The 111,543-nt window shown below is 65.7% G+C and carries 104 protein-coding genes and 1 riboswitch (1 of these 105 only partly in view); of the genes, 49 read left to right on the plus strand and 55 right to left on the minus strand.

Going from position 1 to position 111,543, the window contains the following annotated elements; all coding sequences use genetic code 11:
• Positions 1-17: 17 nt before the first annotated feature.
• The 5 genes from ASE52_RS16785 to otnI all read right to left on the minus strand — a co-directional run bounded on the left by ASE52_RS16785 (position 18) and on the right by otnI (position 7,178).
• Complete coding sequence (locus ASE52_RS16785) at positions 18-890, minus strand: alpha/beta hydrolase (protein WP_057227721.1); 873 nt, start codon at positions 888-890, stop codon at positions 18-20.
• Between the two features lie 113 nt (positions 891-1,003).
• Complete coding sequence (locus tag ASE52_RS16790) at positions 1,004-2,497, minus strand: M20 family metallopeptidase (RefSeq protein ID WP_057227723.1); 1,494 nt, start codon at positions 2,495-2,497, stop codon at positions 1,004-1,006.
• Positions 2,498-2,679: 182 nt separating this feature from the next.
• The gene (locus tag ASE52_RS16795) at positions 2,680-3,936 is read right to left on the minus strand and encodes a GGDEF domain-containing protein (protein ID WP_057227730.1); all 1,257 of its coding nucleotides are present in this window, start codon (positions 3,934-3,936) and stop codon (positions 2,680-2,682) included.
• 125 nt (positions 3,937-4,061) lie between these two features.
• Positions 4,062-6,098 (minus strand): methyl-accepting chemotaxis protein, encoded by a 2,037-nt coding sequence (locus tag ASE52_RS16800; RefSeq protein WP_057227732.1) that lies wholly within the window; start codon positions 6,096-6,098, stop codon positions 4,062-4,064.
• A gap of 267 nt (positions 6,099-6,365) precedes the next feature.
• Positions 6,366-7,178: a 2-oxo-tetronate isomerase gene (otnI, locus tag ASE52_RS16805; protein WP_057227733.1), complete on the minus strand. Its 813-nt coding sequence runs from the start codon at positions 7,176-7,178 to the stop codon at positions 6,366-6,368.
• Between the two features lie 185 nt (positions 7,179-7,363).
• On the opposite strand from otnI, the gene ASE52_RS16810 reads away from it, so the two are divergent.
• Together ASE52_RS16810 and ASE52_RS16815 are read left to right on the plus strand one after the other, a co-directional pair.
• Positions 7,364-7,834: a MerR family transcriptional regulator gene (locus ASE52_RS16810; RefSeq protein ID WP_057227737.1), complete on the plus strand. Its 471-nt coding sequence runs from the start codon at positions 7,364-7,366 to the stop codon at positions 7,832-7,834.
• 84 nt (positions 7,835-7,918) lie between these two features.
• Positions 7,919-8,569: an NAD(P)H-dependent oxidoreductase gene (locus ASE52_RS16815; RefSeq protein ID WP_057227738.1), complete on the plus strand. Its 651-nt coding sequence runs from the start codon at positions 7,919-7,921 to the stop codon at positions 8,567-8,569.
• Here the strand turns inward: ASE52_RS16815 and ASE52_RS16820 are convergent.
• From ASE52_RS16820 to ASE52_RS16835, 4 genes are all read right to left on the minus strand, one after another.
• Positions 8,538-9,686, minus strand: coding sequence for a glycerophosphodiester phosphodiesterase (locus ASE52_RS16820; RefSeq protein WP_057227739.1), 1,149 nt, complete (start codon positions 9,684-9,686; stop codon positions 8,538-8,540). The genes ASE52_RS16815 and ASE52_RS16820 overlap by 32 nt on opposite strands.
• Before the next feature lie 84 nt (positions 9,687-9,770).
• Positions 9,771-10,355: a methionine biosynthesis protein MetW gene (gene metW / locus ASE52_RS16825; RefSeq protein ID WP_057227740.1), complete on the minus strand. Its 585-nt coding sequence runs from the start codon at positions 10,353-10,355 to the stop codon at positions 9,771-9,773.
• Complete coding sequence (locus ASE52_RS16830) at positions 10,352-11,482, minus strand: homoserine O-acetyltransferase (protein WP_057227742.1); 1,131 nt, start codon at positions 11,480-11,482, stop codon at positions 10,352-10,354. Before ASE52_RS16830 ends, metW begins: the two co-directional genes overlap by 4 nt.
• Before the next feature lie 247 nt (positions 11,483-11,729).
• The gene (locus tag ASE52_RS16835) at positions 11,730-12,296 is read right to left on the minus strand and encodes a TMEM165/GDT1 family protein (protein WP_056056786.1); all 567 of its coding nucleotides are present in this window, start codon (positions 12,294-12,296) and stop codon (positions 11,730-11,732) included.
• 9 nt (positions 12,297-12,305) lie between these two features.
• Positions 12,306-12,500: riboswitch (yybP-ykoY riboswitch) on the minus strand.
• Positions 12,501-12,832: 332 nt separating this feature from the next.
• Between ASE52_RS16835 and ASE52_RS16840 the strand changes: the two genes are divergently transcribed.
• Complete coding sequence (locus tag ASE52_RS16840) at positions 12,833-13,228, plus strand: RNA-binding protein (protein WP_010464871.1); 396 nt, start codon at positions 12,833-12,835, stop codon at positions 13,226-13,228.
• A 272-nt stretch (positions 13,229-13,500) separates the two neighbouring features.
• A complete protein-coding gene (locus ASE52_RS16845; protein WP_057227743.1) occupies positions 13,501-14,034 on the plus strand; it encodes an RNA-binding protein in 534 nt (177 codons plus the stop codon).
• 162 nt (positions 14,035-14,196) lie between these two features.
• Here the strand turns inward: ASE52_RS16845 and ASE52_RS16850 are convergent, their stop codons facing one another.
• From ASE52_RS16850 to ASE52_RS16865, 4 genes are all read right to left on the minus strand, one after another.
• On the minus strand, positions 14,197-14,976 hold the full coding sequence (locus ASE52_RS16850) for an SDR family oxidoreductase (RefSeq protein ID WP_057227744.1): 780 nt from the start codon (positions 14,974-14,976) through the stop codon (positions 14,197-14,199).
• A 24-nt stretch (positions 14,977-15,000) separates the two neighbouring features.
• On the minus strand, positions 15,001-15,615 hold the full coding sequence (lptC, locus tag ASE52_RS16855) for an LPS export ABC transporter periplasmic protein LptC (RefSeq protein WP_035197631.1): 615 nt from the start codon (positions 15,613-15,615) through the stop codon (positions 15,001-15,003).
• A 76-nt stretch (positions 15,616-15,691) separates the two neighbouring features.
• The gene (locus tag ASE52_RS16860; protein ID WP_057227746.1) at positions 15,692-16,252 is read right to left on the minus strand and encodes an HAD hydrolase family protein; all 561 of its coding nucleotides are present in this window, start codon (positions 16,250-16,252) and stop codon (positions 15,692-15,694) included.
• Positions 16,253-16,382: 130 nt separating this feature from the next.
• On the minus strand, positions 16,383-17,384 hold the full coding sequence (locus ASE52_RS16865; RefSeq protein ID WP_010464880.1) for a KpsF/GutQ family sugar-phosphate isomerase: 1,002 nt from the start codon (positions 17,382-17,384) through the stop codon (positions 16,383-16,385).
• 127 nt (positions 17,385-17,511) lie between these two features.
• Between ASE52_RS16865 and ASE52_RS16870 the strand changes: the two genes are divergently transcribed.
• On the plus strand, positions 17,512-19,497 hold the full coding sequence (locus ASE52_RS16870; protein WP_010464882.1) for a monovalent cation:proton antiporter-2 (CPA2) family protein: 1,986 nt from the start codon (positions 17,512-17,514) through the stop codon (positions 19,495-19,497).
• Between the two features lie 216 nt (positions 19,498-19,713).
• On the opposite strand, the gene ASE52_RS16875 is transcribed toward ASE52_RS16870, so the two are convergent.
• Positions 19,714-22,767, minus strand: coding sequence for an EAL domain-containing protein (locus ASE52_RS16875; RefSeq protein ID WP_057227748.1), 3,054 nt, complete (start codon positions 22,765-22,767; stop codon positions 19,714-19,716).
• 192 nt (positions 22,768-22,959) lie between these two features.
• Here ASE52_RS16875 and ASE52_RS16880 point away from each other — a divergent pair, with 192 nt between their 5' ends.
• Complete coding sequence (locus tag ASE52_RS16880; protein WP_010464886.1) at positions 22,960-23,514, plus strand: adenine phosphoribosyltransferase; 555 nt, start codon at positions 22,960-22,962, stop codon at positions 23,512-23,514.
• An 84-nt stretch (positions 23,515-23,598) separates the two neighbouring features.
• Here ASE52_RS16880 and ASE52_RS16885 read toward each other — a convergent pair whose 3' ends face one another.
• The 7 genes from ASE52_RS16885 to rpmH all read right to left on the minus strand — a co-directional run bounded on the left by ASE52_RS16885 (position 23,599) and on the right by rpmH (position 29,496).
• Positions 23,599-24,513, minus strand: a complete 915-nt coding sequence (locus ASE52_RS16885) for a hypothetical protein (protein ID WP_029414184.1) — start codon at positions 24,511-24,513, stop codon at positions 23,599-23,601.
• A 110-nt stretch (positions 24,514-24,623) separates the two neighbouring features.
• Positions 24,624-25,124, minus strand: a complete 501-nt coding sequence (locus tag ASE52_RS16890) for a cyclic nucleotide-binding domain-containing protein (protein WP_010464890.1) — start codon at positions 25,122-25,124, stop codon at positions 24,624-24,626.
• A 165-nt stretch (positions 25,125-25,289) separates the two neighbouring features.
• On the minus strand, positions 25,290-26,717 hold the full coding sequence (gene mnmE, locus ASE52_RS16895) for a tRNA uridine-5-carboxymethylaminomethyl(34) synthesis GTPase MnmE (protein ID WP_057227750.1): 1,428 nt from the start codon (positions 26,715-26,717) through the stop codon (positions 25,290-25,292).
• Positions 26,718-26,807: 90 nt separating this feature from the next.
• The gene (gene yidC, locus ASE52_RS16900; protein ID WP_010464894.1) at positions 26,808-28,514 is read right to left on the minus strand and encodes a membrane protein insertase YidC; all 1,707 of its coding nucleotides are present in this window, start codon (positions 28,512-28,514) and stop codon (positions 26,808-26,810) included.
• A complete protein-coding gene (gene yidD, locus ASE52_RS16905) occupies positions 28,511-28,804 on the minus strand; it encodes a membrane protein insertion efficiency factor YidD (protein ID WP_010464896.1) in 294 nt (97 codons plus the stop codon). Before yidD ends, yidC begins: the two co-directional genes overlap by 4 nt.
• Positions 28,801-29,298 carry a ribonuclease P protein component gene (locus tag ASE52_RS16910; protein WP_057227752.1) on the minus strand — a complete coding sequence of 166 codons (498 nt, stop codon included), beginning with the start codon at positions 29,296-29,298 and terminating at the stop codon, positions 28,801-28,803. The genes yidD and ASE52_RS16910 overlap by 4 nt, the downstream gene beginning before the upstream one ends.
• Before the next feature lie 63 nt (positions 29,299-29,361).
• Positions 29,362-29,496 carry a 50S ribosomal protein L34 gene (rpmH, locus tag ASE52_RS16915; RefSeq protein ID WP_005798102.1) on the minus strand — a complete coding sequence of 45 codons (135 nt, stop codon included), beginning with the start codon at positions 29,494-29,496 and terminating at the stop codon, positions 29,362-29,364.
• 421 nt (positions 29,497-29,917) lie between these two features.
• On the opposite strand from rpmH, the gene dnaA reads away from it, so the two are divergent.
• The 4 genes from dnaA to ASE52_RS16935 all read left to right on the plus strand — a co-directional run bounded on the left by dnaA (position 29,918) and on the right by ASE52_RS16935 (position 35,970).
• A complete protein-coding gene (dnaA, locus tag ASE52_RS16920; RefSeq protein WP_010464937.1) occupies positions 29,918-31,342 on the plus strand; it encodes a chromosomal replication initiator protein DnaA in 1,425 nt (474 codons plus the stop codon).
• A gap of 131 nt (positions 31,343-31,473) precedes the next feature.
• Positions 31,474-32,592 (plus strand): DNA polymerase III subunit beta, encoded by a 1,119-nt coding sequence (dnaN, locus tag ASE52_RS16925; protein ID WP_010464939.1) that lies wholly within the window; start codon positions 31,474-31,476, stop codon positions 32,590-32,592.
• Positions 32,593-32,737: 145 nt separating this feature from the next.
• Positions 32,738-35,353, plus strand: a complete 2,616-nt coding sequence (gene gyrB, locus ASE52_RS16930; protein ID WP_057227754.1) for a DNA topoisomerase (ATP-hydrolyzing) subunit B — start codon at positions 32,738-32,740, stop codon at positions 35,351-35,353.
• Between the two features lie 113 nt (positions 35,354-35,466).
• Entirely contained in the window at positions 35,467-35,970 is a 504-nt protein-coding gene (locus ASE52_RS16935) for a DUF4124 domain-containing protein (protein ID WP_057227756.1), read from the plus strand.
• Between the two features lie 314 nt (positions 35,971-36,284).
• Here the strand turns inward: ASE52_RS16935 and ASE52_RS16940 are convergent, their stop codons facing one another.
• Positions 36,285-36,674 carry a cupin domain-containing protein gene (locus ASE52_RS16940; protein WP_050812551.1) on the minus strand — a complete coding sequence of 130 codons (390 nt, stop codon included), beginning with the start codon at positions 36,672-36,674 and terminating at the stop codon, positions 36,285-36,287.
• 97 nt (positions 36,675-36,771) lie between these two features.
• Here ASE52_RS16940 and ASE52_RS16945 point away from each other — a divergent pair, with 97 nt between their 5' ends.
• Positions 36,772-37,695: an AraC family transcriptional regulator gene (locus ASE52_RS16945; protein WP_241777031.1), complete on the plus strand. Its 924-nt coding sequence runs from the start codon at positions 36,772-36,774 to the stop codon at positions 37,693-37,695.
• A gap of 79 nt (positions 37,696-37,774) precedes the next feature.
• On the opposite strand, the gene ASE52_RS16950 is transcribed toward ASE52_RS16945, so the two are convergent.
• Complete coding sequence (locus ASE52_RS16950; RefSeq protein WP_010464948.1) at positions 37,775-38,248, minus strand: hypothetical protein; 474 nt, start codon at positions 38,246-38,248, stop codon at positions 37,775-37,777.
• Positions 38,249-38,421: 173 nt separating this feature from the next.
• On the opposite strand from ASE52_RS16950, the gene ASE52_RS16955 reads away from it, so the two are divergent.
• Positions 38,422-38,835, plus strand: a complete 414-nt coding sequence (locus ASE52_RS16955) for a YkgJ family cysteine cluster protein (protein WP_010464949.1) — start codon at positions 38,422-38,424, stop codon at positions 38,833-38,835.
• 40 nt (positions 38,836-38,875) lie between these two features.
• Here ASE52_RS16955 and ASE52_RS16960 read toward each other — a convergent pair whose 3' ends face one another.
• Positions 38,876-39,187: an acylphosphatase gene (locus ASE52_RS16960; protein WP_057227759.1), complete on the minus strand. Its 312-nt coding sequence runs from the start codon at positions 39,185-39,187 to the stop codon at positions 38,876-38,878.
• A 159-nt stretch (positions 39,188-39,346) separates the two neighbouring features.
• Here ASE52_RS16960 and ASE52_RS16965 point away from each other — a divergent pair, with 159 nt between their 5' ends.
• Together ASE52_RS16965 and ASE52_RS16970 are read left to right on the plus strand one after the other, a co-directional pair.
• Complete coding sequence (locus ASE52_RS16965) at positions 39,347-39,592, plus strand: 4Fe-4S binding protein (protein WP_057227761.1); 246 nt, start codon at positions 39,347-39,349, stop codon at positions 39,590-39,592.
• A gap of 137 nt (positions 39,593-39,729) precedes the next feature.
• Entirely contained in the window at positions 39,730-40,167 is a 438-nt protein-coding gene (locus ASE52_RS16970) for an OsmC family protein (RefSeq protein WP_057228516.1), read from the plus strand.
• A gap of 55 nt (positions 40,168-40,222) precedes the next feature.
• Here ASE52_RS16970 and ASE52_RS16975 read toward each other — a convergent pair whose 3' ends face one another.
• The 4 genes from ASE52_RS16975 to ASE52_RS16990 form a co-directional block, all read right to left on the minus strand.
• The gene (locus ASE52_RS16975) at positions 40,223-41,545 is read right to left on the minus strand and encodes a serine hydrolase (protein WP_057228518.1); all 1,323 of its coding nucleotides are present in this window, start codon (positions 41,543-41,545) and stop codon (positions 40,223-40,225) included.
• A 79-nt stretch (positions 41,546-41,624) separates the two neighbouring features.
• On the minus strand, positions 41,625-42,206 hold the full coding sequence (locus ASE52_RS16980) for a thioredoxin family protein (protein ID WP_057227763.1): 582 nt from the start codon (positions 42,204-42,206) through the stop codon (positions 41,625-41,627).
• Positions 42,207-42,232: 26 nt separating this feature from the next.
• The gene (locus ASE52_RS16985) at positions 42,233-42,946 is read right to left on the minus strand and encodes a cytochrome c biogenesis CcdA family protein (protein WP_057227765.1); all 714 of its coding nucleotides are present in this window, start codon (positions 42,944-42,946) and stop codon (positions 42,233-42,235) included.
• Positions 42,943-43,419, minus strand: coding sequence for a DUF2147 domain-containing protein (locus ASE52_RS16990; protein WP_010464956.1), 477 nt, complete (start codon positions 43,417-43,419; stop codon positions 42,943-42,945). Before ASE52_RS16990 ends, ASE52_RS16985 begins: the two co-directional genes overlap by 4 nt.
• Positions 43,420-43,598: 179 nt before the next feature.
• Between ASE52_RS16990 and ASE52_RS16995 the strand changes: the two genes are divergently transcribed.
• The 5 genes from ASE52_RS16995 (at position 43,599) to ASE52_RS17010 (ending at position 48,472) form a co-directional block, all read left to right on the plus strand.
• A complete protein-coding gene (locus ASE52_RS16995; protein WP_057227767.1) occupies positions 43,599-44,375 on the plus strand; it encodes a response regulator in 777 nt (258 codons plus the stop codon).
• The gene (locus ASE52_RS17000; RefSeq protein ID WP_057227768.1) at positions 44,372-45,685 is read left to right on the plus strand and encodes an ATP-binding protein; all 1,314 of its coding nucleotides are present in this window, start codon (positions 44,372-44,374) and stop codon (positions 45,683-45,685) included. Before ASE52_RS16995 ends, ASE52_RS17000 begins: the two co-directional genes overlap by 4 nt.
• A gap of 135 nt (positions 45,686-45,820) precedes the next feature.
• Complete coding sequence (locus ASE52_RS17005; protein WP_057227771.1) at positions 45,821-46,654, plus strand: DUF72 domain-containing protein; 834 nt, start codon at positions 45,821-45,823, stop codon at positions 46,652-46,654.
• A 175-nt stretch (positions 46,655-46,829) separates the two neighbouring features.
• Complete coding sequence (locus tag ASE52_RS26435) at positions 46,830-46,958, plus strand: hypothetical protein (RefSeq protein WP_010464960.1); 129 nt, start codon at positions 46,830-46,832, stop codon at positions 46,956-46,958.
• Between the two features lie 122 nt (positions 46,959-47,080).
• Positions 47,081-48,472, plus strand: a complete 1,392-nt coding sequence (locus ASE52_RS17010) for a homoserine dehydrogenase (RefSeq protein WP_057227774.1) — start codon at positions 47,081-47,083, stop codon at positions 48,470-48,472.
• Between the two features lie 93 nt (positions 48,473-48,565).
• Here ASE52_RS17010 and ASE52_RS17015 read toward each other — a convergent pair whose 3' ends face one another.
• Together ASE52_RS17015 and ASE52_RS17020 are read right to left on the minus strand one after the other, a co-directional pair.
• On the minus strand, positions 48,566-49,201 hold the full coding sequence (locus ASE52_RS17015) for an FMN-binding negative transcriptional regulator (protein WP_057227777.1): 636 nt from the start codon (positions 49,199-49,201) through the stop codon (positions 48,566-48,568).
• A 1-nt stretch (position 49,202) separates the two neighbouring features.
• The gene (locus ASE52_RS17020) at positions 49,203-49,682 is read right to left on the minus strand and encodes an OsmC family protein (RefSeq protein WP_057227779.1); all 480 of its coding nucleotides are present in this window, start codon (positions 49,680-49,682) and stop codon (positions 49,203-49,205) included.
• Between the two features lie 99 nt (positions 49,683-49,781).
• On the opposite strand from ASE52_RS17020, the gene ASE52_RS17025 reads away from it, so the two are divergent.
• Complete coding sequence (locus tag ASE52_RS17025) at positions 49,782-51,239, plus strand: PLP-dependent aminotransferase family protein (RefSeq protein ID WP_057227781.1); 1,458 nt, start codon at positions 49,782-49,784, stop codon at positions 51,237-51,239.
• A 22-nt stretch (positions 51,240-51,261) separates the two neighbouring features.
• Here the strand turns inward: ASE52_RS17025 and ASE52_RS17030 are convergent, their stop codons facing one another.
• Complete coding sequence (locus ASE52_RS17030) at positions 51,262-52,368, minus strand: MBL fold metallo-hydrolase (RefSeq protein ID WP_057227783.1); 1,107 nt, start codon at positions 52,366-52,368, stop codon at positions 51,262-51,264.
• Positions 52,369-52,496: 128 nt separating this feature from the next.
• Between ASE52_RS17030 and ASE52_RS17035 the strand changes: the two genes are divergently transcribed.
• The 5 genes from ASE52_RS17035 to ASE52_RS17055 all read left to right on the plus strand — a co-directional run bounded on the left by ASE52_RS17035 (position 52,497) and on the right by ASE52_RS17055 (position 57,706).
• Positions 52,497-53,123: a TetR/AcrR family transcriptional regulator gene (locus ASE52_RS17035; RefSeq protein ID WP_057227784.1), complete on the plus strand. Its 627-nt coding sequence runs from the start codon at positions 52,497-52,499 to the stop codon at positions 53,121-53,123.
• A 100-nt stretch (positions 53,124-53,223) separates the two neighbouring features.
• Entirely contained in the window at positions 53,224-53,775 is a 552-nt protein-coding gene (locus ASE52_RS17040) for a gamma carbonic anhydrase family protein (protein WP_010464967.1), read from the plus strand.
• A 57-nt stretch (positions 53,776-53,832) separates the two neighbouring features.
• Positions 53,833-54,888 (plus strand): sensor domain-containing diguanylate cyclase, encoded by a 1,056-nt coding sequence (locus ASE52_RS17045; protein WP_057227786.1) that lies wholly within the window; start codon positions 53,833-53,835, stop codon positions 54,886-54,888.
• Between the two features lie 100 nt (positions 54,889-54,988).
• Entirely contained in the window at positions 54,989-56,911 is a 1,923-nt protein-coding gene (locus ASE52_RS17050; RefSeq protein ID WP_198928118.1) for a B12-binding domain-containing radical SAM protein, read from the plus strand.
• A gap of 90 nt (positions 56,912-57,001) precedes the next feature.
• A complete protein-coding gene (locus tag ASE52_RS17055; RefSeq protein ID WP_057227789.1) occupies positions 57,002-57,706 on the plus strand; it encodes an HAD family phosphatase in 705 nt (234 codons plus the stop codon).
• A gap of 58 nt (positions 57,707-57,764) precedes the next feature.
• On the opposite strand, the gene ASE52_RS17060 is transcribed toward ASE52_RS17055, so the two are convergent.
• Together ASE52_RS17060 and ASE52_RS17065 are read right to left on the minus strand one after the other, a co-directional pair.
• The gene (locus ASE52_RS17060; RefSeq protein WP_057227791.1) at positions 57,765-58,061 is read right to left on the minus strand and encodes a hypothetical protein; all 297 of its coding nucleotides are present in this window, start codon (positions 58,059-58,061) and stop codon (positions 57,765-57,767) included.
• 105 nt (positions 58,062-58,166) lie between these two features.
• Positions 58,167-59,483, minus strand: a complete 1,317-nt coding sequence (locus ASE52_RS17065) for a hypothetical protein (protein ID WP_241777032.1) — start codon at positions 59,481-59,483, stop codon at positions 58,167-58,169.
• 270 nt (positions 59,484-59,753) lie between these two features.
• Here ASE52_RS17065 and dinG point away from each other — a divergent pair, with 270 nt between their 5' ends.
• From dinG to ASE52_RS17100, 7 genes are all read left to right on the plus strand, one after another.
• On the plus strand, positions 59,754-61,928 hold the full coding sequence (gene dinG, locus ASE52_RS17070; protein ID WP_057227795.1) for an ATP-dependent DNA helicase DinG: 2,175 nt from the start codon (positions 59,754-59,756) through the stop codon (positions 61,926-61,928).
• Positions 61,929-61,978: 50 nt separating this feature from the next.
• A complete protein-coding gene (locus ASE52_RS17075) occupies positions 61,979-62,335 on the plus strand; it encodes a zinc ribbon domain-containing protein YjdM (protein ID WP_057227797.1) in 357 nt (118 codons plus the stop codon).
• Position 62,336: 1 nt separating this feature from the next.
• Complete coding sequence (locus ASE52_RS17080) at positions 62,337-62,717, plus strand: nuclear transport factor 2 family protein (protein ID WP_057227798.1); 381 nt, start codon at positions 62,337-62,339, stop codon at positions 62,715-62,717.
• 119 nt (positions 62,718-62,836) lie between these two features.
• Positions 62,837-63,340 (plus strand): pyridoxamine 5'-phosphate oxidase family protein, encoded by a 504-nt coding sequence (locus tag ASE52_RS17085; RefSeq protein WP_057227800.1) that lies wholly within the window; start codon positions 62,837-62,839, stop codon positions 63,338-63,340.
• Positions 63,341-63,617: 277 nt separating this feature from the next.
• Entirely contained in the window at positions 63,618-64,043 is a 426-nt protein-coding gene (locus ASE52_RS17090; protein WP_010464976.1) for a CopG family transcriptional regulator, read from the plus strand.
• A gap of 59 nt (positions 64,044-64,102) precedes the next feature.
• The gene (locus tag ASE52_RS17095; RefSeq protein WP_057228519.1) at positions 64,103-65,374 is read left to right on the plus strand and encodes a PHB depolymerase family esterase; all 1,272 of its coding nucleotides are present in this window, start codon (positions 64,103-64,105) and stop codon (positions 65,372-65,374) included.
• Positions 65,375-65,508: 134 nt separating this feature from the next.
• Positions 65,509-66,276, plus strand: coding sequence for a hypothetical protein (locus ASE52_RS17100; RefSeq protein ID WP_241777033.1), 768 nt, complete (start codon positions 65,509-65,511; stop codon positions 66,274-66,276).
• 155 nt (positions 66,277-66,431) lie between these two features.
• Here the strand turns inward: ASE52_RS17100 and ASE52_RS17105 are convergent, their stop codons facing one another.
• The 4 genes from ASE52_RS17105 to ASE52_RS17120 form a co-directional block, all read right to left on the minus strand.
• Positions 66,432-66,716: a hypothetical protein gene (locus tag ASE52_RS17105; protein ID WP_057227804.1), complete on the minus strand. Its 285-nt coding sequence runs from the start codon at positions 66,714-66,716 to the stop codon at positions 66,432-66,434.
• Between the two features lie 186 nt (positions 66,717-66,902).
• Entirely contained in the window at positions 66,903-67,934 is a 1,032-nt protein-coding gene (locus tag ASE52_RS17110; protein WP_057228520.1) for a M28 family peptidase, read from the minus strand.
• Between the two features lie 56 nt (positions 67,935-67,990).
• A complete protein-coding gene (locus ASE52_RS17115) occupies positions 67,991-69,418 on the minus strand; it encodes a serine hydrolase domain-containing protein (protein ID WP_057227806.1) in 1,428 nt (475 codons plus the stop codon).
• 124 nt (positions 69,419-69,542) lie between these two features.
• Positions 69,543-70,163, minus strand: coding sequence for a LysE family transporter (locus tag ASE52_RS17120; RefSeq protein ID WP_057227808.1), 621 nt, complete (start codon positions 70,161-70,163; stop codon positions 69,543-69,545).
• Between the two features lie 177 nt (positions 70,164-70,340).
• Between ASE52_RS17120 and ASE52_RS17125 the strand changes: the two genes are divergently transcribed.
• The 4 genes from ASE52_RS17125 to ASE52_RS17140 all read left to right on the plus strand — a co-directional run bounded on the left by ASE52_RS17125 (position 70,341) and on the right by ASE52_RS17140 (position 72,597).
• Positions 70,341-70,952 carry a 3'-5' exonuclease gene (locus ASE52_RS17125; protein ID WP_057227811.1) on the plus strand — a complete coding sequence of 204 codons (612 nt, stop codon included), beginning with the start codon at positions 70,341-70,343 and terminating at the stop codon, positions 70,950-70,952.
• A 199-nt stretch (positions 70,953-71,151) separates the two neighbouring features.
• The gene (locus ASE52_RS17130) at positions 71,152-71,733 is read left to right on the plus strand and encodes an NnrU family protein (protein WP_029414192.1); all 582 of its coding nucleotides are present in this window, start codon (positions 71,152-71,154) and stop codon (positions 71,731-71,733) included.
• A gap of 108 nt (positions 71,734-71,841) precedes the next feature.
• Positions 71,842-72,099 (plus strand): DUF3297 family protein, encoded by a 258-nt coding sequence (locus ASE52_RS17135; protein ID WP_010464995.1) that lies wholly within the window; start codon positions 71,842-71,844, stop codon positions 72,097-72,099.
• A 3-nt stretch (positions 72,100-72,102) separates the two neighbouring features.
• Positions 72,103-72,597, plus strand: a complete 495-nt coding sequence (locus ASE52_RS17140) for a ribonuclease HI family protein (RefSeq protein ID WP_082606914.1) — start codon at positions 72,103-72,105, stop codon at positions 72,595-72,597.
• A 33-nt stretch (positions 72,598-72,630) separates the two neighbouring features.
• Here the strand turns inward: ASE52_RS17140 and ASE52_RS17145 are convergent, their stop codons facing one another.
• The 5 genes from ASE52_RS17145 to ASE52_RS17165 all read right to left on the minus strand — a co-directional run bounded on the left by ASE52_RS17145 (position 72,631) and on the right by ASE52_RS17165 (position 75,990).
• Positions 72,631-73,158, minus strand: coding sequence for a GFA family protein (locus ASE52_RS17145; RefSeq protein ID WP_057227815.1), 528 nt, complete (start codon positions 73,156-73,158; stop codon positions 72,631-72,633).
• A 32-nt stretch (positions 73,159-73,190) separates the two neighbouring features.
• Positions 73,191-74,507, minus strand: coding sequence for an RNA polymerase sigma factor (locus tag ASE52_RS17150; RefSeq protein WP_057227817.1), 1,317 nt, complete (start codon positions 74,505-74,507; stop codon positions 73,191-73,193).
• 19 nt (positions 74,508-74,526) lie between these two features.
• A complete protein-coding gene (locus tag ASE52_RS17155; protein WP_010464999.1) occupies positions 74,527-74,934 on the minus strand; it encodes a VOC family protein in 408 nt (135 codons plus the stop codon).
• A gap of 62 nt (positions 74,935-74,996) precedes the next feature.
• Positions 74,997-75,533: an SRPBCC family protein gene (locus tag ASE52_RS17160; RefSeq protein ID WP_057227818.1), complete on the minus strand. Its 537-nt coding sequence runs from the start codon at positions 75,531-75,533 to the stop codon at positions 74,997-74,999.
• 43 nt (positions 75,534-75,576) lie between these two features.
• Positions 75,577-75,990: a YciI family protein gene (locus tag ASE52_RS17165; RefSeq protein ID WP_010465001.1), complete on the minus strand. Its 414-nt coding sequence runs from the start codon at positions 75,988-75,990 to the stop codon at positions 75,577-75,579.
• A gap of 262 nt (positions 75,991-76,252) precedes the next feature.
• Between ASE52_RS17165 and ASE52_RS17170 the strand changes: the two genes are divergently transcribed.
• The 4 genes from ASE52_RS17170 (at position 76,253) to ASE52_RS17185 (ending at position 84,902) form a co-directional block, all read left to right on the plus strand.
• The gene (locus ASE52_RS17170; RefSeq protein ID WP_057227820.1) at positions 76,253-80,212 is read left to right on the plus strand and encodes a WG repeat-containing protein; all 3,960 of its coding nucleotides are present in this window, start codon (positions 76,253-76,255) and stop codon (positions 80,210-80,212) included.
• A 203-nt stretch (positions 80,213-80,415) separates the two neighbouring features.
• Complete coding sequence (locus ASE52_RS17175) at positions 80,416-82,431, plus strand: TonB-dependent receptor (RefSeq protein WP_241777034.1); 2,016 nt, start codon at positions 80,416-80,418, stop codon at positions 82,429-82,431.
• Positions 82,432-82,434: 3 nt separating this feature from the next.
• Entirely contained in the window at positions 82,435-82,980 is a 546-nt protein-coding gene (locus ASE52_RS17180; protein ID WP_010465007.1) for a YfiR family protein, read from the plus strand.
• On the plus strand, positions 82,977-84,902 hold the full coding sequence (locus ASE52_RS17185) for an EAL domain-containing protein (protein WP_057227822.1): 1,926 nt from the start codon (positions 82,977-82,979) through the stop codon (positions 84,900-84,902). Before ASE52_RS17180 ends, ASE52_RS17185 begins: the two co-directional genes overlap by 4 nt.
• A 19-nt stretch (positions 84,903-84,921) precedes the next feature.
• Here the strand turns inward: ASE52_RS17185 and ASE52_RS17190 are convergent, their stop codons facing one another.
• The gene (locus ASE52_RS17190) at positions 84,922-85,284 is read right to left on the minus strand and encodes a YciI family protein (RefSeq protein ID WP_010465011.1); all 363 of its coding nucleotides are present in this window, start codon (positions 85,282-85,284) and stop codon (positions 84,922-84,924) included.
• 427 nt (positions 85,285-85,711) lie between these two features.
• Between ASE52_RS17190 and leuA the strand changes: the two genes are divergently transcribed.
• The 4 genes from leuA (at position 85,712) to ASE52_RS17210 (ending at position 89,784) form a co-directional block, all read left to right on the plus strand.
• Complete coding sequence (gene leuA / locus ASE52_RS17195; RefSeq protein WP_057227825.1) at positions 85,712-87,397, plus strand: 2-isopropylmalate synthase; 1,686 nt, start codon at positions 85,712-85,714, stop codon at positions 87,395-87,397.
• Between the two features lie 34 nt (positions 87,398-87,431).
• A complete protein-coding gene (locus ASE52_RS17200; protein ID WP_057227827.1) occupies positions 87,432-87,923 on the plus strand; it encodes a GNAT family N-acetyltransferase in 492 nt (163 codons plus the stop codon).
• A gap of 79 nt (positions 87,924-88,002) precedes the next feature.
• Complete coding sequence (locus ASE52_RS17205) at positions 88,003-88,512, plus strand: C40 family peptidase (RefSeq protein ID WP_057227829.1); 510 nt, start codon at positions 88,003-88,005, stop codon at positions 88,510-88,512.
• Positions 88,513-88,683: 171 nt separating this feature from the next.
• Positions 88,684-89,784 carry a 3-deoxy-7-phosphoheptulonate synthase gene (locus ASE52_RS17210; RefSeq protein WP_057227831.1) on the plus strand — a complete coding sequence of 367 codons (1,101 nt, stop codon included), beginning with the start codon at positions 88,684-88,686 and terminating at the stop codon, positions 89,782-89,784.
• 42 nt (positions 89,785-89,826) lie between these two features.
• Here ASE52_RS17210 and ASE52_RS17215 read toward each other — a convergent pair whose 3' ends face one another.
• Both ASE52_RS17215 and ASE52_RS17220 read right to left on the minus strand, forming a co-directional pair.
• Positions 89,827-90,276, minus strand: a complete 450-nt coding sequence (locus ASE52_RS17215) for a PaaI family thioesterase (protein WP_029414198.1) — start codon at positions 90,274-90,276, stop codon at positions 89,827-89,829.
• Positions 90,273-90,761 (minus strand): MerR family DNA-binding transcriptional regulator, encoded by a 489-nt coding sequence (locus tag ASE52_RS17220; protein WP_057227833.1) that lies wholly within the window; start codon positions 90,759-90,761, stop codon positions 90,273-90,275. Before ASE52_RS17220 ends, ASE52_RS17215 begins: the two co-directional genes overlap by 4 nt.
• 330 nt (positions 90,762-91,091) lie before the next feature.
• Between ASE52_RS17220 and ASE52_RS17225 the strand changes: the two genes are divergently transcribed.
• The gene (locus tag ASE52_RS17225; RefSeq protein WP_082606915.1) at positions 91,092-95,978 is read left to right on the plus strand and encodes an EAL domain-containing protein; all 4,887 of its coding nucleotides are present in this window, start codon (positions 91,092-91,094) and stop codon (positions 95,976-95,978) included.
• Between the two features lie 1,012 nt (positions 95,979-96,990).
• Here the strand turns inward: ASE52_RS17225 and ASE52_RS17230 are convergent.
• The gene (locus ASE52_RS17230; RefSeq protein ID WP_010465025.1) at positions 96,991-97,548 is read right to left on the minus strand and encodes a Spy/CpxP family protein refolding chaperone; all 558 of its coding nucleotides are present in this window, start codon (positions 97,546-97,548) and stop codon (positions 96,991-96,993) included.
• Between the two features lie 339 nt (positions 97,549-97,887).
• On the opposite strand from ASE52_RS17230, the gene ASE52_RS17235 reads away from it, so the two are divergent.
• From ASE52_RS17235 to ASE52_RS17240, 3 genes are all read left to right on the plus strand, one after another.
• Positions 97,888-98,952 carry a recombination-associated protein RdgC gene (locus ASE52_RS17235; protein ID WP_057227835.1) on the plus strand — a complete coding sequence of 355 codons (1,065 nt, stop codon included), beginning with the start codon at positions 97,888-97,890 and terminating at the stop codon, positions 98,950-98,952.
• 161 nt (positions 98,953-99,113) lie between these two features.
• The gene (locus tag ASE52_RS25250; RefSeq protein WP_082606916.1) at positions 99,114-100,130 is read left to right on the plus strand and encodes an acyltransferase; all 1,017 of its coding nucleotides are present in this window, start codon (positions 99,114-99,116) and stop codon (positions 100,128-100,130) included.
• Complete coding sequence (locus ASE52_RS17240) at positions 100,127-102,058, plus strand: acyltransferase family protein (RefSeq protein ID WP_140426256.1); 1,932 nt, start codon at positions 100,127-100,129, stop codon at positions 102,056-102,058. Before ASE52_RS25250 ends, ASE52_RS17240 begins: the two co-directional genes overlap by 4 nt.
• A gap of 43 nt (positions 102,059-102,101) precedes the next feature.
• On the opposite strand, the gene ASE52_RS17245 is transcribed toward ASE52_RS17240, so the two are convergent.
• The 3 genes from ASE52_RS17245 to ASE52_RS17255 form a co-directional block, all read right to left on the minus strand.
• Positions 102,102-104,063 (minus strand): beta-galactosidase, encoded by a 1,962-nt coding sequence (locus ASE52_RS17245; RefSeq protein WP_241777035.1) that lies wholly within the window; start codon positions 104,061-104,063, stop codon positions 102,102-102,104.
• Between the two features lie 94 nt (positions 104,064-104,157).
• Positions 104,158-104,907 (minus strand): gamma-glutamylcyclotransferase, encoded by a 750-nt coding sequence (locus ASE52_RS17250; protein ID WP_057227841.1) that lies wholly within the window; start codon positions 104,905-104,907, stop codon positions 104,158-104,160.
• A 22-nt stretch (positions 104,908-104,929) separates the two neighbouring features.
• On the minus strand, positions 104,930-105,112 hold the full coding sequence (locus ASE52_RS17255) for a hypothetical protein (protein ID WP_057227843.1): 183 nt from the start codon (positions 105,110-105,112) through the stop codon (positions 104,930-104,932).
• Positions 105,113-105,270: 158 nt separating this feature from the next.
• Between ASE52_RS17255 and ASE52_RS25255 the strand changes: the two genes are divergently transcribed.
• Complete coding sequence (locus ASE52_RS25255; protein WP_082606917.1) at positions 105,271-105,441, plus strand: MAPEG family protein; 171 nt, start codon at positions 105,271-105,273, stop codon at positions 105,439-105,441.
• Between the two features lie 30 nt (positions 105,442-105,471).
• Here ASE52_RS25255 and ASE52_RS17260 read toward each other — a convergent pair whose 3' ends face one another.
• The 6 genes from ASE52_RS17260 to ASE52_RS17285 all read right to left on the minus strand — a co-directional run.
• Positions 105,472-106,269 (minus strand): enoyl-CoA hydratase-related protein, encoded by a 798-nt coding sequence (locus tag ASE52_RS17260; protein ID WP_057227845.1) that lies wholly within the window; start codon positions 106,267-106,269, stop codon positions 105,472-105,474.
• A gap of 86 nt (positions 106,270-106,355) precedes the next feature.
• Entirely contained in the window at positions 106,356-108,155 is a 1,800-nt protein-coding gene (locus ASE52_RS17265) for an AMP-dependent synthetase/ligase (protein WP_057227847.1), read from the minus strand.
• Complete coding sequence (locus ASE52_RS17270; RefSeq protein ID WP_057228525.1) at positions 108,152-108,970, minus strand: ABC transporter ATP-binding protein; 819 nt, start codon at positions 108,968-108,970, stop codon at positions 108,152-108,154. The genes ASE52_RS17265 and ASE52_RS17270 overlap by 4 nt, the downstream gene beginning before the upstream one ends.
• 178 nt (positions 108,971-109,148) lie before the next feature.
• The gene (locus ASE52_RS17275) at positions 109,149-110,330 is read right to left on the minus strand and encodes an ABC transporter substrate-binding protein (protein WP_010465041.1); all 1,182 of its coding nucleotides are present in this window, start codon (positions 110,328-110,330) and stop codon (positions 109,149-109,151) included.
• Between the two features lie 17 nt (positions 110,331-110,347).
• Positions 110,348-111,385: a branched-chain amino acid ABC transporter permease gene (locus tag ASE52_RS17280; RefSeq protein WP_010465042.1), complete on the minus strand. Its 1,038-nt coding sequence runs from the start codon at positions 111,383-111,385 to the stop codon at positions 110,348-110,350.
• On the minus strand, positions 111,385-111,543 hold the end of the coding sequence (locus ASE52_RS17285) for a branched-chain amino acid ABC transporter permease (protein ID WP_035197514.1). Its footprint extends 723 nt past the window's final position; only the last 159 of its 882 coding nucleotides appear in the window; its start codon lies beyond the right edge, outside the window; its stop codon occupies positions 111,385-111,387. Before ASE52_RS17285 ends, ASE52_RS17280 begins: the two co-directional genes overlap by 1 nt.

Raw genomic sequence — 111,543 nt, forward strand, 5'->3', positions numbered from 1 at the left:
AGATCGTGAACACGTTCTTAGGAGGCCACCGGGCATCGCTGCACGAGCCATTGCTGCAGCAGGTCGAACACCGGATCGGCCAGCTCCGGGCTTTCGTTGAACAGCTCGTGGAACAGGGGCTCGAAACAATGCGCGTGCACCAGCGCCTTGGGTGCGGCCGCTGCAAAGGCGCGGCTGCCCGCCGGGTTGACCAGCTTGTCGCCGCCCGCCCACATCAACAGCGTGGGCACGCTCCAGTGCGCGGCGCGGGCCAGGGTGGCGGGGCCGCCGTTGGCGATGAAACGCGCCAGGCGTGCGCTGATGCGGTCGTGGCACAGCGGATCGGCCAGGTAGGCGGCCACCACAGCGGGGTCGTGCGAGAGGTACTGTGCATCCAGCCCGTTGCCCACGCGCAGGTTGGGCGCGATGCGCGGCAGCGTGGCCAGCAGCAGTTTTTGCACGGCGCCCAGGCCCGCATCGAGTGCGGGGGATGACAGCACCAGCGCGTCCACAGGCCGCAGGTTCATCGCAACAAAACGCGATGCCACCAGCCCGCCCATGCTGTGGCCCAGCAACACCAGCGGCTGGCCGGCGGGCAAACGGGCGCGCGTGGCATCGACCATGTCGGCCAGATCGTCCAGCAGGCGCAGGTCCGAGGTGAGCCCGCCGCGCGGCCCGCTCGATTCGCCGTGGCCGTATTGGTCGTAGCCGCGCGCTGCGAACCCCCAGGCGTTCAGCCGCCGCGCCACCGCGTCGTAGCGGCCCACATGTTCGCCCAGGCCATGCACCAGCAGCACGGTGCCGCGCTGGGGCTCGCCTTCCGGCAGGGGCCAGTCCTGCACGGCCAGGTTCTCTCCATCGCTGGCGGTGAAGGTGGTGAGTGTGGAGGGAAGGGTTTCTTCAGAGGTCATGGCAGAAGGAGAGATCCGTCAGGAACAGCACACCCCGTGCAGCCCGGGGCACAGGCCCCGGGGCTGCCAGAGGGGGCCGCGAAGGGCCGGGCAAGGGTTAGGAAGAAACAGCTTTAGCCCGCAACAGCCGCCGGTGCCACCACCTGCTGCGCCATCGAGGCAATCACCTGCGCCACCGAGGCCGTGAGGCGCTTGGCATAGGGCACATGCAAAAACTCGTTGGGACCGTGTGCGTTGCTCTTGGGGCCCAGCACGCCGCAGACCATCATCTGCGCGGCAGGAAAACCTTCGCTGAGCATGTTCATGAGCGGGATGGTGCCGCCCTGGCCGATGTAGCCACAGGGCGCGCCGAAGTGCGCCTGCGAGGCTTCGTTGAGCGCCTGCTCGAACCAGGGCGTGGTGGCGGGGGCGTTCCAGCCCGTGGCGCCACTGGTGCCCTGGAAGGTGACCTTGGCCTGGTAGGGCGCGTTGTCTTCGAGCAGTGCCTTGAGCTCCTGCACGGCCTGGCCAGCATCGACCAGGGGTGGCAGGCGCAGGCTGAGCTTGAAGGCGGTGTAAGGGCGCAGCACATTGCCCGCGTCCTGCAGTGCCGGGAAGCCTTCGGCCCCGGTCACGCTGAGCGTGGGCTCCCAGGTGCGCTTGAGCAAGGCCTGCAGCGGGTCGGTGGTGGTGGGCAGCGCAAAGGTGGTGGAACCGCCGCAGTCGTAATGCGCCCAGGGGAAACGCTTGTACACCTCTTCGCCCAGAATGGCCGCCGTGGCGCGGGCCTGGGCCACGCGGTCGGCAGGCACTTCACAATGGAAACTCTGGGGCAGCAGGCGGCCGGTGGCGCTGTCTTCCAGGCGATCAAGCACCTGCCGCATGATGCGGAACGACGAGGGCACGAGGCCCGAGGCATCGCCGGAGTGGATGCCTTCGGTCAGGATCTCGACCTTGAGCGTGCCGGTGGCCATGCCGCGCAGGCTGGTGGTGAGCCACAGCTGATCGTAGTTGCCCGCACCCGAATCGAGGCACACCACCAGTGCCACGTTGCCCATGCGGGGCTTCAAGGCATCGATGTAGGGCAGCAGGTCGCGCGAGCCGCTTTCCTCGCAGGTCTCGATCAGGCCGACGATGCGCGGGTGCGGCACGTTCTGGCGCTTCAATTCCTGCACCGCGGCGATGCTGGCGTACACCGCGTAGCCGTCGTCGGCGCCGCCGCGGCCGTAGAGCTTGCCGTCTTCGTACTTGGGGGTCCACGGGCCCAGGTCGTTGCGCCAGCCGCTGAACTCGGGTTGTTTGTCGAGGTGGCCATACATCAGAACCGTGTCGGTGGCGCCGGGCTGCGTGGATTCGATTTCAAAAAACAGCACGGGGGTGCGGCCGGGGAGGCGCACGATCTCGAGCGTGAGGCCTGCGACCTTTTGTGATTCGACCCACGCGGCAGCATTGCGCACCACCGTGTCGAGCAGGCCCTGCTCGGCCCAGTCGGGCGAGAACATGGGCGACTTGGCAGGGATGGCGATGTAGTCGGTGAGCTGACGAACGATGTCGTTGTCCCACGCCTGGCTGACCCTTTCAAGGGCCAGGGCGGGTTGAAGGGCGTGGGCGGGGACTCGGGCGTTCATGGGCGGCTCTCCTGAATACGGGTGATCTTGTGGACCGAAACCAGCATTCCAACACAACGCCTGTACGCGCGCCATCGCAGATCTCCAAACACCCTGACAGCGCTCCCGCCGCGCTGCAGCATGGGGTTCCGCCCTTCTTCAGGGGCGTGCCCAGCGTGCCCGTCCCGCGTCCCTCTTGGGGGTCAATACCGGGAAACAGGATGCGTGTCGGGATTGGCCTGTGCCGCCGCCAGGGAGGCGGGGCGCCGCAGTCCGGTGGCCACCTCCACGCGGTTGCGGCCATTGTTCTTGGCCTGGTAGAGCGCACGGTCGGCAGCGGCGATGAGCATGTCCCAGCTGTCGCCGGGCTCCAGCCGGCCGCCGAAGACGCCGATGCTCACCGTGACGGCAATCCCCAGGGCAGCGTCGGTGCCGGCGTCTGGCGCGGCCCCGCCGGCTGCGCGGATGCGGCAGCGTGATTCCTCCACCGCCTTGCACAGTTCCCGCGCCAGCTGCTCGGCCCCCAGCAGTGTGGTGTCGGGCAGCACCACCATGAATTCCTCGCCCCCGTAGCGGCCCACAAGGTCCTGTGCCCGCACGCGCTCGCTCAGCACGTTGACCACGCTGCACAGCACCTGGTCTCCTGCGGGGTGACCATAGCGGTCATTGACCCGCTTGAAGTGGTCGATGTCCACCATCATGAGCGCAATGGACTCGCGCGAGCGCACGGCGCGAGAGACGTCGCGGTCCAGCGCCGCGATCAGCGAGCGGCGGTTGGCCACACCGGTGAGCGGGTCTAGCGCCGCCATGATGCGGTTGTTCTCGTCGGCACGGTCGCGCGACATGAACACGAAGCCCATGGAGCTGATGAGCACCACCGAAAACGTGCCCATGAAGGTGAGCGTCTGCAGCAGGCTGCTCTGCAGGATGCTGGTCGCCGTCTGGCTGGCGCCGAGGGCCAGCAGCGCGCGACCCCCCAGCACCAGCGCCTCCAGCCCCAGCCCGGCCACCAGCAGCCACTGCGCGCGCCCCACGGTGGCATGGCGGCGCTCCAGGGCCGCCGCCAGGGCCCACACGGCCTGCAGTCCGATGACCAGGCCCACAAAACTCGCGCGCGCCGGAAAGTTGTCTATGAAGACCACCACAAAAGCCGTGACCAGCGCAGGCGGCGTGAACAGCAGCAGCCACCGTGGGGCACGCCCCTGGAACTGGTAGATCGCCGCGATCATCCCCACGAACACGCACGACAGCAGCAGGTTGCCCAGCACGATGGACAGCACATCGGGCACCTGGCCCCGCAGCATGATCAGCAGGTGCCCAATGGCATTGACCAGCAGGGCGGCGGCCCACCGCCCCAGGCCATCGCGCCGTCGGCCCCACCCCACCACCGCCATGGAGGCGGCCATCATGAGCGAGCTCACAATGATCATGACCAGCATGGTGGGAACGTGGGCGGCCATGGCAGGCTAGGTGGCGTGGTCGGGACAAAGGAAGTTCAGGCCAGCATAAACCAAGGGCCCCGCAGAACAAACCAGAGGATGACCACCGCGCCCTGGAGCGCGCTGCGCGCGCGCCCCCTTTCCCGTCATTGCAACTGCGCTGGCGCCCACGCGCCGCTGCCCGGGGCCTGCAGGGCCGGGCCCGCCGAAGGCGCTGCCAGCGCGGCCACCGCAGGGTACCCACCGCTGCCATCGCCGGGCGAGAGCTTGAACACCTGCACCGCCCCGGCCAGGCGCATGGCCTGTTCGCGCAGGCTTTGAGCCGCTGCGGCGGATTCCTCCACCAGCGCCGCGTTCTGCTGCGTCATCTGGTCGAGCTGGTTGACGGCGGTGTTGACCTGGCCGATGCCGTCCGACTGCTCGCTCGACGCCGCCGTGATCTCGCCAATGATGTCGCCCACGCGCTGGACCGAGCCCACGATCTCATCCATGGTGGTGCCCGCGTTCTGCACCAGGCGCGCGCCGGATTCCACGCGCTCCACAGAGGCGCCGATGAGCGCCTTGATCTCGCGCGCGGCGGAGGCAGAGCGCCCGGCCAGGCTGCGCACCTCGCTGGCCACGACGGCAAAGCCCCGGCCCTGCTCACCGGCGCGGGCCGCCTCCACCGCCGCGTTCAGGGCCAGGATGTTGGTCTGGAACGCAATCGAGTCGATCACGCCCACGATGTCGGCAATCTTGCGCGAACTCTGGTTGATGTCGCCCATGGTGGTCACCACCTGACCCACCACCTTGCCGCCACGCGCGGCCACTTCGGCGGCGGTGCTGGCCAGCTGGTTGGCCTGGCGCGCCGCATCGGCCGACTGGCGCACGGTGGAGGTGAGCTGCTCCATGCTCTGCGCCGTCTGCGCCAGGCTGCTGGCCGTGGCTTCGGTGCGGGCCGACAGGTCCTGGTTGCCGCTGGCAATCTCGGCGCTGGCGGTGGTGATGCTGTCGACCGCCGTGCGCACCTGCTGCAGCATCTGCGTATAGCGCTGGCGCATGCCTTCGACCTCTTGCACCAGCGCGCCGATCTCGTCGCGCCGCGTGGTGCGGAAGGCCTCTGTCAGATCGCCCTGCGCCACCAGCGTGATGGCCTGGGTCAGGTCCTGCAGCGGGCGGCTCACGCCCCGGCGCAGCATGAGGAAAAGGCCGACCGCCAGCAGCACCACAGCCACGGCCATCAGGCCCCACACGGCCAGCGTCACGCGGCGCTGGCTGGCCATGGCCTCGCCGTCGGGCACCTCGGCCACCACCCACCAGCCGCCACCGGTCTTGCGCACCAGGGCCCAGGGGTCGGTGGCGCCCGCGCCCAGCACCGGGGCGGCTTCGCGCACAAAGCCGTCCTGCGACGCGGCCAGCGCCTCAAAAAACGGACGGGCCTGCGGGTAGGCCTCCAGCACACGCTTGCCCCGCGCCGTGGGGTGGTACACAAACACAGCCTGGTCGAGTGAGGTGCCGGGGTTGATCACATAGGTGCCGCCGTGCTCGAAGAACTTCGTCTGCGCCACCTGCTTTTGCAGCATGGTGTGGAACACGCTGATGTCGTTGCCGATGAACAGCAGCGCAATCACCTTGCCCGACGCATCCTTGGCCGGCAGGTAGTGGCCCATGTAGGGCTTGCCGCCCACCACGGTGACGCCTGTATAAGGCTCGCCCTTGGTGACGGTGGCATAGGCCGGGTCGTCTTTGCCCAGCGGCGTGCCCTGCTGGCGCTCACCCTTGTCGTTCTTGACCGAGGTGGTCACCCGCATGAAGTTGTCGCCTTTTTTGGCGAACACCGTGGCAATGCCACCCGTCTCGCTGGCGAACTTGTCGACCGAGCCGTAGTCCTCGTTGACCAGCGCGCCATAGCTGCGCAGCTCGCCCGTGGCTTCGTCGAGCTGCATCGTGGCCTCGAAGTAGCGTTGAAAACCGCGCATGGTGAGTTGGACCAGTTCGCGGTTGGTGTTGTCGGCCGCGTCCAGCGACTGGGCCACGCTTTGCGCGGTGTCGCCCACGCTGGCCACCACCTGCGCCCGCGTGCTGCGCTCGGTCAGCACGGCAATGGCCAACCCCACCAGCACCAGCACCAGGGCCACCAGCGCGATGGCGGTCAGCGTGACCTGGCGCGCGACGGAACGGTTGTTGGCAAGGGAAGCGGCCATGCAGTGTGTCTCCTCTAGATTGAAAGCCCAAAGCCAGCTGAGCCGGTCTCAGAAAGGGTTCTCAAACGCCTGAGAACACGCTTCTTCACTCTAAGTCCGGAGACTTGTTACATTTATTCACGCATTCCCTTACGCAAAGCTGCGTACCCCATCGCGGCCGCCCCGTGGGCCGTAGCCTGCGAAACTGGCGCTGCCCGCGCCGAGGAAGCCGAGCAAGGACCGCCCCGCAGCGAAGGCGCGCCCTCGAGGGGGAAGGCGCGAAGCGACTCAGGGGGTCTTCCTGTTCATCCAGCCCAGGCCTTGCGAAGTGCCCGCCGCCGGCCGGTATTCGCAGCCGACCCAGCCGCCGTAGCCCAGCGCGTCGATGGTGTCGAAGAGGAAGGGGTAGTTCAACTCGCCCTGGTCCGGTTCGTGGCGCCCAGGCACGCCGGCAATCTGGATATGCGCCACCCGGCCCGTGGGCAGGTACTGGCGCAGCTTGGTGGCCACGTCACCTTCCACGATCTGGCAGTGGTACAGGTCCATCTGCACCTTGAGGTTGTCGGCCTGCGCGGCGTCGAGCAGCTCGTGGGCGTGGTCCTGCCGGTTCAGAAAGTAGCGCGGCACGTCGCGCAGGTTGAGGGGCTCGATAAGGATGTCGCGCCCCGCGCGCGCAGCCTCGGCCGCCGCCCAGCGCAGGTTGCTGACACACAGGTCCTTGAGCGATTCGCGCTCCACACCGGGCGGCACGATGCCCGAGAGCACGTGGATGCGCGGGCAGCCCAGCACCTCGGCATAGCGCAGGGCTTCTTGCACGCCCGCGCGGAACTCGGCCTCACGCCCGGGCAGCGCTGCGGTGCCGCGCGCGTTCTGGTCCCAGGCCGCCGCCATCTGGATGCGGTCGGTACCGCCGGGCGGGGCGTTGAACAGCACCAGCTGCAGGCCGTTGTCCGTGAGCCGCGCAGCGACCTCGGCGGGCTCGAAGGCGTAGGGAAACAAGAACTCCACCGCCGTGAACCGGTCGCGCGCCGCAGCGGCAAAGCGGTCCAGAAACGGCAGCTCGGTGTACATCAGGCTCAGGTTGGCGGCAAACTGGGGCATGGCGGGTGCGGGCGGGAGATGGAAGAGGGAATCAGAGCGCCGCAGCTTATCGTGTGGCATCGGGATCTGCGGGACCTCCGACACTTCACCCAACCAAAATATGAGTCAAATTGGCCGCTAGCGCTTTACCCATAAGCGCTAACAGCTATTATTTTGATAGTTTTCACTCCACACCAGGACCTCCCATGCGCATCGGAGAACTCGCCCACCGCACCGGCACCACGCCCAAGGCCATCCGGCTGTACGAGTCCCGTGGCCTGCTGGGCTCGGTGGCGCGCGCGGGCAGCTACCGCCACTATGGCGAGGCCGACGTGGCGCGCGTGTTGCTGATCCGCCAGGCCCAGGCGCTGGGCTTTCGGCTGTCTGAACTCGATGGCCTGCCCCACATCGACACGGCTGCGGGCTGGGAACGCATGGCCCAGCTCGTCGCCGGGCGGCGGGCCGCCGTGGCGCAGGAGCTGGCGCGCCTGGCCGCGTTGGACACACAGTTGGCCGTGTTGGAGGCCGAACTGCACACCTGCGACACGCTGGCCGTGCCCGTCACGCCCCAGGCGTGCGCAGCACCGCCCGCATTGCCAGTGATGCCGCCAGAACACAAATCCGCGCCATTCAGCGCAGCCACCACGGCGGGCGCCGCAAGATTCGCCTCCCCTTGACCTGATCGCTGACCTGACCGCTTGACTCTGTCCCGTGGGGCAAGGTGACCATGGCGCCATCAACAACACCGTGATGGAGCGTCTGTGGCAGAACCACACAATATTCTGGTCATCCTGGGCCACCCCTCCGCCAACAGCCTGTGCGCAGGCATGGCACGCGCCTATGCCGAGGGCGCCCGGCACGCCGGGGCGCAGGTGCGGTTTCTGGATGTGGGGCAGCTCGCATTCAACCCGCTGTTTCAGGGCTACAGCGCCGTCCAGCCGCTGGAACCCGACTTGCTGGCGGCGCAGGCCGACATCACCTGGGCCCACCACCTGGTGTGGGTCTACCCCATCTGGTGGGGCGCCATGCCGGCGCTGCTCAAGGGTTTTATCGACCGCGTGCTGCTGCCGGGTTACGCCTTCAAGTACCGCAAGGGCTCATCGTTGTGGGACAGGCTGCTGGCAGGCCGCTCGGCCGAGCTGCTGGTGACCATGGACTCGCCGCCCTGGTACTTCCGCTGGGTCACGCGCATGCCGGGGCACCACCAGATGAAGAAGGCCATCCTGGAGTTCTGTGGCATCCGGCCCGTGCAGGTGCACAGCTTTGGCCCCGTGCGCAGCGCCAGCGCCGAGCGGCTGGCGTTGTGGGTGGAAAAGGCGCGGCAACTGGGGCAGCGCCAGGGCACGCGCGCTACACCGGGCAAGCCGCGCCCGGCGCCCGTCACTTCGTCGCCGTCATCCCCTTCGCCGTGAAGGCCTGGACGGCAGCGCGGCCCACGGCGGGGTCGTCGGTGAAGAAACCGTCGATGCCTGCGCGCAGATACGCCGTGATCTCGCCCACGCTGTCGCCGCGCGCGGTGCCATCGGTGTTGGGCGCCTTCTTCAGGCCAGCGGGCAGAAAGGCGTTTTCAGGCCGCAGCGTCCAGATGTGCACCGCCAGCCCGGCGGCATGGGCCTGTGCGACCAGCGGCGTGGGTTCGCCGGGAACACCTTCTTTGACCGGCACCACCAGCGTCTTGAAGGGGCCGATGGCGTTGGCGTAGGCGGCCACCTGCTTGAGGCCTTCGGGAGTGATCAGGTCGGCATAGCTGCGCGCATTGGCCGCGCCTTGCGCCACAAAGTCATACGGCCGGCCCGAGGGCGCCACCAGTTGCACCAGGCGCACGCTGCTCTGCTTGCGGATGGCCTGCAGGTTGCTGACCTCGAACGACTGCACGAACACAGGGGCGTCCTTGTGGTTCCAGCCGTTTTTCTCCAGCACGGCCAGCAGCGGTGCCTCCAGCGGCTGTCCAATGGACTCGAAGTAGGTGGGGTGCTTGGTCTCTGGGTAGATGCCGATCACGCGGCCCGTTTTGGCGCTGGCCGTCTTGGCCAGGTCGATCACCTCCTGCAAGGTGGGCACCTCGAACTGGCCGTTGTAGGCCACGTTGGCCGGGCGCTGCGCCGGGATGCGCTCGCGGGCGCGCAGGGTTTTCAGCTCGGCCAGGGTGAAGTCTTCGGTGAACCAGCCGGTGAGGGCCTGGCCGTCGATGGTCTTGGTGGCCTTGCGGGTCGCAAACTCGGGGCGGTCCACCACGTCGGTGGTGGCCTCCTTCACCGAGCCGTCGGCGTTGAGGATGGCGATAGCGTTCTCGTGCCGGGCCACCAGCACGCCGTCCTTGGTGATCACCAGATCGGGCTCGATGATGTCGGCGCCGTCGTCGACGGCCTTCTGGTACGCCGCCAGCGTGTGCTCAGGCCGCAGGGCCGAGGCGCCCCGGTGAGCGATCACGGTGGGGGTGGGCGGCCAGGTCTGCTGGGCGGCGGCGCCCAGCGCCCAGGTGGTGAGCAGCGCGGCAGCGGTCACGGCGCGCAGTGCAATGCGTTTCATGCGGGTCTCCTACAAACAGAGCCCGCACCTTAGCCGATGCGCTTGACAGCGTCGTGTCGCCGCGGCGGCGCGCGCCAGCGAGCGCTATGCGCGTTCGAAGTGGAAGACCGCCGTGCCCGCCCGCGCATTGGGCAGCCAGCGCACTTCCTGCCCATCCTGCAAACCGAACGCATCCAGGATGCGCAGGCTGTTCTTGGTGGCAAGCACCTCAAAATCCTTGTAGGTGCCCACACGGATGTTGGGCGTGTCGTACCACTGGTAGGGCAGGCGGCGCGTGACGGGCATGCGACCGCGCAGAATGGACAGGCGGTTGGGCCAGTGTGCGAAGTTGGGGAAGGCCACCACGCCGGTGCGACCCACGCGGGCCGTCTCGCGCAGCATGGTTTCGGCATTGCGCAGATGCTGCAGTGTGTCGAGCTGCAGCACCACGTCGAACGAGTTGTCGCCGAACATGGCCAGGCCCTCGTCGAGGTTGAGCTGGATCACATCGACGCCGCGCTGCACGCAGGCCAGCACGTTGGCGTCGTCAATCTCCACGCCGTAGCCGCTGCAGCCGCGTTCGCGCTGCAGGTAGTCGAGCATGGCGCCGTTGCCACAACCGAGGTCGAGCACGCGCGAGCCGGGGGGCACCAGGCGCGCCAGGGCTTGCATTGCCGCTTTTTCGGTCATGGCTGCAGCTCCTTGGAAATGCTATCGAAATAAGAGCGAATTACGCCCATGTAGCGGGCGTCATCGAGCAAAAAGGCATCGTGCCCATGGGGTGCATCGATCTCGGCGTAGCTCACGCTGCGGCGGTTGTCGAGCAGGGCCTTGACGATCTCGCGGCTGCGCTTGGGTGAAAAGCGCCAGTCGGTGGTGAAACTCACCAGCATGAATTTGGCCTGCGCCCGGGCGAGTGCGCGTGTGAGGTTGCCGGCATGGGTGCGCGCGGGGTCGAAGTAGTCGAGCGCCCGGGTGATCAGCAGGTAGGTGTTGGCATCGAAGTAGTCGCTGAACTTGTCGCCCTGGTAGCGCAGGTAGCTCTCGATCTGGAACTCGATGTCCTGGGTGCTGTATTTGAGTTCCAGGCCCTCCCGCAGTTGACGCCCGAACTTCTCGTTCATCACGTCGTCGCTGAGGTACGTGATGTGGCCGATCATGCGGGCGATGCGCAGGCCGCGCTTGGGGATCGCACCATGGCGATAGAAATGGCCGCCGTGGAAGTCCGGGTCGGTCACGATGGCGCGGCGGGCCACTTCGTTGAAGGCGATGTTCTCGGCCGTGAGGTTGGGCGCGCTGGCCACCACCACGGCGTGCAGCACGCGGTCTGGGTACTGCAGCGTCCAGCTCAGGGCCTGCATGCCGCCGAGGCTGCCGCCCAACACGGCAGCCAGCTGCTGGATGCCCAGGCGGTCGAGCAGGCGGGCCTGGGCGTTGACCCAGTCTTCCACCGTGACCACCGGGAAGTCCGCGCCGTAGACCTCGCCCGTGTCAGGGTGCATGTGCATGGGGCCGGTGGAGCCGAAGCACGAGCCCAGGTTGTTCACGCCGATCACGAAGAAGCGGTCGGTGTCCACCGGCTTGCCCGGGCCGATCATGTTGTCCCACCAACCCTCGCTCTTGTCCTGCCCCGCGTAAACGCCCGCCACGTGGTGCGAGGCGTTGAGGGCGTGGCACACGAGCACGGCGTTGGAGCGGTCGGCGTTCAGCGTACCGTAGGTCTCGTAGGCCAGGTCGAAGGCGCGGATGGTCGCGCCGCTTTGCAGCGGCAGCACCTCCGGGAAGTGCATGGTCTGGGGTGTGGCGATGAACGACATAGTTGGAACTGGTGGGCCCTCACGTTCCACCGCTTGCGCGCGCCGCTGCTCCACAAGGAAGCCGCTTTTGCCTGGAGACCGGACCCAGCGCAAAAAATACCCGGCGTCGCTAAAAACGAGGCCGGGCAGATGTGTCGGACGGGTCTTTAGCAGGATTTATAAAGCGCCCGCAAGCTGTGGCAAATCGGCGCGTTTGGCAAATATACCAAAGCAGAGCCCCAACGCACAGCCCGTCGCACCGACCAGATCAACCTGCAGACGAAAAAATCGCCAGCAGCCCCAGCACCAGAAAGATGGCGGCAGACACCAGGTGCACCGCGCGGATGGGCACCTTGCGGGTGATGCGCTCGCCCAGCCAGACCACCGGCGCATTGGCCAGCATCATGCCCAGCGTTGTGCCCGCCACCACCCACAGGTAGGCGTTGTATTTGGCAGCCAGCATGACGGTGGCGATCTGGGTCTTGTCGCCCATCTCGGCCAGGAAGAATGCGACCACGGTGGTGCCAAACACACCCCAACGGGGCGATCCGTCGGCTTCACCCTCATCGAGCTTGTCGGGGATCAGCATCCAGACCGCCATGGCAATGAACGATGCACCCAGGATCCAGCGCAGTACCTGGGGGCCCAGGAAGGTGGTCACCCAGGCACCCACGGCGCCAGCCAGGCCATGGTTGACCAGCGTGGCGACCAGAATGCCCAGCACGATAGGCCAGGGTTTGCGAAAGCGTGCCGCCAGCACCAGCGCGAGCAGCTGCGTCTTGTCGCCCATCTCGGCAAGCGCGACGATGGCGGTAGAAATGAAGAAGGCTTCCATGGGGGAGGGGGTCCTATCCGGCCGGATGGGTGAAAAACGCATTGACTGCACCCCGACTCCGGCCATGTGGATCGGTTTGCAGTCAATGGTCTCGCCCAGTTCAAAAAAACCGCATACGCCATAGGTTTCGAAGAACCCAAGTGTGTTGACGCATGCCCCCGGCGCGTTGCGCGGCCGGGCGGGCTACTCCCCAAAGACCCGCGTATTTTACCCTGCTGGCGGACAGGGGCCTCGGGCTGGGCCGTCGGTGGCTGGCGCCTGAGTACGGCGGCATGGCACCACAAACTGTGCGGGTTTCCCCTGAATACCCCTTGCGCGCAGCCCGGAATCTCTACAAATTTGTGCCCGATGAGTGGCTTTCCCCAGAAATAAACCCCACACACCTCATAAAGTGATTAATAATGGGTTCGCTTTTCTGCTTGCAGGAAAGCAGTTGGCTTAGCGGTGAATGGTCAGTTTCGCGTCTTTGAAGTCGTCACAGGTTTGTTGATTGCGTCGGACTCCATCGCGTTTTTGTGTTTTTTCAGGAGTCCTTCATGGGCAACAAACTTTACGTGGGCAACCTGCCTTATTCTTTCCGCGACGAAGATCTGCAACAGACCTTCAGCCAGTACGGCTCGGTCGGCAGCGCCAAGGTCATGATGGAACGTGACACCGGCCGCTCCAAGGGTTTCGGCTTTGTCGAAATGGGCAGCGATGCTGAAGCCCAAGCCGCCATCCAAGGCGTGCATGGCACCAACTTCGGCGGCCGTGACCTCGTGGTCAACGAAGCCCGTCCTATGGAGCCACGCGCTCCCCGTAGCGGCGGCTTCGGCGGCGGCAACGGTGGTGGCGGCGGTTACGGCGGTGGTGGCGGCGGCGGCGGTTACGGCGGTGGCCGTAGCGGCGGTGGCGGTGGTGGTGGTTACGGCGGTGGCCGTAGCAGCTACTAAAAAGACCTTGCTGGCAGACCTTTTCGTCTGCCAAAGGCAAAACAAAGGAGCCCCAGGGCTCCTTTTTTCATGCCTGCGCGGTATCGCCACCACAGTCGGCATTGCCGCTTGCTTTTTCACCAAAAGTGTGGCGCATAATGGGTTCGCGGGCTTTGCCCGTTTTCCAAGTTTGCGGTGATCCGTCAGTTTCGCGCTGAGAGCGTCATTGAGATTAGCTGGCTGCGTTTTCGGGACTCCATCGCTTTATCCATGTGTTTTTGAGGAGTCCCTCGATGGGCAACAAACTGTACGTCGGCAACCTGCCGTACTCGGTGCGCGACAGCGATCTGGAACAGGCCTTTGGCCAATTCGGCGCGGTGACCAGCGCCAAGGTCATGATGGAGCGCGACACGGGCCGCTCCAAGGGCTTTGGCTTCGTGGAAATGGGTAACGATGCTGAAGCCCAGGCCGCCATCAACGGTATGAATGGCCAGCCACTGGGTGGCCGCAGCATCGTTGTGAATGAAGCACGCCCCATGGAACCCCGTCCGCCCCGCAGTGGTGGATTTGGCGGTGGTGGTGGCGGTTACGGCGGCGGCGGTGGAGGCCGCAGTGGTGGCGGCGGTTACGGCGGTGGCCGTGAAGGCGGCGGCGGTGGAGGCTATGGTGGTGGCCGTGAAGGCGGAGGTGGCGGTTACGGTGGCGGCGGCCGCAGTGAAGGCGGATTCCGCAGCCCCTACGGTTCCGGTTCCCGCAATGGCGGCGGCGGCGGTGGCCGCAACGGTGGTGGTGGCGGTGGCTACGGTGGCGGCGGCAACAGCTACTGAAAACTGTCTTTGAAATTTCTCTAAAAGCCCCCTCGGGGGCTTTTTTCATGCGCTACCAACAAGCAAGGGATTCCGGCGGTTGGCGGCGGTACCTTCGTCCCACGCAGCTACGAAGAGCCTGCACAAAAGACCCCAAAGAGGGGGCCGAGGCCTGGCTGGCGGCTACTGCTCGCTCTGGCGCCGCTTGCGCGGGCGCCCGGCCAGCAGCTTGTCGAACAGCACGTTCGGCACCATGCGCAGCAACTTGGCAACCACCCCCATTTGCCAGGGGATGACCCGGTAGCTAACGCCGGCCGTGATAGCCCGATAGGCACGGTCCGCAAAATCATCGGCCTGCATCAGAAACGGCATGCTGTAGCGGTTCTGGCGGGTGAGCGGAGTATCGATGTAGCCCGGAGAAATGGTGACCACACGCACTCCGTGCGGGCGCATCTCCCCGCGCAGGCTCTCGCAGTAGCTGATAACGGCCGCCTTGCTGGCGCAATACGCACCATGCCCGGGCAGGCCCCGGATGCCTGCCACGCTGCCGATGCCCACCAGCGTGCCGCTGCCCCGCTGCGCCATCGCGTCGGCAAACGGATGGAAGGTGGCCGCCACGCCGATGTTGTTGGTGGCAAAGGTGCGCGCCATCACGTCGATGTCATCACGCACCGCCGTGTCCATGCCCACGCTGATGCCCGCATTGGCAATGACCACATCGGGCACCCCCTGGCGCGCGATGCAATCGCGGCCCGCAGCGACGATGCTGTCGGTCATGGCCACGTCAGCACTATAAATTTCATAGCTATCAGCGCTTATTCCTTGAGCGCTAACCCATGTTTTCACATCAGAAGTTCGCCGTGCCACGAGGGCCAGGCGGTAGCCCGAGCGGTGAAAGCGCAAGGCCAGGGCCTGGCCAATGCCGCTGGATGCGCCGGTGATGAAAACAAGGGGAGTGGTCATGCGGGTTCCGAATGGGGCAAGGTACTAGGGCTTGGCCACGCCGGGCTGGAGCACGCCACGCACACGTCCGCGCAGCTGCAGCACCTGGTCGAGGTTGTCGTAGTCCATGCCATCGGCGGTAAAACGGTCGTTGCCGCGGGTGAGTGTGACGGGCTTGTCAGACCGCACGCGTTCGGTGTTGGTGTAAGCGTGCAGAAATTCGCTGCGGAACTCCAGCCGGGGCTGGGCGGGCGATCCTGGCTTGGCAGGCAGGGGCTCTCGCGTGACGATGGCGTTGCCAAACAGCTGCACTTCCGAGCCATCGGCATTGGTCAGGGCCCGGTCTGCCGTGGCCACGGTGAGGCGGCCGAGCGGTGTTACCGAGCGCATGCGCGCGTTGTCGATCTCCAGCGTATCGGTGTCGGGGTAGTGCCGCGCCTCTTCGCCTTGCACTTCACTTTGCAGGCGCCCCGTGGCGTCAAAGCTTTTTACCGAAAACGACTTCATGAAATAGTCGGGCTGGTGCCCCTGCTGGCGCTCGGCAGTAGGTAGCAGCGGCATGGGCGCGTTGCGCACCAGCCACCAGGTGCCCAGCGCCAGCAGCCCCATGAGCACGACGGGCAGATACAGCGAGAACTGTTCCCAGCCCTGGCGAACCATGTTGCGCGTCACGGCGTTGCCTCCGGGCCGGGCACGGCAACCTGGCAGAGGGGCAAAGAGCGCAGGAAATTCAGGCTCATGCGGTGTACTCCGCCAGCAGCGCGGCGTAACGCCCGGTGGCCACCAGCAGCAGATCGCACAGCTCGCGCGCAGCGCCATCGCCCCCATGGGCCCGCGTCACAAAATGGGCGGCATGGCGCACTTCGGCCTGCGCGTTGGCCGGGGCACACGCAAAAGCACTGCGGCGCATCACCGGCAGGTCGGGCCAGTCGTCGCCCATCGCGACAGCCTGGGACCAGTCCAGCCCCAGCGTGGCCAGCATCTGCTCGGCAGCGGGGCGTTTGTCTTCGGTGCCGAACACGGCGTGTTCCACGCCCAGCGCCTTCAGGCGCACGCGCAGCGGCGCGGAGTCACGGCCCGTGATGACCGCAGGGGTGATGCCCGCCTTTTGCAGCAGCTTGAGCCCATGCCCGTCCAGGGTGTTGAAGCGCTTGAGCGTTTCACCCGATTCGCTGAAATACAGGCCGCCATCGGTCAGCACGCCATCGACATCGAAGAAGGCAATGCGCACGCCTTGGGCGCGCAGCAGCAGCTCGGGGGGAAATTGCAGCACAGGAAAGGTCACGTCAGAAGTCATCACGCAGCGTTTGAACAAGCACGGCAAAAGCCAGCGCACCCGTGGAACCGGCTTCGCCGGGCCAGGGGGTGCGTCCCCCCTTCAAGGGCGGAAGGCGCGAAGCGACTCAGGGGGGTCCTCTCCACGGGGGTCATATGACTTTCGCTCGCATCAGGTCGCCGATGTGCACGACCCCCATCAGCACACCTGCCGCATCGGCCACCAGCACGCTGGTGATGCCGTGGGCTTCCATCATTTCCGCGGCATCCACCGCGAGGGCATCCGGGGCAATGCGGCGCGGTTTGGGGTGCATCACCTCGGCCGCCGTGGCCGTGCGCAGGTCGGCCCCGGCCTCGATGCGGCGGCGCAGGTCGCCGTCGGTGAAGATGCCCAGCACCTGGCCGGCTGCATCCACGATGGCCGAGGCGCCCAGTCCCTTGGCGCTCATCTCGCGCATGAGGTCGCTGAAAGAGGCGTCGGGCGCCACGCGCGGAACCTCGCTGCCGGTACGCATGACGTCGCTCACATGGGTGAGCAGCTTGCGCCCCAGCGCACCGCCGGGGTGCGAGCGGGCGAAATCTTCGGGGCGAAAGCCCCGGGCGTCGAGCAGGGCCACGGCCAGGGCGTCGCCCATGGCCAGCTGGGCCGTGGTGCTGGCAGTGGGGGCCAGGTTCAGGGGACAGGCCTCGCGCTCCACGCTGCAGTCGAGCACCAGATCGGCATGGCGGGCGAGCGTGGACTGCAGCCCGCCGGTCATCGCGATCAGCGGGGCGCCCAGGCGCTTGAGCACGGGCAGGATGGCGGTGAGCTCGCCACTTTCGCCGCTGTTGGAAATGCCCAGCACCAGGTCGTCGCCAGTGACCATGCCCAGATCGCCGTGGCTGGCCTCCGCCGGGTGCACAAAAAACGCAGGCGTGCCGGTGGAAGCCAGCGTGGCGGCAATCTTGCGGCCCACATGGCCGCTTTTGCCCATGCCCATCACCACCACACGGCCCCGGGCCTGCAGCACCATCTGCACCGCCTGGGCAAAGATGCCATCGACGCGGGCCGCCAGCCCGGTCAACGCCGCCGCCTCGATGTCAAAGGTCTCACGGGCCAGGCGCAGGGCCTGCTCGGCATCAAAAGGGGGCAGCGTGGCGGGGGCAGGGGTCATCCCGAGGATTCTATCGACCGGGGCATGCCCGCACGGGGCGAAGATTTTTTTGCCATCGCTCTGGCACGGAGCATGCTTCGAGCAGAAAACACCTGGGCCGCCTGCGAGCCTCGGATAGCATCGAACCATGTCCTCCCTCGCCCTCACCTTGCTTTACCTGTTGGCCGCAGTGCTGGGTGTCGTGGTCTGCCGCAGCCTGAAGCTGCCACCCATGCTGGGCTACCTGGCCGCTGGAGTGCTCATCGGCCCCCATGCGCTGGCGCTGGCACAAAACTCGGAAGGCGTGCGGCACCTGGGCGAGTTTGGCGTGGTGTTCCTGATGTTCGCCATTGGCCTGGAGTTCAGCCTGCCCAAGCTGCGCGCCATGCGGCGCCAGGTGTTCGGCCTCGGGCTGATGCAGGTGGTGCTGACGATGGTGGTGGTGACTGGCACCGCACTGCTGCTGGCCCGCTGGGCGGGCGGTGTGTGGGACATGGGCTGGCAGACCGCGCTGGCGCTCTCGGGCGTGATGGCCATGAGCAGCACGGCCATTGTGGTCAAGCTGATGGCCGAACGGGCCGAGCTGGAGAGTGAACATGGCCGCCGTGTGATGGGCATCCTGCTGTTCCAGGACCTGGCTGTGGTGCCGCTGCTGGTGCTGATTCCGGCCCTGGGCTCGTCCCCCGACGAGTTGCTGACGTCACTGGGCTGGGCGCTGATCAAGGCGACCGTGCTGGTGGGCATTCTGCTCACTGGTGGTCAGCGGTTCATGCGCTGGTGGCTCACGCTGGTGGCGCGGCGCAAGAGCGAAGAGTTGTTCATGCTCAACCTGCTGCTGATCACGCTGGGCCTGGCCTGGCTGACGGAGCTGGCCGGGCTGAGCCTGGCCCTTGGAGCCTTCATTGCCGGCGTGCTGGTGTCGGAGACCGAATACCGCCACCAGGTGGGCACGGACATCCGCCCGTTCCACGACGTGCTGTTGGGGCTGTTCTTCATCACCATCGGCATGATGCTGGACTGGCACATCCTGGTGGACCGCTGGGCGCTGGTGCTGGCGCTGCTCACGGTGCCCTTGCTCCTCAAGCTGGTGATCATCCTGGTGCTGGCCCGCAGCATGGGGGCCACCACCGGCGTGGCCCTGCGCACCGGGCTGTACCTCGCCCAGGCGGGCGAATTCGGTTTTGTGCTGTTGTCGCTCACGCAGGCCAACGGGCTGGTGCAGCCCGCGCTGATGAACCCCATCCTGGCGGCCATGGTGCTGTCGATGCTGGCCACGCCCTTCCTCATCATGTACAGCAACCGCATCGTGATGAAGCTGGTGGCCAGCGACTGGTTGCAGCAGTCGCTGCAGATGACGTCCATTGCGCGCAAGTCCATCAACACCAACAAACACGTGATCATCTGCGGCTATGGCCGCTGCGGGCAGAACCTGGCGCGCATGCTCGAGCATGAGGGCATCCCCTACATGGCGCTCGACCTGGACCCCGACCGAGTGCGCCAGGCCGCCGCCGCCGGAGACTCGGTGGTGTACGGCGACGCCACCCGCCTGCAGGCGCTGATGGCGGCCGGTTTGGTGCGGGCCAGTGCCGTGGCCGTGACCTACATCGACGTGCCTGCGGCCCTCAAGGTGCTGGCCAACACGCGGTCCCATGCACCCCACGTGCCGGTGGTGGTGCGCACGCAGGACGACGCCAACCTGGACAAGCTGCAGGCCGCCGGCGCCACCGAGGTGGTGCCCGAGGCCATCGAGGGCTCGCTGATGCTGGCCAGCCACGCGCTGGCGCTGGTGGGCGTGCCCATGCGCCGCGTGCTGCGCCTGGTGCAGGACCAGCGCGATGCCCGCTATAACCTGCTGCGCGGCTACTTCCACGGCGCCGACGACGACACGGCCAACGAGCGCGACCAGGAGCGCCTGTCCACCCTCAACCTGCCGCCCGGTGCTACGGCCCTGGGCCGCAGCCTGGGCCAGCTGGCACTGCCCGCCATGGGCGTGCGCGTGGTGAACCTGCGGCGCGGCAACGGCCACATGAGCGACGCCGTGGACGACGCGCAGCTGGCCGAAGGCGATACGCTGGTGCTCTCGGGCCACCCAGCGGCGCTGGCGTTGGCGGAAGACAAGTTGCTGCGCGGGTAGCAGGGTACATCCCCCTGAGGCACTGCGTGCCTTCCCCCTTCTCTCTACGCGCTACGCGCTCCGGGAAGGGGGACGATGCCCTCGCTGCGGGGCGGCCCTTGCTTGGCATCTCTCGCCTGATGCGTGCCAGTTGCTGAGGCTGACGCCAAAATTTGAATTAAATATGGCTCTAGCGCTTATCTATCAAGCTCCAATAGCTATATATTTAATAGCAATCTACAAAAACTCGGCGGGCCCGGGCCGCCCGAACAGGTAGCCCTGGAACTGCTGGCAACCGTTGCGCAGCAGAAACGCGCGCTGCCCTTCGGTTTCCACCCCTTCGGCCACCACGTCCAGGCCCAGGCTGTGGGCCAGGGTGATGATGGTGCAGGCGATGGTGGCATCGTTGGGGTCGGTGAGCACGTCGCGCACAAAGCTCTGGTCGATCTTGAGCTGGTCCAGCGGCAGGCGCTTGAGGTAGCTCAGCGATGAATAGCCCGTGCCAAAGTCGTCCAGCGAGAAGCCCACGCCCAGCGTGCGCAGCGCCTGCATCTTGAGGATGCTGTCCTCCACGTCATGCAGCAGCAGGCTTTCGGTGAGTTCGAGCTTGAGGTGTGCCGGGTCCGCCCCGCAATCGCGCAGCACGCTGATCACTTCCTCGGCAAAGTCGGGTTGCCGGAACTCCTGCGCGCTCACGTTCACGGCCACGCTCCAGCCTGCGGTCTGCGGCGCTGCGGCCCAGAGCGCCAGCTGGCGGCAGGCCATGGTCAGCACCTGGCGGCCCAGCGCCAGGATCAGGCCGGTCTGCTCTGCCAGGGGGATGAAGTCCCCGGGCGACACCATGCCGCGCAGCGGGTGGTTCCACCGCACCAGTGCCTCGGCCCCCAGCACCTTGCCGGCCTCGTCCACCACCGGCTGGTAGTGCAGCAGGAACTCGTTGCGCAGGATGCCCTGCCGCATGTCGCCTTCCAGCGCCGACCTTGCAGACGCCGCCGCCTGCATGGCGGGGTCAAAGAAGCACAGCGTGTTGCGGCCCTGCGCCTTGGCCTGGTACATGGCCAGATCGGCGCGCTTGAGCAGCTCCTGCACGGGCAGCTGCACACCGCGAAAAAGGGCAATGCCAATGCTGGGCGTGCTGTGCACTTCGCTGTTTTGCACCAGATAGGGCTCGTTCAGCGCCGCCAGCACCTTCTGCGCCACGGCCTCGGCTTCTGCGGCCGCAGCGTCCACTTCGGCATGGAGGCCCTGCAGCACCACCACGAACTCGTCTCCGCCCAAACGTGCCACCGTGTCGGTGGCACGCACGCAAGCGGCGATGCGCCCACCCACCTGCACGAGGAGCCGGTCGCCCCACTCGTGGCCCATGGTGTCGTTGATGCCCTTGAAGTTGTCGAGGTCCAGGAACAGCAAGGCCCCGTGGCAACCCTCCCGCGCGCACGCGTTGGCCGTGCGGTCCAGGCGGTCCATGAGCAGCCGCCGGTTGGGCAGGCCGGTGAGTTCGTCATAGAAGGCCAGGCGCTGGATCTCGGCCTCGGCCAGCTTGCGTTCGGTGATGTCGCGCGCCACGCCCCGGTAGCCCGTGAACTGGCCGGCCCCATCAAAGATGGGCTCCCCGCTGATGGAGACCCATACGGGTTTTCCATCCTCGGTCAGGCGCTGCATTTCGAAATCGTGGAACACCTCGTGTGCCTCCAGCTGACTGCGGTGCGCGCGCCACTGGCCCTCGCTCACGAAGCTGTTGGGCAGCTCCCAGCGCGTGCGCCCGTAGTGCATTTCGTCGGGCACACCGGCTTCCTTGTAGGGGTTGCCGTCCAGGCGCACAAAGCGAAACTGCGCGTCCTGCTCCCAGTACCAGTCGGAGGACAGGTGGGTGAGGCTGCGCCACCGCGATTCGCTCAGGCGCAAGGCCTCCAGGGTGCTCAGGTAGTCGGTGACATCCGTGAAGGTGCGCACGCGCCCCCCTGGCTCCAGGGCACGGGTGCGCACTTCGATGTAGCGGCCGTTGTGGGTACGCCGCACATAAGCGTCCGGCATGGTGAGCTTGCCGCCGTGGGCAGAATATTCCGACGCCACATAGTTGCGCGCCATGGGCTCAATGAGCTCAAACCCGGTGCCGAAATCGCCCCGCTCGGTCTGAAAACGCACCACATCCTCGACCTTGGGCTGGGTGGCCAGCAGGGATTCGGGCAGATCCAGCAGTTCCAGATAGCGCCGGTTGTAGACCCGGATCCGCCCTTCGGCGTCCACGTTGGTGATGCCTTGCGACACGCTGGCCAGCGTGCCTTCGAGGGCGCGCGTCTTCTCCGCCAGCAAGGCGCTGGTCCGCTCCAGCTCTGCCTCGACCGCCCTGCGGGCCAGCTCGGCGCGACGGGCCATTTCCAGCTGGCCCACGGTGTTCAGCAAGGGTTGGAGGAACTGCACATCCGCCGCTGAATACCCCTCGGGCCGGTTGGCCAGGCCCACCATGGCCACCAGCTCGCCCGCCGCATGGATGGGCAGCCCCAGGTAGGTGCGCAGCGCGGGATGGCCCGGGGGCGTGCCCGCGCTGCGCGGGTCGTGGTTCGCATCGTTGGTGAGCACCGGCTCGCCCGACACCAGCGCGGCGCCCACCAGGGAGTGCAGGTTGTCGAACACCATGCCTTCTTCCGCGTGCTGGGCATAGAGGGCATGGGAGGCCTCGTCCCAGCTGATGTCCGTCATCGCATGCACCCGCAGGAAGGGATGCCCGTCGGCGGCGCGTTGCACCTGCCCGACCAAGCCAAAGGCGCTCTGCGTGAGCGACATCAGCTCCTTGAGCAAGGCTTCGAACGCGGCGCGGGGCCCGGAGCTGGCGATGAACATGGCCTGCGCGAGCGATATCGCCTGCAGCAACCGGTGCTGCCGCGTCAGCATGGCCTCTGCCACCAGCCGGGCACGGGCGCTGGAACTGCGCTCCAGCACCGAATCAATCTGCGCGGGCAGGGTCAGCAGGTAGTCCAGTGCGGGGTCCTGCACGGCATAGTCATCAAAGCCGTGGCGCATGGCCTGGGCCGCATGGGTCTCTGCGCCCCGGCGCACGATGATCATGGCCGGGACGCCATCGAGCAGCCGCAGCAGGTCGAAGGCCGAGCCATCGACCGTGCGCTGCGCAGCCAGCACGATGTCTGGCCTGCGGCGCCCCAGGTAGTCCCGGGCCTGTGCCAGCGAGTCCGCCACATCCACCCGCCAACCCGACCACGGGTCTGCAAGCGCATCCACCACCGCCTGCGCGTGGTGGGGATCGCTTTCGATCAGCAGAATGGAGATGGGCATGGCCGATCGGCGTGGTGGAGTGGTCCAGCGTGCTGCTACCAGGGGTGTAACAGCACAGAAACATTATGGGGGCTCGCAGCGCTCCGGGCACGCCTTCGAAGCACCCCGCCCCGGCTGGATACACTTTGCCCCGCAACGGCCTTTGGCCTCCGCGCATTTGCCCGTGCAGCCCTTCTCTATCCCCTGGACCCCATGCAGCCACTCAGCGTCAACGAATACCTCCGCCAGCACATCCGCACCGTGCCCGACTGGCCCGCGCCCGGCGTGCAGTTCCGGGACATCACCCCGCTGCTGCAGGACCCCAAGGTGTTCCGGGTGCTGATCGACGCCTTTGTGCACCGCTATATGGACAAGGCATTGCGCCCCGATGTGGTCGCCGGGCTGGACGCGCGCGGCTTCATCCTGGGCGCCGTGGTGGCCTATGAGCTGAATGTAGGGTTCGTGCCCATCCGCAAGAAGGGCAAGCTCCCCTTCACCACGGTCGAGGAAACCTATGAACTCGAGTACGGCAGCGCCACCGTGGAACTGCACACCGATGCCGTCAAGGCAGGCGACCGGGTACTGCTGATCGACGATCTGATTGCCACGGGTGGAACCATGATGGCCGGCAAGAAGCTGCTCGAAAAGCTGGGCGCCACGGTCACCGAGGGCGCCGCCATCGTGGATTTGCCGGAACTGGGCGGCTCGCAGCGCCTGCGTGAATCGGGCCTGCCGCTGTACACCCTGGTGGATTTTGCAGGGCATTGAGGCCGCGCATCCGCCGCATTTGACGCTCGCAGAAGAAAAAAGCCCGCTGCAGGGAAGGCTTGGCCTCTGTGGCCGTCGAGCCGATCAGTTCAATTCGCCGTACTGGGTGCTGCTCAGGTCCGGCGCCGGGCCATCGGCCCCGGGCATTTCGGTGTCCTCAAAGCCCGTGGGCTGAGAAGGTGGCAACAAGGGCCCTGAACGCACGGGCACACCGGGCTTGGCCGCAGCCAGAGGCGCTGCAGCGGTGGTGCCTGCCGCCGAAGCCAGGGCGCGCTTGAACGCAGCCACTTCGTCCGCCTCGATCGGTTCGTACCGTGGCGCCGGGCGCGGTGCCGCGGCTGGTGCTGCGGGCACCGCCGCAGGCGCAACCGCCGGAGCGGCCAGGGGAGGGCGCAGGGGTGCAGGGGCCGTGGCGGCGGCTGCCGGCACGGGCGCCACCGGGCGGGCCGGTGCAGCCACCGGCGCCGGTGCCGCGGCCACCGGGAGCGGACGCCGGGCCAAGGGTGGCGCTGCCTGCAGGGAAGCCCCCTGGGGCGCAACGCCCTTCTGAGGAATGCCCACCGCCACATGGTCATTGATGCGCCAGTACACGGCGGTCACCAGGATGTCGTAGCGGGTTTTGGCCGTCTGGGCGATCAACGCCTCGATTTCACTCAGGCGCACGGTCTCACCGCCGTATTCGCGCGCCAGATCCATCATCACCAGGAACTGGCGGCCGCGCTGGTCCAGCGACAGCACCTTGAACTTGTAGCTGGCCGACAGCACACCAGCCCGCACCATCGCGTCGCGGACCACGGTGTAGAGCAGCTCGCGGCGCTCCATGCGCTCGTTCTTGCGGTTGGCGGCATGTTCTGGCGGCAGGGGCTCCACCAGAGGTTTGCCTTGGCGGCCCGGTGAGAGAGGTACCGTGGCATCGGCATTCAACAGGCCCGACGGTTCGGCCATGGGCCGGGGCTTGGGGGAAGCAGGTTTGCGGCTAAACCAACTGAACAGAGACATGGCTTGCTTTCTACGGGACGGCGCCAGAAAAATCCAAATTGAGTGTAACTTGCTGTACACACATTTTTGCCCCGCACAAGCCCGCAGGCCGCAACTGCATCGGTGGTCTGTCAGGTGGCCGCAACGCGGCGGCGGCGATTGCCCAGCCGCTTGGCCAATACAGCGCCAGCGGCCATCACCAGGCCCAGCGCAATGGCGGGCTGGCGGATGGAAAGTTCGGTAAAGCGGATCGCCGGCAGGCTCCACAGCTTGCACGGCGCACTGGCCTGCACGGTGGCGCTGCGGGCGCGGTGCGAGAAAAACGCGCCTTCGCCCACCACGGAGCCCGCCCCCACGATGGCCAGGCGCAGGCGCTCCTTTTCGTCCTGGTAGTGCACGCTCAGGTTGCCGCTTTCCACCAGATACAGGGTACGGTCCGTGGCGCCCTGGGTGAACAGCACCTGCCCAGCAGGCATCACCACGGGCAACAGGTAAGACGACAGGACATCCCACTGCGCAGGGGTCAGCGGATTGATCATGCTGTCGTCGGCGCTGGCCTGGGCAATGGCATCGATCAGACCCGACAGGTCTATCTTGGAAACAACAGGCGTGACAGGCGTGGAAGCATTCATGGTTCGCCGAAAGTACCCTTGTTACAGATTGCGCACAAGCGCTGTTTACGTCCGTTTACAACATAAGCGACAGGCGGCGGCCTCTGCTTCCTGGCCGGAGCCCCGCACGTCCATCCACCGAGGACAGCGGCGGTGTGGCCGCCCCCCGCATGCTTTTTTGCGGGCCTATTTGCCGATACAAAAGCTGGAGAAAATGACGCCCAGCAGGTCGTCCGAACTGAACTCGCCAGTAATCGCACTGAGGGCGTTCTGTGCCAGGCGCAGCTCTTCGGCCAGCAGATCCAGCGCCGGCCCCTGCGCCTGCAACTGGTCGGCCGCCTCTTGCAGGTGGGCCCCCACGGCCTGCAACGCCTCGACATGCCGGGCCCGGGCGATGTAGAGGCCTTCCGGCGCGGACTGCCAGCCCGCCACCTGCAGCAGCAGGCGCCGCAGGCCATCCAGCCCCTCGCCCGTGCGGGCAGAAAGGCGCACACCTGGCCGGGTTTCCACGGCCGCCGGGGCCGGTGCTCCCGCCGGGGCGCGGTCGAGCTTGTTCCAGACATCGATCACTGGAATACTTTTTGGCATTTTTTCGGCCATGGCGCTTGCTATACCTGCGTCACCAGCTATGTATTCAGGAGCATCCACGCGCTCCAGGTCATGCAGGAAAAGCACCGCGTCGGCCCCCGCAATCTCGTCCCAGGCGCGTGCAATGCCGATGCGCTCCACCTCGTCGTCGCTGTCGCGCAGGCCGGCGGTGTCGATGATGTGCAGGGGCACGCCCTCGATCTGGATGGTCTGCTGCACCTTGTCGCGCGTGGTGCCGGCAATGGGCGTGACGATGGCCAGCTCGGCGCCCGCCAACGCGTTGAGCAGCGAGCTCTTGCCCGCGTTGGGTTGGCCCGCGATGACCACCTTGATGCCCTCGCGCAGCAGCGCGCCCTGGCGCGCGCGCTGCATTACGGATGCCAGCGTTTGCTGCAATTTTGATAGCTGCCCGTGCGCATCGGCCTTGCGCAGGAAGTCAATTTCTTCTTCAGGGAAGTCGAGCGTGGCCTCCACCAGCATGCGCAGGTGGATCAGCGCGTCACGCAGGCTGTGGATTTCCGCAGAGAAAGCGCCGGTCAACGACCGGCTGGCGCTGCGGGCCGCCGCCTCGGTGCTGGCGTCGATCAGATCGGCGATGGCCTCGGCTTGGGCCAGGTCGATCTTGTCGTTCAGGAAGGCACGTTCAGTGAACTCACCCGGCTGCGCCAGGCGCAGGCCGGGCAGGCAAGGCTGGCCAGTGGCGGGGTCGGCGGTCGCCCCCGCCTCCAGGCAGCGCGCCAGCAGCAGTTGAAGCACCACGGGGCCGCCATGGGCCTGCAACTCCAGCACGTCTTCGCCGGTGTAGCTGTGCGGGCCGGGGAAGTACAGCGCCAGCCCCTGGTCGATGGCCTGACCCTGCGCATCCCGAAACGGCAGGTAGGTGGCCTCGCGGGGCTTGAGCGCCCGGCCGCACAGCGCCTGCACCAGCCCACCGATGGCGCGGCCGGACACCCGCACGATGCCGACGGCACCCCGGCCTGGAGCGGTGGCGATGGCGACGATGGGGTCTTGGTGGCGGGCAAGCATGGGGGCGACTTTACAAGGGTGGGGTGCAGGTGGAATGAAAAAGGCCGCTTGCGCGGCCTTCGGGGTTCGTGCTGTCTCAGCGACTCAGGGTCACTTGAAGCTAGGCAGGTTGAACTGCGGCGGTACGCCCATGCGGGTGTTGATGAGCCACTGCTGCGCAATCGACAAGATGTTGTTGGTCAGCCAGTACAGCACCAGGCCGGCCGGGAAAAAGAAGAACATCACGCTGAAGATCAACGGCATGAACCACATCATCTTGGCCTGCATCGGGTCGGGTGGCGCGGGGTTCAGGGCTGTTTGCAGCAGCGACGACAGCGTCATCAGCAGCGGCAAAATGAAGAACGGGTCGGGCGCCGACAGGTCGTGGATCCAGCCGATCCAGGGCGCGTTGCGCATTTCCACGCTGGACAGCAGCACCCAGTACAGGGCGATGAACACGGGGATCTGGATCATGATGGGGAAGCAGCCACCCATGGGGTTGACCTTTTCCTCGCGGTAGATGCGCATCATCTCCTGCTGCATCTGCTGCGGCTTGTCCTTCAGGCGCTCGCGCATCTCCATGATCTTGGGGTTGATGGCCTTCATCTTGGCCATGCTCGCGTAGGCCTTGGCGTTGAGCCAGTAGAACGCGATCTTGAGCAGCAACACCAGCGCCACGATGGACCAGCCCCAGTTGTTCAGCAGCTTGTGCAGCTGGTCCAGCAGCCAGTACAGCGGCTTGGACAGGATGGTGAGCCAGCCGTAGTCCTTGACCAGTTCCAGGCCGGGGTACAACTTCTCCATCATCGTCTCGACCTGTGGGCCGGCGAACAGGCGCGCGTCCAGGGTCTTAGTCGCACCTGGCTCGATCGCGCCCAGGGAGGTGAGCATGCCCACCGAGTACAGATTGGCGTCGACCTTGCGGGTGAAAGGCTCACGCTGCACGCCGTCGGCCAGCAACCAGGCCGTGGCAAAGTAATGCTGCACCATGGCCACATAGCCATTGGGCGCATCCTTGGGGATATCGACCTTGCCGTTTTCGATGTCCTTGAACTCGATCTTCTGGTACTTCTTGGCGTCGGTGTAGACCGCCGGGCCCGTGAAGGTGGAATAGAACGACGACTCACCCGGCGGCTTGTTGCCATCACGCACCAGTTGCAGGTACAGCTGGGGCGACACGGCGGCGCTGCCGGCGTTGACAACCTCGTGCTTGACGGCAATGTCGTAAGCGCCGCGCTTGATGGTCCAGGTCTTGAGCAGCTTCACACCACCTTGCACGGGCGATTCAAAGCGGATGCTGATTTCGTCTTCGCCGTCCTTGAGCTCGCGGGGGCCGGGCACCACGGTCATCGCGGTCTTGTGGGTGGGGAAGGTCCCGCCGATCAGCCCCGTCTGCGCCACGTAGACGCGCTGCGCGCTCTCGTCCAGCAGCAGGAAATTGCGGGCCTTGTCGGTCATGTCGGCGTGCTTGAGCAGTTCGGCATGCGTGAGCGAGCCGCCCTCGCTGTCAAACACCAGGCGGTACAGGTCGGTCTTGACCTCCACGCGCTCGCGGGTGGCGGGCGCTGCCGCCGCAGCGGGCTGGCCGGGCACGGCCGAGGCACCCGACGCCGCAGCGGCCACGGGCGCACTCGTGGCAGGCACGCTGGCGGCCCCGGTCGCGCTGGACGCAGCACCGGCAGCGGCGGGCGCCGTCACGGCAGGCGTGGAGGGGAAAAAGGTGGCCTTGTTGCCGTTGTGCAGCTGCCACTTGTCCCACAGCAGAACCATGGAAAAGCCAAAAATCACCCACAGGATGGTGCGGCGAATGTCGTTCATGAAGACTTCTTTGGTGAGGATGGTTGGTTGGTGGAATGGGAAAACCGCGAGAAAAGCCGCATGCTGCGCGGCAATTGTTGCGGGACCGGGTCATGGCCCCCGTCACACCAGGGGTGGCAGCGTACCAGCCTGCGCACCGTGAGATAGCTGCCTGCCGCAGCGCCATGCTGTTCCAGCGCCTGCAGCGAATAGACCGAACAGGTGGGCTCGAACCGGCAGGCCGAACCCAGCCAGGGGCTGAGAAACAGCCGATAGCCCTTGACCACACCGATCAACAAGCGCTGCATCATGGTGCAACCGCCTCTGCCGCCACCGGTGAAACGGGGGCAGAGACCGCACCACCCGAACGCCGGGCGGCATAACCAAACAGCTGCTGAAGCTCTGCACGCACCGCCTGCTTGAGCTGGTCGGACGTGGCGCTCACGAACTGCTTGCGGTCAAACGCCGTGCGCAGGCGCACCACATGGGCCGCCTGGGGAAGCCGCGCTTCAAACGTGGCGCCCACCGTGTAGATCTGCCGCTTGATGGTATTGCGCGTCACGGCGCGGCGCGCCCAGCGCTTGGGCACCATGGCACCCAGCCAGACGCCCTGCACGGCAAACAGGGCCTGCGGCCCTTGCGTTGACGGCAAGGAACCGGGCCCTGTAGGTGCATTGGCTTGTCCAGCAGGCGTGCTGCCGTCAGTGTCCAGAACCAGACGGTGCAACGCAAAATGCGCTGTGCGGGAGACAGTGCCCCCTGCCATGGCTGCCTGGAACTGCGGACGGGTTTTCAGCCGTTGCATGCAAGCACCCCGTTTCGACCCTGACGGTTCAAACCGGGGAGCAGGCTGTAGACCGTAACGGCCTTAGACGGCCAGGCGCTTGCGGCCCTTGGCGCGGCGTGCGTTGATAACGGCACGGCCGCCGCGGGTCTTCATGCGGACGAGGAAACCGTGGGTGCGCGCGCGGCGCGTCTTGGAGGGCTGGTAAGTACGTTTCATGGTGCTATTCCTTGAGGTTCAGTTCCGGACTGCTGCTCTTGAACCCCCTGCAATCTGCACAGCCACACCATATAAAACAGCGCCTTGGCGGCAGACCCACGGGGCAGAAATAACGGCGCGCCGGGTCAAATCACCCTGAACACATTCAGGGAAACCCAAAATTATCGCAGGCTTGACTGCTGCTGGCAATGCCTTTCGGCTGGCGGGCCTTTGTGAACGGCTCCGTGACGGCCTTCTGGCACGGCGGAAGCCCCCCATGGCGCAGCCCGGAAACCGCCCGGCTCGCACACCGATGGCCCCATGATCCAACCCTGGAAAACACGCGACGGAGCACACCGCGCAAATTGTGGATAACTCCTTGACAAGCTACAATCCGCCGCCCAGCCCCGTTCCTCCTATCCACAACAAGAATTCCCCTGAAATGACCGAGGAACCCTCCCACAGCCCCCAACATTCACCCGGCGCAGATGCCGGCCAGGGCCTGTGGCAAGCCTGCGTAGAGCAACTGGCACAAGACCTGCCCGAACAGCAGTTCAACACCTGGATCAAGCCCCTGATCGCCCAGGTGGCAGAAGATTTCTCCAAGGTCACCCTGCTCGTAGGCAACCGCTTCAAGCTGGACTGGATCCGGGCGCAGTATGCGGGCCGCATTGCCTCGCTTCTGGAGGGCCTGTATGGCCAACCCGTTACCCTGGAGTTAGCGCTCGCTCAGCGTGAATCCGTTGCCCGTACTTACGTACGCCCTGCAGCACCGGAGCCCACCAACACCTCTGCGCCGTCCGAATCGCAGTCCCCCAGCAGCGACGATGCGTCCGCTGGCGCGTTCCGCAACCGGCTTAACGCCGCCCTCACGTTCGAGACCCTGGTGGAAGGCACCGCCAATCGCATGGCGCGCTCGGCGGCCATGCACGTGGCCGGCATGCCGGGCCACCTGTACAACCCGCTGTTCATCTACGGGGGCGTGGGCCTGGGCAAGACCCACCTGGTGCACGCTGTGGGTAACCGCCTGCTGCAGGACAAGCCCGACGCCAAAGTTCTCTACATCCATGCCGAGCAGTTCGTGTCGGATGTGGTTAAGGCGTACCAGCGGCGCACGTTCGATGAATTCAAGGAGCGCTACCACTCGCTCGATCTGCTGCTGATCGATGACGTGCAGTTCTTCGCCAACAAGGACCGCACGCAGGAAGAATTCTTCAACGCGTTCGAGGCCCTGCTGGCCAAGAAATCGCACATCGTGATGACCTCGGACACCTACCCCAAGGGTCTGGCCAACATCCACGAGCGGCTGGTGTCGCGCTTCGACTCGGGCCTCACGGTCGCCATCGAGCCGCCCGAGCTCGAAATGCGCGTGGCCATTCTGATCAACAAGGCCCGCGTCGAAGGCACCGAGATGCCCGAGGAAGTCGCCTTCTTCGTCGCCAAGAATGTGCGCTCCAACGTGCGCGAGCTTGAAGGCGCACTGCGCAAGATCCTGGCGTACTCGCGCTTCAACCAGAAGGAGATCTCCATCCAGCTGGCCCGCGAGGCGCTGCGCGACCTGCTATCGATCCAGAACCGGCAGATCAGTGTGGAAAACATCCAGAAGACGGTGGCCGACTATTACAAGATCAAGGTCGCCGACATGTACAGCAAGAAGCGCCCGGCCAGCATTGCCCGGCCCCGCCAGATTGCGATGTACCTGGCCAAGGAGCTGACGCAAAAGAGTCTTCCGGAGATCGGAGAATTGTTTGGCGGGCGCGACCACACCACGGTTTTGCACGCTGTGCGCAAGATTTCGGGCGAGCGTCAGCAGTTGACCGAACTGAACCAGCAATTGCACGTGCTGGAGCAGACGCTGAAAGGCTAAAAAGGCGTGATCGAGGCCCCCCAGAGAAAAGGCTCCGTTAAGGGGCAAAATGACGGGTTGTGCAGCAGGGGGAGGCATGATCTGTGCCGCTGTCCACGCACCGTTCCAAAAAACCACAAGAGGTTGATGACATGATCGTCCTGAAGGCAACACAAGACAAGGTTCTCGCGGTTCTGCAGTCCGTGGCTGGCATCGTGGAGCGCCGCCACACGCTGCCCATCCTGGCCAACGTGCTGATCCGCAAGACAGGCAATGCCCTGCAGCTGACGACCAGCGACCTCGAAATCCAGATCCGCACCACCGCAGAGCTGGGTGGCGACACGGGCGACTTCACCACTACCGTGGGTGCCCGCAAGCTCATCGACATTCTGCGCACCATGCCCGGCGACCAGACGGTCAGCCTCGAATCGGCCCAATCCAAGCTCATCCTCAAGGGCGGCAAGAGCCGCTTCACGCTGCAAAGCCTGCCGGCCGAGGACTTCCCGCTGGTGCAGGAATCCGCCGCCTTTGGCCCCGTGTTCGCCGTGCCACAAAAGACCCTCAAGGACCTGCTGGGCCAGGTGTCGTTTGCGATGGCGGTGCAGGACATCCGCTACTACCTCAACGGCATCCTGTTTGTGGCCGAAGGCAAGACGCTGAGCCTCGTGGCCACCGACGGCCACCGCCTGGCGTTTGCCAGCGCCACGCTCGACGTGGAAGTGCCCAAGCAGGAAGTCATCCTGCCACGCAAGACCGTGATCGAGTTGCAGCGCCTGCTGAGTGACGCGGGTGGCGAGAACCAGCCCCACATCGAGATGCAATTCGCGAACAACCAGGCCAAGTTCACCTTTGGCGGCATGGAGTTCGTCACCAAGCTGGTCGAGGGCAAGTTCCCCGACTACAACCGCGTGATCCCCAAGAACCACAAGAACAGCATCACCCTGGGCCGCGCGCCACTGCTGGCCAGCCTGCAGCGCACGGCCATCATGACCAGCGACAAGTTCAAGGGCGTGCGCCTGAACCTGGAACCCGGCACCCTGCGTGTGGCATCCAACAACGCCGAGCAGGAAGAGGCCGTGGACGAGCTCGACATCGACTACGGTGGCGACACCATCGAGATCGGCTTCAACGTGACCTACCTCATCGACGCCCTGGCCAACATGGGCCAGGACATGGTGAAGGTGGAGCTCTCGGACGGCAACAGCTCCGCGCTGCTGACCATCCCCGAGAACGAAAGCTTCAAGTACGTCGTCATGCCCATGCGCATTTGAGACGCCTCGCCGTCCCATGGCACTGCCTGAACACGGCTACTACTGTATTGATAGCTACTGGCGCTTATCAGATAAGCGCTAGAGCCCAATTTGACCCATATTGACACATTGGAAACCCCGGTTTCCACGGATCCCAAGGCCCACCATGACCGTTGACAACATCCCCTCCGAGCCCGAAGACACCGGCGTCTCCGGCCATGTTGAGCCCACCCTCGCCAAGATCGACACCAACCAGGCAGGGGCCAGCGAAAGCTACGGCGAAGGCGCCATCACCATCCTCGAAGGCCTGGAGGCCGTGCGCAAGCGCCCCGGCATGTACATCGGCGATACCAGCGACGGCACCGGCCTGCACCACCTGGTGTTCGAAGTGGTGGACAACTCCATCGACGAAGCCCTGGCCGGCCACTGCGACGACATCGTCGTCACCATCCACAGCGACAACTCCATCAGCGTGACGGACAACGGCCGGGGCATTCCGACCGGCGTGAAGATGGACGACAAGCATGAGCCCAAGCGCTCGGCGGCCGAGATCGCGCTGACCGAACTGCACGCGGGCGGCAAGTTCAATCAGAACAGCTACAAGGTGTCGGGCGGCCTGCACGGCGTGGGCGTGAGCTGCGTGAACGCACTCAGCAAGATGCTGCGCCTGACCGTGCGCCGCGAAGGCAAGGTGCACGCGCTGGAGTTCAGCAAGGGCTTCGTGCAGAACCGCATCGTGCAGACGGTGGACGGCGTGGAAGTGTCGCCCATGCAGGTGCTGGACGACACCGACAAGCGCGGCACCGAAGTGCACTTCTTGCCCGACACCGAAATCTTCAAGGAGAACAACGAGTTCCACTACGAGATCCTGGCCAAGCGCCTGCGCGAACTCTCGTTCTTGAACAACGGCGTGCGCATTCGCCTGAAGGACGAGCGCAGCGGCAAGGAAGACGACTTCTCGGGCGCTGGCGGCGTGCGCGGCTTTGTCGAGTTCATCAACAAGGGCAAGACCGTCCTGCACCCCACCTCGTTCTACGCAGCCGGTGAACGCCCGGCCGAGACGTATGGCGGCATCCCCGGCACGCACATTGGCGTGGAAGTGGCCATGCAGTGGAACAGCGCGTACAGCGAACAGGTTCTCTGCTTTACCAACAACATTCCCCAGCGTGACGGTGGCACCCACCTGACCGGCCTGCGCGCCGCGATGACCCGCGTCATCAACAAGTACATCGAAGAAAACGAGTTCGCCAAGAAGGCCAAGGTCGAAGTGACCGGTGACGACATGCGCGAAGGCCTGTGCTGCGTGCTGAGCGTGAAGGTGCCCGAGCCCAAGTTCAGCAGCCAGACCAAGGACAAGCTGGTATCGAGCGAAGTGCGCGCCCCCGTGGAAGACATCGTGGGCAAGCTGCTCACCGACTACCTGCAGGAGCGCCCGGCCGACGCCAAGATCATCTGCGGCAAGATCGTGGAAGCCGCCCGCGCCCGCGAAGCCGCCCGCAAGGCCCGTGAAATGACGCGCCGCAAGGGCGTGCTCGACGGCATGGGCCTGCCCGGCAAGCTGGCCGACTGCCAGGAAAAAGACCCGGCGCTGTGCGAAATCTACATCGTCGAGGGCGACTCCGCCGGTGGTTCTGCCAAGCAGGGCCGCGACCGCAAATTCCAGGCCATCCTGCCCCTGCGCGGCAAGATCCTGAACGTGGAAAAGGCCCGCTACGAAAAGCTGCTGACCAGCAACGAAATCCTCACGCTGATCACGGCCCTGGGCACCGGCATCGGCAAGGCCGGTGGCACGACGGGTGGCGATGACTTCGACGTGGCCAAACTGCGCTACCACCGCATCATCATCATGACCGACGCCGACGTCGACGGCGCCCACATCCGCACCCTGCTGCTGACCTTCTTCTACCGCCAGATGCCCGAGCTGGTGGAGCGCGGCCACATCTACATTGCCCAGCCGCCGCTGTACAAGGTCAAGGCCGGCAAGGAAGAGCTGTACCTGAAGGACGCCCCCGCGCTCGATGGCTTCTTGCTGCGCATCGCGCTGAACCATGCCAGCGTGACCACCGGCGGCGCCAATCCGCAAACGCTGACCGGCGACACCCTGGCCGAACTGGCGCGCAAGCACCAGATCGCTGAAAGCGTGATCGCCCGCCTGGGCAACTTCATGGACGCCGAAGCGCTGCGTGCGATTGCCGACGGCGTGAGCCTCAAGCTCGACACCGTGGCCGACGCCGAGGCCAGCGCCGTAGCCCTGCAGGCCAAGCTTCGCGAACTGAACACCACCGGCGCCCCCGCCGAAGTGGCCGGCGAATTCGACGTGCGCACCGACAAGCCCCTGCTGCGCATCAGCCGCCGCCACCACGGCAACATCAAGAGCAGCGTCATCACGCAAGACTTCGTGCACGGCGCCGACTACGCCGCCCTGGCCGAAGCCGCTGAAACCTTCCGTGACCTGCTGGCCGAAGGCGCCAAGGCCCTGCGTGGCGAGGGAGAGAAGCAGAAGGAAGAAAAAGTGGGCGACTTCCGCCAGGCCATGAAGTGGCTCATCACCGAAGCCGAACGCACCACCAGCCGCCAGCGCTACAAGGGCCTGGGCGAGATGAATCCCGAGCAGCTGTGGGAAACCACGATGGACCCCAACGTGCGCCGCCTGCTGCGCGTGCAGATCGACGATGCCATCGAGGCTGACCGTGTGTTCACCATGCTGATGGGCGATGAGGTGGAGCCGCGCCGGGACTTCATTGAAACGAATGCCCTGCGGGCGGGCAATATTGACGTGTAATTTGAATTGAGTCGAATCGAGGTGGGTTGGCGGCTCGCACCCCAACCACCCGCCCGTTGCAGACTGGCGCCCGCCGCACCAGTTTATGCATACACCTTCGGAGCTGAGCCGCCATGTCGCTGCTGAAATGGAATGTGACCACCACCACCGCTGTTGCGGCAGCAACGCTTACGGCGCTGGCAGCCCCCGCATCGTCGGCCTGGGCCCAAACGTACAAATGCACACAGCCTGACGGCAAAACCGCCTTCCAGGACCAGCCCTGCCACATGAGCGGCGGCACCGGGGGCAGCGTAAACATCAAGGTCACGCCGCCATCCAGCGACGCCCCGCCGCCGCGCGCGCCCGGCGCGCAGCAGCCACTGCGCCAACGGTCACCCTACACGGGCACGACAGGCACCGAAACACAAACCGCCGATGCCCAGCAGGCACGTCAGCAGGCCGATGCCTACAGTCGATCCGTGCAATGCAACTCTGCACGCAGCAACCTGGGTGCTCTCAAGGCCCAGCGCCCAGTGTTCCAGTACGACAACAAGGGCGAACGGCAGTACCTGGATGACAGCAAGCGGCAAGCGGAGATGGCGGCGGCGCAGCGTGGGGTGGCGGAGAACTGCCGCTAACGCGGAGATAGGCGACTCAGCGTGTCTTAAGACACTGCACCACGCCAGTAACTGGCACCCCGCCTTCAAAAATTTGCACAACAGCGCGACCGGAATCCATTCCATTCGACCAACAGCTTTGTAGCAGCGCTGGTCGTGAACAAGGTTGGTCATCGAACGCAAGGTATCTGTTCACCGATGTGCTGAACCTCCTGCAGGCGCGCGAGGGCCGGTATATGCTGCCACTGCGGCCGAAAGTGAAGTAGCAGCTGGAGAAAAACACTAGCACGGACTTCGACATCCGCATTGTCGAAGCGATCGGCTCTACAGCCTTTTCACAGTACCCTGCGCGGCGCGGCTGTGGCTGCGTCTCCGCTGTTCGGCGTGCCCGTCGATTCGATCAGCAGAATATGCGCCTCTGCACTCGCGCGCGGACGGTGCTCCACACCTTTGGGCACCACGAATAGCTGGCCAGCGTGCAAGGTGACCATGGCACCACCGGGCAAATCAATCTCTACGGTGCCTTTCAGCACCAGAAAAAAATCATCCGTATCGGGGTGCCTGTGCCACTGGTACTCACCCTGAATCTTGGCGACCATGATGTCGTGGCCGTTGAATTCGGCCACGGTGCGCGGGGCCCAGTGGTCCGTGAACTGGGTGAGTTTGTGGGCCAAGTCCACAGGGTGGACTGCGGTTGTAGGAGGGGCGTTGGCGGTATCGGGCATGGCGGGTTGGGTCTGGGTTGGCTTGCATGGCCACGCCGGTGGGCGGGTTGTCTGCAGTGTCGCCGCCCGGCACGGGGCGGTCTTGTACATTTGTTGCATGCACGCCGGGAACGACAATTCCGCCGCACCTTCCTCCTCTTCTTCATCGCCCGCGCCGCCAGGCAGTGGCGGCGGCACCCAGCGCGACTGGGCAGAGATGCGGCCGCTGGCCTCGGGGGGCGTCACGCTGCTCAATGCGCATTTCACGCAGCACCGGTTCGAGCGGCACAGCCACGAGACCTATTCCATAGGCATCACGCGCTCGGGGGTGCAGACCTTTGCATGCCGTGGCGCGCGCCACGCCAGCCTGGCAGGCGATGTGATCCTGTTCAACCCTGATGAGCCGCACGATGGCAGCCGGGGCACGGATGCGGGGTTTGGCTATTCGATCCTGTATGTGGACGCCGCGCTGGTGCACGCCCTGGTGTCGGACCAGGCAGCTTTTGGTGCGGGCGGTACCAGCCATGCGGCGCGGTACTTCAAAGCGCCCGTGGTGCACGATCCGCAAGGTGCCCTATTGCTGCAGCGGGCGGTGGCTGCGGTGGCCGAAAGGCAGGAGTCGTTACACGGAGAGGAGCTCACCAGCGCAGCCCTGGTGGCGCTGCTGGGCCGCCATGGCGAGACCAGAGCGCACTGGACAAGCGACTGCCTGGACGCAGGCCGACGGCGCATGGCCCTGGTGCGCGAGTACCTGGACGCGCACTTTGCCGATGACGTGACGGTGCAGGCCCTGGCCACACAGGCCGGCCTGTCGCGCGCTCACCTGACCCGTGCATTCACAGCCACCTACGGCATGGCGCCACATGCCTACCTGAACATGGTGCGCATTCGCCAGGCCCAGGCGGCACTGCGGCAGGGCCATGCGGTGGCCGACGTGGCGGCGGCCTGCGGCTTCGCCGACCAGAGCCACATGACGCGGCGCTTCAAGGGGCAGGTGGGCATGGCACCGGCACGTTGGCTAGCCAATATGCGCGGCTGCTGACAAGCGTTTTCAACGCTAGCTGCTGCCAGCGACGATCTCCCTGGTTCGGCACCTCAGAAAAAACGGGGCTGCCCCCTCATCAGCGCCTTCTGAGCGTCTGCTGCTTCCTGCACCGGCTCTCCAGCGTACCCCCTTCACTCCCATCCTCCAGCCCCGCATACACGCCGCACGGCCAGACAAGGCCGCCGTACTGTTCCATGTACCAATACGGTGGCTCCGACGCGCAAATGTCCATGTGCTTCACCCGCCAGACGGCGCCGGATTTGTGCAAGACCACCCAGAGCATCTTGTCCAGATCAGGGTGGCAACCATCGGACAGGCTCCAGTCCATGCCCTTGCCTGAGGCAGCCACGATGCTGCCCACCAACACCGCCCAGTTGCGGTCCACATTGAGTCGGTCTACTTTGATCCGCACGGGCTGGCCGGCCAGGGTTGCCGCCTTCGGCCGCACCGCGTCGAGCAGGTCTTTGCGGGCGAGCTGGCTCAGTTCCGTAGCCCCCGCGCTGAAGCAAGTGGCAATGAGCGCCAGAAATAGTACGAGTCGCTTGGGCATGACGTAGGAAAACCTGAACTTTGGTGGACCGGACCACCAGGGGCTGCCGCCAGTAGACTCGGGCGAGCCACTGGGCGTCATCGGTGACAAATGGGTGCCCGACACACTGCCCTTTTAGCAGACGAGACTACTGCGCACGGCGACGGGTTGGAGATTGCTACCATCCAACTCCCATGAAATCCCCTATCTCCATCGTTGACGTCGACCGCCTCGACACCTGGACCCGCTACCGCGCAGGCCTGTGCGACAACTGCGCGGCCAACTGCTGCACGATGCCTCTGGAGGCGCAGCTTTCGGACCTGGTGCGGCTGGAGCTGGTGGACCCGTTCGAGGCCGAGCATGAAGAGCCCCGGCACATTGCCAAGCGGCTGCAGAAAGCGCGGCTGATCGACCACTTCAACCACAAGAACGCGATCTTCACGATGGCGCGGCGGGCCAGTGGGGACTGCAATTTTCTCGACCCGAAAACGCGGCTGTGCACGGTGTACGACAAGCGGCCCGAGACTTGCCGGCTGCACCCACAGAAGAAGAGCCCCAAGCCTGGGTACTGCGCCTATGGGGCTCGGGATTTGCAGCGCAGGGGCTGAGCGCGGCAGAGGCGCCCCGACCAGCGCCTCCACTTCAAGACTAGACCGTCTCCCGCTGAACAAAGCCTGCCAAAAGCTCCGCAGGCTCTGCCAAACTGCCCACCTCCACCCCATCCACCCGCGCATGCGGCGGCCCCTGGTGGGCCCAGTCGATGAGGGATTGCACAGCTTCGGCGGGGCCGGTGGCCAGGGCCTCCACGCTGCCGTCGCGGCGGTTGCGCACCCAGCCTCGCAGGCCGCGCTGCTGGGCCGCCTGCACCATGGACCAGCGGTAGCTCACACCCTGCACGTGGCCACGGATGAGAAGGTGCCGGGTGGTGGTGGAAGTGGTGTTGCTGCTGCTTGGGGACATGGACGCACTGTATCGCCAGCGCACCCGCCTTGGGTGCTGATTGCAGCCCGCTCACCACGGCAGCGCTCGACCAACGGTGCTGCGCGCGCTAAGCTGCAATGCTCTCGTAGTCGCCTGGCTCCTAGTTCCACTCCGCTGCTGCGCCCTTCAACCCTGCCCATGAACGCCCCCCGCAAAGCGTTGCCCGCCATCGACACCAACCGCTGCACAGGCTGCGGCTGGTGTGTGGCAGTGTGTGCACCGCATGTGTTGTCGCTGCAGGTGCAAGGCCCAGAAGCCTGGGGGCCCAAGCGGTCTCAGCTGCACGATGTGGCGGCCTGCACGGGGTGCGCCTTGTGCGCGGTGCGGTGTCCGTTTGGTGCGATCCGCATGGTGCGGACCCGGCCCATCGTTGAAGACGTGTAACGCTACTGCGCATGCCCTTGCGCTGCCGCAAAAATTGACAGGATGGACATCGCAACGCGATGGTGTCCCACATGCCCGAGCGGCGGGGCGTGGTGACATCGGAGGTTCACCCCATTCACCACCACAAGGAGCACACCATGCCTGAAAAGAAAGCCAGCGTTCACTGGGAAGGTGCCGGCAAGGCCGGCCAGGGCCAGATCAGCACCGAGACCGGCGCGCTGGACAAGTACCCCTACGGCTTTGCCAGCCGCTTTGGCGATGACCGCAAGGGCACCAATCCCGAAGAGATCGTGGGCGCTGCACACGCCGCCTGTTTCACCATGGCATTTTCCTTTGCCGCTGAGAAGGCTGGCATCGCCACCGAGACCATCGACACCACGGCCAGCGTGCGGCTCAGCAAGGACGGTGACGGTTTTGTGATTGACCGCATCGCCCTCACGCTCACGGCCAAGGTGCCTGGCATGGACGATGCCGCGTTCCAGAAACTGGCGGCAGATGCCAAGGCCAATTGCCCGCTGTCGAAGGCACTGGCCTCGGTGCCAGAGATCACGCTGACCGCCACGCTGGTGAAGTAACTAACGGGGCATGCACTGGCACCGGGCACACCTCGATGCCATCTTTCTTCGCCGCTCAGCGCGCCCGCACCGCTGCGGCCAACGCGGAAAACGCCTGCCGGTCCACCGCATGCGTGAAGGCCGTGTTGGGCACCGGGTGTGTGGACAGCTTCACCACCACCAGCTCTGCCGCCGGGTTGATGTGGATGTGCTGACCCATCAGGCCCTTGGCCTCGTAGGTGCCGTCGGCATCGTGTGGCACCCACCACTGGTTGTGGTACGAATAGCCCGCGCGCATGGCGGTACCGGGAGCCTTGCTGAACTGGGTTGGATCCGCCCCCTTGCGCAGCTCGGCGATGGTGGCGGGCGAGATGATCTGCTGCCCGTTTAACCGGCCGTTGGCACGCAGCATTTCGCCGAGGCGGCCCAAGTCGCGCAGCGTGGCGTTCACGCCCACGCTGGTGGACTGGCCGCCGTTGGCGTCGGCAAACACATACGCATCCTCCTGCGCTCCCAGCCGCGACCAGATGCGCTCGGACAGCAGCGTGGCGTAGCTCTTGCCCGTCACGCGCTGCAACAGCCAGCCCAGCACTTCCGTGTCCACCGACTTGTACGCGAACGCGGTGCCGTGCTCGCCGTCTTTCTTCAGCGTGGGCAGGAACTCGGCCATGCTTTTGGCGGCGTTGCTGCCGGGCGGCGCGGGCTGCAGGCCTGCGGCGGCCAGGTACTGGAAGACGCCGGACGCGGGGTCGGCAAAGTTCTCGGCGTACTGCACGGCGGTAGTCATGTCCAGCGTCTGCTGCACGGTGGCATCGGCCCAGGCGCTGGTGGCCAGCTCGGGCAGGTAGCGGGGGATCAGCGCTTTCGGGTCGATCACGCCTTCCTGGATGAGTTCGGTGGCCAGCAGGCCGGTGAGCGATTTGCTCATGGACCACAACACATGCGGCTGGTGCGGCTGCATGCCGATGTGGTGGCGCTCGTACACGACACGGCCCCGGTGCAGCACCAGCAGGCCGTCGGTGTAGGTGGCCTTCTGCCAGTCGGCCAGCGTGGTGGTGCCGCCCTTGCCATCGGGCACGGGCAGCGCGTCGTCCAGTGTGCGGGCTGCGGCCGTCAACGCGCTGGGCGCGCCTGCGCCGCGCCACACGGCGGCCGTAGGGCCCAGCTCGCGCAGGTGGTGCGCGGCCCAGCGCACATTGGGGTATTTGAGGATGTTGGCCAGGCGCACGACCTTGTCGGGCGGTGGCGGAAAGCCCTGCATCAGCTGCAGCGTGGCGGGGTGGGTGGCGTCGGGTGGTGGCAGTTGCGGTGCCTGGGCATGGCTGGCGGCGGCCATGCAGAGGGCGGCAGCGGCCGCGGCGAGCGTGACCAGGGCAAATTGAAGGCGGGGGTACGGCATGGTGCAAAAGTCCTGCAAGGGTGAGTAGGGAGAGGGCGGGAAACGATGGAAAAAAGGGGAAACGATTGATTCAGCGGGTCTATCCCCGCGCCGCCAGCAACGCGCGGATCACGGCTTCGGTGCGCTCGTATTCGCCCTCCCCGAAATGCTTGTAGCGAATGCGGCCCTGCGCATCGATGAGGTACGCGGCAGGCCAGTACTGGTTGCTGTAGGCCTTCCAGGTGCCGTAGCGGTTGTCCTGCGCCACGGGGTGCTTCACGCCGTGGCGGCGCATGGCCACCTCGACATTGCTGGTGGTGCGCTCGAACGGAAACTCCGGCGTGTGCACGCCCACCACCGTGAGTCCCTGGGGCGTGTACAGCTCGGCCCATCGGTTCACATGGGGCAGGGTGCGGATGCAGTTGATGCAGGCATAGGTCCAAAAATCCACCAGCACCACGCGGCCGCGCAGCTGTGCCAGGGTCAGCGGTTCGGAGTTGAGCCAGCGCTCGATGCCGGTGAACTCGGGCGCGGGGCCAAAGTCGGGCAGCGTGGCCGCCTGGATGGCGGGCCCTGCAGCGTGGGTGAGGGTGGGCGCTGCCACGGCGGCAGCCACAGAGGCTGCAGACGCCAAGAATGTGCGGCGCTGAAACGAGAAGGGTGAAGAAGGGTGCGATGTCATGGTGAAAATTCCTTGCTGCGGGCCGCTTACAGCCCGCCTGAACCCGATGGATAGAACTGCGACAGCCACGCGGTGACCTGCCCATCCACCTCCAGCAGCATGGCCAGCGCCACGGCAATGACCACCACGCCAAAGGCCTGCTGCACGCGGTGCGCGTGGCGCGAGATGCGGCGCACATGGCTGGCCGCGGCCTGGCCCCCGTAGGCAATGGCCAGCATGGGCAGCGCGGCGCCGGTGGAATACGCGAGCAGCAGCACGGCCGTGCGGGCCCCGGGCGGCTCGGTGGCGATGAGCGTGAGGATGGAGGCGAGCACCGGCCCGGCGCAGGGCGTCCACACCGCGCCCAGGCTTAGCCCCAGCAGCAGCCCGCCCCAGTTGCCGCCCGATGAACCCCGCCCCAGGCTGGCCACGCGGCTGAGCACGCCACCCGCGTGTTGGCTCAGCCACTGGAACGGCTTGGGCCACACCGTGAGCACGCCAAACACCAGCAACATCACGGCAGCGAACCGGCGCAAGCCCTCGGGCGACAACCCCAGCACCTGCGTGAAGCTGCTGAACAGCAGCGCCACGGCCGCAAACGAAAGCGCAAAGCCCAGTGCGATGAACAGCGGGCGCGTGCGCCGTGCCGTGCCACCCGCTACCGACGCGCCCAGCACCACCGGCAGCATGGGCAGCACGCAGGGCGCGCCCACGGTGAGCATGCCGGCGGCCACGGCCAGCCAGGGCGAGGTATTGGTCATTGCGGCGCCCCCTGGTCGATGGCAGGGCGGCGCCACACCTGCGTCTTGCCGAACAGCGGAATGCCCACGTAGGCGCGCACCAGCAGCTGATCCGGCTCGGCGGGGGTGAGGGTGGCGCGGTAGGTCTTGGCGTTCTCGCGGTTGTAGATCTCGCCCTGGTATTCGGTGCTGCCGTCGCCGCTGGGGCGCAGGCCCGACAGCAGGGTCATGCCCAGCGCAGGCCGCGCGTCGGCCGCTGCCATGTCAGCGCCCGGGGCGCTCATGGAGCGGTTGGCCAGCACACGCACCACCTTGCCACACAGGGTCTCGCCGGCGCAGGGCGCAATGTCCACCTCCAGGTTGCCACTTTCGGTGATCCAGCGGCCCAGCGGGGCCTTGGCAGGCGTTGCGGCCAGGGATTGCTGGGCGCCTGCGGATTGGGCCAGGCACAGCGCCAGCAGCCCGGTCGTGGCTATCCAGGGATTCATCTTCATGGCAAGGTCCTCGTGAAGTTCAGGAAGACTGCATTGAAGCGAGCGGACGTATCGGTGATATTTCCTGGCAAGGCCTTTTGGTATGCGTGCGTATCCGCCGCGCCGCCCGACAAGTTCAGATACATACGGCCCGCCGCGCCGCTGCCACACCCAGGGCAAACCCCGGAGAATCACCACCCATGAGCACGCCCACCGAAGACCACATCCTGATCGTCGATGACGACGCGGGCATCCGCGAGCTGGCGGCCGAGTACCTGCAGCGCCAGGGCCTGCAGGTGAGCGTGGCGGCCGACGGCCGGCAGATGCGCGAGGTGCTGGCCACGCAGCGCATCGACCTCTTGGTGCTGGACCTGATGCTGCCCGGCACCGACGGCATCACGCTGTGCCGCGAGCTGCGCAGCCCCGGCGCGCCGCCGCTGCCCATCATCATGCTGACCGCGCGCAGCGACGAGGCGGATCGCATCCTGGGACTGGAGCTGGGCGCGGACGACTACCTGACCAAACCCTTCGCCGCGCGCGAGCTGCTGGCGCGCATCCACGCGGTGCTGCGGCGCACGCGCATGCTGCCGCCCAACCTGGCGGCGGCCGAGCCCGCGCGCCACCTTGCGTTCGGCGACTGGCGGCTGGACACCACGGCGCGCCACTTGCTCGATGCCACCGGCGCGGTGGTGGCGCTGTCGGGCGCCGAATACCGCCTGCTGCGCGTGCTGCTGGACCACCCGCAGCGCATCCTCACGCGCGACCAGCTGCTGCAGCTCACGCAGGGGCGCGATGCCGATGTGTTCGACCGCTCCATCGACCTCTTGGTCAGCCGCGTGCGCCAGCGGCTGGGGGACGGCGCCCGCGGCTCGCGCTACATCAAGACAGTGCGCAACGAGGGCTATGTGTTCTGTGCCGACGTGTTGCCCGCTGCGGTGCAAACGCCCACGCCAGCGCGGGGAGGGTCCGCCGCATGACGCTGCGCTGGTGGCCCCGCTCGCTGTTCGGGCGCATCCTGCTGGTGTTGTCGCTGGGCCTGGCGCTGGCGCATGCGCTGACGTTCGTGCTGGCCATCACCGAGCGCAGCATGACCATGCGCCGCGCCATGGTGTCGTACCTGGCGAGCGACGTGGCCAGCTCCCTGGCCATGCTGGACCGCCTGCCGCCCGCAGAGCGCGCGCAGTGGGTGGACCGGCTGGCGCGCCGCAACTACCGGTTTGCGCTGACCGCGCCGCTGGACGCACCCGAGGACCGGTCTGACATGGCCCGCCTGGTTGCGGGCGCGGTGGGCGCCACGCTGCCACCGGGCCAGACGGTGCGGGTCATCGACCCCCACGTGCCCGGCACCGAGCTGCGCCTGCAGCTGCAGTTGAGCGACGGCACGCCGCTGGCCGTGGACATGGACGAGCCCCGGCTGCAGGTCTCGCCCTGGGTGCTGGCTGCGCTGGCGCTGCAGCTGGCGCTGCTGGTGGGCCTGTGCGCCTGGGCCGTGCGCGCGGCCACGCGGCCCTTGCGCACACTGGCCGACGCGGCCGATGCGCTGGGCGCCGACCGCGCCGCCGTGCCCCTGGCCGAGGACGGCCCGCGCGAGGTGCAGCGCGCTGCCAAGGCCTTCAACCGCATGCAGCAGCGCATCCAGGCGCACCTGGAGGAGCGCATGCGCATCCTGGCCGCCGTCTCGCACGACCTGCAGACGCCCATCACCCGCCTGCGCCTGCGCGCCGACCTGCTGGACGACACCGCGCTGCAGGGCAAGCTGCACGCGGACCTGGCCGAGATGCAGTCGCTGGTGGAAGAGGGCATTGCCTACGCGCGCTCGTCCCAGGCCGTGCAAGAGCCGCTGCAGCGCGTGGACCTGCGCGCGCTGCTGCAGAGCATTGCGTTCGACTACGCCGATGCGGGCCTGCCCGTGGCGCTGCTGCACGCAGACCCGGGCACCTGCGATACGCGCCCACAGGCGCTGCGCCGGCTGGTGTGCAACCTGGTGGACAACGCGATCAAGTTTGCAGGCGCGGCCGAGCTGAGCCTGGAGGCACAGGCGCAAGGCCCGTGGCTGCTGCGCGTGCTGGACCGGGGCCCCGGCATTGCGCAGGCCGACCTGGCCGCCGTGCTGCAGCCCTACGTGCGGCTGGAAGACTCGCGCAACCGCGGCACCGGCGGTACGGGGCTGGGCCTGGCGATTGCGAACGAGCTCGCCAAGGCGCTGGGCGGCCGCCTGGTGCTCGGGCCGCGCGCCGAGGGGCCGGGGCTGGAAGCGCGGGTCGAGCTGCCTGGGCAGCAGCCGTAGCGCGCGGCAGGTTCCTAAAAGTTCGAAGCGCGTGTGCAGGTGCGCCGCCCCACCGCGCGCACCCGCCCCACGCTCACGCCAAGACCCAGGCCGCTGCTACAGTGCCTGTTCCGTGGACTCACCAGGGGGAACGCCGTGGACAGCACCAGCAGCACTACCACCCACGCAGGCAGTGGCGACAGCAGCAACAGCAGCAGCGGCGGCCCGCAGATCCGCATCGGCATCGGCGGCTGGACCTTCGAGCCCTGGCGCGACAACTTCTACCCCGCGGGCCTGGCGCACAGCAAAGAGCTGCAGTACGCCAGCCGCCAGCTCACCGCCATCGAGGTCAACGGCACCTACTACAGCACTTTCAAGCCACCGACGTTCGCCAAGTGGCATGGCGAGACGCCCGAGGGCTTCATGTTCTCGCTCAAGGCCAACCGCTTTGCAACCAACCGCCGCGTGCTGGCGGAGGCGGGCGATTCGATCACGCGGTTTGTGGAGAGCGGCATCTCCGAACTGAAAGACAAGCTCGGGCCCATCGTCTGGCAGTTCATGCCCACCAAGGCGTTCGAGCCGGGGGACTTCGAGGCCTTCCTCGCGCTGCTGCCCCAGCAGGTCGATGGCCGCAGCCTGCGCCACGTGCTCGACGTGCGGCACGAGAGCTTTGCCACCCCGGCCTTCATCGCGCTGGCCCGCCGGTATGGCTGCGTGCCGGTGCACACCGATTCCGAAAAATTCCCGGCCATCGCCGATGCCGAGGCCGACTTCGCCTACCTGCGGCTGATGCGCAGCCAGGCCGATGTGCCGACCGGCTACACGCCCGAGGCGATTGCGCAGTGGGCGGATGGCGTGCGCGCGTGGACGGGCGGCGGGCGGCCGCGCGACGTGTTCGTGTACTTCATCAACGGCGCAAAAGAGCGGGCCCCGGCAGGGGCGATGGAGCTGATGGCGCAGCTGGGTGTGCAGGCATTTCAAGAAAAATAGGCTGCTACCGCTTTCCCATCAAGCGCCAATAGCTACTCAATTGATAGCGCCATCACGTGCGATTCGATGTACGTGCAGACCACTTGCCGACAAGCCGCACGGCGTCTGCGCGCAACACACCACACGGCCCGGGCTTGACGCGCGCCCCGCACCGTCAGGTACACTGTGCCTCTTCATGCCGTACACCACCCCCGCCCTCGCCGCACGCGCCACTGCCTTCCAAGGCATGGGCATGATGCAGCGCGCGTTCACGCGGGCTGTGGTTGCACGAATGATTACCACCATTACCCCCGCGGCCACCTGAGCACGCGCAGGTGGCCGTTTCGGCAGCCACCTGGTGATCGCTCTCTTCTCCCTCAAGACGAATGCACGAAACCCAGCTCTGGCAGCTGGGTTTTTTTGTTTGTTCGTTAGCCGGAGAAGTCCATGTACCGCGATCCCGTCCCATCCCTAGAGCCTCAACCGTTGCACGCCGCCACCGTGGCGATGCGCCCTCTGCGCGTGGGCATGATCGGCATTGGCACCGTGGGCGCAGGCACCTTCCGCGTGCTGGCGCGCAACCAGGCACTCATCGCAGGCCGCGCGGGGCGGGGCATCAAGATGGTGGTGGTCTGCGCCCGCAGCCTGGCCCGTGCCATGAGCGTGGTGGGCAAGGACGTGGCCCTGACCAACGACCCCATGCAGGTCGCCACGCACCCCGATGTGGACGTGCTGGTGGAGGCCGCCGGCGGCACCGGCCCCGCGCGTGAATGGGTGCTGGCCGCCATCCGCGCGGGCAAGCATGTGGTCACGGCCAACAAGGCGCTGCTGGCGGTGCATGGCAACGAGATCTTCGCCGCCGCGCGCCAGCACGGCGTGGTCGTGGCGTACGAAGGCGCGGTGGCGGTGAGCATCCCCATCGTCAAGGCGCTGCGCGAGGGCCTCACGGCCAACCGCATCGAATGGGTGGCCGGCATCATCAACGGCACCACCAATTTCATCCTGAGCAAGATGCGCGACGAAGGCGTGGGCTTTGCCGAAGCGCTCGCCCAGGCCCAGGCGCTGGGCTACGCCGAGGCCGACCCGACCTTCGACATCGAAGGCATCGACGCCGCGCACAAGATCACGCTGCTGGCGGCCAATGCGTTTGGCATGCCGGTGCGTTTTGCCGATGCGCAGGTGGAAGGCATCACCGCGCTGCAGGGGCTGGACGTGGCGTGTGCGGAGCAGCTGGGCTTTCGCATCAAGCTGCTGGGCGTGGCCAAGCGCCGCACAGGCAGTGGCGCGGACGGCGTCGAGCTGCGCGTGCAGCCAGCGCTGGTGCCCGCCACGCACCTGATGGCGCATGTGAACGGGTCCATGAACGGCATCATGGTCAAGGGCGATGCAGCGGGCGTGACGATGTACTACGGCGCGGGCGCGGGGTCCGAGCAAACTGCATCGGCCGTGATTGCCGACCTGGTGGATGTGGCGCGGCTCGATGGCACGCGTGCCGCGCAGCGGGTGCCGCACCTGGGGTTTCACGCAGACGCGGTCAACGAAGGCCTGGCCGTGTTGCCCCGCGCGGCCGTGCACACACGCCACTATCTGCGCGTGCCGGTGCACAGCGCGCAGCAGATCGAGGCCGTGGGCGCCTGGCTGGCCGCGCAGCAGGTGCCGGTGCTGCAGGTGGCCTTGGCCGCCGAGAAATCACTGCCATCGGGCAGCCACACCCAGGTGCTGGTGCTGACGGACGCCGTGGCGCAGGCCAACGTGGACCTGGCGGTGCATGCGCTGGCCGCACACCCTGCGGTGGCAGGCCCGGTGGTGACACTGCGGGTGGAACTGCTGGAGGGCTGAGAACCCCGTGGGACACGCGATTTTGTGTCAAGAAAGGCGCTAGCGCTTATCCATCAAGCGCTAGCAGCTATCAATTTTGACAAACCCCGTTGCTCATGGCATCAAGCCCCCCAACACCAGCGCGGCCATGTCCTCTGCTGCGGATGTGCCCTCGGCCATCAGGCCCTGCACCACGCCCGCGCGGTCGGTGTCGGTACGGTTCTGGCTGACTTTCCAGATGCCTTCCCAGCGGTCCACCGGCAGTTCGATGCCCACGATGGCGTGCAGCAGTTTGTCGATGTAGTCGGGCGGGGCATCGTCAATGCGCCAAGGGCCCGGGCGGTGGGCCTCGTGCCGCTCGCTCAGGGTGTGCAGGATGGCGCGCAATTGCACCGGGTCGTCCACTGCATGGAGCGTGCCGTGGGCGTGCACGGTGGCGTAGTTCCAGGTGGGCACCTGTTTGCCGTCGATGGCCTTGGACGGGTACCAGGAGGGCGAGACGTAGGCCTGCGGGCCGTGGAACACCGCCACGGCGGCCTGCGGCAGCAGTGGCAGGACACCGTTGGCACGCCCCACGTGGCCCACCAGCGTGCCGTGCGGGCCACGCGTGGGGTCCAGGTACAGCGGCACATGGTTCACATGCAGCACGCCTTCGTGCGATACGACCAGGGTGGCCAGGGGCTGGGCCCGCACCAGGGCCTGCAGGATGGCCGGGGCCGTCACCTGGAACTGGCGGTTGGCAATCGTCATGTCAGGCCCCTTCCACTTCCAGCACGGGCGCGCAGTCGATCCGCGTCTTGACCGAGTTGGCCAGGAAACACGACGCGTGGGCGCGGTGGTGCAGGTCGTCGAGTTGTGCGGCGCTGGGCGCGTGGGCCGCGTCAAAGCGCGTGACGGGGCTCAACTGCACCTGGGTAACGACGAGTTGGCCCTGCTCGTTTTTGGCCATGGTGCCCACGGCCGCATCGGTGTAGCTGTTGAGCCGAAAGCCCGCACGGCTGGCCAAATCCATGAACCACAGCATGTGGCAGCTGGAGAGGGCCGCCACATAGGCTTCTTCAGGGTCCACGGCCGCGGCGTCGGAATACGGCAGCGGCACCACATGGGGCGACGACGATGCGGCCACCGTGGCGCCACCATCGAAGTGCCAGGTGTGGGCGCGGCGGTAGCGCTTGTCCAGAAAGTCGTCGTTGCCGCGCTGCCAGGTGACGGTGGCGATGTGTGGGGCCATGGGGTTCTCTCAACAAAGGCGGATCGCACGGTGGCGGCCCGGGTTTCTACAATGGTTCTTCAGTTTATGGCGGCATCACAACATTGAAAGGGCCAATTCGTGCCTAGCCCTGGAGCCAATCGAGCCCATCGATCTACCGCCACCACCCTGCGCCAGCAGGTGTATGAGCAATTGCGCCGCGCCATCGAGCAGGGCAGCCTGCGCGCGGGCACGCGGCTGCCGCCGTCGCGCGAGCACGCAAGCAGCCTGGGCGTATCGCGCAACACCGTGCTGTGGGCCGTGCAGCGGCTGCAGGCCGAAGGGTATGTGGAAGCGCGGGTGGGCGACGGCACCTATGTGTCGCAGGCCGTGGCGGCCACCTCGGCCGCCCCGCAAGGCCTGGTGGCGCCGCCCCGGGGCCTGTCGCGCCGGGGGCAGCTGATTGCCGACACGGCGGCGCGCTGGCGCCCCCCGCTGGCGGCCGCCAAGGCGTTCCGCATTGGCGCGCCCGAGGTCGCCACCTTTCCGTTTGTGCTGTGGGACCGGCTCACCCGCCAGGCCAGCGCCCGCCAGCGCGTGGACCGCGCCCAGTACCTGGACCCGGCCGGGGACCCGGACCTGCGCCAGGCCGTGGCGCAATGGCTGTGGGCCTCGCGCGGCATCCGCTGCGATGCGGCGCAGGTGGTGGTGTGCTCGGGCTCGCAGCAGGGCATCGACCTCATTGCACGGCTGCTGCTGGATGTGGGCGACGAGGTGCTGGTGGAAGACCCGGGCTACCCCGGCATCCGCGCCAGCCTGCTGGGGCATGGCGCGCTGGCGCGGCCGGTGGGCATGGATGCCGACGGCATGCGCATCGACGAGGCCGCCACCCGCTGGCCCGCTGCGCGCATGGCGGTGGTCACGCCCACCCACCAGTTCCCCACGGGGGTCGGCATGGGCCTGGTGCGGCGGCAGGCGCTGCTGCAATGGGCCCGCGCGCACGACGCCTGGGTGGTGGAAGACGACTACGACGGCGAGTTTCAATACGGCAGCAACACGCAGCGCGTGCCCGCGCTGTGCAGCCTGCCGGGGTCCGAGCGGGTGCTGTACGTGGGCACGTTCTCCAAGACCCTGCACCCCGGGCTGCGCCTGGGCTTTGTGGTGGTGCCACCCGCGCTGGTGGAGGCCTTTGCCATGGCCCGTGCCATCACCGACCGGCATGCACCCGGTGATGCGCAAGCGGTGCTGGCGCGCTTCATTGCCGAGGGGCACCTGCTGCGCCACTTGCGGCACATGCGGGAGCTGTATCTCGCCCGCCAACAGGTGCTGATCAGCGCCCTGGCCGACGCCAGCGATGGCGCGGTGCAGCTGTGGCCCAGCGACCGGGGCATGCACCTGCTGCACGAAGGCGCGCCCGGCACCGATGATGAGGCGATCAGCCGCAAGGCGCTGGCAGCGGGTGTGATGCTGGCGCCGCTGTCGCGCTATGCCATGCAGTCCCCGCGCAGGGGCTGGCTGCTGGGGTACGCAGGGTATGACACGCCCGAGATCCTGACGGCAGCGCGGGTGGTGGGGGCACTGCTGCGCGGAGCCGCGTGAGGATGCGCGAGGCCGCGTGGGTTCAGAGGCGTGGCAACGGCGCGGATTGCGCGTCCGTCATCTTCGTGCGGGCAGTCTGCGGCTGCGCTGCATCACGCCACCAGTGTTTCGACAGGGCCGGTGTGCGGATGTCCAGGCGCTCGCCCATGACGGGCGCCACCAGCGGCACGGCAGCGTTGGCCGCCAGCGCGGTGATGCGTTCAAACGGCTCCGTCCAGGGGTGCATGGCCAGGTCAAACGTGCCGTTGTGGATGGGCATGAGGTGGCGGCCCTTCACGTCCAGGTGGGCCTGCAGGCTTTCGTGGGGCTGCATGTGCACATCGGGCCATTGCGCGTCGTAGGCACCGGTCTCGATCATCGTGAGGTCGAACGGGCCAAAGCGCTCGCCGATGGCCTTGAAGCCATCGAAGTAGCCCGTGTCGCCGCTGAAGAAGATGCGCACCTGATCGGAACCTTGCCCGCTCATCAGCACCCACGACGCCCAGAGCGTGCGGTTGCCGTCCGACAGGCTGCGCCCCGAAAAGTGCTGGGCGGGAGTGGCCACCAGGCGCAGGCCCTCGATGGTGGTGCCTTGCCACCAGTCGAATTGCTGCACCTTGGCGGCGGGCACCCCCCAGGCGATGAGCCGGTCACCCACGCCCAGTGGGGCCACAAAGTGGGCCACCTTGGGTGCCAGTTGCTGGATGGCGTCGTAGTCCAGGTGGTCGTAGTGGTCGTGCGACAGGATCACGCCCGTGATGGGCGGCAGGTCGTCCAGGGCGATGGGCGGCGCATGGAACCGCTTGGGGCCCAGAAACTGGAACGGCGATGCGCGCTCGGAGAACACCGGGTCGGTCAGCCAGAACTTGCCTTCGATCTTGAGCAGCATGGTGGAGTGGCCCAGGCGCCACAGGCTACGGTCGGGCGCGGCCAACAGGTCGGCCTGCGACAGCGCCTGCACCGGCAGGGCTTGGCGGGGCACGGTGTCGGCCGGCTTGCCTGTGGCAAAGCGCCACATGATGGCGGCGGTCTTGAACAAACCCGGCTGTTCGCGCGGGGCGGTGTTGCGGAACTTGCCGTCCACCTGCTGGGGCGAGTCGGCATACGACGTGGCGGGCAACGAGGCGCAGGAGAGGATGCTGTAGGCCATGGCAACAAGGGCAGTGAGGATGAGGAGGAATCGGGACATGCGGCGGGGCATGGGCTCTTTCTTAAAAGTGCACTGCACAGTGTAGTTCACTTTTTAAAAAAGTAAACTCGCCGGTGTAAAATGACCCCATGACCCTTGTTCCCACCCCGTCTCGCCTGACCGACCGCAAGCGCGAGGCCATCGTGCAAGCCGCCATTGCCGAGTTTCGCGAGCACGGTTTCAACGGCACCAGCATGGACCGCGTGGCCGCGGCGGCCGAGGTTTCCAAGCGCACCGTGTACAACCATTTCCCCAGCAAGGACGAGCTCTTCGAGGCCATCCTGGGGCACCTGTGGGACCGCAGCCAGTCGCTGGCCGAGGTGGCCTACGACGCGGGCCGACCGCTGCGGGACCAGCTGCTGCAGGTGCTGGAGCACAAGATGCAGCTGCTCAACGACGCGAGCTTCATCGACCTCTCGCGCGTGGCCATGGCAGAAATCATGCACACGCCCGAACGCGCCGAGGCGATGGTGACCCGCCTGTCCGAAAAGGAAGAGGGCCTGCCCCGGTGGATCCGTGCGGCCCAGCAGGACGGGGCCCTGCGTGCCAACGTGGACCCGCAATACGCAGCGCACCAGCTGCACGGCATGGTCAAGGCCTTTGCCTTCTGGCCCCAGCTGGCCATGGGCCGCCCCCCGCTGGACGCGGCCCAGCAGCAGCAGGTGCTGGCCGATGCGGTGGACATGTTTTTAGGGTTCTACGCGGTGGCGCGCTGACTTCCTTCCGGCCGACCGCAACGTCGCCTCAACACATCCGCGCATCCGCATTGCGGTTTGCACTACGCTTGGCCGTTTCCCCACACAGCTTCAGACACCGATGCCTCTTGCCCCCTACCTCGACACCGCCCCGGTTCTGGACACCGGCGTTTTCATCCATGATTCCGCCCAAGTCATCGGCGACGTCACCCTGGGCCGCGACAGCTCGGTGTGGTGCAACGCCGTGCTGCGCGGCGACGTGAACCGCATCGTGGTCGGCGCCTGCAGCAATGTGCAGGACCTGACCATGGGCCATGTGTCGCACCGCAATGCAGCCAAGCCCGAGGGCTCGCCGCTCGTCATCGGCGACTACGTCACCATCGGCCATTCGGTCATCCTGCACGGCTGCCGCATCGGCAACGAGTGCCTCATCGGCATGGGCTCCATCGTGATGGACGACGCCGTCATCGAAGACCGCGTGATGCTGGGCGCGGGCAGTCTGGTCTCGCCCGGCAAGGTGCTGGAGAGCGGCTACCTCTACATCGGCCGCCCGGCCGTGCGCCAGCGTGCGCTCACCGAGGCCGAGATGGCCTACCTCAAGTATTCGGCCGAGCACTATGTGCGCGTGAAGAACAACTACCAGGCCACGCCCACACCGGCACCAGCCGCCTGATCCTCCCCGGGTTACCGCCGCGGCCCCCTGTGCGCCGCGGCCCATAATTTCTGGTGTATGAGCGAACTTCTTCAGCAACTGTCCGAATCCGTCTCCACCGCCCAGTCGGTGGAGGAACTGACGCGGCCGCTTCTGGAAATGCTGGAGGCGGTGACGGGGCTGGAGTCCACCTACCTCACCTCCATCGACGAGGTCCAGGGTGTGCAGCATGTGCTGTATGCACGCAACTCCAGCGCCATGCAGATTCCCGAAGGCCTTGTCGTGCCCTGGAACGACACGCTGTGCAAACGTGCGCTGGAAGAAGGCCGCACCTTCACCGACGACGTGCCGGCCTGCTGGGGCGATTCGCAGGCGGCGCGCGACCTCAACATCCGCACCTACGTGAGCAAGCCCGTCCGCATGGGCAACGGCGCGCTGTACGGCACGCTGTGTGCGGCCAGCACCCACACGCGCCCACGCACGCCCGAGGCCGAGCGCATCCTCACGCTGTTCGCCTACCTGATCGGCCAGCAGGTGGAGCGCGAGCAACTCATCCAGAAGCTGCTGTCGGCCAACGAACAGCTCGCGGCCATGGCGGCCACCGATCAGCTCACAGGAATGCCCAACCGGCGGGCCCTCGTGGAATCGCTGGAGCGGATGCTCGCGCAAGGCCGGCGCCGGCATATGGGGGTCCAGATCGCGTTCATCGACCTGGATGGCTTCAAGGCCATCAACGATACCCATGGCCATGAGGTGGGCGACCAATTCCTCATCGCCATCGCGCAGCGGCTGCAAGGCCTGCTGCGCGCCGAGGACCTGGCCGCACGCCTGGGTGGCGACGAGTTTGTGGTGATCAGCCTGAGCGCGCACGGTGGCGACGCAGCGCACTCTGCACAGGACGCACTGAGCCAGCGCATCACGCAGGTCACCCAGGGCCGCTTTGACCTGCCGGGCGCCTCACTGGACTACGGCGGCGCCAGCGTGGGCGTCGTCACCATTGCCCCAGACCAGCCACACGGCACCGAAGAGGCACTGCGCGTGGCGGACCAGACCATGTACCAGGTCAAGCTCGCGCGCCGGCGGGCCGAAGACACCGTGGCCCAGGCGCGCAGCGGACTGGCAGCCCACCGCTGAGCCACACCCAAAAGGCAGGCCCCCGCCTGCTGCAGTAGCCACACCCGCACGGGAGAAACCGCAGGCCCGGATAATCGGGGCTTACCAACCCCCGCGTCCCATGGCCTCTTCTCCGTGCCGCGTGCTCTCTGTCATCCCCCCGATGACGCAGCTGAACACGCCCTATCCGTCCACCGCCTACCTCACGGGCTTTCTGCGCTCGCGCGGCGTCACCGCGTTCCAGGAAGACCTGGCGCTGGCGCTGGTGCTGCAACTGCTCTCGCCCCAGGGCTTGAAGGCCGTGGCTGCCAAGGTGGACGCACTGCCCACCAAAAAACAAAGCCCCGCCGTGCAGAGCTTTGCCGCGCAGAAGGACCGGTACCTCGCCACCATTGGCCCGGCCATCGCCTTCCTGCAGGGCCGGGACAGCACGCTGGCGCACCGCATCGCCGGGCGGCACTACCTGCCCGAGGGGCCGCGCTTTGCCACGCTGGACGTGTATGTGGACGACGAGGGCGGCGACCCGCTGGGCTGGGCGTTCGGTGCCCTGGGCCTGCACGACAAGGCCAAGCACCTGGCCACGCTGTACCTGAACGACCTGGCCGATGTGCTGCGCGATGCGGTGGACGAGCGTTTTGAGTTTGTGCGCTACGCCGAATCGCTGGCGGGCAGCCAGCCCACGTTTGACCCGCTGGCCGATGCGCTGGCCGCGCCGCCTACGCTGGTGGACGACATGCTGCAGCAGCTCACGCACGAGGCCCTGGAGCGCCACACGCCCGATGTGGTGTTGCTCTCGGTGCCTTTCCCGGGCTCGGTGTATGCGGCGTTTCGCATTGCACAGGCCATCAAGGCGCGTCACCCGCAGGTGGTGACGGTGCTGGGCGGCGGTTTTGTGAACACCGAGCTGCGCGAGCTGGCCGACCCGCGCGTGTTCGACCACTTCGACTACGTGACGCTGGACGCCGGCGAGCGCCCGCTGCTGGCGCTGCTGGAACATGTGCGCGGCGAGCGCGGCCGCCAGCGCTTAGTGCGTACCTTTGTGCGCAACGACGGAGAAGGTGGCAATGGCGCCGTGCAGTACATCAACATGATGGAGGCCGACATCGCCTTTGCCGAGGTGGGCACACCCACCTGGGACGGCCTGCCGCTGGACCGCTACCTGTCGCTGCTGGACATGCTCAACCCCATGCACCGCCTGTGGAGCGACGGGCGCTGGAATAAGCTCACCGTGGCGCACGGCTGCTACTGGAAGAAGTGCAGCTTCTGCGACGTGAGCCTGGACTACATCAGCCGCTATGAGGGCGCGAGCGCCGAGGTGCTGGCCGACCGCATCGAGGCCATCGTGCGCGAGACGGGGCAGACGGGCTTTCACTTTGTCGACGAAGCCGCGCCGCCCAAGGCACTGAAAGCGCTGGCCACCGAGCTGATTGCACGCAACGCGGGCATCAGCTGGTGGGGCAATGTGCGGTTCGAGAAAACCTTCACCCCCGACTTGGCCGAGCTGATGGCCGACAGTGGCTGCATTGCGATTTCGGGTGGGCTCGAAGTGGCCTCCGACCGGCTGCTCACTCTCATGAAAAAAGGCGTGTCGGTGGACCAGGTGGCGCGCGTGACGCGGGCGTTCACCGACGCGGGCATCCTGGTGCATGCGTACCTGATGTACGGCTTTCCGACACAGACGGTGCAGGACACGGTGGACGCGCTCGAATACGTGCGCCAGCTGTTTGCCAACGGCTGCATCCAGAGCGGCTTCTTCCACCGTTTTGCCTGCACCGTGCACTCACCGGTCGGCAAGAACCCCGAGGAATACGGCGTGACCCTGGCGCCGCTGCCCCCGGGTGACTTTGCCAAGAACGACGTGGCCTTCATCGACCCCACGGGCGTGGACCACGACGCGCTGGGCGGCGCGCTCAAGAAGGCCATCTACAACTACATGCATGGCATCGGGCTCGAAGAAGACGTGCGCAGCTGGTTCCCCTTCAAGGTGCCCAAGACCACGGTGCAGCGCAACCGCATCGAGCGGGCGCTGCGCGAGCGGGGTTGACGAACGGCTGGTGGGTCGATGGTTTGGATAAAAAGTGCCACCAGCGCTTATCCAACAAGCGTTAATTGCTATCAATAGCAGAGCATTGACATGCCCCAGCTCCCCCGCCGTCCCGGATTCACCGCCGCCATCTTCGACATGGACGGACTGCTGGTCGATTCCGAGCGTGTGACCCTGCGTGCCTGGATCGGCGCCGCGCGGGCGCGGGGCATTGCGCTGGCCGAGGCCGACTACCTGCAGGTGGTGGGGCGCGCGTCCACCGATTCCGACGCCATGCTCACTGCCCTACTGGGTGGTCCGCACGTGTTCGAGCAGGTGCTGGCCGATGTGGCGGTGCGGCTGTCCGATGGCGGGCCAGAGCCGCTGTTTCCCCTCAAACCTGGCGCCGCATCGCTGCTGCAGGCGCTGCGGCACGCAGGTGTGCCGTGCGCAGTGGCGTCATCGTCGCGCCGCGACGAAATCGAGCACCGGTTGGGCCGGGTGGGCGTGCTGCACCACTTTCAGGCGTGGGCCGGCGGCAACGAGGTGCCGCGTGGAAAACCCGACCCCGCCCTGTACCGGCTGGCGGCCGGGCGCCTGGGCGTGGACCCCGCGCAGTGCCTGGCCTTTGAAGACAGCGAAAACGGCGCACGCGCCGCACAGGCTGCGGGCGTGGCGGTGGTGATCGTGCCGGACCTCAAGCAACCCGCCGCCGATGTGGCCGGGCGCAGCCATGGCGTGCTCGAATCGCTGGTGTCGGCGCACGACCATTTGCCACGCTGGTTCGTGGCGGCGGGTACGCCAAAAAACAGATGAAATTGGCTCCTGACGCTTATCCATAAAGCGTTAATAGCTATTAAATTCAGAGCATTTGCTATTTCTGCTTCTGGTAGGCCTTGTCGGCCGGAGGCCCCCGGTCTGTGTCGAGCAAGCCCCGCTTCACGTCGCGGTAGGCCTGCTCCAACTGGACGTCGGGCTTGCCGTGGGTCATGTCCACCGATTCGTCGCGTTCATGGGGCAGGAGAGGTTCGGGCTCGCTCAGGTCTTCAGGTCCGCTGCCTGGCTGCGGCTGGGGCTGGGTGGTATTCACGCGCCGCTCGGTGCGGGCGGGAACGGGAGCGGAGGGGGTGATCTCCTCTTCCGTGCGGGGGGCGGTGGGGGTCGTTTTCATGCTGGGCCTTGGTATGCAACGTAGAGTCCCTCCACCCTAACGCCGCTGGCCGCCCCGCGCTGTAGGCCCAGTCCCCGCGCCGCTGCGGGCGTGCGGAGCCTGCTGTCACCAGAACAACCACCGCTCCAGCGCATTGAGCACGATGACCACGATCACGCCGATCAAGAAGAGGATCGCCTTGCGGCGCGCCTGCGCGCTCACCACCAGCTTGTAGGCCGTGTACGCGGCGAGCGTGCCCACAAAAGGCGCCGCGATGGCGGCACCTGACAAGACGATGGCCACGAGCTTGCCCCAGCCGTCGGTCCCGCCCATTGTCCAGATCGAACGCAGGTAGATCGCGCTCGGAATGGCCAGGCCCAACCACAGCACCCCGGACGCCACCGCAACGCTGACGTGGTGCGCGAGCAGGCCATAAAGCAACACGACGCCCGCAGCGCCACCACAGAACGCGAGCAGCCGGAGCCAGCGCGGCAAAGGCGCGTCAGCGCGGCGGGAAGCCTTGGCTGCATCAGCCGCCTTCTTGCCCGCTGTGGCGGCGGCCGCTGCCGCCTGGGCACGCTGTTGTTGCAGTTGTTGCATCTCGGTGGATTCACGGGCGCCGCGCAGGAAGTCGTCCACCGCCGGGTTGTCCACCTGAACCAGGATACGGACCGTGCGCGACAGGGCCTGGTCGTGCTGGGGCAGTTCGGTCTGCAAGGTGGCCCCTTGACGGAACCATTCCCCCATCTGCGCCAGCCACCCCACGCCGGAGGGCGGCAGCCCGAAGCCGCCCTCCGCCGTGCGGCACAGGTAATGCTGGGTGCTCTGCGGCGGGACGAACTGCCGCGCGCTGTACCGGGGCAAATAGCATTGCATCAGCGGTGCAGCCGCCGGCTGGCCGGGGCGGCCCAGGCGCAGCGCAAACTCGGGCAAGGGCACGGGCTCGCTCAGTCCATTGCGCACGCCCAGCCAAAGGTAAAGGCCCCGGACTCGCCCATCCTTGGCCCGATGCACCCAGAGGCCGGGGCCTTCTTGCGCAATGTCTGCGCCCAGGGCGTCGAGTTCGGACGGTAGCGGGGCACCGGGGCCGTCCATGTCCCATTGCGGCCGCAGGTGGGCTTTCAGGATGGAGGGCCACACCCTGCGCGCGCGGCGCTGCAGGTCGTCAGCATCGACCCCCCGCCCATGGGTGATGGCAGCTTCGATGGTGCGGCCGGCCTGCGCCGGCTGCCCTTCCAGGGCGAGCAACCATTCGTCGAGCAAAGCCAGCCGCAAATAGAGCGCATCAGCCTCTTGTCCCAGGGCCTCCGCCGCGCGCCCCCAGGCATACCGGGCAGGCTGCTGCGGTACCAGCTCCTGCGCCAGCAATCGCTGGCGCGCAGGGCTGTCAGCCTGGGCAGCCGAAGGCGGGGCTTTTTGTGCCCACGCGCCAGATGTGCCCATGCACAGCAGCACCACGAACCCCAGCGCCCGCAGCAAGATGCCTGGCGCACTTTCCGCCCAGCCTGGGACAAGGCTTGCCCGTACCCCAGGCGTGCCGCGCAGCGGCGAACCGCAGTTCTGCACACATCCCCCCGCATATCCCCCCCGCATCATTGCTCTCCTGTAGCTATACGGGGATTTTCTTTCATGGCTACCGTGGGGGTCCAGTCTGTCTATCCGCCACAAGGCATCGCCAGGCCCCATCCCTTCATTGGCATGCGACACTACTGTATGTCTCAACAGGTGTGGGCCGCGCAGGCCCTTGAATCTTTCGATGCGGTGGTATCGGCCACCGAGGGTTTTCGCAGCCGCGCCGGTCAGCGGCTGATGGCCGAGCAGGTGGCGCGCACGTTCAGCAGCGCCACGCTGGGCAAGGTGGATGAAGAAAGTGGCGAGGCGGCGCCCACGCGCTCCATCGCCGTCATCCAGGCGGGCACGGGCGTGGGCAAGTCGCTGGCGTATTGCGCGCCTGCCATTGCGCTGGCGCTGTCGCGCGGCACGCGGGTGCTGATCTCTACCGCCACCGTGGCATTGCAGGAGCAGCTGGTCAACAAGGACCTGCCCGCGCTGGCGGCGCTGCTGCCGCAGCCCTTCAAATTTGCGCTGGCCAAGGGGCGCGGGCGCTATGTGTGCAAGCTCAAGCTCGACCGGCTGGCGGGCACGGGAGAGGCGGAAGAAGAGGGCGACGACGACCTGTTTGCCGAGGAGGAAGCCGCCGCCCGCGCCAAGCGCCCCCGGCACGAGACCGAGGCGCGCATCCAGTTTTATTCAACGATGGCGCAGACCCTGTCGAAGGGCGGCTGGGATGGTGACCGCGACAGCCTGGACACGCCCCCCGAGCCCGAGGTATGGAGCCCCGTGGCGGCCGAGGGCGCCTCGTGCACCGGCAAGCACTGCCCGGCCTTCAGCCAGTGCACCTACTACGACAAGCGCAAGGAGCTTGTGGGTGCGCAGGTGATTGTGGCCAACCACGATCTGCTGCTGTCGTCGCTGGGCGCGCGCGTGTTGCCGGAGCTGGACAACTGCCTGCTGGTGCTGGACGAAGCCCACCACCTGCCCGCCACGGCGCTCGACCAGTTTGCCTGCAGCATGGATCTCTCGCGCATCACGTGGATCGAGCGGCTGTCGAGCCGGGGCCTGCGCATTGGGGCACTGCTGGAGGTCGAAGAGATTGCCGACATCCCCAAACATTCGGCACAGCTGCGGCAGACGCTGCAGGACCTGGCGCGCATCGTGATGGATGTGTATGGCGCCCAGCTCAAAAGCCAGCCCAGCGCCTGGGGCCCGGCGCGTGTGCGTGTGCCACGCGGTGAATTGCCCGAGCAATTGGTTGCGCCGCTGGGCCTGCTGGCCGCGAGTGCCGATGGTTTCCTGGAAGCGCTGCGCGCCATCAGCAAGGCCCTGCGCGCCGAGATGCGCGACAAGCCTGAGGAGGCCAAGCGCCTGTCCACGCTGTATGCGCAGATCGGCATGCTGGCGCCGCGCCTGGAAGAGCTGCACGCCACCGCGCAACTGCTGCTGCAGGATGCGCCCCAAGGCGCCGACCGCAGCTTCGTGCCCGCCGCCAAGTGGTTCACGCTGGAGGTGGATGGCGACTTCATCGTGGTCAAGGCGCACGCCAGCCCCATATTGCCGGGCACCACGCTGCGCAACCACCTGTGGAGCGCGGTGCGCGGCGCAGTGCTGACATCGGCCACACTGACCAGCTGCGGCAATTTCGATTTCTTTTTGCGCGAGGCCGGCCTGCATGGCGACGAGTCCGCCACCACGCTGGAGGTGGCCAGCCCCTTCAACTACGCCGCGCAGGGCACGCTGATTGCCGCCGAGACACGCGCCGACCCCAAGAACGCCGCGCAGTTCACGGCCGAGATGGTCGATGCGCTGCTGCACGACATCGCGCGCGTGGAATACGGCGCGCTGGTGCTGTTTACCTCACGCGAACAGATGCGCCAGGCCGTGGACGCGCTGCCCACCGCCATGCGCAGCGTGGTGCTGGTGCAGAACGCGCTGCCGCGCACGCAGCTGCTCAAGCGCCACCGCGAGCGCGTGGAGAACGGCGAGCCCTCGGTCATCTTTGGCATGCAGTCGTTTGGCGAGGGGCTGGACCTGCCCGGGCGCCTGTGCGAGTCGGTCTTCATCACCAAGCTGCCCTTTGCCCCGCCCGACGACCCGGTGGGCGAGGCCCGCGCCGAATGGCTGCGCGCCGTGGGGCGCGACCCGTTCAGCGAACTGGTGGTGCCCGCCACTGCCATCCGCCTGGCGCAATGGGTGGGCCGTGCGATCCGCACCGAAGAGGACCAGGCGCACGTGTATTGCTACGACAAGCGGCTGACGCGCACCAGCTACGGCCAGCGGCTGCTCAAGGGCCTGCCGCCGTTTGCGCTGGAGCAACGCGCGCCGCTGTAGCCGCTGTAAAGTCGCCAGCCTTTTCGCCCATCACAACCAGAAAGAAACCCATGCCAAACACCGTGCCTGCCTGCCCCCAATGTGGCCAGGAGAACACCTACCCCGACGGCAGCAACTACATGTGCCCCGACTGCGCGTTTGAATGGCCGCAAGCGGCGGACGCTTTGGAGGCCGACGCCGATGCAGGCGACGGCATCGTGCGTGATGCGAATGGCAACCCCCTGGCCGACGGCGACGCCGTGATCCTGGTGAAGGACCTCAAGGTCAAGGGTTCGTCGTCCACGCTCAAGAAAGGCACCAAGATCAAAAGCATCCGTCTGGTCGACGGCGCCGACGGCCACAACGTGGAATGCAAGACCGACCTGGGGAGCATGTTGCTGAAGTCGGAGTTTTTGAAGAAGGCGTGACATGCCCTCCCAGCAAACCATTGACCGATTCATTGCGCTGGTGCAGTCCGGCGCGGGGCTGGGGCCGATCGAGCAGTTCTACACGGACGATGCGTCGATGCCGGAGAACCAGCACCCGCCACGCATTGGCAAGGCCGCGTTGCTGGCCCACGAAGCCAGGGCCCTGGCGGGCGTGGCCCGGGTTCAAGCCACCGCCGTCCGGCCGGTGCTGGTGGAAGGCACGACCGTGGTCATCCGCTGGGTCTTTGACATCACCCGCCGGGATGGCCTCCACACGCGCTTGGAAGAACTGGCCTACCAGCGCTGGCAGGGCGAACTGATTGCACAGGAGCAGTTCTTCTACGACCCGGCGCAATTGGCAGCTGTGGCCCCGGCCATGTGAGACAAATGCCCACGCCCCCGCGAGCGTGGGGCTGACAGGAGGAGCGCGGAGGGCTGCCTAAAGTGAGTGGACTGACCTGAACTGTTTCATCCACCCGCCATTCGCCGCCCGGAGACCCCATGCAACACCATACCCCCGCCCACGAAACCTTGTGGAAACTCATCAAGGACATCCGGTTTGGCATGCTCACGCACCGCACCTCCACAGGCATGCTGCACGCGCACCCGCTCACCACGCAAAACCGGCAGTTCGACGAAAACAACGAGTTGTATTTCTTCATCACAAAGTCTGGCGAACTGTATGAACGCCTGCTGACCGATGGCGAGGTCAATGTGTCGTACGCCAACCCGGACGACGACAGCTATTTGTCGCTGTCGGGCCAGGCCCGCGTGGTGGACGACCACGCGCAAAAGGAAGCCCTGTGGTCCCCCATGGCCAAGGCATGGTTCCCGGGCGGGGTGTCTGACCCCAACCTGGCATTGCTGGCGGTGCGCATTCGCCACGCTGAGTACTGGGATGTGGACCAAAGCAAGATGGTGCAGCTCTTCAAGATGGCCAAGGCTGCCATCACCGGCGAGCCACCGCGCAGCCTGGGCGAGCACAAGGAAGTGACCTTGTATTGAGCGGTGGGTGGTGCGCCCGGAGCGGCGGCATCCCCAAGGTGGGGCAGCCGCCCCTCCACCGCTGCCAACAACAACGTTGCCCGCAGAATTTGAAGAAAAATAGGCTCCAGCGCTTTGGTGTAAAGCGCTGAAAGCTACATATTTCATAGCAAATCCCGCCAAAACCGTGGAGCCCCAGGGCTCCTTTTCTTTTGGCCACGGCACTTGAAACCTTGCACTGCGGCATCCAATTGCCATCCATACACCATCCACATGGATGTTAAATAGAGTTTCACTGATGAACAACATCGTTCCCATCGCCCCCCCGCGCAGCAAGGTGCCTGAGTCCGAGAAAGTCACCATCAACCTGGGTTTCGTGGACCTGGGGCACATCGATCTGCTGGTGTCGGAGGGTTTCTACGCCAACCGGACCGATTTCATCCGCACCGCCATCCGCAACCAGCTGACCGCCCAGAACGATGCCGTGCGCCAGGTGGTGGCCCGCAAGATGCTTGTGCTCGGGCTACAACGCTTTGGCCGGGCGGAGCTGGAGGCCGTGCAGGCGGCAGGCCAGGCGCTGGAGATCCGCGTGCTGGGCCTGGCCAGCATCGACGACGACGTGCCGCCCGCACTGGCGCAGGCCACGATTGCCTCGGTGACGGTATTGGGCGCGTTCCATGCCAGTGCAGCGGTCAAAGCCGCCCTGGCAGGGCGCATGCATTGAACACCACCGACCCGGACCGCAGCGCGCCGCTGGCGCGCCCACCCACACAAGGAGTCCCCATGGACTGGAACCTCAACCTCAAGCGCCTGATGGGCGAAGCCACCCAGCTGGTGCGCAGCGGCCACCTGGCCGATGCAACCCGCGCCATCCAGCAAACCCTGGGCGGGGCTGTGGCACGCCACGGCAACGCCCCGGCACCTGCCAGCGCAGGCGCCACACCCTTGCAAGCGCCTTCACCCGCAGCCGGAGATGTCTCACCCTGGCGCAGAACCACCGCCACAGAGGATGTGGAAGACGCCGTGGTCATCGACCGCAGCGCCCCACCACCCCAGGCCGATGCCCAGGCACCCACCACATCCCGCCCCGCGGCCAACCACCACCCGCAGGCGGAGCCGCCCGGAAGCTTCACCCGCGTTGCGTTTGCTCACCCCGGCCTGCGGCACCACCCGCACCACTACCACCTGTACGTCCCCTCGGGCGCCACGGCCGACACCCCCATGCCCCTGGTGCTGATGCTGCACGGCTGCACGCAGAACCCCGTGGACTTTGCCACCGGCACGGGCATGAATGACGCGGCCGCCCCCACCAACGCACTGGTGCTGTACCCCGAGCAGCCCCACAGCGCCAACCCCAACGGCTGCTGGAACTGGTTTCGCCCCGGCGACCAGCACCGGGACGGCGGCGAGCCCGCCTTGCTGGTGGCCATGGTGCGCGACGTGATGGCGCGCCACCCCGTCGATGCGCAACGCGTCTACGTGGCAGGCCTGTCGGCCGGCGGCGCCATGGCCGCACTGCTGGGCCGCGAATACCCCGACGTGTTTGCGGCCGTGGGCGTGCACTCCGGCCTGCAGGCAGGTGCGGCGCACAACGTGATGGGCGCGCTGTCGGCGATGAAAAATGGTGCCAAACCAGGGGCTTTCGACCATTCCGCTGCGGGTATTGCCAGCGCCCCTGCGCTTGTACCGCCACCCCTCATCGTGTTCCATGGCGATGCAGACCCTACCGTGCATGCACACAACGGGGAACAGCTGATCGAGGCTACGCTCTCGGCCCTCGCCACGGCCCCGGGCGGCGGGCAAACCACGGTGGAGACGGTGCACAAGGGCCGGTCCACCAGCGGGCAGGGCTACACACGCAAGGTGTATGCGCTGGCGGGCGGCCCCTCCGCAGCCAACGCACTGCCCAGCCCGGTCGTGGCAGAACACTGGGTACTGCATGGCGCAGGGCACGCCTGGGCCGGTGGGCACGCGGGCGGCAGCCACACCGACCCCCGCGGTGTGGGCGCCACGCAGGAGATGCTGCGGTTTTTTCTGGAGCATCCCAGGGGCTGACACCACCGCGTCGGGACGACCCGAGCCCGGCACATCCACGCCCCACCATAATTCGCCCGGGAGCTGCGCCGCCCCACACAGACCAACACCCAGGCGCAGCAAAAACAGCAGCTGCAATGCGGGAGGGAATTCACTTGGAGAACGTTTACATCACCGTCGCGGGCCTGGTGGCCATCGGGTTGATCTTCTACGCCGTGCGGCGTGCCAAGCGCCAGGACAATACGCAGACCAACCTGCGGATCACCGCAATCACCATTTCGCCGCCGCCGGGCAGCGTGCTGCAGGCCAACGCCCCCATCACCGTGACCATGGACTACCACTACAGCGCCCCCCGGGAGCCGCTGTACGCCTGGGTAAAGATCCTGGACACCACCTACGACTCCATCTACGAGGGCTCGCGCGACTGCCTGAGCCCCGGCACCGGGCGCGTCAGCCGCTCCGTGCACCTCACGCAGGCAGGAAACGTGCGCGAGCTGTTCATCGTGGTCAAGAACCAGGACTTCGTGGAGGTGTTCAACCAGGCCATTGCCGTGGACTTCACTTACGAAGAGGCCGTGTTGGACGAGGCGCAGAAGAATGACGGCACAGGGTCTGAGATCACCGGCATCCGGCTGTCCATTCCATCCCCCGCCACGGTCAAGGCAGGCACCCGCATCGATGTCGACGTCGAGTACGACATCAACGCAGTGGAAGGCCTGGACATCTGGGTCATCCCTGAAACGCAGGCCAACATGACCTACGAAGGCACCACGGGTCGGCAGGTCGAAACGGGGGTCGTGCACAAGCACTTCACCATCATCGACCCCTGCACCGTCAACAGCCTCAGGCTGTTGATGAAAAATGCCTCCAGCCAGACGGTGTACGAGCGCCGCATGCCGGTGGACTACACCTTCACGGCGTAGGCTCTCCGAGAAGGCCGCGTGGCCTGAACACCCCCCCGGAATGAACGGGGACGCCGCTACGCCACCAACCCTTTCGCAGGGACCAGACCCTCCGTCCACCAAGTCCTGCCGCTTCATCGCTGGCAGGAAGACCGGCGGTCTCGCGAAAGACTTTTTCAGTAGGTGACGGTGATGCCGGCATCGCTGGCGCCGACCCTGACATGCTCGGATTCAAGATCCGTCTTGGGAACGGCCTTGGTCCCACCTGCGGAGACGGTGAACGGATTGCCATAGCCGGCCGACCCTTTGATCGCGCTGCTGTAGTTTCCGGAGCCCGCCGGCTTCTGATAGTCGACATGCACGCTGGCCTTGGCACCCGGAGCGGCAATGCTCATGCCGGTGGAATTGCCGAGGTCGATTTCGCGGGTGGCGTCTTGGGCGATGGTGACGGTGGTAGCCATGTGGATCTCCTCAAAGATGAAGCTCGACGATGTGCCGGGCCGGGAGAGTCAATGTAGGCAGGAGAAGGCTGGCTGACGATTACAGGCCATTACAGGGCGCCGGAAAAAGACTCTTCGCACAAGAGGGTTTCGCCACGATATGCGATGGCCTCGGCCCACCCCGCGACTCGCTCAGTCTTTAGCGCGTCAGGGCTGCTGCGCGAGATCGCGCACAACACCTTCCAGCCCCTGAACCACGCGGGCCAGCCGGTCGAAATCCACCTTGTCCGGGGTGTCCTGGCGGGTGTGATAGTGCGGATAGCGATAGGGGGCGGTGTCGGTCACCATCAACGCGGGATAGCCTTCGTCGAGGTAGGCAGCGTGGTCTGAATAATCCACCCCCGGGATGCGCCTGGGCGCCGCAATGCCCTCGGACGGAAACACAACGTGGGACCGAAAGGACCGGACCACTTTGCGGACCAGCCCCAGGTCGCCAGGGGTGGCCACAAAGGCAATGAAGTCGCCCTGCGTGGGGTAGAACTGGTTCAGGGGCCAAGGGTACTTTTGGGACCCGGCAACGTCCGAAAAATAGCCCATGGTCTCCAACGAAAGCATCGCCGTCACGGGCACGCCCCGGGTCTTCAGCGCCTTGGCATGCACATGGCTGCCCATCAGCGAGGTTTTGAAATAGGGCGGCTCCTCGTTGGTGTAGAGCACCAACATCACATCCGACTGCGCCGTGGCACCCAGGGGCTTGAGGCTTTTGGCCAGCGCCAGCACCGCTGCGGCGCCCGTGGCATTGTCGTTGGCGCCTGGCGTCTCGTGCGCCGAGTCGTAGTGGGCGCCCACCACAATCACGCGCTGGCCAGGCGTGCTTTGGCTAGGGACGGTCACCTCCAGATTGCGCACCTTCACGCCCAACGCCTGGAACTCCTGGCGCCGGACCTGGTAGCCGTAAGACGCCAGTTCCGACTCCAGATAGTTTGCAGCGGCTTCGAGGGCTGCCGGATGCCGGACGTTGTGCTCCTGCGCTGCAATGGTGTTGACATGCCGGCGCAACTCCTGCGCCAGCGTCTGCTGGTCCGCGCTGGCAGCCGGAAGCGCGCCACGGTATGAGCTGCCAGGCATGGTGGTGTGCACCAGGATGGCGGCCAGGAGCAGGCCGAACACGGCGGCGAGGGCCCCGGTGATGCGCAGGAGGCTCCGACCCAAACGCACGGCGAGCTGTGGAGTTTTCATGGCTGCTGTATTCGCCGGCACTGCGCGCCCATTGCGCATGCGCGGGGGCGCATCGCTCATTGTGGCGAGGCACTGCGCCCCGGGCGCGTCTTGCTCTTGCGATAGCGCTGGGTGGCCTCTGCCAGCATCGCGTCCTTGGGCAGGAGCTTGGAGCCACCCACCCACAGTTCGGTCGGCACGCCGTGGGCATCGCGCACGCGGCGCACCGCCTGGCCCGGGCTGGCGTAGGCCGAGGCCTTCTGGATGATCGCGGCGTCGCGCCCCGTGACGGCCAGTTCGGTCATTCCTGCGTGGAACGGCACGAACATCGCTGGCACCACCTGGCAGACCACATTGCCCATGGGCACCAGATCGCTGGCGCCCCACAGGCTCCACCAGCGCCCCGCCCAGGCGGCCTCTTTCTTGGCAGGCGCGCCGTGCTGCTGGAACGCAAACAGGATGCTGGCAATGCCTTCCACCCACTCCGACGACAGGCCATCCAGCGCGTTGGTCAGCACGGTCACCGTCAAATCCAGGGAGGGATACCGCGCAGTGCGCGAAAGAAAGCCCTGCAGGCTGCCGGTGTGGCCCACCGACTCCCGGGGGCCCGGCGCGCTGAGCATGGTGCCCAGCCCGTAGTGGGACTCGAACACGCTGCAGGGGTCGCGCCAGCGGCGCTGCGCCATCTCGCGGCGGCTGGCGGGCGAAAGGATGCTGTGCTTGCTGTCTGGCGCCAGCTGCGAAAAGAAGCGGGCCACATCCGACGCGGTGGACACAAACCCGGCCGCCGGGGCCATGGCGTCGCACACGTTGTCGCCAGGCACGATCAGGCGCTGGCCGAACGGAAACTCACTGCTGTGGCCCACAGCCATCGGGGCACCCCGCGCAAGGCGCGGCATGTCGGGCACCGTTTCCTGCAGGCCTGCAGCATCAATCACATGGCGCACCATCCAGCTCGCGTACTCCGTGCCCGTGACCTGCTCCATCATCAGCCCGAGCAGGCCATAGCCGTGGTTGGAATATTTGAGCTGCACCCCCGCCTCCAGCGGTGGCTTGTCGCGCAGGTCCGCCAGCAGTTCTGCACGGGAGAGAAAGGCCCGCCGGTCCAGGAACTGGCCCGCATCGGGGCCGTCGCGCGTGACGCCTGCGGCGTGCGACAGCAGCTCGCCAATGCGCGCCCGGGCCAGGTCCTTGTGCAGGCCATCGACATAGCGGCCAATGGGGTCGTCCAGGCCGATCTTTCCTTGCTCGCGCAGCAGCATGACCCCAGTGGCCGTGAAGCTCTTGGAGTGCGACGCGATGCGCAGGCGGTGCCGGGGCGTGAGGGGTTTGCCAGTTCGCATATCGGCCACGCCCAGCGCCAGCTCTGCCAGGGTCTCGCCGCCGCGTGCGATGGCCACGGAACACCCGGGCTGGCGGAAGCGCTCCAGCTGCAGGCCCAGCCATTGCGGCACATAGTCCAGTGCCGCCTTGAGCCAGGCTGAATCGGTGCCGTTCTTCTTCATGCGTTGCTCCGCTCGATCCGTCGAGAAAAAGGGATGGGCAGTGTAGGGCACGCGTTCCCGCCGAGATGCCCAACGCCGCGCGATCACAGACCGCAGGGAATCATGCGGGCCATCCCCAGGTGTTTCACCACAGATCCCAGGACATCCAGAGGGCCATCCCCCACATCGCCAGGGCAATGCTGGCATCCAACGCTCGGCATGCGCTGGAGGCCTCCATGAATCGCTGCGCTTTGCGTGCGCCCAAAACCCATACCGAAAACCACACCAGCGAGGCACTCACCGCGCCCGTGGCATAGCTCCAGTGGGTCTCTGCCGGCAGCGCTGCGCCCACTGCTCCGATGATCAGTACCGTGTCCAGCCAAGCCGCTGGATTGAGCAACGACACGAACAGAAGCTGGTGCAATCCGTGCGATCCGGAGGCCGCTGCGGCGACGTCATTCAATGACGCGGCAGGACAGGCACGCATGGCGTTGCGCACTGCCAACCCGCCGTGCAGGACCAAAAGCGCAATGCCAAGCACCTGCGCGGCCAACCGCAATGCAGGTTCCGCCTGGAGCGCAGCAGACAGCCCGAGAAGCCCCAGGGCAATCAGCACCGCATCGCTGCCGCAGCCCACAGCAATCAGCTGGGCCGGAGAGCGTCCACGCAGTGCTTCGCGAAGGATCAGGACATCCTTCGGGCCTGGGCAAATGAACACGCCCAAGCCAAGTACAAAGCCCTGCAACCAGGTAGAGAGGTCAATCATGTCGGCGCCTTACCGACAACCTCTCAAGCTGAACCGGACGATTTGAAGAGCGAAGATCATAAGGCCCTCGCGGCAAGGGCCCCGAGCCTGTCCGGTATCTTGGAGCCCTGGTGCCGACGAGAGGCGGCCCGACCCACACCGCGGACAATATGTCCCCCAAAGCCACGCGCCCCACCCATGCCCCCCATCGCCGTCATCGACTTTGAAACCACCGGCATCTCGCCTGGCCAGGGCGCACGCGCGACCGAGGTGGCGATCGTGCTGCTGGAAGAAGGGCAGGTGGTGGACCGGTTTCAAAGCCTCCTGAAAACCGGGGTATGGATCCCGTCCTTCATCACCCAGCTCACCGGCATCACGAACGCCATGGTGAACGCGGCGCCCGATGCGGCAGGGGTGATGCAGGACGCAGCGCGTTTTGTGGGCGGTGCGCCCATGGTGGCGCACAACGCGTCGTTTGACAGCAAGTTCTGGCAGGCCGAACTGGCCCTGGCGGGGCTGCCCGCGCCGCAGCCATTTGCGTGCACCGTGCTGCTGTCACGGCGCCTGTACCCGCAGGCGCCCAGCCACAAACTCGGCACGCTGGTGGACTACCACGGCCTGCCACGCACGGGGCAGGCCCACCGGGCGCTGGCCGATGCAGAGATGGCGGCGGCGCTGCTGGCACGCATGCAGCACGACCTGCGCACGCGCTGGCGGGTGGCGGAGCCCAGCTACGCGCTGCTGCAAACGCTGCAGCGATGCGCCAAGCCCAAGGTGGGGGCGCTGCTGGCGCAGCATGCGGTGGTGTGAGAAGGCCTGCCGTTGTCACGCAGGGCCAATCACTATCAAAATAATAGCTATCGGCGCTTGATGGACAAGCGCCACCGGCATTTTTTGCTACTATTTTTCCGAAAAATCCCTGCATACTGATGCACAGGCACTGCGACCACCTTGCCGGGCAGATGCCAACGCAATCCGAAATATTCGATCCTCGATGAAAGGCTTTGCCATGTGGTTTCTGGTGCTTGGGCTGGTGTTGTTTCTGGGCGTGCACTCGGTGCGCATCGTGGCCGACGGCTGGCGCACGCAAACGCTGGCGCGCCTGGGCGAGGGGCCGTGGAAAGGGCTGTATTCGCTGGCATCAGCCGTGGGCCTGGCGCTCATCGTCTGGGGCTATGGCCTGGCGCGGCAGCAGCCCGTGGTGCTGTGGGTGCCACCCCTGGGCATGCGGCACGCCGCAGCGTTGCTGACGCTGATGGCCTTCGTCCTGCTGGCCGCCACCTATGTGCCGCGCAATGCCTTCAAGGCCCGGCTGCACCACCCCATGGTGCTGGGCGTGAAGGTGTGGGCGCTGGCGCATCTGCTGTCCAACGGCAACCTGGCCGATGTGCTGTTGTTTGGCAGTTTTCTGCTGTGGGCCGTGCTGAGCTTTCGCGCCGCACGTCAGCGCGACCGGGCGCAGAACACCATCTACGCACCCGGCACTGCGGCGGGCACGGGCGTGGCTGTGGTGGTGGGGGCCTTGGCCTGGGCTGGCTTTGCGTTCTGGGCACATGCCTGGCTGATCGGCGTGGCCCCGATGGGGAGGTAGGCACCTGTTCAAGGGCATTGCGAGCCGCTGCGGCCCCAAATCCCGGAGAATCCGCGCTTTCCGTTTTTTGTTTCCTTTCCTCTTGCCTTTTCACACAGAGCCTTCTGCATGACCGACGCCACCACCTCCACCACGCCACCACCCCTGCCCGACCATCTGTCGGTGGACCCCCGTAGCCCGCACCATGTGGCCGAGGTGTTCAAGCACGACATCGGCATCCGCTTCAACGGCAAGGACCGCAGCGATGTCGAGGAATACTGCGTCAGCGAAGGCTGGGTCAAGGTGCCTGCGGGCAAGACGGTGGACCGCAAGGGCCAGCCGCTGATGATCAAGCTCAAGGGCAAAGTAGAAGCGTTCTACAAATAAGCCGTGGCCGCTGAACCCGCCCACTGGGTGGTCCATTGCGACGGCAGTGCCGTGCCCAACCCGGGGCGTATGGGACTGGGGGCGTTGCTGGTGGGGCCTGATGGGACCCCGCAGCACCGCATTTCCGAAGCCACCTCGTTCTCCGGCTGCAACAACGAGGCCGAACTGCGCGCGCTGCTGCGGGCGCTGCAGTGGTTGGAGCAACAGGTGGTTGCGGCTTCGACCACAGTGCAGGTAATCAGCGACAGCAGCGTGCTGGTAGAACAACTGGGCGCCCCAGGACAGCGGCGCGCCCAGGCCGTGGCACCCATCGAGCGGCTGGCGCCGCTGTTTGACGAGGCACGCAGAACACTGGGGCAGTTTGCGCAGGTGGACCTGCAATGGGTGCCGCGCCACCACAATGGAGCGGCCGATGCGCTGGCGCGTGCTGCGCTGGGGCTGGCGCCCAAAGTGGCCACCCCATCCGGGCAACTGGTCAAAAAGCGCAAGCGACGCTAGGCCAACCTTCACCGGGAACCCGGTACGGCCCGCTCAGGCGGGGTCAAGCCCCATCGCCGTGCGGTACGCCGCAATGCGCGGCAGCAAGGTCTGCCGGCGCGCCAGGCTGGCCGCTGGCCACAGGGCTTCACGGTCGTAGTACTCCGCCACGGCCGGCGTGCCGGGCGGCAGCACCACCCACGGCTGTTTGGAGGCCGTGAAGATGTGCACATCGGGGGGCAGATGGTCGGGCGCATCGAGCGTGCCCACGCGCACAAAGGCCACCAGTGGCCCCGCACCCGCGTAGTGGCTCCACACCGCCACCTGGCAATGGGGGCAGCGCGCGACCTTCTGGCCAAAACCGCTTTCTGAAGGGGTGTCGATGAGCTCCACCGCACCCACCATCGGCGTCACCCGGTCGGCTTCGATCATGGCGTTCAGCGCAAAGGAGGCCCCGCTTTCACGCTGGCACCAGCGGCAGTGGCAGCAGTGCACAAACAGCGGCGCGGTCTCCATGCGGTAGCGCACATGGCGGCAGGCGCAGCCTCCTTCCAGCGGGAACGCAAGGGTGGGGTGTGGCATGGTCGAAACGGCGTGTCAGTGAGGACGGGGTTTCATTCTGGCGAAACTGCAGCCGCTCGGGCCAGCAGCAGGGCCTTTTCCTGGGCATTGCGCGTCAGGCCGGCGGCCCTTCCGAACTCCCCCCGGGCCTCGGCCTGGCGCCCGAGCTTGGCCAGCAGATCGCCACGCACGCTGGGCAGCCAGTGGTAATGGCGCAGGCTGGGTTCTGCGGCCAGTTCATCCACCAAGGCCAGCGCAGCTTCTGGCCCCAGGGCCATGCCCACCGCCACGGCACGGTTGAGCGCCACCACCGGGGACGGCGCCACCTGCAGCAGCGCGTCATACAGTGCCACGATGTGGTGCCAGTCGGTGTCTTGCGCGCGGCGCGCGCGCGCATGGCAGGCGGCAATGGCGCCCTGCAGGGCATACGGCCCCCAGGCGTGGCCAGCGCGCGCCAGCTGTTCCGCCTTGTCCAGCGCCGCCAAGCCCCGGCGCACCAGCAGCGGGTCCCAGCGCGCGCGGTCCTGGTCCATCAGCAGCACAGGCTGGCCTTGTGCGTTGGTGCGCGCAGGCAGGCGCGACGCCTGGATTTCCAGCAGCGCCACCAGCCCCTGCACTTCGGGCTCGTCGGGCACCAGGCTGGCCAGCACACGCACCAGGCGCTGCGCCTCGCCGCACAGCGCGGGCCGCATCCAGTCGTCGCCCGCCGTGGCTGCATAGCCTTCGTTGAAGATGAGGTAGATGACTTCGAGCACCGAGGCCAGGCGCGGCGTGCGCTCGGCCGCGCCGGGCACCTCAAACGGGACTTGGGCGGCCGACAGGCTGCGCTTGGCGCGCACGATGCGCTGCGCGATGGTGGGCTCGGGCACGAGGAATGCCCGCGCGATCTCGACCGTGGTGAGGCCGCCCAGCAGCCGCAGCGTGAGCGCCACGCGCGCCTCGGTGGGCAGCACGGGGTGGCAGGCGGTGAAGATCAGCCGCAGCAGGTCGTCGCCAATGTCGTCCTGCTGTGCGTGCATGAGGGTGTCCACCACGTCGGGCGCGTACTGCGCTTCGAGCGCGTCCAGGTCGTGGCCCAGCGCCTCGTTCTCGCGCGTGTGCAGGGCGTGCTGGCGCAGGTGGTCGATGGCACGGCGCTTGGCCGTGGTCATGAGCCATGCCGCCGGGTTGGCAGGCAGGCCGGTAGTGGGCCAGTGCTCCAGCGCGGCCACCAGTGCGTCCTGCGCCAGCTCTTCGGCCCGACCCACGTCCCGCGTCATGTGCGCCACGCTGGCGATGATGCGCGCCGCCTCGATGCGCCACACCGAATCGATGGTGCGGTGCAGGGCATCGGCGCTGGCATCGGCATCGGGACTGCAGGGGTTTTGCATTGGTGGCCTCGATGAACGCTCAGCCCAGCGCCTTGCTGGCATCCACCATGTGCACGAACTCCCAGCTGTGGCCATCGAGGTCGTCAAAACTGCGCGAGTACATGAAGCCCAGGTCCTGCACCGGGCGCGGCGAGGTGCCGCCCGCCGCCACGGCCTTGGCAACGAGGGCGTCGACTTCTTCGCGGCTGTCGCATGAGAAGCACACCAGCACCTCGGACGTGGTGCGTGCGTCGGCGATCGTCTTGCTGGTGAAGGTCTGGTAGAAGTCCTTGACCAGCAGCATCACGTACAGGTTCTCGCCCACGACCAGGCAGGCGCCTTGTTCGTTGGTGAAATCGGGGTTGAACTCATAGCCCAGCGCGCGGAAGAACGCCTGCGCGCGGGCCATGTTTTCGATGGGCAGGTTCACGAAGATTTGCTTGTGCATGAGAGGCTCCTGAAGGGGTGAGAAGGTAAAGGGAAACAAGAGGTTTGGCAAAGGTGCGCCGTTCAGGCCGCCGGTTTTTGCGCCACGGCCTGCAGGTTGGTCAGGCCGTCCTCGAAGTCCTGCCCCACCATGCGGTCCATGTTGAAGAACAGGTGGGCGATCTTGGCGAGGTAGGGCACAGGGCCCTGCATGGCCCAGGTGACGCGTGTGCCGCCCGCCCCTTCGGGCTTCAGCGTGAACTCGACCTGGTTGTGGGCTTCGAACGGGGCCACAAAGTCGAGCTTCATCGCAACCCGCGCAGGAGCCGTGGCGTCGACGATCTCCATGCTGCCGGTGCCTACCTTGTCGCCCTGCCACGCATAACGTGCGCCGGGGCCTGTGGTGGTGGAGCTGTACTGGCCCTTGGCGGCAGGGTCCTTGCGTTCATACGGGTTCCAGGTGTTGAACTGGCGCAGGTCGTGGATAAGCCCGTACACACGTTCTGGCGACGCGGGGATCACGCGGCTGCGCTCCACGCGGAAGGTGTCAGGGCGGGTGGCGGCGTAGGCCAGCAGCAGCGCAATGGCGGCGAGCAGCACGAGGGCGATGGTCTTGATCATGGTGTGGTCCTTGAAGAGGTTCTGAATAAAACGGGGTGCGACATCAGCCGCGCAGGGCTTCCAGGTCGCGGAACTGCTCCACGCCGTCGATGCCCGCAAAGTCCTCCATCTCGAACAGCTGGCGCACTTCGATCTCGGTATCCAGCCCTTCGCCGCGTGGGTTGGGAAAACGGCGCGTCCATTCCAGTGCCTCATCGCGGCTGCGCACCTGGATCAGCGTGTAGCCCGCAATGAGTTCCTTGGTTTCGGTGAACGGCCCGTCGGTCACGGTGCGACTGCTGCCGCTGTAGCGCACGCGCCAGCCCTGTGCGCTGGGCTTGAGGCCGCTGCCGTCCAGCAACACGCCGGCATGGGCCAGTGCTTCGTGGTAGCGGGCCATCTCGGTCATGAGGGCCGCAGTGGGCATGCAGCCTTGTTCAGATTCCGTGGTGGCTTTGACGATGATCATGAATCGCATGGTGGTTCTCCTCGGGTTACCAGTGGCGGGCCATGGCGAAATCCGTGGCCTTCACCAACACGACGAACGAACCTGCGGCAGATCGACATCTTGGGGACCGAATGAGGGTTTTTACCTAGAAAAAAGATGTCTGGCAGGCTGGAGAGGGTCGTCAAGGCCTTCGGTGAAGACCGCTGTGGCGTATCCGCCAAGCCGTGCAAATGGTTACCGGCCATCGCGATATGCCTCGGTAGGATGCCCCGCGAGGGACCCCGACCACACAATGACCAGCCACAACGACACCGAACCGACACCCCCCTGGCTGGCCAGCATCCCGCTCACGCCCTGCCACCAGACCCTGGCGCTGGTCATCGTCCATCCGGGCCGGGCCGTGGTGCCCCCCGAAGGACTGGCCGAGGTGCTGCGCTTCTGGGCTGACGGGCGTGGTGGCTGGATCGGCGCCGCCCGGGCTGCCAGCGGGCTGTGGGGCTACGTCGATGGCGAAGGCCGGTGGCGTGTGCCGCCCACGCTGCAGAACGCGCGCAGTTTTTCCGAGGATGGGCTGGCGCGTTTTTGCGACGGCGGACGCTGGGGCTTCGTGGACTTGGCGGGAACGGTGGTCATCCCCCCCGCGTTCGACAACGCCCAGCCGTTTCGCAACGGTTTGTGTGCGGTGCAGATTGGCCAGGATGCCTGGCGCATCATTGACCGCGCGGGGCACACCACCGGTGACGAGGTGTTCCACGAGCTGAGCCCGTTTGGCGCCAACGGCCTGGCGCGCGCCACGCTGTGGAAGAAGGCGGGCAACCAGCGCACCCAGGGCTTCGTGGACCGCACGGGGCGCTGGGTGATCGAGCCACGCTTTCGCGATGCGCGACCCTTTGGCGAATCCAGCGCCACAGCCGCCTCGCTGGACGGCGACACTTACGGCCTCATCGACGCACAGGGCCGCTGGGTGCTGGAGCCCCGCTACCCGCGCATCGACGCCTTCAACGCCGAGGGCCTGGCCTTCTTCGACGAACCCAACGCCTGGGACAACGGCCATGGCTACCTCAACGCGCGCGGCAAGGCGGTTGTGAAGGGCGGGCGCCACCTCTCGCGGCGCATGGCCTGCGGCGTGGCCGCCAACAGCTATGACGGCACGGGCTTTCTCATGGCAGACGGCAAGCCCCTTGCGACGCCGCCCCTGAGCTACGGAACGGACTTCTCCGCGGAAAGCGGCTACGCCGTGGTGCGCACCGCCGCCGCCGTGCGCAAGGGTGCGGCCGATGCCACGGCAGCCGCCCCGGCGCACTGGGGCCTGCTGCACCCGGACGGGCGCTTCGTGCCCGCCCCCGACCACTTGCTGGAGCCGCTGACCGATGGCGAGGGCTGGCTGGTGGGACACCCGCCGGACACGCCGCTGGTGCCCTTTCTGACCCGCGACGGGCAGCTGGCTTTTATCGACGGCGAGGGCACCGTCGCCTGGCGTGCGCACTACGACGGACAGCAGGTGGCCTTGCTAGACGCCGAGGGCACGCCCCTGTGGCGCAGCGGCGTGCGCGAGAACTGCTGGCCCCCGGGCCCGTTCTTCAACGCGCCGCTCACCGAGCACCTGGAAAACCTGGAATCACTCGACGGCATCGTGCCGCTGGCCATGGACCTGCTGGCCGATGCCGAAGCCCGGCTGCACCGCTTGGCCGCAGGCGACGAACTCGCGCCCGACGAACCCGCCGACGGCGAGGAGGATGACGACGACGAGGAGAAAGACCCCGACCAGATGCAGGCCGACCGCACCGTGGTCGTGCGGCGGGTCATGCGCGCTTACCTGAGCGAGTCGCACAACGGGCCCTACGAGTTTTTGTGCACCGACCTCAACCGCGCGGCGGACGAAGCCCGCTTGGCCATGGTGCAGCAGCTGACCGTGCGCTTTGGCGCTGCCGACCCCAACCCGGAGCACGCCGCACCTTGGCACCGACGGGGCGACTACACCCAGGCCTGGCCTGTGGCGCTGGCCAAGCCCCTGCCAGGCGACGGCGGAGCCCTGCACGAGGCGCGCGAGCAGTGGCTGACGCTGTACAAGCATTCGGATTCGGGCGACGGCGATGTGTGGTGGGAGCTGTGGCTCATGGCCGCGCCCAGCATCGACGCACTGCAACTGGCGCAGCGCACCCGCACGGCGGCCCCCGCCACGGCACCGCCCAGCGACGACGACGAGCCTGAAGGTCCCGACAGCGATGGCCCGGCATTGCACAGCCAACCGCCCGATGACGCATCGGCCACGCACCCACCCCAGACCCTTGACGGGTGGCTGCAGGCTGTGCGCAGCGACCGCTACGCCATCGCCCATGTACCTGCGCAGTGGCTGGACGCTGCCATGGTGGACACCGCCCTGGCCGCGAACGTGGCAGCGCTGGAATATGTGCCTCCGGCCTGGCAGACCCCCGCGCGGCTCGAAGCACTGGTGCGCCGGGGCCTGCGAGAGGCTGCCGACATCCCGCCCGAATGCATGACCGCCGGAGCCCTGGCCCTGGCACGCAGCCTGTATGCCGGCCAACCCGAATGGGACTGGCGCGACGAGCGCAACAGCCGCATTCCCACCACCTGGGACCACAACAGCCTGTGCGACGTATGGGGCTGCCTGCTCACGCCAGAGCTGGCGCTCAAGGCCGTGCGGGCGCAGGCGCCGCTCAAGGACCTTGCGCACTGGCTGCGCACCGATGCGGTGGAGCAGGCGGCACTGCAAGCAGACATCTACAACATCAGCTACATCGACCCGCACAAGATCACACCCGCGCTGGCCGAGCGCGCGGTGCGGCACGACTATGGTTGCCTGATCGAGCACATCCCGGCCGAGATGCTCACCCCCGCGCTGTGCCTGGCCTCGGCGCGCGCCAACGGCCTATCGCTGGACAAGATTCCACTGGCGCTGCGCAGCGTGGATGTGTGCGTGGCCGCACTGCACGACCGCTGGGACATGTTTCCCTCCGTGCCCGCTGCGCTGCGCGAGGAAGTCACCACCCGACTCGTCGAGGACGACCTGGCCCAGGCCCACCGGGACGGCGAGCCCCGCGAGGGCAGCCACTGGCATGTGCAACGCGCCTGGGTGCGGCTGTGGGCGGGTGACCTTGAAGGCGCCATCGCCGACGCGCGCCTCAGCCTCGACCGCGTGCGCCACGAAGAGCATCCGCGCTACATCCTGGCCAGCGTTTACCGAGCGCTGGGCCGTACCGAGGAGGCCGCACTCGAAGCCTCCACGGTGTTGTCGCTGCAGTCCCCGTACACCGCGCAATGGGACGATGCCGAGGACACCCGCTGGCTGCAAAGCCTGGCACAAACCCAGGCCCATGCAGCCGACGACGCCACGCTGATTGCACAGCTGCAGTCGCACCCGCGCACGCTGGCCGATGTGCCGCGTGAACGCATCACCCACGCCATGGTGGACGCCGCGCTGGCCGCCGATGAAGACACCGTGCGCTTTGTGCCCAAGCGGCTCATGACACCCGCACGCTACGCCACCGCACTGCGGCAGGGTGTGAAAAGCTTTGCGCAAATACCGGCCGGGATGCTCAGCGAGGACGCCTGCATCGCCCACGTGCAGGACGGTGGCTGGCACCTGGAGCAGGTGCCCGAGACCTTGCGCACCGTCGCTGTCTGTGCGCACGCGCTGCGCCGCAGCCCCAGCGCACTGGAACACGTGCCCGAATCCCTGCGTGCACAGGCGCGCGAAGCGATGGCCCAGCTCCCCCCGGATGCGCAGGAAGAAGACCGGCCACGCGCGGGTGGCGACCTGGGCGACTGGTTGTCGCGGCGCGTGGTGGGCTCGGCCCTGCAAGGCCAGGACACCACGGCACGCAGGCTCCAGCACAAGGGATTTCTGGCAGCGTTTGTGATGCAGGCCGCACTGACCGCCAAGTCAGACACGCCCCCCACCCTCCGGGGGATGGCGGGGTGGTTCGAGCAACGGCCGGTGCTGGCACTGGTGGCCCACCTGCTGCTGGGCCTCGCAGCCTTGGTGGGCCATGCGTTCGTCTCGGTCGCGGCCTGGCGGGCCGAGGGCCCGTGGATCGGGCTGGGCACCTTTGCACTGATGGGCTTTTCGGAGCTGTACTGGGCGTGGCGTTTTGTGGCTTCCAGCCCCTGGAGCCCTTGGCTCGCCATCACCGCGGCCCTGGTGGTGGTGTACGTGTTCGGCTGGCGCCGCCTGTACCGCCGCGTGGGGCAGGCATTTGCGGCCCGTGAGGGCTCTGCACCCGCAGAGTAGGCGCAGGCCACTGAAAGGGGCACGGCACCGGGCAGGCAGCGCCCATCTTTTACATCTTCCCTAGGGTCATCACTGATCCCTAGAGGGCCTGTGGAAGCCCGGCGATTGATACACTTTGTAAACATTTCGCCCCACCGATTCACGAACCTCCAGAACGCCAGGGCCCGCATGCGCGGGCCCCCACCACAGCGGGTGCACAGCCCATGAAAAGAGGATCGGACCCACGAACGACGCAGCGGGCACAGCGGGTGGCGCTGGCGCTGCTGTGCGGCTGGACATGCCATTCAGCTGCGCAGGAGGACATCGCCCAGCTTCCGCTCGAGCAGCTCATGCAAATGGAGGTCCGGACGGCCAGCCGGTATGCGCAAACCGCCCTGGAAGCACCCGCCGTGGTGAGCGTGGTGACCGCAGACGACATCCGGCTTTTTGGCTACCGCACGCTGGCCGAGGTGCTGGGCAGCATGCGGGGGCTGTATGTCTCGTACGACCGCTCCTACCACTACCTCGGCACACGCGGATTTGCCACGCCGGGCGACTACAACACCCGGGTGCTGCTGCTGGTCAACGGGGTGCGCTTCAACGACAACCTCTACGATCAGGCCACCATCGGCACGGATTTTCCGCTCGATCTGGACCTGGTGGACCGCGTGGAATTCGTGCCCGGACCTGGCTCGGCGGTATATGGGGCCAATGCGTTCTTTGGCGTGGTCAACGTCATCACGCGCAACGGCCGCCAGCTGGCCGGGCCGCAGCTCAGTGTGGAGGCGGGCAGCCAAGGGAGCGCCAAGGCCCGCTTCTCGCTGGGAACGGTGGACACCCAAGGCGGCGACTGGCTCGTCGCGGTGACACGCTCGAGCAGCCGGGGCGCCGACCAGTATTTTTCGGCGTTCGATGCGCCCGAAAGCAACCACGGCATCGCACAGCGCCTGGATTTTGACCGCAGCACCCAGCTGTTTGCGAGGATGCAGCGGGAAGGGCTGACGCTCACCCTGGCCCATGGCGAACGCACCAAGGGCACGCCCACAGCCTCGTTCTCCCAGGCATTCAACGACCCGCGCTCACGTTACATCGACACCACCACCCGCCTGGCGGCCGAAATGACGAGCCAGCTGTCGCCCTCGCTGGCATTCACCGGCCGCGTGCATGCGGGGCGCTACCGCTTCGTGGGCGACTACGCGTACGACTATCCGCCCCTCACGCTCAACCGCGACATCGGCACCGGGCAATGGTGGGGCACCGACGGGCAATGGGTCAGCACGGCAATTGCCCGCCACAAGCTCGCGTGGGGCATTGACTACCGGCGCGACACGCGCGTCCAGCAACTCAACATCGACCTGGATCCGCCCGCGCAGTACCTCGACGCCAGCCGCACAGGCGATGCACTGGGCATCTACGTGCAGGATGAATTTGCACTGGCCCCCACGCTCACGTTGCACACTGGGCTGCGCTGGGGCAAGCAGTCCGGCAGCGCGGGCAGCTTCCATCCACGGCTGGGTCTGGTGTATTGGTGGAGCCCCTCCACCGCCCTCAAGCTGCTGCATGGCACGGCCTACCGGCCGCCCAATGCCTACGAACGCGACTACCGCGTGGACCTGCCCGGCGGCATCATGAGCACCACCAACCTGCGGTCAGAAAAGGTGCGCACCACGGAGCTGGCCCTCGAACACGCCCCCACCGGCGCCACCCGCATGCTGCTGACGGCGTTCCGATCGCAGGTGACCGATCTGATCTCGCTGGGCGATGCCAGCGTGCCGGACAGGCTCACGTTCAGCAACACCGGCCGCGTGCGGGTTCAGGGCCTGGAAGCCGAGGTGGAGCAGCGCTGGCAAGGCGGCTCCCGCCTGCGCGTGGCCTATGGCTGGCAAAAGGCGCGTGACACCAGCACCCCGGAGCCACTGACCAATTCTCCCCGGCACCTGCTCAAGGCACAGTGGTCGGACACCCTGGCGCTGGGCGCGCAAGGCCCGGGCAAACCGGGTCAGTATGCGGTGGAGGCCATTGCCGTAGGCGCGCGCAGAACCCTCACGGGTTCGCGCCTGCCGGGCTCCATCGTCACCAATATCGTCTACACCAAGCGCTTTGCGGATGTGGACGTATCGATGGGCGTGTACAACCTGTTCAACCACCGCGCTGCGGACCCCGCCTCGTACGAGATCCGCGAAGCGTCGATCCGGCAGGATGGACGGACCTACCGGCTCAAGCTCACCTACGCGTTCTGAGCCATGCACAACGCCATCCGACTGCGCAAGATGCTGTGGATCGGCCTGTGTCTGCTGGGCGGGGTGGGTGGCCTCGCGCACGCCACCGATCCCGTGGAGGAACTCGACCTCAAGGCAGCCTACATCTTCAACTTCATCCAGTTCGTCGAATGGCCCGACAACGATATGGCCACGGGCAACGAGCTGTCCATCTGCGTGTCTCCCTTCAGTCCACTGAAACGCCCGCTGACCGCGCTGGAAGGCAAACAAACCGCCAAAGGCCGCACCGTGCGGGTCAAACTCCTGGAGTTGGCGGGCATCCGCCACTGCCGGATGCTCATCCTCCAGAACGCAGACGTGGAGCAGGCATTGCGAATGCTGCGGACACTGCCCCCGTCCCACGGGGTCTTGACGATTGCGGATGAACTCACCTTCGTCAACCCGGAGATCGTCATCGCCCTGGCCCAGCAGGAAGGGCGTATCGTGTTTGGCATCAGTCCCGACGCCGCCGCCAAGGCCGGCCTCACGATCAGCTCCAGACTGCTGCGGCTGGCCAAGGTGAACCGATGAAAACCCAGGCCCCCGAATCTCAGGCCCCGATACCGGCACCACCGCTGCCGCCCGTGCTGCTGTCGTCCAGGCTGGTGGTGACAGGCATTCTGGCGGCAGGCTTGGCGCTTTTGACCGTGGTGCTGGCCCTCACCGGGCTGGACTACTGGAGCACGCGCCAGTCCATGCTGCAGGACAGCCGCGTGGAGGCCGCCATCGTGGCAGACAACATCGCGGCCGCTGTCATGTTCCGTGATGCGCACACCGCCACCGAGATGCTGGGGGCGTTGAAATCATCGCCCATGGTGCTGGGTGCCAGCGTGTATGACGTGCGGGGCCTGCCGCTGGCGCGGTACACACGCAGCCCGGAAGAGAACTTCCCCGCCACGCTGGCGGCCGCAGGCATGGGGGGGATGGCCGAGCGTGCGGGGCTGCGCGTTCTGGAGATTGCCCGGCCAGTCGAAACGGCGGGCGTGGCGTCGGGAACACTGTACTTTCGCAAGTCGATGAGCGCGGTGTACTCGCGCCTGGCCATCCGTTTTGTCAGCGCGTTGCTGATTGCCGGGTGTGTGATGGCCCTGGCGGCCGCCATGGTGCTGCGCAGCCGGGCGGCCGTGCGCAACGCCGAAAACCGCCTGCATGCGCTCGCCCATACCGATGCGGTCACAGGCACCGGAAACCGGCATGCCTTCAACGAACGCCTGGGCGCAGAGATCGAAGCGGCCCGGGGCCTGGGCACCCGCGTGGCCCTGGTGTACATCGATCTGGACAATTTCAAGACCCTCAATGACACCTTCGGGCATGCGGCCGGAGACGGTTTGCTGCGCCAGGTGGCACGGCGCCTGCAGTCCGTGGTGCGCAGCACCGACGCGATCTCGCGCCTGGGGGGCGACGAGTTCGCCGTGATCCTGCCGCTGGATATGGACGACGCGGCGCTCAATACCTATGGCCAGCGGATCGTCGGCACCTTCCTCCATTCGTTCACCGAAGTCGGCCAGCAGGTGACCGTGACCTGCAGTGCAGGCATCGCCACCTTCCCGGGCGACGCGGCCGACATGGACGGCCTGGTCAGCAATGCCGATACCGCCATGTACCGCGCCAAAGAGATGGGCAAAAACCGCTGTGTGCGGTTTGACGCATCGATGAACCAGGCGGTGGTCCGGCGCCAGGCCATCGAGCACGCGCTGCGCGCTGCGCTGCAGCGGGGCGAGGGCCTCGCGCTGCACTACCAGCCGCTTTTTGCCGCCACCGACCGCGCCCTGGTGGGCGCCGAGGCACTGCTGCGCTGGTCGCATGCAGAGCTGGGCAACGTCTCGCCGCTGGAGGCGGTGATGGTGGCCGAGGACTGCGGCCTCATCGTGCCGCTGGGCTACTGGGTGATGCGCACGGCCTGCCGCGATGCCGCCCGGTGGCAGGCCGGCGGGCCGCTGCGGGTGTCCGTCAACATCTCGGCCCGGCAACTGGGCGACCCGCAGTTCCTGGAGCGCGTGATGGACATCCTGCGCGAAGAGGGCCTGCCCGCCCACCTGCTCGAAATCGAACTCACCGAAACCGTGCTGATGGACAACATGGAGGCTGGCGCGCACACCCTGCACCGCCTGAGCCAGCTGGGCATTCACCTGGCCATTGATGACTTTGGCACGGGCTACTCGTCCCTGGGCTATCTGCGTCAATTGCCGATGCGCCGCCTCAAGATCGACCGCAGCTTTGTCAAGGACCTGCCCGGCCAGGAACACAGCCGCACCATCGTCACCGCCATCGTGGCGCTGGCCCACGGCCTGGGGCTGCAGATCACGGCCGAAGGGGTGGAAACGCCGGAACAGGCCGACTACCTGGTGCACCAGGGCTGTGACGTGCTGCAAGGCTACCTGCTTGCGCGGCCCATGCCGGTGGAGCAGTTTCAGGCCCTGCTGCAGGAACGCACGGCGCGCCGGGGGGCGTGAAAAGCGTCAGCGCAGCACTTCACGTTGCCCCGTGGTAACACGGTGCCACCTCGCGCACCTCGATGGTGGCCCATTCGGCGGCCGGGCATTCCCGGGCAATGGCCACCGCCTCGTCACGCGTGGCGCAGTCGAGCAGGTAGAAGCCGCCCACCATTTCTTTCGTCTCGGCGAACGGGCCATCCACCAGTCGGGTCTGCCCCTCGCGCACTTGCAAACGCACGGCCTGTTCGGTGGATGCCAGGGATTCGGTGGCGCGCAGCAGGCCCCGGGCCTGCAGGCCCTCGCCAAACCGCAGCATGCGGGCATAGGCCTCTTGCCCGCCCGCCAGCCCGCGCTCGGCCCGCTGGCCGTGGGGTTCCATGATGATCAGCATGTAGGGCATGGGAGGGTCTCCTGACGAAGCGAAGGCGAAGGGGGCAAAGCGAAAGGCGCCATCCTACCAGCAGCATTCACTACCATTTTGATAGCTATTAGCGCCTATCCATCAAGCGCTAGCGGCGATTTTTTATCAAAACCTTGCGCGCCGCAGCAAGCCTGTGCTATCTTCGAGCCCCTATGCAACGCAGCATGCTCCTACCCACCCTATCGCTAAGCCTACTAGTGCTTGGCCGGGGTCTGCCTGCGTTCGCCACCGTTGCCTGACTCGCTCAGCGCAACACCTGATCTCCCCCTGACCCCGGCCCGCGAACCAGCCTTTGCACACGCAAAGGGCTGCAGGGGATGTCACACGTTTTGTTTTTTCATTTCGTCTGACCCGTGCACCGCGCATTTCTTCCAGCGCACCGCACACACCGTTCGTGGAGCCTCTCATGATTACCAAGCCCGCCACCAAGTACCAGCCCATCGCCCCGGTCGCATTGACCGACCGCCAGTGGCCCACCCGCAGCATCACCCGCGCGCCCGTGTGGCTCTCCACCGATTTGCGCGACGGCAACCAGGCGCTGTTCGAGCCGATGAACGGCGAGCGCAAGATGAAGCTCTTCCATGAGCTGGTGCGCATCGGCTTCAAGGAGATCGAAGTCGGCTTTCCGGCCGCGTCGCAGACCGACTTCGACTTCGTGCGCCGCCTCATCGACGAGGACCTGATCCCCGACGACGTGACCATCATGGTCATGACCCAGTCGCGCGAGGACCTGATCGCGCGCACGGTGGAGGCCGTGCAGGGCGCGCCCCGCGCCATCGTGCACCTGTACAACGCCACCGCGCCTGCCTGGCGGCGCATCGTGTTCGGGATGAACGTGACGCAGGTGATGCAGCTCATCGCGCACCACGTGGGCTACCTGAAGCAGCTCACCGACGCGCAGCCTGCCACGCAGTGGACGCTGCAGTACTCGCCCGAGACCTTCAGCGCCACCGAGCTCGACGTGTCGCTCAAGGCCTGCCAGACCGCCATCGCGGCCTGGAACGCCGGCCCCGGCCGCCCCATCATCATCAACCTGCCCACCACGGTGGAGAACGCCACGCCCAACGTGTTCGCCGACCAGATCGAGTGGATGGACCGGCGCCTCGCCCCCCGTGAGCACATCACGCTCTCGGTCCACCCGCACAACGACCGGGGCACCGGAGTGGCGGCGGCAGAGCTGGCGATGATGGCCGGCGCCGACCGCGTGGAAGGCTGCCTTTTTGGCAACGGCGAGCGCTGCGGCAACGTGGACATCGTGACGCTGGCGCTCAACATGTACACGCAGGGCGTGCACCCGAACCTCGATTTTTCGGACATCACCTCGGTCGCGCGCATCGCCGAGGAATGCACCTCGCTGCCGGTGCACCCGCGCCACCCCTACGCGGGCGACCTGGTGTTCACCGCGTTCTCGGGCTCGCACCAGGATGCGATCAAGAAAGGCTTTGCCGCGCAGGACCCGAGCGCGCTGTGGGAAGTACCGTACTTGCCCATCGACCCCGCCGACCTGGGCCGTACGTACGACAGCGTGATCCGCGTGAACAGCCAGTCGGGCAAGGGCGGCATCGCCTTCTTGCTCGAGCGCGAACACGGCGTGGTGATGCCGCGCCGCATGCAGGTCGAATTCAGCGCCGTGGTGCAGCGCCAGACGGACGCGAGCGAAGGCGAGATGAGCGGCGAGGCGCTGTGGGACCTGTTCCAGGCCACCTACCTGCGCGCCCCGGCCCAGGCAGCCATCATCTGCCACAGCCACCGGCTCGATGAAGACGGGCAGGGCATCGAGCTGGACGTGACCGTCGACGGCACGCGTCAGCATTTGCGCGGCCAGGGCAACGGGCCGATTGCCGCCACGGTGGATGCGCTGGGCCTGCCGCTGCGCGTGGACCACTACGAAGAGCGCGCCACCGGCACGGGCGCCAACGCCCAGGCGCTGGCCATTGTGGAGGCCGCGATGGAAGGCGTGGCAGGCTCCACCTTCGGCGCAGGTGCCAGCCACAACATCGTGACGGCGTCGGTGCTGGCCATCGTGAGCGTAGCCAACCGGCTGGTGGCGCGGCGCCCGACGCAGCAGCAGGCCACGACCACCATCGCCTGACCGCGCACCACAACATCCCCTGATACGCCTGGCCATGCACATTCGACCAGCAACCTCAGGGGATGCGCCAGGAATCAGTGCGCTCATCCTGTCCGTAGCGCACTTCTTCACCCTGGACCCGGAGGGCCGGGGGGCAGAGGATTTCCTGCAGTCCCTGCAACCCGAGGCGGTTGCCGCGCGTCTGGCTACGGCTGCGTTCACCACCTGGGTTGCGGTGGTAGGCAGAAACGATCTGGCGGGCGTGATCGTGGTGCGCGATGGCAGCCATCTTTTTCATCTGTTCGTCGCTGAGCCTTTCCAGAGGCGGGGCTGGGCGCGGCAATTGTGGCTGCATGCGTTGTCGCAAACACGCCACGGCGCACGCATTACGGTCAACGCCACGCCCTTCGCACAGGGCTTCTACGAACGCATGGGGTTCATTGCCACCGGGCCTTCGGTGCAGACCCGGGGTATTGCCTTCGTGCCGATGGTGCGCGAAGGCGATGGTGAAAACCGCACACCACCGAACGCCCCCGCCCAGCACTGAAGCCGCAAACACCGCAAAAACCGCTCGGTGACACGGGGAACCTCCTCGGACGCGCCACAACTCCATTACCCTTGCGTCCATGCGCGTTTTTCACAGTCTGGCTTTGGCAGCCTGCACCGCCGCCCTGCTCGCCCTGACCGGCTGCGGCACCTCACGGCCCCCATCGCCTTCATTCCCGTCTTCGTCCGCGCCCAGCCGCACGACCCCGCCGCTGACGGCGGACCAGGCACACGACATTGCGATCCACGCGCTGGGGCTGGTGGGCACGCCCTACCGCTACGGCGGCAACACGCCCGACTCAGGCTTCGACTGCAGCGGGCTGATCGGCTATGTGTACCGCAACCAGGTGGGCACGCCACCGCCCCGCACGGTGGCCCAGCTCAACAACTGGGGCTACCCCATCGACGGCGGCGAGCTGCGCGCCGGGGACCTGGTGGTGTTCGGCACCGGCCGCCAGCCCAATCATGCGGGCATCTATGTGGGGGAAGGGCGTTTTGTACACGCGCCCTCCACCGGCGGCACGGTGCGGCTCGACCAGCTGCAGTCGCGCCACTGGTCGCGGCAGAATGCGGCGTTCCGCAGACCGTAGTGGCTCCCCCTGAGTCGCCTTCGGCGCCTTCCCCCTGAGGGGGACGAGGCACTCGCTGCGGGGCGGCCCTTGCTCTGCGTCCCTCGCTGAGGCCGCGCCAGTCGTTGAGGATGCGCGCGGGATTGGCTGTTGCGAAGAGCCAACCCCGCCCACGCGACAATCGGGGCCACCATGACCCACGCACACCGCTCCGCCGCCCCCATTTCCACCCACGACACCACGCGCATTGATGACACGCGCATCAAGGCCGTGCGCCCGCTCATCACGCCGGCTCTGCTGCAAGAGTGGCTGCCCACGCCCGATGCGGCACAGACGCTGGTGGAAACCAGCCGCGCCGCCATTTCGCGGGTGCTGCAAGGGCAGGATGATCGGCTCATCGTGGTGGTGGGGCCATGCTCCATCCACGACCACAGCCAGGCCATGGAATACGCCCACCAGTTGAAGGCACAGGCCGATGCACTGCAGGCCGACCTGCTCATCGTGATGCGCGTGTATTTCGAGAAGCCGCGCACCACCGTGGGCTGGAAGGGCTACATCAACGACCCGCACCTCGATGGCAGCTTTGCCATCAACGAAGGGCTGGAGCTGGCGCGGCAGCTGCTGCTGGACGTGCTGGCCGTGGGCCTGCCGGTGGGCACGGAGTTCCTGGATTTGTTGAGCCCGCAGTTCATCAGCGACCTCGTGAGCTGGGGCGCCATTGGTGCGCGTACCACCGAGAGCCAGAGCCACCGCCAGCTGGCCAGCGGCCTTTCGTGCCCCGTGGGCTTCAAGAACGGCACCGATGGCGGTGTGAAGGTGGCCAGCGACGCCATCCAGGCGGCGCAGGCATCGCACGCCTTCATGGGCATGACCAAGATGGGGCAGGCCGCCATCTTCGAGACACGCGGCAACCAGGACTGCCACGTGATCCTGCGCGGCGGCAAGCAGCCCAACTACAGCGCAACCGATGTGGATGCGGCCTGCGCCATGCTCCAGGCGGCGGGCCTGCGCGAGCAGGTGATGATCGACGTGAGCCACGCCAACAGCAGCAAGCAACACCAGCGCCAGATCTCCGTGGCCGACGACGTGGCCCAGCAGATTGCTGCGGGCGATGCACGCATCACCGGGCTGATGATTGAAAGCCACCTGCAGGAAGGTCGTCAGGACATCGTTCCCGGCCAGCCGCTGCAACACGGCGTGTCGGTGACCGACGCCTGCATCAGCATGGCGCAGACCATTCCGGTGCTGGAGGGGCTGGCGGCCGCCGTGCGGGCGCGGCGCGCACGGGCGTGAGCACCATGCGGGCGCCGCCTGTAGAACAGTACGGCTGACGACCTACCTCGCAGCGGCGAGATCGATGTTGCGGGCCGTGGCCAGGAGGGTGGCGCACAGGGTCTCGGTGCCCCCTGCATCCACCGCGAACACGTCGGACGCGCACACGGTAAGCAGCCGCGCTGCATCGACCACACGCCCGCGCGCCCGAAGGCAGGTGCCTTTTGCGGGCGCCACAAGTTTGATGGTCGCATCCACCGTGGCATTGGTCCAGCCTGGCGGCAGCACGCTGCCCGCCGCGGCCACCGCGGCAAAGTCCCCCAGGGCAAACACGGCCGCAGCCTGCAGTTGGCCGGGGCGAAAGCAGAGTGCTTCGCCGATTGGCATCTCCATTTCAACCCGGCCCGCTTCGGCATGGACGAAGCGCAGCCCCAGCGTGCGGGCCATGGGCATGGCCAGAACCAATGTCTGCAACTGAGCGACGTGGGAGGTGGACGGTGGGGACGAAGTCATGGCGTTTTCCTGTGAGGTGCGGGCTGGGATGAGGACTTGGTGGGTGTTTTGGGCCGCACACGCGGCCAGTTGCCGGAGTTGCCGGGTGCAGGGGGGCTCTTGGCGGCCTGCACCGCCGGGGGTGGCATCTGCCGCTTGCGCTGTTGCGCTTCGAGCCAGGCTTGGTGTTCCAGCACCACCTGCTTTTGGGCTTGCAACTGGCTGATCTGCTGCTCCAGCGCGGCCGCGCGTTCCCGCAGAGCCTGCACCATGTCGTCAATGCCCAGCGTGCCGGCGCGGTAGTCATCGAGCCGCCGGGCAATCTGCGGCAGGGCAAAGCCCAGCTGGCGCGACATGGCAATGAAAACCACCTCGCGCTTGATGCTGACGGGATAGTCCCGGTATCCATTGGCCCGACGGTGCGGACGAATCAGCCCCAGCCGTTCGTAGTGGCGCAAGGCGTGGACGGACACCGAGGCCTGGCGGGCAAGTTCGGAGATCTGCATGCCGCGAAGGCTAGCAAGCCTGGTGTTGCGCGAAGGTTGCCTTGGCGACTGATTGCGCATCCCTCGCAGTCAAGTTGTCGTTTTTTCATTTGGGACAAACCCGCATGGTGCGGTGCGTCAACGCGGGCCTGTGCGGTGTAGCATTGATGTTTTACCAGTGGTGGCCTCGGCGTTTGCGGATTCCTGCAGCGGCTGGGCCGTCCGGCATGTGCCGCTTTACCGCCCCACTCCCTTGTTGTTGACGCAGCTCCGGCCCCCCTACAACCCTCCCCAGGCGGCAAAACGCCCAGAGGTCGGATGCGTACCCATGGGCCTTGCCCCCGCGTGACCATGCCGCCTGCGCACGCACCCCAAGAGGCCGCGCGGCTCCACGCATTGCAGTCCTACGCCATTCTGGATACGCCCTCGGAAGATGCGTTTGACCAACTGGCCACGCTGGCCGCGCGCATCTGCGACTGCCCGATGGCCGTGGTCAATTTTGTCGACAGCGAGCGCCAATGGTTCAAGGCGGCGGTGGGGGTGCCGTTCGCGCAGACCGACCGCGCCATCGCCTTTTGCGACCACGCACTGGACGGCAGCCGCGATGCCGTGGTGGTGCCTGACGCCAGCAAGCATCCAGCATTTGCGGGCAATCCGCTGGTGGTGGGCGAACCCCGCGTCCGGTTCTATGCCTGCGTGCCGCTCGTCACGCCGGAAGGTTTTGCGCTGGGGACGCTGGCCGTGCTGGACACCGTGCCCCGCACACTGGGGGCCGAGCAGCTCGACGGCCTGAAGATCCTCGCAGGGCAGGCCATGGTGCAGCTGGAGCTGCACCGCCAGAAGCGCCTGCTGGCCCAGCTGGTGCAGGAGCGCGACCAGATGCACGCCGAGATGCTGGCCCAGAGCGACGCACTGCGTGTGGCGGGGCAGATTGCGCGCATCGGGGGATGGACAGTGGAACTGCCCAGCCTGCAGCTGACCTGGTCGCAAGAGATCGCTGCCGCCTATGGGCTCCCCCACCGCGTGGGGAGCCTGGCCCAGGTGCTGCAGCTGTACACGCCGCCATACCGGGTGCCGATGCAAAAGGCGTTTGACGAGTGCATGCTCCATGGCACACCGTTCGACATGGAGGCCGAGGTGGCCATGCCCGGTGGCGGGCGATTCTGGGTGCGCACGGCCGGCCAGGCTGCGCGCGATGCCGGTGGCCAGATCATCCGCATCCAGGGGGCCTTCCAGGACATCTCGGTCCAGCACCAGGCCCGGCAGGCACGCCGCGAAAGTGAAGAGCGTTTTCACCTGGTGTCGCGTGCCACGGCCGATGCCGTGTGGGACTGGAACCTGAACACCGATGCCATGTGGTGGAACGAAGGCATGCAGAACCTGTTTGGCGTGCCGCTCGACCAGCTGCCGCCCGACAGCACCTCCTGGACACTGCGGCTGCACCCTGAGGACAGCCAGGAAATCCTCCACGGCATCCACGCAGCCATTGACGGCACGGACAACCACTGGTCGGCCGAATACCGCTTTCTGCGGCAGGATGGAACGTATGCCTGGGTGCTGGACCGGGGTTTCCTGATTCGCGACTCGGCCGGCAAGGCCATGCGCATGGTGGGCGGCATGACCGACATCAGCGCACAAAAGCTGACCGAACTCGACGCACAGCGCGATGCCCAGAACCATGCCGAGCTGCTGCACGTGCAGCAGCGCATCTCGTCGCTGGACCTGCCCCTGCCCGAAGTGCTGCAGCTGGTGGCCGACACGGTGCTACGCCAGACCCTGGCCCGCGGTGCGTTGGTGGAGCTGTTGCAGGGCCACCAGCTGGTGGCGCAGGCCTCGGCAGGCGACCACGTGCGGCCTGTGGGGCATCTGCTGGCCGTGGACCAGAGCCTGCTGTGGCCCGCACTGCGCGAAGGGCGCACGGTGGTGTGCAACGACACCGATGCCGAGGGCTGGGACATGGCCTCGCTGCCCCACCGCCATGGCGTGCGCTCGGTCATGGCGGTGCCGCTGCGCACGGCGCAGGGGGTGGTGGGCTCACTCAAGGTGACGTCGGACAAGCCCAACGCGTTCTCGCGGCGCGATGTGGCGCACCTGGAGATCCTCACCGAATCCCTGGGGGCCATGGTGCAGCTGCGGCATGTGGCCGGGCAGCTCCGGGCGTCGGAGCAGCAGTACCGCATGCTGTTCAACGAACATCCCCATCCCATGTGGGTGTACGACAAGGAAACGCTGCGCCTGCAGGCTGTGAACCAGTCGATGGAAACGCACTACGGCTACACCGAGGCCGAGTTGCTGGCGATGGAAATGACGGACCTGTGGCCGGCCGAACGGCACGCCACCATCCGGGAAGCCCTTCAGGCGATTGCGATCGACCAGCGCAACAAACCAGTGATCAGCCGCCACGTCAAGAAGGACGGCACGTTCATGGATGTGGAGATCACGGCTGGCAGCATCAGCTTCAATGGCCGCCCGGCGCGGCAGGTGCTGGCCACCGATGTGACCGAGCGCCTGCGCACCGAACGCGAGCTGGCCCGCATGGGCCGTGCCCAGCGCCTGCTGAGCGCATGCAACGAGACCCTGGTGCGCGCCACGTCAGAAACCACGCTGCTGCAGGCCATCTGCCAGATTGCCGTGGACATCGGCGGCTACCGCATGGGCTGGGTGGGGTTTGCACTGGACGACGAACGCAAGTCCATCGAGCCAGTTGCCCATGCGGGGTACAACCAGAACTATCTCGAAAACCTGCAGCTTTCCTGGTCGGCCGACGACCCCTACGGCCGGGGACCGGCGGGCACGGCCGTGCGCTCGGGCAAACCCGTGATCGTGCAGGACATCCGCACCGAGGGTGACTTTGCCGACTGGACCGAGCGCATGCTGGACCACGGCTTTCATGGCGTGATCTGTCTGCCTTTGCAGGACCGTGATCGCAACCGCGACCGCACCTTTGGCCTGCTGTACCTTTACGCGCCCGACATCTTGCAGATCAGCCCCGAAGAAGCGGCCCTGCTGCAGGAGCTCTCCAACGACCTGGCCTTTGGCATCACCAGCCTGCGCGCGCACAAGGCGCAGCAGCGGCTGCAGGCCTCGGTGCTCAAGGTGGCGGCGGCCGTGTCGGCCAGCACAGGCACAGAGTTTTTTGTGCAACTGGTGCGCAACATGGCCGACGCCCTGGGGGCCCAAGGCGGCTGCGTGGTGCGGCTGTTGCCCGACGTGCAGGGGCGACCGCCCCGGGTGGCCACGCTGGCTGCGGTGCTCGATGGCCAGATGTTGCCCAACGACGAATACAGCCTGGAGGGCACACCCAGCCTCATGCTGCTGTCGCAGCGCGCGCACGTGGTGACCGACAAGGTGCAGCAACTGCACCCCGATGCCCCGATGCTGCGCTATGTGGGCGCGCAGGGTTACGCAGGGCAGCAGCTGTGCAACGCCGATGGCGAAGTGGTGGGCATCGTGTTTGTGCTGTTCCGCCAGCCCATTGCAGAAACGGACTTCATCACATCCACGCTGCAGATCTTCGCCGCGCGCGCGTCGTCCGAGATCGACCGGCAGCAGGCCGATGCCCGCATCCGCCACCAGGCCTCGCTGCTGGACAAGGCCCAGGACGCCATCCTGGTGCGCGACCTGGAACACCGCATCATCTTCTGGAACAAAAGCGCCGAACGCCTGTACGGCTGGTCGCAGTTGCAGGCGCTGGGCCAGTCCATCGAGACGCTGCTCTACGACGACCCCGCCCATTTCCGCCATGCTACGCAGACGGTGCTGGAGCAGGGCGAGTGGACGGGCGAGATCGTGCACCGCCACCGTGACGGCAGCACCATCGAGGTCGAGGGCCGCTGGACCCTGGTGCGTGGCGACAACGGCCAGCCGCAATCCATTCTGGCCATCAACACCGACATTCGCCAGCGCAAGGCCAATGAGCGTGAAATCCAGCGCCTGGCTTTCTACGACGCGCTCACGGGCCTGCCCAACCGCATGCTACTGATGGACCGCATGGGCCATGCGCTGGCCAATGCCCAGCGCCGCCAGCAGGGCGGGGCGCTGCTGTTCATCGACCTCGACAACTTCAAGACCCTGAACGACACCCTGGGCCACGACCAGGGCGACCTGCTGCTGCAGCAGGTGGCGCAGCGCCTGAACACCTGCGTGCGCAGCGTGGACACGGTGGCCCGGCTGGGGGGCGACGAGTTTGTGGTGATGCTCGAAGAACTGAGCCCCAAGCCCCACGAGCTGGCTCTGCACGCGCGCGGGGTGGGCGAGAAGATTTTGGCCATGCTGGCCGTGCCCTATGCACTGGCGGGCTACCAGTACCGCAGCACGCCCAGCATCGGCGTCGCGCCGTTCACCGGCGAGCAGACTAGCGTGGGCGAGCTGCTCAAACAGGCAGACCTGGCCATGTACCAGGCCAAGACCGCAGGGCGCAACACACTGCGCTTTTTCGACCCCGACATGCAGGCCGTGGTAACGGCCCGCGCCGGGCTGGAGACAGACCTGCGCGCAGCATTGGCACAAGAGGAATTCTTACTGCACTTCCAGCCGCAGATGCACCAGTCTGGCCGCTGCGTGGGGGTGGAGGCGCTGGTGCGCTGGGCCAGCCCGCAGCGCGGCATGGTGCCCCCTTCCGTATTCATCCCGCTGGCCGAAGAAACCGGGCTCATCCTGCCGCTGGGCCGCTGGGTGCTGCACACGGCATGCAAGCTGCTGGCCACCTGGCAGGCCGATCCCCAGCTGGCGCACCTGACCATGGCGGTCAACGTGAGTTCGCGCCAGTTCCGCCATGCCAGTTTTGTGGACGATGTGGCCCGCGTGCTGGCCATCACCGGGGCGCCAGCCCATCTGCTCAAGCTGGAGCTGACCGAAAGCCTGCTGGTGGAAGACATGGAGACCACCATCGCCACCATGGCGGCGCTGCGCTCCCACGGCGTGGGGTTCTCGCTGGACGACTTCGGCACCGGCTATTCGTCCCTGAGCTACTTGAAGCGCATGCCACTCGATCAGCTCAAGATCGACCAGAGTTTTGTGCGCGACCTGCTGACCGACCCGAACGACGCCGCCATTGTGGACACCATCATTGGCCTGTCGCGCAGCCTGGGCCTGGAAGTCATCGCCGAAGGCGTGGAGACCCCCGAGCAGCGCGAGCTGCTGGCCCGCGCCGGTTGCCAGCTCTACCAGGGCTATCTCTTCAGCCGCCCCCTGTCTGCGGACCTCCTGGGGGCCTTCCTGCGCCCCTCCCCCGCGTAGACAGCCCACGCGGCCCCTTTTTTTTCCCATCGCCCTGACGGCCCGCGCGCCGCCGTCGGCTGCGTTTTTTCGCTGCAACGCTGTCCCTTGCCTCCATTCGGCCACCTCAGACGCCCTCAAACCCCTTCTGAAGATGGGCACCACGACGCTCCGCTGTACCCCGAGTTGTCCCTCTGTCTTCTTCTTATGTTGTCTATAAATACATAGTCGTAGTAGTAGAAGGCGCCCCGAATTGTGGACAACCGCTTTTTCTTGAGGTGTGGCGGGCACTTGCGCGCGCGCCAACCCTGTGCACCGAACCCTCTTGCCGTTGTCGTGGGAACGGGGACAAAACACGGTGCCCGCCTTTTTCTGTGGATAACCAAGTGGTTGTGCCAGAACTATCCCCAGTCTTACGCACTGGACTGGATTTGCACCGATTTCTTTGCAAAAAATGGCACGCAGCGCTTATTGAATAAGCGGTTTTAGCTATCTTATTGATAGTAATTTGGATGGTTGGGGCTTTCACACCCGGGATGCGATGGGTGCCAAAGCCTGGCCAGGCAGGTCGCCAGGCCTTGGGGGGTGTCCCCAAGCACCAGGTCTGCCGTCCCCGTTGCAGGCCATTGCCCTGGACTTGGTGGTGCGGCGAGGCCGGTCTGAAGGGGTTCTGGTTATTCTTTTATGGTTCTATATATAAATAGCAGTAGTAGTAGAGCGACCCACTTTCTGTGGACAAGCCCATTTTTACCAATGCTGGCGCGGGCTTGCGTCGCTGCAAAGTCTGTGTGGCGGCCTGCACAAAGGCCGGGGCTCGCAGACAACAATTTCCAGCTATCGCCATTTGGTGTGGATAACCTGCAGGTTGTGCCAGAACTGTTCCCAGCGTTATCCACAATGGGTTTGGATGGACGCCTGCAGCGGCCCTAAAAAGCACAAAGCCCGGGGTCCGTCGAGGACTCCGGGCTTTGCAAAGGAAAGAAGGAAGGGGGCAACCGCCTAAGCGGTAGAACCCGAGACCGGGGACAAAGGTTTACTTTGCGGGTGCGGCAGGCGGCTTGGGATGGTGGCCTTCGCCACCGCGCATGCCGTGGTGCCCGTGCCGGCCTTCTCCCTCGCCCTTCATGCCGCCCATGCGGTGGCCCCGGTGGGCCTGGGCGTCAAACGTCTTCTGTTGCTCGGGCGTCAGGGCCGCGTAGAAGGTCTTGGTGGCCTCGCCACGGCGGTCGGCCTCGGCAGCATGCTGGGCGCGCAGGGCCCGCATGCGGTCGATGCGTTCAGGGGTGGTCAGCTTGTCCATGTCCTTGTGGTCCAGGCGGGCGGTGCGTTCGCCGGGTTGCATTGCGGCGGTGAACGCCGTCCAGGCGGGTTCTTGTGCGGCAGTCAGCTTGAGCTGGCCCTTGAGGGCTGCCATGCGCTGGGCCATGTGGGCCTGGTGGCGTTCATGGCGGTCACCCGCCTTGTGGCGGCCTTCAGGGGCCGTGGCGCCTGCTGCCGGCGGGGCAGCGGGCGGTTGTTGCGCCAGCACCGGCAGGGCCAGGGCAGCAAGAACAGCGGTGGCGGCCAGGTGGTGTTGGAATTTGAAAACCATGGTGTGAGTCCTTTCACAGGGGTTGGGGGCTCGCCAGGACGACCGTTCCGGCGATTGAGGGCCAGTGTCTGCCCCGCATGTATCGCCGCCATACCCGTTGGGTGAGGCTGTGTAAAGTTGTGACAAGAAGCTGTTCGCCTTCCATCGAATAGATATCACGTGAAATGGCATACACCGCTTTATTTATAAGCTTTTTAAGCTATAAAAAAAGTAGCATATGCATGTGTGCTTTTCGCACCGGGGGCGGGGCTTGCAGGGAAGCTGGCAGCGACCGCCGACAATGGCGTGTTCGGCTTTTGCCGGTGGTTTGTTTAACGATTTCCCAACAAAAGGTTTTCCGTGTTCAAGAACATGATCGTGTACCGCATTGCGCCGCAATGGCAGGTCGAATTGACGCAAGTGGAAGAAGCCCTGGCCAAGGTGCCCTTCCTGGAATGTGGTGCCACGCAGGAAAAATCCCTGGGCTGGGTGCCGCCGCGCGGTGATGCGCACGGCCCGCTGGCCGAATCGGTCGGGGGCCAGTGGATCCTGCGCTTCATGGTCGAGTCCAAGGTATTGCCTGGTAGCGTGCTGGCCCGCCGCGTGAAGGAAAAGGCCGAGCGCATCGAGCAGGAAACCGGCCGCAAGCCTGGCAAGAAGGAAAGCAAGGAGCTGAAGGACGAGGCCAAACTCGACCTGCTGCCCATGGCCTTCACCAAGCAGGGATCGATGTGGGTGTGGATAGATACGGCATCGCGCCTGCTGGTGCTGGACACATCCAGCCAGGGCCGGGCCGATGAAGTGGTCACCCTGCTGATCGAAGCGCTGCCCGGGCTGTCGGTGTCGCTCATCAACACCCAGACCAGCCCGCAGGCCGCCATGTCCCACTGGCTCAAGGAACAGGAGCCGCCCGTGGGCTTCACGGTGGACCGCGAATGTGAACTCAAAAGCGCCACCGAAGAAAAAGCCGTGGTGCGCTATGCCCGCCACCCGCTCGACATCGAAGAGGTGCAAGCCCACATCGACGCCGGCAAACTGCCCACCAAGCTCGCGTTGACCTGGGACGACCGGGTCTCCTTCATGCTCACCGAAGGCCTGCAGATCAAGAAGGTGTCGTTTCTGGACACCGTGTTCGAAGGCACCAAGGCCGACGACGGCGGTTTTGACACCGATGTGGCGATTGCCACGGGAGAGCTGGTCAAGCTGATTCCGGATCTGATCGAGGCGCTGGGGGGGGAGGCGGAGAGTGGAGCGGCGAGTGCGGCGGCTGCTGTGGCCTCGGAAGGAGGCAGCATGCCCGCGCCTTCCGTGGCATCACGTGCCGCCACGACCTCAGCACCTGCGCGAAAAAGTGGTGCTGGTGGGGTGGTGACGGGGCCTGCGCAAGTCCCGGTGGATACGGATCCGGAGTCGGCGCCGTTTTGAGGTGTAAAGGGCGTGCCGCGAAGGTGGTTCGTCCCCTCTAAGGCAAAGTGCCCTGCCCAAAATACGACGGATTGTTTTTCGTCCGAGGGTTGCGTGAAACGCAATCAGCACCTACCAATTCTGGTAGTTAATATTTAAATTTCTTGCCATAAAATATTCTGATGAATATTAATACCCTTTCATCAAAAAATCATTCCATCGAGACTTTAAGAGCGGCTGCAGTGATTCTGGTTTTTATAAATCATCTTCACTCTTTGAATGTTGTCTCTATTCCGTATTTTGGAGTTGTTGGCGGATGGATTGGAGTACAGATTTTTTTCGTTATCAGTGGATATCTGATCATTCAGAGTGCACTTCGTTATTCCGCTGGGGATTATGTAAAACAACGAGTTTTTAGAATATATCCAGCATATCTATTTTGGTTTGTTTTATTTTCTTTTGTTTTTGGCCAATTTCAATCTGATTCGGTTGACTTCAAAAGTCTGTTGATCCATCTATTGTTTCTTCAGCATTTTTTCCCGGAAGCATATCTGAAATACAACGCCTTGAGTGTCAGCTGGACGTTGACCATCGAGGTGGTGTGGTATGTCATCGCTTTTCTTATTGCCACAAGGTTTATTAAAAATCCATCCAAGATCACGGCAGGCTTTGTGCTAGTTGCCTGCATCTGGGTATATGGAGGTACAAAATGGCATCCTCTGGTTGATAGTATGGAAGGAATATATGTGTATTTCTTTGTTCATAACAATGCAATTGCCCAGATGCCATTTTTTGTTTTCGGTGCGTGGATTGCGGTCAAACAACCGAAATATGATAAGGCAGCATTGCTGGCTATTTTTATATCCACCGTTGTACTTTTTAAGTCATGGGAGCCAGTATTTCCATCGCCTATATTTCTAACGGGGCTTGGAGTGTCCGCACTCTTTCTGATTTTAGAAAATAATGATTATAAAAATCCAAAATCGGTAAAAATTCTTTCTGATATATCATATTCATTTTATTTGATTCACTATCCTGTGATTGTGTTGTCATCTCAATTTATTGATAATAAATATCATCAAATTTTCTTGGCATTATTTGCAACCGTGATTCTTTCTTATATGAGTTATAGACTGATTGAGCAGCCATTCATGAACATGGCAAAAAAGAAACCAAAAACAATTTTGGTGGCTCAGTGAATCCGGATAAAAAAATAGAATACCGTCCCGATATTGATGGATTGCGCGCCATTGCGGTATTAATGGTGCTTGCGGTTCATGCATCTCCAGCCAGCCTGCCCAATGGATACGTGGGTGTAGACCTGTTTTTCGTGATTTCGGGTTACCTCATCACATCCATTCTGTGCAGAGAGTTGGCCCAGGGGTCCTTTTCCATCAGGGATTTTTACGTTCGCCGAATCAACCGTATTTTCCCTGCCCTGATCCTAGTGCTTCTGGTCTGCTTGCTTTTGGGCCCTGCGCTGATGTACCCGGGCGAATATGCGCAAATGGGTAAGTCGGCGCTGTTCAGTGCCTTGTTTTCAGCCAACATTCATTTTTATCTGGAGTCTGGCTACTGGGATGTAGCCAGCAAACTCAAGCCGTTGCTGCATCTTTGGTCGCTCGGGGTAGAAGAGCAGTTTTACCTGTTGTGGCCATTGATCCTGCTCTGGGCACATCGTACGAAACGCTCCATGGTGACGGTTTCCCTTGTCGTGGTTTTTGGCTCGATGGTGGTGAATCTCATCCTCACGAACAAAAGTCAGGCAGCGGGCTTCTACCTGCCGTTCGGGCGCCTTTGGGAGTTGGCCTCTGGAGGGGTGATTGCCTGTATTCAGTGGCAATCCTGCAGCAACCCGTCCGGAAATGCTCCTTATGACAAGCAGCGGCAGGATGTATTGAATATTGCGGGATGGTCTGGCATTGCGTTGCTGGTTGCCACCCAGGTTGTGTTCATGGATGCCACCGCTTTTCCAGGTTTCTACACCGTTGCGGTGGTGATGGCTGCTGCAATGCTGGTGCTGGCGGGTCCTGGCGCTTGGTTCAACCGCAAGGTGCTCTCGCATCCCGCAATGGTTTATGTGGGCAAACTGAGTTACCCGCTGTACCTGTGGCATTGGCCGCTGCTGGTATTCGTACGTCTGCTGGGAGATGGGCAGTGGTCGTCATCCCACCGAAATTTGGCGGTTCTGGCTTCGATCGTTCTGGCCGTGTTGACCCACCATGGCGTTGAAAGACCGTTGTCCAAGCATGTGGAAAGCAGGAGATTTCTTGCAGTCCTGCTTTTGGCGCTGATGACGGTGGCAGGAGGGATCGCTTGGCTCGGCTTTGCTGGCAAGGTTCCGTTGACCGGTGTGCCCTACCCCAACGCAGCATTGACCGCTTACGACAAGCCGGAGATAAAAAGCCAGGGGAAGGTAGCACTGGTGGGTGACAGCAATGCCGGGCACTTGTTCTACGGCCTCTCGTTGCTGTATGGGAGTCGACTGGAGGTCGCGTCCACGCCGGGCTGGCCCTACCTTGATGGGGTCAGGTACCGGCCGGGCTATGTGCCGCATCCAGAACATGTGGGTACCCCGCAGATGACTGAACAGGTATTGCGCCGTCTGGAGTCAGATTCAGACGTCCGCTTGGTTGTTCTGTCGAATGTGTACTTGATTTACTTCACTGGCAATAGCCTGCGCAGTATCCGAGGGGCGGGGCCCGATGAGACATCGACCCAGGCGTATGAACGCGGCCTGCGGCGCACCCTGGAGCGGCTGGTGGCCAAACAGAAGAAAGTGGTGTTGGTGAAGTCCATTCCTATTCATTCGGTGTTGCTGAATGTGACAGGCTGCGCTGGTGATGTCCGGCCCGCCTTGCGCCGCGAGCCCGCTGAATGTTTGCGGGCCAGGGATGCTGTCGATGCTGAAAGACGGGAATACGACGCCATGGTGGAACGGGTGATTGGCGGGTTGCAAGGCGTGCATGTGTTGAACACGCTCGATGAGCTTTGCGATGCTCAGTACTGCTATATCAACCACAAGGGGGTACAGATGTACATCGACCCAGGCCATTTCACTACGGCCGGGAGCCAGCTCATGGCGGCTGCCCTTGCTCGCAAGATTGAAGACGCGCTGGCGCCATGAAGCCTGTGGCCCCAGGGCCTCCGGGCCCTGGTCTGGCGGGTTTTCAGTTTTGCAATGCAGGCCGTTTGGTGGCCACTTTTGCAATCTCGCTCACAAACAGTTTCTTCCACGCATCCTGGGTTGAATCGGCGACCAGTTGCGGCATGAACCCGAATGCCAAAGTGCGTTCGCCTTTCACCAAGATGCCTTGTTCCCGTTGAAGCAGTTCTGTGGCCAGTATTCGGTATCCGGGGCGGGGCGTGATCGACGCGTAACCTGCGTACAAGCGTTTTGAAGGCTTGAGCCGGTAGACTTTGCCGTCGATCAGGAAGATGCCGCCGTTCTTCTTCCACTCGACATTGGCTATGCCGAATACCTCGTGCATCCAGTCAAAGGTGGGTTTGCCGTTTTCGTCGAATTCACCCAGACGCATGTCCTGAATGAGCGCGCCGCCGTTTTTCCAGTAAGCGGTCAACTTGGTCTTGATGCTTTGCGGCATGGCCACCTGGTGGGGCACCAGGATGGCATCCAGCTGTTGGATGATGGGGTCGTCTGCGAGAAGGTTTTTTTCGCCGATGACGTGGATCTGCATGCCGGGCTCGCTGCTCAGGATCTTGTAGGACGCGAACAATGCATCGCGGTGGGTGTTTCTGTCCGCGCTTTTTTCACCGTGCCACACGTGGAAATTGGTGGTGGAGCCCAGGATGCCAATCCTGATCCGGCGGTCCGGGCCAGCCGTCGCAACGGGATCAGGCTTGGCAGTGCTGGTGTGAATTTTGTTCAGTTGCAGGTTTGCCAGCGAGCCACCGCCTGCCTGGTGCTGGAGCCCCCCGATTTCGTAGCCCACCACACGGGCCTGGGACAGCGATTGGGCGATCGAGCGCTGGATGACGGGGATAAGTTCTGGCGTTTTCTTGGCCGCTTCCCACCGCTCTGCGTAGGCACCGACCATGATCTTCTTGTAGCCCAGCGAGCCCATGTAGTTGGCAAGTGTGGGCAGCACATCCGGATCTGCCACCAGGCCGTAGCCGTCGTAAAAATTGAAATCGATGACCGCGATGTCGATGCATGGGGCCAGTTTTTCCACAATACCGGTGGCGTAGATGGCGTCATGCGATGTGAAGGTCTCCGCAAAGTAGCCAATCGCTTCTGCACCCTTGCTCCGGATCACGTTGGCGTAGGCACAGGTGGCTTCCTGGAGCCGGGCTTCCCGGAATTCCTTGTGGGCATGCAGCAGGGGTTCTGCTTTGGGCACACCTGCAGCGATGTTGTTGTTGTAGTTGATGATGGGTTGCTTGGCGTTGTATTTGTTGACAAACGCATTCTGTGTGGACTCTTTGTAGTCCCTCCACTGATAGCCCATTTGCCCATACTTGATTTCGTGCTCTTCCTGGAGGCCGATGGCGTAGCCCAGAACCTTGCCGGGGTAGCGTTTGGAAAAGTGATCGACCGTTTGTGCAATGAACGGGTCCGCGTAGTTCCTGATCGATGCATCGGTGAAGTCGGGTTGCCAGCTCGGATCGCCCGAGAAATTGCGCATGGCCATGTCTGGATGCGCTGTGGTGATCCATTGCGGCACCGTTGACATGTGGGGCACGAGCTGGCCGGTTTCGTCCTTGTAGGGGCGTCCACCCATGTCAATGACCAGCAGCAGCGACAAGCCGCCGTTGACGATGGCATCCAGATGGCGGTGGTAGTGGGCAAATTCGTACTGGCCCTTGCGGCGCTCGATATCGGACCAGTTCAGATAGACGGTGGCGTGGCTGAAGCCCTGGGCCTTGAGTTCGCTGGGCAGATTCTTGTTCTGATTGAGGTCCCAGGGCATAACGATGATGCTGGAAACGGGGGCGGGTGGGGCTGCATGGGTGGTCAGCGCAACCAACGAAACAAGGATGGCAGCAATGCGGAGAAATTTTTTCATCAAAGCGCTGGAAGAGAGGTTCGTAGAAGGTGTTGGGCGGCCTGGATTCACAAGATGCGCCACTCGCTGAGTGGGAGAAACTCTTGCAACGAGAGGGACTTCCATTCCATTGTTCCATGAACAACAGGGGCACTTTGATCTTGTACTGCGCTACACCGGCGCAGGTTTGCAGTGCGTCGCTGTGTGCTGAGAAGCTCGTTCAGCAGGCCCTCTGCACCATCTCCGCCAGCGCATGCACATAGGGGTCCTCGATGCCCAGCACGCTGAATTGCGCGACCAGCTGATCAAGGTATTCGCGGTTGCTGCCGATGCGGCCACAGGCGCTGGCAATGGTGGCGGCGGTGGCCTGCATCGACAGGTCGCCCCGGTAGTGAGGATGGGCTGTATTGGCCGTCAGCACCAGCGCCTGGTTGACAGTACCCTGTGGGGTCTGCAGTGGAAGCAGTGCGGGGCAGTAGGCGCCAGTGATCATCTCGCGGCGCCAGAGCAGGCGTGACTCCTCGGGCACCAGCGGGGCGGGGATGCGGAACACCAGGCCTTCGCACTGCTGGCCCGCGTGATTGTCACTGTCACGCTGCAGCGTAAGCACCAGGCCAGGGCAATCGGGTGTGCCTCGACCAATGGTGGTGCCGAGGGCAAAACGGCGCACATACCCGGGCAGGGTGGCCTTGCGCACTTCGTCAAAGTGAAACCCCGGGTTCCACATCAGCGAGCCATAGGCAAACACCCACAGGTCGTCCTGCCGTGCGGTGATGGCGTCCAGCACCTGGCGGCGCGAGCGTTCCACATCGCTATCGGGCAGACGCCAGTGGGCGGGCAGGCCCTGGCCGCGCGCCTGGGCATCCCATTCGGCGAGCACTTCGTCGGTCAGGCGCAGGCCCGAGGCATGGGCAGGGATGAGCTGGCCTTGCAGCTCAGGCAGGTGGGCAAAGGCGTCTGGCGTGGTCATGTGCAGTCAGTTTGGCAGCAGCTTATCGGTGTGCCACATCGAACACCAGCACCTCGGCGCCCACGCCGTCGTTGAGCAGCACCAGCACGTTGCCATGGCTGGGGTCGTGCAGGCCCCAGCAGCTGCCAAACGAAAAGCGGTGTGCGCTGTGCAGCCAGCGGGTGGAGGATTGGTCTCCGTCCGTGGTTGCGCGGACAGTGATCATGTTGGGTTGTCCGGGTGCTGGCGGGGGGTTGTATGGGTGGTCGCTTTTTTTGCCTGTCAGGCGATGGCATGGTGTGAACTGTAGAGGGCGACGGCGCCCAGATAAACAAGGGGCAGGCCAACGGAGTGTTCTGAAATCGTGACCAATCGGACGATGCGGTGCAGACCGCGCTGGCGTGGGTCTTTGTGGCTGGTCGTGTTGCGCACAGCCTGGGTCAGATCCTCACCACCAATGTGCGACTGCGTGGCTTGGTGTTCACCGTCAACTTTGTGGCGGTGTTGAGGATGTGGGGCTGGCTGGTTGCGGTGCAGGTGGCGGGTGCGAACTGACGCCGCTGTGGCGTTCGCTTCGGCTTCGAATCAGCGGCCCACAAACTGCGGGCTTTGGCGTTGGTGAAAGGCCTCTACCCCCGCTCGGAAGTCCTCGGTGCCCGCGCAGTGCACAAAGGCGTCTTTTTCTGCAGCCAGCTGCTCGCACAATGTGCGGTCCATCGATTCGCGCATGAGGCGCTTCATGGCGCCGTAGGCCATGGTGGGCCCGGCGGCCAGGTGCTGGGCCAAGGTGGTGGTGGCCGTCTCCAGTTCGACGGCGGGCACTACGCGGTTGATGAGGCCCATGCGCAGGGCGTCGTCGGCCGTGAAGGCTTCACCCATCAGCGCGATTTCCAGCGCCTTGCGCACGCCCACCAGGCGCGGCAGCGCCCACGATGCGCCCACGTCGCAGCTGGCGCCCAGGTTGATATAGGCAAGGTTGAAGCGCGTGCCTTCGGCGGCGATCACGTAGTCCGCCATCAGCAGCAGGCTCAGGCCCGCACCGGCTGCCACGCCGTGCACCTGGGCGATGACGGGCGCGTTCATCTGTGCCAACAGGAGCAGTGCTGCGTTGAGCGGCGTGAGGATGTCGATGGCGCCCAGCACCGGGTCGGCCCGCAACGTGGCCAGGTCGCCCCCGGCCATGAAACCCCGGCCGTTGCCAGCCAGCACCACGGCACGCACACCAGGGTCGGTGGCGACAGTCTGCACGGCTGCGAGGAAGGCGTCGGCCATGGGCACGTCGATGGCGTTGAGGGCATCGGGCCGGTTGAAGCGCAGCGTGGCGATGGCGCCGTTGCGCTCCAGCAGCAGGGGGGCGGTAGGGGCGGCGGCGGTGTTTCTCATGTCAAATTGGCTTCTGGCGCTTTATGGGTATGCGCTAATAGCTCCTGTTTTGATAGTAATCTGCACGGCGCGGGGTGAGCCCCGGGCTAGTGGTACAGCGCCTCGATCTCGGCCGCATAGGTCTTGTAGATGCTGGAGCGGCGTACCTTCATGGTGGCGGTCACCTCGCCGTCATCGTGGTCCAGCTCTTTGGTGAGCAGGTGGAACTTGCGGATCTGCGACACCTGCGCGAGGCGCTGATTGCCCTGGTTGATTTCGGCATCGATGAGGCTGCGCACCTCGGGGTGTTCCACCAGCGAGCGAAAGTGTGTGAACGGAATGCGCCGCGCCTCGGCCCACTTGCCCACGGTCTCGTAGTCGATCATCACCAGCGCACCGACAAACTTGCGCGCCTCGGCCACGATGATGCATTCCTTGATGAAGGGGCTGCCCTTCATGGTGTTCTCGATCTCGGACGGTGTGAGGTTCTTGCCGCCGGCCGTGATCATGATGTCCTTGAGGCGGTCCACGATCTGGATCTGGCCTTGCGATTCGCGCACCACGTCGCCCGTGTGCAGCCAGCCGCCCACGATGCTGCTGGCTGTGGCCTCGGGGTTCTTGTAGTAGCCCGCAAACACCATCTCGCCTTTGATCTGAAGCTCTCCGTTGTCCGCAATGCGGTGTTCCACGCCCTGCGTGGGCACGCCCACGGTGCCCACCACTACATGGTCCAACCGGTGGCCCGTGACCATGCCGGTGGATTCGGTCAGGCCATACACCTCGATGAGCGGCACGCCCAGCACGCGGAAGAAGCGCACCACGTCGGGCGGAATGGGCGCGGCGCCGGTGAGCGCCACATGGGCATTGCGCAGGCCGATGAAGTTCTGCAGTGCGCGGAAGACGAGCCAGTAGCTCGCGGCATAAGTGAGCTTGTCGCCAGCGCTCCAGTTGCCGCGCGGCTTCTCGGCCAGCGGTTTGCAGGCGTTGTAGGCCTTGTGGAACAGCGCGCGGCGCAGGCCACCCGTTTCCTGCAGCTTGATGTGGATGGCCGCGTGCAGCTTCTCCCAGATGCGGGGCACGCCCAGGAACATGGTGGGAGCGACCTCGCGCAGGTCCTCCTGCACGGTGCGGATGGACTCGCCAAAGTTCACTTGCGAGCCGATATACACGGGCACAAAGCTGGTCAGCATCTGCTCTGCCACGTGGCACAGCGGCAGGTACGACAGGTGCGTGGTCTCGCGCGTCAGCTCCAGCCTATCCACGATGCCGGGCACCACGCCCCGGATGTTGCGGTACGAAATCATCGCGCCCTTGGGCTTGCCGGTGGAGCCCGAGGTGTAGATCATCAGACCCACATCGTCGAGCCGCTGGCGTGCGAGTGCGTCGTCGATGAAGGTTTGTTGATTGGATGCCGCGCCCAGCCGTTCCACCTCGTCAAACGTGGTGATGAACTGCCGCACCTCGGGCGCAAAGCTGCGCAGGCCCTTGGTCTCCATGACCACGATCTTTCTCAGGCGCGGCAGCTCGGGCAGTGCGGCCAGCAGCTTGTCGGTCTGCTCCTGGTCTTCGCAGACCATGATCTCGATGTCGGCATGGCCCACCACATAGGCCACTTCGTTGGTGGGGCTGGTGGGGTACACGCCCACCGTCACGGCGCCCACCAGGCCTGCGCCCATCTGGGCCAGCACCCATTCGATGCGGTTCTCGGAGATCACGCCCACATGCCCGCCCGCAGGCAGGCCCAGTGCCCGCAGGCCCAGGCCGAAGTGGCTGGCGCGCTGGTGGTACTGCGCCCAGGTGAAGGGTTTCCAGATGCCGAAGTCCTTTTGCCGGATGGCGATGCGGTTCGCGTCGGTGCGTGCGCGCTCGCGCAGCATCTGGGGCAGGGTGAGGTCGGGAAGGGTCATGACAACCAGCGCTTTCTGCGCTTGTAGTGTTTGATGTCCTTGAAGCTCTTGGCCTCGCCACCACCGCCCATGCCCAGATAGAACTCGCGCACATCGGGGTCGTTGGCCAGGCGTTCGGCCGTGCCGTCGATCACGATCTTGCCGTTCTCCATGATGTAGCCCCGGTGCGCCACGGCCAGGGCCACAGTGGCGTTCTGCTCCACCAGCAGCATGCTGGTGCCGCGCTCGGCGTTGATGCGCGCGATGATGGTGAAGATGTCTTCGACCAGCTTCGGAGAAAGGCCCAGCGAGGGCTCGTCGAGCAGGATGAGCTGGGGCTGTGCGATGAGCGCGCGGCCAATGGCCAGCATCTGCTGCTCGCCGCCTGACAGGTACCCGGCCAGGCCCTTGCGCCGCTCATGCAGACGCGGAAAGTAGCTGTAGACCAGGTCGAAGTCCGGTGTTGCATCCTTGCGGCCCGTGAGCGCATAGGTGGCCGCCACCAGGTTCTCTTCGACCGTCAGGTCTTCAAACACGCGGCGGCCTTCCATCACGTGGCTCAGGCCGTTGCGCACCAGTTGCTGCGGCGCCAGGGCCGCTGTGGGCTGGCCATTGAAGTGGATGCTGCCGCTCTCCACCGTGCCATCTTCGAGCGCCAGCAGCCCCGACACCGCTTTGAGGGTGGTGCTTTTTCCCGCCCCGTTGCTGCCCAGCAGCGCCACGATCTGCCCACGTGGCACGGCCAGCGACAGGCCGCGCAGGGCCTGCACCACCTTGTTGTAGATGACCTCGATGTTGTTGACTTCGAGGACGTTGGTTGGACCGTTGTCTGTCATGGACATTGCCAAAACGTCGCTGCACGTGCTTGACCGGCGATGTTGGCGATCGCATGGCCTGCGCGCGGGGCACCGAGCAAGGGCCGCCCCGCAGCGAGGGTGCCGTCCCCTTTCCCGCAGCGCGCAGCGGTGCGAGAGAAGGGGGAAGCGGCGCAGCCGCTCAGGGGGATGGTCCGCATCAGAGCTTGATCCAGTCAGACGCGGCCACCATTTTTTGCGCCTTCATGTCGGCGCGGTACACGCGCCCCACGGGGATGGAGTTGCCGCTGATGGTGATCGGCACGCCGATCAGGCCGCCGGTGTCGAAGTCCTTGATGCTGTTGAGCGCGGCCTTGAGGTTTTTGCCATCGAGTGGTTTGCCCGCATCCAGCGTGCGCTTGGCCGATTCGGTGAACAGCATGGCGGCCAGGAAGCCCTGGATGTAGGCCGTGCTCTGGTACTCGGGGCGCAGCGCGCGGATCTTCTCCAGCATCGGCGCTTTCTCGGTGTCGTAGTAGTAGCGGTAGGGCATCACGCCCATGAAGCCATCGGCGGCCTCGCCCATCTTCATCACGGTGGAGCTGTCCATGGTCCAGAAGGTGCCCATCCACTTGCTGGTCATGCCCTGTTGTTTGCCCTGGGTGATGAACTCGGGGATGGGGGCCAGGATGTAGCCGTGGAAGATGGTGTAGTCGGGCGCTGCGCGGCGCAGCTTGATGACTTCGGTGGACACGTCCACGCTGCCTGCGGGCGTCATGATCTTGACGGGCACCGACAGGCCGAGCGCCTTGGCGGCAGCCTCGCTTTTCTCGATGGGGTCGCGGCCGAACTCGGAGTCGGAGTACACAAAGGCCACCTTGGCGCCGGGCTTCTCTTTGGCGATGTGCTTGAGCAGGATGCCGAACATCTCCGTGTAGTCAGGGCCCACGAGGAACTGGTTCGGGTACTTGGCAGGGTCGTTCAGCTCGGATGCGAACGAGGCCCCGGCCATCAGCGTGGTGCCTGCACGGTCCAGCTCGGGGTTGATGGTCTTGGAAAAGCCGGTGGAGTCGCCGTAGTACAGGTTCACCTTGTTCTGGCTGGTGATCTTCTTGTACGCGGCCACGGACACATCGACCTTGTAGCCCGTGTCCTCGGGCACGTACTTGAGCTTGCGGCCCTTGATGCCGCCTGCGTCGTTGACCATCTTCACGTAGTCGCCAATGCCTGCGTTGATGCCCACACCCGCAAACGCGAACACACCCGTGAGCGGGATAGAGCCGCCAATCACGATGTCTTCACCCGACTGCGCCAGCACCGACAGCGGGCTGGTGAGCGCGGCGGCGCCAGCGGCACCGAGCAGCAGGTGGCGGCGCTGGAAGGAAGTGTGTGGTGTGTCCATGTTGTCTCCTGAATGGTTTAGTTGCGGAAAGGCCAGAGATGGAAAAAACGGCGGATGCGCCGCCACACTTCGGCCAGGCCATGGGGCTCGAAGACGAGGAAACCGATGATGAGCAGGCCAAAAATGACGGTGCGTACAGGCGAGAGGAACACGGTGAGTTCCGCACCCCCGGGCAGCAGGCCCACCAGGAGCTTGAGCAGCTCAGGCACCATGGTCATGAACACCGCGCCCAGGATGCCGCCCAGGATGGAACCCATGCCGCCGACGATGATGGCCGCGAGGAAGAAGATGGACATGAGCAGCGGAAAACTCTCGGGCGTGACCACGCGAAAGAAGTAGGCCCACAGCCCCCCCGCCACGCCCGCGTAGAACGACGACAGGCCAAACGACAGCAGCTTGTAGCGCAGCAGCGGAATGCCCAGCACCTCGGCCGAGATGTCGCGGTCGCGAATCGCGATGAAGGCACGGCCCACGCGCGTGCGGAACAGGTTGGCCGCGCCCAGCAGCATGAGGAGGGTGACCGGCACGATGAGCCAGTACAGCCGGAACGAGGTGTCGAGCGCCATGCCAAACAGCTTGGCGGGCGGCACGCTCAGGCCACCGGTGCCGCCGGTGAACTTCCAGTTGGCAAAGATGAAGTGCGCAATGAACGATGCGGCAATGGTGGCAATCGCCAGGTACAGCCCCTTCACGCGCAGCGAAGGGATGCCCACCACGATGCCACCCAGCATCGCGACAAAGCCACCGGCCAGCAGGTTGAGCACAAAGGGCGTGCCCACCTTGGTTTCCAGCACGGCCACGGTGTAGGCGCCCAGGCCCATGAAGGCGGCCTGCCCCAGGCTGACCAGGCCTGTGTAGCCCGTGAGGATGTTGAGCCCCGTGGCGCTGGCCACGTTGATGCTGACCAGGCAGGCCAGGTACAGCCAGTAGTCGCTGGCCATGAACGGGAACAGCACCAGCAGCGCGGCGCCCACGGCCAGCCACACTTTTTGCGTGCGCGAGTCGAACAGCGCCGCGTCGGCGATGTAGGTTTCCTTGAGGGTTCCGATGCGCATCAGAGTCTCTCTATCTCGTGGGTGCCGAACAGGCCGTAGGGCCGCACCAGCAACACGGCGACCAGCACGATGAAGGTGGCCAGCAGCTTGTATTCACCGCCCAGGTAGGCCCCGGCCAGCGCTTCGATCAAACCGATGAGCACCCCCCCGATGAGTGC

The sequence above is a fragment of the Acidovorax sp. Root275 genome (genome assembly GCF_001428965.1).
Classification (GTDB): domain Bacteria; phylum Pseudomonadota; class Gammaproteobacteria; order Burkholderiales; family Burkholderiaceae_C; genus Acidovorax; species Acidovorax radicis.

What these genes read in the sequence shown, in the direction of transcription:
- ASE52_RS16880 (WP_010464886.1), top strand. Translation starts at nt 22,960, where the DNA reads ATGCAGCCACTCAGCGTCAACGAATACCTCCGCCAGCACATCCGCACC.
- ASE52_RS17045 (WP_057227786.1), top strand. Translation starts at nt 53,833, where the DNA reads ATGAGCGAACTTCTTCAGCAACTGTCCGAATCCGTCTCCACCGCCCAG.
- ASE52_RS16835 (WP_056056786.1), bottom strand. Translation starts at nt 12,296, where the DNA reads ATGGAAGCCTTCTTCATTTCTACCGCCATCGTCGCGCTTGCCGAGATG.
- ASE52_RS16860 (WP_057227746.1), bottom strand. Translation starts at nt 16,252, where the DNA reads ATGACTTCTGACGTGACCTTTCCTGTGCTGCAATTTCCCCCCGAGCTG.
- ASE52_RS16840 (WP_010464871.1), top strand. Translation starts at nt 12,833, where the DNA reads ATGGGCAACAAACTTTACGTGGGCAACCTGCCTTATTCTTTCCGCGAC.
- ASE52_RS17085 (WP_057227800.1), top strand. Translation starts at nt 62,837, where the DNA reads ATGCAACACCATACCCCCGCCCACGAAACCTTGTGGAAACTCATCAAG.
- ASE52_RS17260 (WP_057227845.1), bottom strand. Translation starts at nt 106,269, where the DNA reads ATGAGAAACACCGCCGCCGCCCCTACCGCCCCCCTGCTGCTGGAGCGC.
- ASE52_RS16965 (WP_057227761.1), top strand. Translation starts at nt 39,347, where the DNA reads ATGAACGCCCCCCGCAAAGCGTTGCCCGCCATCGACACCAACCGCTGC.
- dnaN (WP_010464939.1), top strand. Translation starts at nt 31,474, where the DNA reads ATGATCGTCCTGAAGGCAACACAAGACAAGGTTCTCGCGGTTCTGCAG.
- ASE52_RS16830 (WP_057227742.1), bottom strand. Translation starts at nt 11,482, where the DNA reads ATGTCGTTCATCGCCACACCCCAGACCATGCACTTCCCGGAGGTGCTG.
- ASE52_RS17220 (WP_057227833.1), bottom strand. Translation starts at nt 90,761, where the DNA reads ATGCAGATCTCCGAACTTGCCCGCCAGGCCTCGGTGTCCGTCCACGCC.
- ASE52_RS16785 (WP_057227721.1), bottom strand. Translation starts at nt 890, where the DNA reads ATGACCTCTGAAGAAACCCTTCCCTCCACACTCACCACCTTCACCGCC.
- ASE52_RS16870 (WP_010464882.1), top strand. Translation starts at nt 17,512, where the DNA reads ATGTCCTCCCTCGCCCTCACCTTGCTTTACCTGTTGGCCGCAGTGCTG.
- ASE52_RS17105 (WP_057227804.1), bottom strand. Translation starts at nt 66,716, where the DNA reads ATGGCTACCACCGTCACCATCGCCCAAGACGCCACCCGCGAAATCGAC.
- dinG (WP_057227795.1), top strand. Translation starts at nt 59,754, where the DNA reads ATGTCTCAACAGGTGTGGGCCGCGCAGGCCCTTGAATCTTTCGATGCG.
- ASE52_RS16940 (WP_050812551.1), bottom strand. Translation starts at nt 36,674, where the DNA reads ATGCCCGATACCGCCAACGCCCCTCCTACAACCGCAGTCCACCCTGTG.
- ASE52_RS16890 (WP_010464890.1), bottom strand. Translation starts at nt 25,124, where the DNA reads ATGAATGCTTCCACGCCTGTCACGCCTGTTGTTTCCAAGATAGACCTG.
- ASE52_RS16820 (WP_057227739.1), bottom strand. Translation starts at nt 9,686, where the DNA reads ATGAAACGCATTGCACTGCGCGCCGTGACCGCTGCCGCGCTGCTCACC.
- ASE52_RS17020 (WP_057227779.1), bottom strand. Translation starts at nt 49,682, where the DNA reads ATGGCCCCACACATCGCCACCGTCACCTGGCAGCGCGGCAACGACGAC.
- ASE52_RS17165 (WP_010465001.1), bottom strand. Translation starts at nt 75,990, where the DNA reads ATGCGATTCATGATCATCGTCAAAGCCACCACGGAATCTGAACAAGGC.
- ASE52_RS17190 (WP_010465011.1), bottom strand. Translation starts at nt 85,284, where the DNA reads ATGCCCTACATGCTGATCATCATGGAACCCCACGGCCAGCGGGCCGAG.
- ASE52_RS17055 (WP_057227789.1), top strand. Translation starts at nt 57,002, where the DNA reads ATGCCCCAGCTCCCCCGCCGTCCCGGATTCACCGCCGCCATCTTCGAC.
- ASE52_RS17170 (WP_057227820.1), top strand. Translation starts at nt 76,253, where the DNA reads ATGACCAGCCACAACGACACCGAACCGACACCCCCCTGGCTGGCCAGC.
- yidD (WP_010464896.1), bottom strand. Translation starts at nt 28,804, where the DNA reads ATGATGCAGCGCTTGTTGATCGGTGTGGTCAAGGGCTATCGGCTGTTT.
- metW (WP_057227740.1), bottom strand. Translation starts at nt 10,355, where the DNA reads ATGACCGAAAAAGCGGCAATGCAAGCCCTGGCGCGCCTGGTGCCCCCC.
- ASE52_RS17245 (WP_241777035.1), bottom strand. Translation starts at nt 104,063, where the DNA reads ATGGAAGTCCCTCTCGTTGCAAGAGTTTCTCCCACTCAGCGAGTGGCG.
- ASE52_RS16810 (WP_057227737.1), top strand. Translation starts at nt 7,364, where the DNA reads ATGCGCATCGGAGAACTCGCCCACCGCACCGGCACCACGCCCAAGGCC.
- ASE52_RS16955 (WP_010464949.1), top strand. Translation starts at nt 38,422, where the DNA reads ATGAAATCCCCTATCTCCATCGTTGACGTCGACCGCCTCGACACCTGG.
- ASE52_RS17090 (WP_010464976.1), top strand. Translation starts at nt 63,618, where the DNA reads ATGAACAACATCGTTCCCATCGCCCCCCCGCGCAGCAAGGTGCCTGAG.
- ASE52_RS17255 (WP_057227843.1), bottom strand. Translation starts at nt 105,112, where the DNA reads ATGATCACTGTCCGCGCAACCACGGACGGAGACCAATCCTCCACCCGC.
- ASE52_RS16975 (WP_057228518.1), bottom strand. Translation starts at nt 41,545, where the DNA reads ATGCCGTACCCCCGCCTTCAATTTGCCCTGGTCACGCTCGCCGCGGCC.
- ASE52_RS17145 (WP_057227815.1), bottom strand. Translation starts at nt 73,158, where the DNA reads ATGCCACACCCCACCCTTGCGTTCCCGCTGGAAGGAGGCTGCGCCTGC.
- ASE52_RS17080 (WP_057227798.1), top strand. Translation starts at nt 62,337, where the DNA reads ATGCCCTCCCAGCAAACCATTGACCGATTCATTGCGCTGGTGCAGTCC.
- ASE52_RS17130 (WP_029414192.1), top strand. Translation starts at nt 71,152, where the DNA reads ATGTGGTTTCTGGTGCTTGGGCTGGTGTTGTTTCTGGGCGTGCACTCG.
- ASE52_RS17000 (WP_057227768.1), top strand. Translation starts at nt 44,372, where the DNA reads ATGACGCTGCGCTGGTGGCCCCGCTCGCTGTTCGGGCGCATCCTGCTG.
- ASE52_RS17030 (WP_057227783.1), bottom strand. Translation starts at nt 52,368, where the DNA reads ATGGCCTACAGCATCCTCTCCTGCGCCTCGTTGCCCGCCACGTCGTAT.
- ASE52_RS17160 (WP_057227818.1), bottom strand. Translation starts at nt 75,533, where the DNA reads ATGATCAAGACCATCGCCCTCGTGCTGCTCGCCGCCATTGCGCTGCTG.
- ASE52_RS17150 (WP_057227817.1), bottom strand. Translation starts at nt 74,507, where the DNA reads ATGCAAAACCCCTGCAGTCCCGATGCCGATGCCAGCGCCGATGCCCTG.
- ASE52_RS16960 (WP_057227759.1), bottom strand. Translation starts at nt 39,187, where the DNA reads ATGTCCCCAAGCAGCAGCAACACCACTTCCACCACCACCCGGCACCTT.
- ASE52_RS17015 (WP_057227777.1), bottom strand. Translation starts at nt 49,201, where the DNA reads ATGACGATTGCCAACCGCCAGTTCCAGGTGACGGCCCCGGCCATCCTG.
- ASE52_RS16875 (WP_057227748.1), bottom strand. Translation starts at nt 22,767, where the DNA reads ATGCCCATCTCCATTCTGCTGATCGAAAGCGATCCCCACCACGCGCAG.
- ASE52_RS17265 (WP_057227847.1), bottom strand. Translation starts at nt 108,155, where the DNA reads ATGACCCTTCCCGACCTCACCCTGCCCCAGATGCTGCGCGAGCGCGCA.
- ASE52_RS17065 (WP_241777032.1), bottom strand. Translation starts at nt 59,483, where the DNA reads ATGGGCACATCTGGCGCGTGGGCACAAAAAGCCCCGCCTTCGGCTGCC.
- leuA (WP_057227825.1), top strand. Translation starts at nt 85,712, where the DNA reads ATGATTACCAAGCCCGCCACCAAGTACCAGCCCATCGCCCCGGTCGCA.
- ASE52_RS17215 (WP_029414198.1), bottom strand. Translation starts at nt 90,276, where the DNA reads ATGACTTCGTCCCCACCGTCCACCTCCCACGTCGCTCAGTTGCAGACA.
- ASE52_RS17010 (WP_057227774.1), top strand. Translation starts at nt 47,081, where the DNA reads ATGTACCGCGATCCCGTCCCATCCCTAGAGCCTCAACCGTTGCACGCC.
- ASE52_RS16990 (WP_010464956.1), bottom strand. Translation starts at nt 43,419, where the DNA reads ATGAAGATGAATCCCTGGATAGCCACGACCGGGCTGCTGGCGCTGTGC.
- ASE52_RS17230 (WP_010465025.1), bottom strand. Translation starts at nt 97,548, where the DNA reads ATGGTTTTCAAATTCCAACACCACCTGGCCGCCACCGCTGTTCTTGCT.
- ASE52_RS17120 (WP_057227808.1), bottom strand. Translation starts at nt 70,163, where the DNA reads ATGATTGACCTCTCTACCTGGTTGCAGGGCTTTGTACTTGGCTTGGGC.
- ASE52_RS16800 (WP_057227732.1), bottom strand. Translation starts at nt 6,098, where the DNA reads ATGGCCGCTTCCCTTGCCAACAACCGTTCCGTCGCGCGCCAGGTCACG.
- dnaA (WP_010464937.1), top strand. Translation starts at nt 29,918, where the DNA reads ATGACCGAGGAACCCTCCCACAGCCCCCAACATTCACCCGGCGCAGAT.
- ASE52_RS16865 (WP_010464880.1), bottom strand. Translation starts at nt 17,384, where the DNA reads ATGACCCCTGCCCCCGCCACGCTGCCCCCTTTTGATGCCGAGCAGGCC.
- ASE52_RS16985 (WP_057227765.1), bottom strand. Translation starts at nt 42,946, where the DNA reads ATGACCAATACCTCGCCCTGGCTGGCCGTGGCCGCCGGCATGCTCACC.
- ASE52_RS16845 (WP_057227743.1), top strand. Translation starts at nt 13,501, where the DNA reads ATGGGCAACAAACTGTACGTCGGCAACCTGCCGTACTCGGTGCGCGAC.
- ASE52_RS17115 (WP_057227806.1), bottom strand. Translation starts at nt 69,418, where the DNA reads ATGAAGAAGAACGGCACCGATTCAGCCTGGCTCAAGGCGGCACTGGAC.
- lptC (WP_035197631.1), bottom strand. Translation starts at nt 15,615, where the DNA reads ATGGTTCGCCAGGGCTGGGAACAGTTCTCGCTGTATCTGCCCGTCGTG.
- ASE52_RS16910 (WP_057227752.1), bottom strand. Translation starts at nt 29,298, where the DNA reads ATGCAACGGCTGAAAACCCGTCCGCAGTTCCAGGCAGCCATGGCAGGG.
- ASE52_RS17075 (WP_057227797.1), top strand. Translation starts at nt 61,979, where the DNA reads ATGCCAAACACCGTGCCTGCCTGCCCCCAATGTGGCCAGGAGAACACC.
- ASE52_RS17270 (WP_057228525.1), bottom strand. Translation starts at nt 108,970, where the DNA reads ATGACAGACAACGGTCCAACCAACGTCCTCGAAGTCAACAACATCGAG.
- ASE52_RS17180 (WP_010465007.1), top strand. Translation starts at nt 82,435, where the DNA reads ATGCACAACGCCATCCGACTGCGCAAGATGCTGTGGATCGGCCTGTGT.
- ASE52_RS17155 (WP_010464999.1), bottom strand. Translation starts at nt 74,934, where the DNA reads ATGCACAAGCAAATCTTCGTGAACCTGCCCATCGAAAACATGGCCCGC.
- ASE52_RS17060 (WP_057227791.1), bottom strand. Translation starts at nt 58,061, where the DNA reads ATGAAAACGACCCCCACCGCCCCCCGCACGGAAGAGGAGATCACCCCC.
- ASE52_RS25250 (WP_082606916.1), top strand. Translation starts at nt 99,114, where the DNA reads ATGAATATTAATACCCTTTCATCAAAAAATCATTCCATCGAGACTTTA.
- ASE52_RS17035 (WP_057227784.1), top strand. Translation starts at nt 52,497, where the DNA reads ATGACCCTTGTTCCCACCCCGTCTCGCCTGACCGACCGCAAGCGCGAG.
- rpmH (WP_005798102.1), bottom strand. Translation starts at nt 29,496, where the DNA reads ATGAAACGTACTTACCAGCCCTCCAAGACGCGCCGCGCGCGCACCCAC.
- mnmE (WP_057227750.1), bottom strand. Translation starts at nt 26,717, where the DNA reads ATGCTTGCCCGCCACCAAGACCCCATCGTCGCCATCGCCACCGCTCCA.
- ASE52_RS17050 (WP_198928118.1), top strand. Translation starts at nt 54,989, where the DNA reads ATGGCCTCTTCTCCGTGCCGCGTGCTCTCTGTCATCCCCCCGATGACG.
- ASE52_RS17275 (WP_010465041.1), bottom strand. Translation starts at nt 110,330, where the DNA reads ATGGACACACCACACACTTCCTTCCAGCGCCGCCACCTGCTGCTCGGT.
- ASE52_RS17175 (WP_241777034.1), top strand. Translation starts at nt 80,416, where the DNA reads ATGAAAAGAGGATCGGACCCACGAACGACGCAGCGGGCACAGCGGGTG.
- otnI (WP_057227733.1), bottom strand. Translation starts at nt 7,178, where the DNA reads ATGCCCCAGTTTGCCGCCAACCTGAGCCTGATGTACACCGAGCTGCCG.
- gyrB (WP_057227754.1), top strand. Translation starts at nt 32,738, where the DNA reads ATGACCGTTGACAACATCCCCTCCGAGCCCGAAGACACCGGCGTCTCC.
- ASE52_RS17280 (WP_010465042.1), bottom strand. Translation starts at nt 111,385, where the DNA reads ATGCGCATCGGAACCCTCAAGGAAACCTACATCGCCGACGCGGCGCTG.
- ASE52_RS17040 (WP_010464967.1), top strand. Translation starts at nt 53,224, where the DNA reads ATGCCTCTTGCCCCCTACCTCGACACCGCCCCGGTTCTGGACACCGGC.
- ASE52_RS16795 (WP_057227730.1), bottom strand. Translation starts at nt 3,936, where the DNA reads ATGGCCGCCCACGTTCCCACCATGCTGGTCATGATCATTGTGAGCTCG.
- ASE52_RS17200 (WP_057227827.1), top strand. Translation starts at nt 87,432, where the DNA reads ATGCACATTCGACCAGCAACCTCAGGGGATGCGCCAGGAATCAGTGCG.
- ASE52_RS26435 (WP_010464960.1), top strand. Translation starts at nt 46,830, where the DNA reads ATGCCGTACACCACCCCCGCCCTCGCCGCACGCGCCACTGCCTTCCAA.
- ASE52_RS16790 (WP_057227723.1), bottom strand. Translation starts at nt 2,497, where the DNA reads ATGAACGCCCGAGTCCCCGCCCACGCCCTTCAACCCGCCCTGGCCCTT.
- ASE52_RS17135 (WP_010464995.1), top strand. Translation starts at nt 71,842, where the DNA reads ATGACCGACGCCACCACCTCCACCACGCCACCACCCCTGCCCGACCAT.
- ASE52_RS17185 (WP_057227822.1), top strand. Translation starts at nt 82,977, where the DNA reads ATGAAAACCCAGGCCCCCGAATCTCAGGCCCCGATACCGGCACCACCG.
- ASE52_RS16980 (WP_057227763.1), bottom strand. Translation starts at nt 42,206, where the DNA reads ATGACATCGCACCCTTCTTCACCCTTCTCGTTTCAGCGCCGCACATTC.
- ASE52_RS17095 (WP_057228519.1), top strand. Translation starts at nt 64,103, where the DNA reads ATGGACTGGAACCTCAACCTCAAGCGCCTGATGGGCGAAGCCACCCAG.
- ASE52_RS17110 (WP_057228520.1), bottom strand. Translation starts at nt 67,934, where the DNA reads ATGAAAACTCCACAGCTCGCCGTGCGTTTGGGTCGGAGCCTCCTGCGC.
- ASE52_RS16850 (WP_057227744.1), bottom strand. Translation starts at nt 14,976, where the DNA reads ATGACCACTCCCCTTGTTTTCATCACCGGCGCATCCAGCGGCATTGGC.
- ASE52_RS16935 (WP_057227756.1), top strand. Translation starts at nt 35,467, where the DNA reads ATGTCGCTGCTGAAATGGAATGTGACCACCACCACCGCTGTTGCGGCA.
- ASE52_RS17250 (WP_057227841.1), bottom strand. Translation starts at nt 104,907, where the DNA reads ATGACCACGCCAGACGCCTTTGCCCACCTGCCTGAGCTGCAAGGCCAG.
- ASE52_RS16945 (WP_241777031.1), top strand. Translation starts at nt 36,772, where the DNA reads ATGCACGCCGGGAACGACAATTCCGCCGCACCTTCCTCCTCTTCTTCA.
- ASE52_RS16885 (WP_029414184.1), bottom strand. Translation starts at nt 24,513, where the DNA reads ATGTCTCTGTTCAGTTGGTTTAGCCGCAAACCTGCTTCCCCCAAGCCC.
- ASE52_RS17210 (WP_057227831.1), top strand. Translation starts at nt 88,684, where the DNA reads ATGACCCACGCACACCGCTCCGCCGCCCCCATTTCCACCCACGACACC.
- ASE52_RS16970 (WP_057228516.1), top strand. Translation starts at nt 39,730, where the DNA reads ATGCCTGAAAAGAAAGCCAGCGTTCACTGGGAAGGTGCCGGCAAGGCC.
- ASE52_RS17125 (WP_057227811.1), top strand. Translation starts at nt 70,341, where the DNA reads ATGCCCCCCATCGCCGTCATCGACTTTGAAACCACCGGCATCTCGCCT.
- ASE52_RS17225 (WP_082606915.1), top strand. Translation starts at nt 91,092, where the DNA reads ATGCCGCCTGCGCACGCACCCCAAGAGGCCGCGCGGCTCCACGCATTG.
- ASE52_RS16995 (WP_057227767.1), top strand. Translation starts at nt 43,599, where the DNA reads ATGAGCACGCCCACCGAAGACCACATCCTGATCGTCGATGACGACGCG.
- ASE52_RS16950 (WP_010464948.1), bottom strand. Translation starts at nt 38,248, where the DNA reads ATGCCCAAGCGACTCGTACTATTTCTGGCGCTCATTGCCACTTGCTTC.
- yidC (WP_010464894.1), bottom strand. Translation starts at nt 28,514, where the DNA reads ATGAACGACATTCGCCGCACCATCCTGTGGGTGATTTTTGGCTTTTCC.
- ASE52_RS17205 (WP_057227829.1), top strand. Translation starts at nt 88,003, where the DNA reads ATGCGCGTTTTTCACAGTCTGGCTTTGGCAGCCTGCACCGCCGCCCTG.